Annotated in this window: 101 protein-coding genes, 3 tRNA genes and 3 pseudogenes (2 of these 107 only partly in view); 46 read left to right on the forward strand and 61 right to left on the reverse strand. The window is 68.3% G+C overall.

Features of this window, described 5'->3' with window-relative positions:
- A protein-coding gene (locus RPX00_RS46400) for a S8 family peptidase (protein WP_406635648.1) crosses the window boundary here: on the forward strand, positions 1-972 show its 3' portion. The gene continues 462 nt to the left of window position 1, outside the view; the window shows 972 of its 1,434 coding nt (coding positions 463-1,434); its start codon lies beyond the left edge, outside the window; it ends in the stop codon at positions 970-972.
- 261 nt (positions 973-1,233) lie between these two features.
- Here the strand turns inward: RPX00_RS46400 and RPX00_RS46405 are convergent, their stop codons facing one another.
- From RPX00_RS46405 to RPX00_RS46420, 4 genes are read right to left on the reverse strand one after another with little or no spacing between them, the layout of a single operon-like run.
- A complete protein-coding gene (locus tag RPX00_RS46405) occupies positions 1,234-2,073 on the reverse strand; it encodes an ABC transporter permease (RefSeq protein WP_406635650.1) in 840 nt (279 codons plus the stop codon).
- Positions 2,073-2,885: an ABC transporter permease gene (locus tag RPX00_RS46410; protein WP_406635652.1), complete on the reverse strand. Its 813-nt coding sequence runs from the start codon at positions 2,883-2,885 to the stop codon at positions 2,073-2,075. The genes RPX00_RS46405 and RPX00_RS46410 overlap by 1 nt, the downstream gene beginning before the upstream one ends.
- On the reverse strand, positions 2,885-3,826 hold the full coding sequence (locus RPX00_RS46415; protein ID WP_406635654.1) for an ABC transporter ATP-binding protein: 942 nt from the start codon (positions 3,824-3,826) through the stop codon (positions 2,885-2,887). The genes RPX00_RS46410 and RPX00_RS46415 overlap by 1 nt, the downstream gene beginning before the upstream one ends.
- Before the next feature lie 47 nt (positions 3,827-3,873).
- A complete protein-coding gene (locus tag RPX00_RS46420) occupies positions 3,874-4,338 on the reverse strand; it encodes a MarR family winged helix-turn-helix transcriptional regulator (protein WP_406635656.1) in 465 nt (154 codons plus the stop codon).
- A gap of 58 nt (positions 4,339-4,396) precedes the next feature.
- On the opposite strand from RPX00_RS46420, the gene RPX00_RS46425 reads away from it, so the two are divergent.
- Positions 4,397-4,744: a hypothetical protein gene (locus RPX00_RS46425; RefSeq protein ID WP_406635658.1), complete on the forward strand. Its 348-nt coding sequence runs from the start codon at positions 4,397-4,399 to the stop codon at positions 4,742-4,744.
- 35 nt (positions 4,745-4,779) lie between these two features.
- Here RPX00_RS46425 and RPX00_RS46430 read toward each other — a convergent pair whose 3' ends face one another.
- From RPX00_RS46430 to RPX00_RS46440, 3 genes are all read right to left on the reverse strand, one after another.
- A complete protein-coding gene (locus RPX00_RS46430; RefSeq protein ID WP_406643325.1) occupies positions 4,780-8,115 on the reverse strand; it encodes a phosphodiester glycosidase family protein in 3,336 nt (1,111 codons plus the stop codon).
- 227 nt (positions 8,116-8,342) lie between these two features.
- Positions 8,343-9,068: a maleylpyruvate isomerase family mycothiol-dependent enzyme gene (locus tag RPX00_RS46435; RefSeq protein ID WP_406635660.1), complete on the reverse strand. Its 726-nt coding sequence runs from the start codon at positions 9,066-9,068 to the stop codon at positions 8,343-8,345.
- 9 nt (positions 9,069-9,077) lie between these two features.
- Positions 9,078-9,911 (reverse strand): helix-turn-helix transcriptional regulator, encoded by an 834-nt coding sequence (locus RPX00_RS46440; RefSeq protein WP_406635662.1) that lies wholly within the window; start codon positions 9,909-9,911, stop codon positions 9,078-9,080.
- An 86-nt stretch (positions 9,912-9,997) separates the two neighbouring features.
- Between RPX00_RS46440 and RPX00_RS46445 the strand changes: the two genes are divergently transcribed.
- Positions 9,998-10,768 (forward strand): SDR family NAD(P)-dependent oxidoreductase, encoded by a 771-nt coding sequence (locus RPX00_RS46445; RefSeq protein WP_406635664.1) that lies wholly within the window; start codon positions 9,998-10,000, stop codon positions 10,766-10,768.
- A gap of 72 nt (positions 10,769-10,840) precedes the next feature.
- Here RPX00_RS46445 and ndk read toward each other — a convergent pair whose 3' ends face one another.
- The 5 genes from ndk to RPX00_RS46470 form a co-directional block, all read right to left on the reverse strand.
- Positions 10,841-11,251 carry a nucleoside-diphosphate kinase gene (ndk, locus tag RPX00_RS46450; protein ID WP_101434227.1) on the reverse strand — a complete coding sequence of 137 codons (411 nt, stop codon included), beginning with the start codon at positions 11,249-11,251 and terminating at the stop codon, positions 10,841-10,843.
- Between the two features lie 71 nt (positions 11,252-11,322).
- Positions 11,323-12,882: an alkaline phosphatase D family protein gene (locus tag RPX00_RS46455; RefSeq protein WP_406635666.1), complete on the reverse strand. Its 1,560-nt coding sequence runs from the start codon at positions 12,880-12,882 to the stop codon at positions 11,323-11,325.
- Positions 12,883-12,979: 97 nt separating this feature from the next.
- Entirely contained in the window at positions 12,980-13,300 is a 321-nt protein-coding gene (locus RPX00_RS46460; RefSeq protein WP_406635668.1) for a GNAT family N-acetyltransferase, read from the reverse strand.
- 382 nt (positions 13,301-13,682) lie between these two features.
- A complete protein-coding gene (locus tag RPX00_RS46465) occupies positions 13,683-14,093 on the reverse strand; it encodes a DUF4233 domain-containing protein (protein ID WP_406635670.1) in 411 nt (136 codons plus the stop codon).
- Positions 14,090-15,769, reverse strand: coding sequence for a bifunctional folylpolyglutamate synthase/dihydrofolate synthase (locus RPX00_RS46470; protein WP_406635672.1), 1,680 nt, complete (start codon positions 15,767-15,769; stop codon positions 14,090-14,092). The genes RPX00_RS46465 and RPX00_RS46470 overlap by 4 nt, the downstream gene beginning before the upstream one ends.
- A 168-nt stretch (positions 15,770-15,937) precedes the next feature.
- Here RPX00_RS46470 and RPX00_RS46475 point away from each other — a divergent pair, with 168 nt between their 5' ends.
- Positions 15,938-16,570 carry a class I SAM-dependent methyltransferase gene (locus RPX00_RS46475; protein WP_406635674.1) on the forward strand — a complete coding sequence of 211 codons (633 nt, stop codon included), beginning with the start codon at positions 15,938-15,940 and terminating at the stop codon, positions 16,568-16,570.
- Between the two features lie 93 nt (positions 16,571-16,663).
- A complete protein-coding gene (locus RPX00_RS46480) occupies positions 16,664-17,542 on the forward strand; it encodes an SGNH/GDSL hydrolase family protein (RefSeq protein ID WP_406635676.1) in 879 nt (292 codons plus the stop codon).
- A gap of 260 nt (positions 17,543-17,802) precedes the next feature.
- On the opposite strand, the gene RPX00_RS46485 is transcribed toward RPX00_RS46480, so the two are convergent.
- Positions 17,803-20,430, reverse strand: a complete 2,628-nt coding sequence (locus RPX00_RS46485) for a valine--tRNA ligase (protein ID WP_406635678.1) — start codon at positions 20,428-20,430, stop codon at positions 17,803-17,805.
- Between the two features lie 60 nt (positions 20,431-20,490).
- Here RPX00_RS46485 and RPX00_RS46490 point away from each other — a divergent pair, with 60 nt between their 5' ends.
- Positions 20,491-20,829 carry a hypothetical protein gene (locus RPX00_RS46490; protein ID WP_406635681.1) on the forward strand — a complete coding sequence of 113 codons (339 nt, stop codon included), beginning with the start codon at positions 20,491-20,493 and terminating at the stop codon, positions 20,827-20,829.
- Positions 20,830-20,833: 4 nt separating this feature from the next.
- On the opposite strand, the gene RPX00_RS46495 is transcribed toward RPX00_RS46490, so the two are convergent.
- Positions 20,834-21,331 carry a hypothetical protein gene (locus RPX00_RS46495; protein ID WP_406635683.1) on the reverse strand — a complete coding sequence of 166 codons (498 nt, stop codon included), beginning with the start codon at positions 21,329-21,331 and terminating at the stop codon, positions 20,834-20,836.
- Between the two features lie 81 nt (positions 21,332-21,412).
- On the opposite strand from RPX00_RS46495, the gene RPX00_RS46500 reads away from it, so the two are divergent.
- The 3 genes from RPX00_RS46500 to RPX00_RS46510 all read left to right on the forward strand — a co-directional run bounded on the left by RPX00_RS46500 (position 21,413) and on the right by RPX00_RS46510 (position 25,634).
- Positions 21,413-21,859 (forward strand): MarR family winged helix-turn-helix transcriptional regulator, encoded by a 447-nt coding sequence (locus RPX00_RS46500; protein WP_406635685.1) that lies wholly within the window; start codon positions 21,413-21,415, stop codon positions 21,857-21,859.
- Between the two features lie 72 nt (positions 21,860-21,931).
- Positions 21,932-23,275: an MFS transporter gene (locus tag RPX00_RS46505; protein ID WP_406635687.1), complete on the forward strand. Its 1,344-nt coding sequence runs from the start codon at positions 21,932-21,934 to the stop codon at positions 23,273-23,275.
- Positions 23,276-23,321: 46 nt separating this feature from the next.
- Positions 23,322-25,634: an FdhF/YdeP family oxidoreductase gene (locus RPX00_RS46510; protein ID WP_406635689.1), complete on the forward strand. Its 2,313-nt coding sequence runs from the start codon at positions 23,322-23,324 to the stop codon at positions 25,632-25,634.
- A 46-nt stretch (positions 25,635-25,680) separates the two neighbouring features.
- Here RPX00_RS46510 and RPX00_RS46515 read toward each other — a convergent pair whose 3' ends face one another.
- The 3 genes from RPX00_RS46515 to RPX00_RS46525 are packed head-to-tail and all read right to left on the reverse strand — an operon-like array spanning position 25,681 to position 28,324.
- Positions 25,681-27,105: an LCP family protein gene (locus RPX00_RS46515; protein WP_406635691.1), complete on the reverse strand. Its 1,425-nt coding sequence runs from the start codon at positions 27,103-27,105 to the stop codon at positions 25,681-25,683.
- 56 nt (positions 27,106-27,161) lie between these two features.
- Entirely contained in the window at positions 27,162-27,905 is a 744-nt protein-coding gene (locus RPX00_RS46520) for an SDR family NAD(P)-dependent oxidoreductase (RefSeq protein ID WP_406635693.1), read from the reverse strand.
- Positions 27,902-28,324 (reverse strand): VOC family protein, encoded by a 423-nt coding sequence (locus tag RPX00_RS46525; protein ID WP_406635696.1) that lies wholly within the window; start codon positions 28,322-28,324, stop codon positions 27,902-27,904. The genes RPX00_RS46520 and RPX00_RS46525 overlap by 4 nt, the downstream gene beginning before the upstream one ends.
- 72 nt (positions 28,325-28,396) lie before the next feature.
- Here RPX00_RS46525 and RPX00_RS46530 point away from each other — a divergent pair, with 72 nt between their 5' ends.
- From RPX00_RS46530 to RPX00_RS46540, 3 genes are read left to right on the forward strand one after another with little or no spacing between them, the layout of a single operon-like run.
- Positions 28,397-29,065, forward strand: a complete 669-nt coding sequence (locus RPX00_RS46530; RefSeq protein WP_406635698.1) for a GntR family transcriptional regulator — start codon at positions 28,397-28,399, stop codon at positions 29,063-29,065.
- A 46-nt stretch (positions 29,066-29,111) separates the two neighbouring features.
- Entirely contained in the window at positions 29,112-29,444 is a 333-nt protein-coding gene (locus tag RPX00_RS46535) for a hypothetical protein (RefSeq protein ID WP_406635701.1), read from the forward strand.
- A gap of 56 nt (positions 29,445-29,500) precedes the next feature.
- Positions 29,501-29,830: a hypothetical protein gene (locus tag RPX00_RS46540; RefSeq protein WP_406635703.1), complete on the forward strand. Its 330-nt coding sequence runs from the start codon at positions 29,501-29,503 to the stop codon at positions 29,828-29,830.
- 127 nt (positions 29,831-29,957) lie between these two features.
- Here RPX00_RS46540 and RPX00_RS46545 read toward each other — a convergent pair whose 3' ends face one another.
- The 4 genes from RPX00_RS46545 to RPX00_RS46560 all read right to left on the reverse strand — a co-directional run bounded on the left by RPX00_RS46545 (position 29,958) and on the right by RPX00_RS46560 (position 33,295).
- Positions 29,958-31,202 (reverse strand): MFS transporter, encoded by a 1,245-nt coding sequence (locus RPX00_RS46545; protein WP_406635706.1) that lies wholly within the window; start codon positions 31,200-31,202, stop codon positions 29,958-29,960.
- On the reverse strand, positions 31,199-31,741 hold the full coding sequence (locus tag RPX00_RS46550) for an ArsR/SmtB family transcription factor (RefSeq protein ID WP_406635708.1): 543 nt from the start codon (positions 31,739-31,741) through the stop codon (positions 31,199-31,201). The genes RPX00_RS46545 and RPX00_RS46550 overlap by 4 nt, the downstream gene beginning before the upstream one ends.
- A 70-nt stretch (positions 31,742-31,811) precedes the next feature.
- Positions 31,812-31,943, reverse strand: a complete 132-nt coding sequence (locus RPX00_RS46555; RefSeq protein WP_406635710.1) for a hypothetical protein — start codon at positions 31,941-31,943, stop codon at positions 31,812-31,814.
- On the reverse strand, positions 31,943-33,295 hold the full coding sequence (locus tag RPX00_RS46560) for an OFA family MFS transporter (protein ID WP_406635712.1): 1,353 nt from the start codon (positions 33,293-33,295) through the stop codon (positions 31,943-31,945). Before RPX00_RS46560 ends, RPX00_RS46555 begins: the two co-directional genes overlap by 1 nt.
- Positions 33,296-33,445: 150 nt before the next feature.
- On the opposite strand from RPX00_RS46560, the gene fdhD reads away from it, so the two are divergent.
- Positions 33,446-34,270 (forward strand): formate dehydrogenase accessory sulfurtransferase FdhD, encoded by an 825-nt coding sequence (gene fdhD / locus RPX00_RS46565; protein WP_406635714.1) that lies wholly within the window; start codon positions 33,446-33,448, stop codon positions 34,268-34,270.
- Here the strand turns inward: fdhD and RPX00_RS46570 are convergent, their stop codons facing one another.
- Positions 34,271-35,584: a carotenoid oxygenase family protein gene (locus RPX00_RS46570; RefSeq protein ID WP_406635716.1), complete on the reverse strand. Its 1,314-nt coding sequence runs from the start codon at positions 35,582-35,584 to the stop codon at positions 34,271-34,273. It lies immediately after the preceding gene.
- Positions 35,585-35,650: 66 nt separating this feature from the next.
- On the opposite strand from RPX00_RS46570, the gene RPX00_RS46575 reads away from it, so the two are divergent.
- Both RPX00_RS46575 and RPX00_RS46580 read left to right on the forward strand, forming a co-directional pair.
- The gene (locus RPX00_RS46575; RefSeq protein WP_406635718.1) at positions 35,651-36,301 is read left to right on the forward strand and encodes a TetR/AcrR family transcriptional regulator; all 651 of its coding nucleotides are present in this window, start codon (positions 35,651-35,653) and stop codon (positions 36,299-36,301) included.
- Positions 36,302-36,349: 48 nt separating this feature from the next.
- On the forward strand, positions 36,350-37,279 hold the full coding sequence (locus RPX00_RS46580; RefSeq protein WP_406635720.1) for an alpha/beta hydrolase: 930 nt from the start codon (positions 36,350-36,352) through the stop codon (positions 37,277-37,279).
- Between the two features lie 22 nt (positions 37,280-37,301).
- On the opposite strand, the gene RPX00_RS46585 is transcribed toward RPX00_RS46580, so the two are convergent.
- The 5 genes from RPX00_RS46585 to tig all read right to left on the reverse strand — a co-directional run bounded on the left by RPX00_RS46585 (position 37,302) and on the right by tig (position 42,086).
- Positions 37,302-37,691, reverse strand: coding sequence for a hypothetical protein (locus RPX00_RS46585; RefSeq protein ID WP_406635722.1), 390 nt, complete (start codon positions 37,689-37,691; stop codon positions 37,302-37,304).
- Positions 37,692-37,761: 70 nt separating this feature from the next.
- The gene (gene clpX / locus RPX00_RS46590; RefSeq protein WP_009081145.1) at positions 37,762-39,057 is read right to left on the reverse strand and encodes an ATP-dependent Clp protease ATP-binding subunit ClpX; all 1,296 of its coding nucleotides are present in this window, start codon (positions 39,055-39,057) and stop codon (positions 37,762-37,764) included.
- A gap of 219 nt (positions 39,058-39,276) precedes the next feature.
- A complete protein-coding gene (locus RPX00_RS46595) occupies positions 39,277-39,930 on the reverse strand; it encodes an ATP-dependent Clp protease proteolytic subunit (RefSeq protein WP_009081146.1) in 654 nt (217 codons plus the stop codon).
- Between the two features lie 25 nt (positions 39,931-39,955).
- On the reverse strand, positions 39,956-40,561 hold the full coding sequence (locus tag RPX00_RS46600; protein ID WP_304504577.1) for a ClpP family protease: 606 nt from the start codon (positions 40,559-40,561) through the stop codon (positions 39,956-39,958).
- A gap of 142 nt (positions 40,562-40,703) precedes the next feature.
- Complete coding sequence (gene tig, locus RPX00_RS46605; RefSeq protein WP_406635725.1) at positions 40,704-42,086, reverse strand: trigger factor; 1,383 nt, start codon at positions 42,084-42,086, stop codon at positions 40,704-40,706.
- A 174-nt stretch (positions 42,087-42,260) separates the two neighbouring features.
- On the opposite strand from tig, the gene RPX00_RS46610 reads away from it, so the two are divergent.
- The 6 genes and pseudogenes from RPX00_RS46610 to RPX00_RS46635 all read left to right on the forward strand — a co-directional run bounded on the left by RPX00_RS46610 (position 42,261) and on the right by RPX00_RS46635 (position 50,889).
- Positions 42,261-43,109 (forward strand): fructosamine kinase family protein, encoded by an 849-nt coding sequence (locus RPX00_RS46610; protein ID WP_406635727.1) that lies wholly within the window; start codon positions 42,261-42,263, stop codon positions 43,107-43,109.
- A gap of 587 nt (positions 43,110-43,696) precedes the next feature.
- A pseudogene (locus RPX00_RS46615) lies at positions 43,697-45,170 on the forward strand (sensor histidine kinase).
- A gap of 39 nt (positions 45,171-45,209) precedes the next feature.
- Positions 45,210-46,988 (forward strand): glycosyltransferase family 39 protein, encoded by a 1,779-nt coding sequence (locus RPX00_RS46620; protein WP_406635729.1) that lies wholly within the window; start codon positions 45,210-45,212, stop codon positions 46,986-46,988.
- A gap of 70 nt (positions 46,989-47,058) precedes the next feature.
- Positions 47,059-48,324, forward strand: a complete 1,266-nt coding sequence (locus RPX00_RS46625) for a glycosyltransferase (protein ID WP_406635731.1) — start codon at positions 47,059-47,061, stop codon at positions 48,322-48,324.
- Positions 48,321-50,099 (forward strand): ArnT family glycosyltransferase, encoded by a 1,779-nt coding sequence (locus tag RPX00_RS46630; RefSeq protein ID WP_406635733.1) that lies wholly within the window; start codon positions 48,321-48,323, stop codon positions 50,097-50,099. The genes RPX00_RS46625 and RPX00_RS46630 overlap by 4 nt, the downstream gene beginning before the upstream one ends.
- 88 nt (positions 50,100-50,187) lie before the next feature.
- Positions 50,188-50,889 carry a PP2C family protein-serine/threonine phosphatase gene (locus RPX00_RS46635; protein ID WP_406635735.1) on the forward strand — a complete coding sequence of 234 codons (702 nt, stop codon included), beginning with the start codon at positions 50,188-50,190 and terminating at the stop codon, positions 50,887-50,889.
- 6 nt (positions 50,890-50,895) lie between these two features.
- On the opposite strand, the gene RPX00_RS46640 is transcribed toward RPX00_RS46635, so the two are convergent.
- The 4 genes from RPX00_RS46640 to RPX00_RS46655 all read right to left on the reverse strand — a co-directional run bounded on the left by RPX00_RS46640 (position 50,896) and on the right by RPX00_RS46655 (position 53,802).
- Positions 50,896-51,381 (reverse strand): DUF2127 domain-containing protein, encoded by a 486-nt coding sequence (locus tag RPX00_RS46640; protein WP_406635737.1) that lies wholly within the window; start codon positions 51,379-51,381, stop codon positions 50,896-50,898.
- Positions 51,382-51,466: 85 nt separating this feature from the next.
- Positions 51,467-51,979, reverse strand: a complete 513-nt coding sequence (locus tag RPX00_RS46645) for a hypothetical protein (RefSeq protein WP_406635739.1) — start codon at positions 51,977-51,979, stop codon at positions 51,467-51,469.
- A 957-nt stretch (positions 51,980-52,936) separates the two neighbouring features.
- Complete coding sequence (locus RPX00_RS46650; RefSeq protein WP_406635741.1) at positions 52,937-53,563, reverse strand: maleylpyruvate isomerase family mycothiol-dependent enzyme; 627 nt, start codon at positions 53,561-53,563, stop codon at positions 52,937-52,939.
- A 101-nt stretch (positions 53,564-53,664) separates the two neighbouring features.
- Complete coding sequence (locus RPX00_RS46655) at positions 53,665-53,802, reverse strand: hypothetical protein (protein ID WP_406635743.1); 138 nt, start codon at positions 53,800-53,802, stop codon at positions 53,665-53,667.
- A 155-nt stretch (positions 53,803-53,957) separates the two neighbouring features.
- Between RPX00_RS46655 and RPX00_RS46660 the strand changes: the two genes are divergently transcribed.
- The 5 genes from RPX00_RS46660 (at position 53,958) to RPX00_RS46680 (ending at position 58,218) form a co-directional block, all read left to right on the forward strand.
- Complete coding sequence (locus tag RPX00_RS46660; RefSeq protein ID WP_406635745.1) at positions 53,958-54,386, forward strand: hypothetical protein; 429 nt, start codon at positions 53,958-53,960, stop codon at positions 54,384-54,386.
- Between the two features lie 989 nt (positions 54,387-55,375).
- Positions 55,376-55,687: a DUF397 domain-containing protein gene (locus RPX00_RS46665; RefSeq protein ID WP_406635746.1), complete on the forward strand. Its 312-nt coding sequence runs from the start codon at positions 55,376-55,378 to the stop codon at positions 55,685-55,687.
- A 154-nt stretch (positions 55,688-55,841) separates the two neighbouring features.
- Entirely contained in the window at positions 55,842-56,720 is an 879-nt protein-coding gene (locus RPX00_RS46670; protein ID WP_406635748.1) for a helix-turn-helix domain-containing protein, read from the forward strand.
- A 39-nt stretch (positions 56,721-56,759) separates the two neighbouring features.
- Positions 56,760-57,629 carry an SAM-dependent methyltransferase gene (locus tag RPX00_RS46675; RefSeq protein ID WP_406635750.1) on the forward strand — a complete coding sequence of 290 codons (870 nt, stop codon included), beginning with the start codon at positions 56,760-56,762 and terminating at the stop codon, positions 57,627-57,629.
- A gap of 40 nt (positions 57,630-57,669) precedes the next feature.
- Positions 57,670-58,218, forward strand: a complete 549-nt coding sequence (locus RPX00_RS46680) for a phosphoribosyltransferase family protein (RefSeq protein ID WP_406635752.1) — start codon at positions 57,670-57,672, stop codon at positions 58,216-58,218.
- Here the strand turns inward: RPX00_RS46680 and RPX00_RS46685 are convergent, their stop codons facing one another.
- Entirely contained in the window at positions 58,219-59,061 is an 843-nt protein-coding gene (locus RPX00_RS46685) for an NAD(P)H-binding protein (RefSeq protein ID WP_406635754.1), read from the reverse strand. It lies immediately after the preceding gene.
- A gap of 89 nt (positions 59,062-59,150) precedes the next feature.
- Here RPX00_RS46685 and RPX00_RS46690 point away from each other — a divergent pair, with 89 nt between their 5' ends.
- A complete protein-coding gene (locus RPX00_RS46690) occupies positions 59,151-59,528 on the forward strand; it encodes a winged helix-turn-helix transcriptional regulator (RefSeq protein WP_406635756.1) in 378 nt (125 codons plus the stop codon).
- Positions 59,529-59,570: 42 nt separating this feature from the next.
- Here RPX00_RS46690 and RPX00_RS46695 read toward each other — a convergent pair whose 3' ends face one another.
- Entirely contained in the window at positions 59,571-60,410 is an 840-nt protein-coding gene (locus RPX00_RS46695) for a helix-turn-helix domain-containing protein (protein WP_406635758.1), read from the reverse strand.
- 101 nt (positions 60,411-60,511) lie between these two features.
- On the opposite strand from RPX00_RS46695, the gene RPX00_RS46700 reads away from it, so the two are divergent.
- Positions 60,512-61,276, forward strand: a complete 765-nt coding sequence (locus RPX00_RS46700; protein WP_406635760.1) for an SDR family oxidoreductase — start codon at positions 60,512-60,514, stop codon at positions 61,274-61,276.
- Position 61,277: 1 nt separating this feature from the next.
- On the opposite strand, the gene RPX00_RS46705 is transcribed toward RPX00_RS46700, so the two are convergent.
- The 5 genes from RPX00_RS46705 to RPX00_RS46725 are packed head-to-tail and all read right to left on the reverse strand — an operon-like array spanning position 61,278 to position 67,850.
- Positions 61,278-62,549, reverse strand: coding sequence for a transporter (locus tag RPX00_RS46705; RefSeq protein WP_406635762.1), 1,272 nt, complete (start codon positions 62,547-62,549; stop codon positions 61,278-61,280).
- Positions 62,550-62,551: 2 nt separating this feature from the next.
- The gene (locus tag RPX00_RS46710) at positions 62,552-63,076 is read right to left on the reverse strand and encodes a hypothetical protein (RefSeq protein WP_406635763.1); all 525 of its coding nucleotides are present in this window, start codon (positions 63,074-63,076) and stop codon (positions 62,552-62,554) included.
- Positions 63,073-65,205: a hydantoinase/oxoprolinase family protein gene (locus tag RPX00_RS46715; RefSeq protein WP_406635765.1), complete on the reverse strand. Its 2,133-nt coding sequence runs from the start codon at positions 65,203-65,205 to the stop codon at positions 63,073-63,075. The genes RPX00_RS46710 and RPX00_RS46715 overlap by 4 nt, the downstream gene beginning before the upstream one ends.
- A gap of 28 nt (positions 65,206-65,233) precedes the next feature.
- Entirely contained in the window at positions 65,234-66,850 is a 1,617-nt protein-coding gene (locus tag RPX00_RS46720) for an FAD-dependent oxidoreductase (protein WP_406635767.1), read from the reverse strand.
- Entirely contained in the window at positions 66,843-67,850 is a 1,008-nt protein-coding gene (locus RPX00_RS46725; RefSeq protein ID WP_406635769.1) for a LacI family DNA-binding transcriptional regulator, read from the reverse strand. Before RPX00_RS46725 ends, RPX00_RS46720 begins: the two co-directional genes overlap by 8 nt.
- 188 nt (positions 67,851-68,038) lie before the next feature.
- Between RPX00_RS46725 and RPX00_RS46730 the strand changes: the two genes are divergently transcribed.
- A complete protein-coding gene (locus RPX00_RS46730) occupies positions 68,039-69,040 on the forward strand; it encodes a hypothetical protein (protein ID WP_406635771.1) in 1,002 nt (333 codons plus the stop codon).
- Here the strand turns inward: RPX00_RS46730 and RPX00_RS46735 are convergent.
- On the reverse strand, positions 69,037-70,491 hold the full coding sequence (locus tag RPX00_RS46735) for an amidohydrolase (RefSeq protein WP_406635773.1): 1,455 nt from the start codon (positions 70,489-70,491) through the stop codon (positions 69,037-69,039). The genes RPX00_RS46730 and RPX00_RS46735 overlap by 4 nt on opposite strands.
- A gap of 947 nt (positions 70,492-71,438) precedes the next feature.
- Between RPX00_RS46735 and RPX00_RS46740 the strand changes: the two genes are divergently transcribed.
- Genes RPX00_RS46740 through RPX00_RS46750 form a run of 3 tightly spaced genes read left to right on the forward strand, consistent with a single transcriptional unit; the run spans position 71,439 to position 72,870 of the window.
- Positions 71,439-71,774: an ArsR/SmtB family transcription factor gene (locus tag RPX00_RS46740; RefSeq protein WP_406635775.1), complete on the forward strand. Its 336-nt coding sequence runs from the start codon at positions 71,439-71,441 to the stop codon at positions 71,772-71,774.
- Positions 71,771-72,241, forward strand: coding sequence for an SRPBCC domain-containing protein (locus tag RPX00_RS46745; RefSeq protein WP_406635777.1), 471 nt, complete (start codon positions 71,771-71,773; stop codon positions 72,239-72,241). The genes RPX00_RS46740 and RPX00_RS46745 overlap by 4 nt, the downstream gene beginning before the upstream one ends.
- On the forward strand, positions 72,241-72,870 hold the full coding sequence (locus tag RPX00_RS46750) for a dihydrofolate reductase family protein (RefSeq protein ID WP_406635779.1): 630 nt from the start codon (positions 72,241-72,243) through the stop codon (positions 72,868-72,870). Before RPX00_RS46745 ends, RPX00_RS46750 begins: the two co-directional genes overlap by 1 nt.
- Here the strand turns inward: RPX00_RS46750 and RPX00_RS46755 are convergent.
- A complete protein-coding gene (locus RPX00_RS46755) occupies positions 72,865-74,085 on the reverse strand; it encodes an alkaline phosphatase (protein ID WP_406635781.1) in 1,221 nt (406 codons plus the stop codon). The two genes, RPX00_RS46750 and RPX00_RS46755, sit on opposite strands and share 6 nt — an antisense overlap.
- Before the next feature lie 136 nt (positions 74,086-74,221).
- Here RPX00_RS46755 and RPX00_RS46760 point away from each other — a divergent pair, with 136 nt between their 5' ends.
- Entirely contained in the window at positions 74,222-74,944 is a 723-nt protein-coding gene (locus RPX00_RS46760; protein ID WP_406635783.1) for a dienelactone hydrolase family protein, read from the forward strand.
- Here RPX00_RS46760 and RPX00_RS46765 read toward each other — a convergent pair.
- Positions 74,941-76,080 (reverse strand): ROK family protein, encoded by a 1,140-nt coding sequence (locus tag RPX00_RS46765; protein WP_406635785.1) that lies wholly within the window; start codon positions 76,078-76,080, stop codon positions 74,941-74,943. The two genes, RPX00_RS46760 and RPX00_RS46765, sit on opposite strands and share 4 nt — an antisense overlap.
- Before the next feature lie 73 nt (positions 76,081-76,153).
- Between RPX00_RS46765 and xylA the strand changes: the two genes are divergently transcribed.
- Both xylA and aspS read left to right on the forward strand, forming a co-directional pair.
- Positions 76,154-77,302, forward strand: coding sequence for a xylose isomerase (gene xylA, locus RPX00_RS46770; RefSeq protein WP_406635787.1), 1,149 nt, complete (start codon positions 76,154-76,156; stop codon positions 77,300-77,302).
- Between the two features lie 291 nt (positions 77,303-77,593).
- Positions 77,594-78,829 (forward strand): aspartate--tRNA(Asn) ligase, encoded by a 1,236-nt coding sequence (aspS, locus tag RPX00_RS46775; RefSeq protein ID WP_406643327.1) that lies wholly within the window; start codon positions 77,594-77,596, stop codon positions 78,827-78,829.
- 184 nt (positions 78,830-79,013) lie between these two features.
- On the opposite strand, the gene RPX00_RS46780 is transcribed toward aspS, so the two are convergent.
- Entirely contained in the window at positions 79,014-79,466 is a 453-nt protein-coding gene (locus RPX00_RS46780) for a MarR family winged helix-turn-helix transcriptional regulator (protein ID WP_406635789.1), read from the reverse strand.
- 231 nt (positions 79,467-79,697) lie between these two features.
- Here RPX00_RS46780 and RPX00_RS46785 point away from each other — a divergent pair, with 231 nt between their 5' ends.
- Positions 79,698-80,999 (forward strand): protein kinase domain-containing protein, encoded by a 1,302-nt coding sequence (locus tag RPX00_RS46785; protein WP_406635791.1) that lies wholly within the window; start codon positions 79,698-79,700, stop codon positions 80,997-80,999.
- 108 nt (positions 81,000-81,107) lie between these two features.
- Positions 81,108-81,275: a hypothetical protein gene (locus RPX00_RS46790; protein ID WP_406635793.1), complete on the forward strand. Its 168-nt coding sequence runs from the start codon at positions 81,108-81,110 to the stop codon at positions 81,273-81,275.
- A gap of 46 nt (positions 81,276-81,321) precedes the next feature.
- Here the strand turns inward: RPX00_RS46790 and RPX00_RS46795 are convergent, their stop codons facing one another.
- The gene (locus RPX00_RS46795) at positions 81,322-82,833 is read right to left on the reverse strand and encodes a PP2C family protein-serine/threonine phosphatase (RefSeq protein WP_406635795.1); all 1,512 of its coding nucleotides are present in this window, start codon (positions 82,831-82,833) and stop codon (positions 81,322-81,324) included.
- 155 nt (positions 82,834-82,988) lie between these two features.
- Here RPX00_RS46795 and RPX00_RS46800 point away from each other — a divergent pair, with 155 nt between their 5' ends.
- A complete protein-coding gene (locus RPX00_RS46800) occupies positions 82,989-87,710 on the forward strand; it encodes a HAMP domain-containing protein (protein WP_406635797.1) in 4,722 nt (1,573 codons plus the stop codon).
- On the opposite strand, the gene RPX00_RS46805 is transcribed toward RPX00_RS46800, so the two are convergent.
- Positions 87,679-87,752: transfer RNA gene (locus tag RPX00_RS46805), tRNA-Gly, on the reverse strand. The two genes, RPX00_RS46800 and RPX00_RS46805, sit on opposite strands and share 32 nt — an antisense overlap.
- Before the next feature lie 114 nt (positions 87,753-87,866).
- On the opposite strand from RPX00_RS46805, the gene RPX00_RS46810 reads away from it, so the two are divergent.
- Both RPX00_RS46810 and RPX00_RS46815 read left to right on the forward strand, forming a co-directional pair.
- Positions 87,867-87,943: transfer RNA gene (locus tag RPX00_RS46810), tRNA-Pro, on the forward strand.
- 101 nt (positions 87,944-88,044) lie between these two features.
- Entirely contained in the window at positions 88,045-89,043 is a 999-nt protein-coding gene (locus RPX00_RS46815) for a tyrosine-type recombinase/integrase (protein WP_406635799.1), read from the forward strand.
- Positions 89,044-89,425: 382 nt separating this feature from the next.
- Here the strand turns inward: RPX00_RS46815 and RPX00_RS46820 are convergent, their stop codons facing one another.
- Positions 89,426-89,614, reverse strand: a complete 189-nt coding sequence (locus tag RPX00_RS46820; RefSeq protein ID WP_406635801.1) for a hypothetical protein — start codon at positions 89,612-89,614, stop codon at positions 89,426-89,428.
- A gap of 250 nt (positions 89,615-89,864) precedes the next feature.
- The gene (locus tag RPX00_RS46825; protein ID WP_406635803.1) at positions 89,865-90,854 is read right to left on the reverse strand and encodes a hypothetical protein; all 990 of its coding nucleotides are present in this window, start codon (positions 90,852-90,854) and stop codon (positions 89,865-89,867) included.
- A 375-nt stretch (positions 90,855-91,229) separates the two neighbouring features.
- Here RPX00_RS46825 and RPX00_RS46830 point away from each other — a divergent pair, with 375 nt between their 5' ends.
- Positions 91,230-93,515, forward strand: a complete 2,286-nt coding sequence (locus RPX00_RS46830; protein ID WP_406635805.1) for a tetratricopeptide repeat protein — start codon at positions 91,230-91,232, stop codon at positions 93,513-93,515.
- 747 nt (positions 93,516-94,262) lie between these two features.
- Here the strand turns inward: RPX00_RS46830 and RPX00_RS46835 are convergent.
- Entirely contained in the window at positions 94,263-95,567 is a 1,305-nt protein-coding gene (locus RPX00_RS46835) for a helix-turn-helix domain-containing protein (RefSeq protein ID WP_406635807.1), read from the reverse strand.
- Positions 95,568-95,870: 303 nt separating this feature from the next.
- On the opposite strand from RPX00_RS46835, the pseudogene RPX00_RS46840 reads away from it, so the two are divergent.
- Positions 95,871-96,290: pseudogene (locus RPX00_RS46840) on the forward strand (SDR family NAD(P)-dependent oxidoreductase); the annotation flags it as partial.
- Between the two features lie 179 nt (positions 96,291-96,469).
- On the opposite strand, the gene RPX00_RS46845 reads toward RPX00_RS46840, so the two are convergent.
- From RPX00_RS46845 to RPX00_RS46865, 5 genes are all read right to left on the reverse strand, one after another.
- The gene (locus tag RPX00_RS46845; protein ID WP_406643329.1) at positions 96,470-96,652 is read right to left on the reverse strand and encodes a hypothetical protein; all 183 of its coding nucleotides are present in this window, start codon (positions 96,650-96,652) and stop codon (positions 96,470-96,472) included.
- Entirely contained in the window at positions 96,646-96,852 is a 207-nt protein-coding gene (locus RPX00_RS46850) for a winged helix-turn-helix transcriptional regulator (RefSeq protein ID WP_406635809.1), read from the reverse strand. The genes RPX00_RS46845 and RPX00_RS46850 overlap by 7 nt, the downstream gene beginning before the upstream one ends.
- Positions 96,853-97,040: 188 nt before the next feature.
- Positions 97,041-99,062, reverse strand: coding sequence for an AAA family ATPase (locus RPX00_RS46855; protein WP_406635811.1), 2,022 nt, complete (start codon positions 99,060-99,062; stop codon positions 97,041-97,043).
- A 419-nt stretch (positions 99,063-99,481) separates the two neighbouring features.
- Positions 99,482-100,618, reverse strand: coding sequence for a hypothetical protein (locus RPX00_RS46860; protein WP_406635813.1), 1,137 nt, complete (start codon positions 100,616-100,618; stop codon positions 99,482-99,484).
- Entirely contained in the window at positions 100,611-101,117 is a 507-nt protein-coding gene (locus tag RPX00_RS46865) for a hypothetical protein (RefSeq protein WP_406635815.1), read from the reverse strand. The genes RPX00_RS46860 and RPX00_RS46865 overlap by 8 nt, the downstream gene beginning before the upstream one ends.
- Before the next feature lie 293 nt (positions 101,118-101,410).
- On the opposite strand from RPX00_RS46865, the gene RPX00_RS46870 reads away from it, so the two are divergent.
- Positions 101,411-101,782: a winged helix-turn-helix transcriptional regulator gene (locus RPX00_RS46870; RefSeq protein WP_406635817.1), complete on the forward strand. Its 372-nt coding sequence runs from the start codon at positions 101,411-101,413 to the stop codon at positions 101,780-101,782.
- A 14-nt stretch (positions 101,783-101,796) separates the two neighbouring features.
- Here RPX00_RS46870 and RPX00_RS46875 read toward each other — a convergent pair whose 3' ends face one another.
- The 3 genes from RPX00_RS46875 to RPX00_RS46885 all read right to left on the reverse strand — a co-directional run bounded on the left by RPX00_RS46875 (position 101,797) and on the right by RPX00_RS46885 (position 105,942).
- The gene (locus RPX00_RS46875; protein WP_406635819.1) at positions 101,797-103,041 is read right to left on the reverse strand and encodes a GGDEF domain-containing protein; all 1,245 of its coding nucleotides are present in this window, start codon (positions 103,039-103,041) and stop codon (positions 101,797-101,799) included.
- Positions 103,042-103,102: 61 nt separating this feature from the next.
- On the reverse strand, positions 103,103-104,428 hold the full coding sequence (locus RPX00_RS46880; RefSeq protein WP_406635821.1) for an MFS transporter: 1,326 nt from the start codon (positions 104,426-104,428) through the stop codon (positions 103,103-103,105).
- A gap of 572 nt (positions 104,429-105,000) precedes the next feature.
- Positions 105,001-105,942, reverse strand: coding sequence for a PIN domain-containing protein (locus RPX00_RS46885; protein ID WP_406635823.1), 942 nt, complete (start codon positions 105,940-105,942; stop codon positions 105,001-105,003).
- 560 nt (positions 105,943-106,502) lie between these two features.
- On the opposite strand from RPX00_RS46885, the gene RPX00_RS46890 reads away from it, so the two are divergent.
- Positions 106,503-106,844: a PadR family transcriptional regulator gene (locus tag RPX00_RS46890; protein WP_406635825.1), complete on the forward strand. Its 342-nt coding sequence runs from the start codon at positions 106,503-106,505 to the stop codon at positions 106,842-106,844.
- A 56-nt stretch (positions 106,845-106,900) separates the two neighbouring features.
- Positions 106,901-107,491 (forward strand): annotated as a pseudogene (locus RPX00_RS46895) (helix-turn-helix domain-containing protein); the annotation flags it as partial.
- A gap of 751 nt (positions 107,492-108,242) precedes the next feature.
- On the opposite strand, the gene RPX00_RS46900 reads toward RPX00_RS46895, so the two are convergent.
- The 5 genes from RPX00_RS46900 to RPX00_RS46920 form a co-directional block, all read right to left on the reverse strand.
- Positions 108,243-108,833 carry a hypothetical protein gene (locus tag RPX00_RS46900; protein WP_406635827.1) on the reverse strand — a complete coding sequence of 197 codons (591 nt, stop codon included), beginning with the start codon at positions 108,831-108,833 and terminating at the stop codon, positions 108,243-108,245.
- Positions 108,834-108,898: 65 nt separating this feature from the next.
- Positions 108,899-110,839 (reverse strand): DUF3732 domain-containing protein, encoded by a 1,941-nt coding sequence (locus RPX00_RS46905; protein WP_406635829.1) that lies wholly within the window; start codon positions 110,837-110,839, stop codon positions 108,899-108,901.
- Positions 110,836-111,330: a three component ABC system middle component gene (locus RPX00_RS46910; RefSeq protein ID WP_406635831.1), complete on the reverse strand. Its 495-nt coding sequence runs from the start codon at positions 111,328-111,330 to the stop codon at positions 110,836-110,838. Before RPX00_RS46910 ends, RPX00_RS46905 begins: the two co-directional genes overlap by 4 nt.
- A complete protein-coding gene (locus tag RPX00_RS46915; protein ID WP_406635833.1) occupies positions 111,327-112,559 on the reverse strand; it encodes an ABC-three component system protein in 1,233 nt (410 codons plus the stop codon). The genes RPX00_RS46910 and RPX00_RS46915 overlap by 4 nt, the downstream gene beginning before the upstream one ends.
- Positions 112,560-113,101: 542 nt before the next feature.
- Positions 113,102-113,800 carry a TIGR02391 family protein gene (locus tag RPX00_RS46920; RefSeq protein WP_406635835.1) on the reverse strand — a complete coding sequence of 233 codons (699 nt, stop codon included), beginning with the start codon at positions 113,798-113,800 and terminating at the stop codon, positions 113,102-113,104.
- Positions 113,801-114,411: 611 nt separating this feature from the next.
- On the opposite strand from RPX00_RS46920, the gene RPX00_RS46925 reads away from it, so the two are divergent.
- Positions 114,412-114,488: transfer RNA gene (locus RPX00_RS46925), tRNA-OTHER, on the forward strand.
- A gap of 612 nt (positions 114,489-115,100) precedes the next feature.
- Here RPX00_RS46925 and RPX00_RS46930 read toward each other — a convergent pair.
- Positions 115,101-115,343 carry the 3' portion of an ankyrin repeat domain-containing protein gene (locus RPX00_RS46930; protein ID WP_406635837.1) on the reverse strand. Its footprint extends 102 nt past the window's final position, so only the last 243 of its 345 coding nucleotides appear in the window; the start codon falls outside the window, past its right edge; the stop codon is at positions 115,101-115,103.

A 115,343-nucleotide genomic window follows, 5' to 3' on the forward strand; every position in this document is an offset into this window, starting at 1 on the left:
AACCGCTCGGTCGTCGTCGGCGTCCTGGACTCCGGTGTCGACCCGAAGCACCCCGACCTCGCCGCCGCGATCGACCCGGGCGATTCCGCCGGCTGCCTCACCGGCGTCCCCGACCAGAGCCCGGCCGCGTGGCAGCCGACGACCTCGGTGCACGGCACGCACGTCGCGGGCATCGTCGCCGCGGCCGACGACGGCAAGGGCGTGACCGGGGTCGCACCGGGCGTGCGGATCGCGTCGGTGAAGGTGATCGACGACCGCGGCTACGCCGATCCGGAGGCGGCGGTCTGCGGGATCATGTGGTCGGCGGCGCGGCATCTGCCGATCACCAACAGCAGCTGGTTCGTGAACCCGTGGTCGCTGTCCTGCGTGCGCGGCAACGACCGCGGCGTGGTGCACGAGGTGCTGGCGCGGGCCGTGGAGTACGCGACCTCGCAGGGCACGCTGAACGTCGCGGCCGCGACCAACGAGGCGGTCGACCTCACGCCCTCGGCCCGCTCGGGTTCGCCGTCCGCCGCCGGGAAGTGCGAGGCGCTGCCCGCCGGGCTGCGGGACGTGGTGACGGCGTCGGCGGTCGGCCCGGACCGGGTGAAGTCGGGCTACAGCTCGTACGGTCTCGGTGTGGTGGATGTCACCGCTCCGGGCGGCGACGACGACCGGTGCGTGGTTTCGACCGTGCCGGGCGGATACGCGCCACTGTGCGGGACGTCGATGGCCGCTCCGCACGTCGCAGGCGTGCTGGCGTTGCTCAAGTCGGTGCATCCCACGTGGACGGCCGCCGAACTGCGCCGCGCGCTGGACTCCCGCGCGACGCCGATGCCGTGCCCGGACAGCTACGACCTGACCGGCGACGGCGCCCAAGACGCGTACTGCTCCGGCTACGACGGATACAACGGCTTCTACGGCCACGGCCTCGTCGACGCCCGGTCCGCGGTGGCGCCCGCGCAAACCGGACTGCCCAGCCCGGCCCGCTGACCAGGCTGGTCCGGCGGGCCCGGCCCCGGGGCCGCAACAAAGACCCGTTCGGACGGCTGGGTGTCGAGCAGCCTTACCGCCCACCGGTTACGAGTCACGTTCGACGGCCGCCGCCCCATGATCCCGCCCGCTGCCCGCCCTGGAAACCCCGTCGGCCAGCGGAATCGCTCGGGCTCGGCGTGCTGCTCTTCTTTCCGGAGATCGGCTTCACGCGGTCCGAAAGCGGCCGTTTCGCCCGCGCCGCACGCGAGCACGATCGGGTCAGGTCAGCAGCAGTTTCGCGATCCTCCTTGTCGCGCCCCAGATCCCGATCCCGGCGAGCACCAGCAGGTACGCCAGGTTGCCCAGCATGCTCCAGGAGAAGATGCCGGTGGCGAGCCCGCGCATCAGCTCGATCCCGTGGTACAGCGGGAAGCAGCGGACCAGCCACTGCAGCGCCTCCGGGTAGACCGTGATCGGGAAGAACGTGGTGGAGAACAGGAACATCGGCATCAGGACGAGCTGGATGTAGTCGAACTGGGACGTCGACTTCAGGAAGCTCACCAGCGTGATGCTGATGGCCGCGAACGCGAACGACACCAGCAGCGCGGCGGGCAGGAGCAGCAAGGCCCACCACGACGTGAGCAGCCCCATGACGCCGGTGACCGCCAGGAACGCGACCGAGTAGAGGCCGCCGCGCATCATCGCCCACGCGATTTCGCCGAGCGCGACGTCGAGCGGGCCGACCGGGGTGGCCAGCATCGCGTCGTACGTCTTCGCGTAGCGCAGTTTGAAGAACAGGTTGTACGTGCACTCGAAGACCGCGCCGTTCATCGCCGACGACGCCAGCAGCGCGGGCGCGACGAACGCGACGTAGCTCATCGGCTGCCCGTCCGGCCCCGGCACGGTGGTGACCAGCTTGCCGAAGCCGACCTGGAACGCGAGCAGGTAGAACAACGGCTCGAGCGCGCCGGACACGAGGATCGTCCACGACCGTCCGTAGACGGTGAGCGCGCGTTCGACCAGCGCGCTCGCGCGGCCGCTGTACATGCCCGCGGGCAGGACGCGGAGCAGAATTCCGCGCCGCTGCGGGAGAATCGGGGCGCTCTGCAGATCGGTCATCACGCCACCAGCCGTCGGTAGAAGCCGCGGTGCGCGATCGCCCAGCCGACCGCGACCAGCACTGCCAGATACACCAGGTGCCCGAGCACGGGCAGCAGGCTGTGCCCGCCGAGCGTGGCGGCGCGGGACAGCTCGGTGCCGTGCCACAGCGGGGAAATCCAGGCGAGCCACCGCAGGTACAGCGGCAGCTGGGCGATCGGGAAGAACGTGCCGGAGAACAGCGTCATCGGGATGACGATGAACCGGAAGATCAGCCCGAACCGCTGTCCCTCGTCGAAGGTCCACGCCGCCAGCGCGGTGATCAGCGATCCGCAGGCGAGCCCGGTGAGCACGCCGACGAGGATCACCAGCAGCGCCCCCGCGTTGGTCCACGCGCCGAACAGCAGCGCGACGAACGCGTAGACCGAGCCGGACAACGCGAGCCGCAGCGTGGTCCAGATCTGGTGCCCGCCGAGGACCTGGCCTGGCGACACCGGCGTCGCGGTGACTGCCAAATAGTCCTTCTGCCACTTGAATCCGCTGAGGACGGGATAGCTCGACTCGCTGACCCCCTGCTGTGCCGCGCCGGCCACGAGCAGCGCCGGGGCGACGTACACCAGGTACGACACGCCGCCGGTCGCCGGACCGGCTTGGACCTGCGAGCCGAAACCGAGCCCCATCGCGGCGAGGAACAGCACCGGTTGCAGACCGGTGGAGTAGAGCGTGCTGAGCCAGTGCCTGCGGTACCAGGTCCAGTAGCCCTCGACGCGCAGCCAGGCGCCGTGGAACCGGCCGACCACGCGGCCGGTGGCGGGGGTGGGTGCGGGGGTCATCAGTCCACCAGCGTCCGGCCGGTGAGGCGGAGGAAGACGTCCTCCAGCGAACTGCGCCGCACGAGACTCGACAGCGGGCGCAGACCGCGTTCGTGGACGCGCTCCAGGGTGGTCTCGCCGGTCATCGTGTAGAGCAGCACGCGGTCCGGGAGGACCTCGACGCGTTCGGCCAGCCCGTCGAGCCGGTCGGCCGCACCCTGCTGCTCCCCCGGCGCGAACCGCAGCTCGACGACCTCCCGGGTGGAGTGCCGGGCGATCAGGTCGGCGGGCGAGCCTTCGGCGGCGATCCGGCCGCCGTCCATGACGACCAATCGGTCGCACAGCTGCTCGGCTTCATCCATGTAATGAGTAGTGACGATGAGCGTGGTGCCGCGGGCTTTGAGCCGGAAAAGCCTGTCCCACAACAGATGCCGCGCCTGCGGGTCGAGGCCGGTGGTCGGTTCGTCGAGCAGCAGCAGCTCCGGGTCGTTGACCAGCGACCGCGCGATGGTGAGCCGCCGCTTCATGCCGCCGGACAGCGAATCGACCGGTTTCTCCGCACGGTCGGACAGCTGCGCGAACTCCATCAGCTCGACCGCCTTGCGCCGCACGTGCGCGCGGGAGAGGCCGAAATAGCGGCCGTACACGTGCAGGTTCTGCCGGACGGTCAGCTCGACGTCGAGATTGTCCTCCTGCGGCACCACGCCGAGCCGCGCGCGGATCTTCGGCCCGTCGACGTCCGGGTCCATGCCGAGGACGCGCAGATCGCCGTCGGTGCGCGGAGACACGCACGCGATCATCCGCATCGTCGACGACTTCCCGGCGCCGTTGGGCCCGAGGAAGCCGAACGCCTCCCCTGGCCGCACCTCGACGTCGATGCCGCGGACTGCCTCGAATTCTCCGAACCGTTTGACCAGCGCCTTCGCTTGCACGAGCGCTGGTTCCGTCGCCGACTCTCCCACGAGGAACGACAGTAGAGGGAGGGACCGACAATTCTCGACCGGTTTCCTCAGCGGAGCGTTTCGATCGCCCGCCACAACGTCTTCCGGCAGCGGTCCAGCTCGTCGTGCCCGACCGCGCCGGCCATCCGGGCTTCCAGCGCGCGGACGGCTTCCGCCGCCGTTTCCGCCAGATCCCGGCCCGCCGCGGTGAAATCGACGAGTTTCGCGCGGGCGTCGGCGGGATCGTCGCGGCGTTCGAGGTAGCCCCAGGCGACGAGTTCGTCGATCACCGGCCCGGTCGTCTGCTTGGTCGTCCCGAGCAGCCGGGCGATGACGACCGCTCGCGCCGGTCCGTCCTCCAGAGCGGCGAACACCCGCAGGTGGACCGCGCGGATCCGGTCGTCCCGCCGCTGCACCGCGGCGAGGACCCCGGCGGTCACCGCCTGGGCGAGCCGCCGGGCCAGCGCGCCGAGCCTCGACGAACCGGTCAGCGCGGCCAGGGCGAGCGGCTCCTGCGGGGTGCTCGTTGACATACCCGTCAGGCTACCTTACTTTTTTGGTCAGGTTACCTGACTGATTGGAGGCCCGGTCATGCTGCTCTCCCTCGCGGGTCCGCACGCCCGTTCCCGGCTGCTCGGCTCGCTCCTCGCGTTGTCGGCGGCGACCCACGTCAGCCAGCTGGCCGTCTACGGAACCGCTTCGGACACGGTCGGATCAGCGGCCTTCGGGGTCCTTTACGCGGCGATCGCGGCCGGGGTGTTCCGGCGGGCGCGGCCCGCGTTCCTCGCCGCCGCGATCTTCCCGGCGATCGGCGGGCTGCTGGGGATTTACCGGCTGATCGCCGTCCACCCCAACCCGTTCAGCGTGTTCCATCCGATCCTCGACGTCGTGATCGTCCCGCTCGCGATCCTGCTGTGGCGCGGCACCGCGCGGAAATAGCGGGGCGGCCCGAAGACCGCCCCGCCAGTACCAACTCAGCGCACTGTCACCGGCACCGACTGGGAAACCCCGTTCACCGTCACCGAGATCTGCGCCGTCCCCGGTCGCAGCCCTCGCACCGTGCCGGTGGCCGGGTCCAGCGACACCACGTCCCACGGCGCGGGCGGCCAGCTGCCGATGTGCACCCCGCGTCCGCCCCAGGCCGCGCTCACCGGGTAGGCCACCGGAATCGAGCGGCCCTCCTGCGTCACCGCGGCAGTCACCTTTCCGGTGCCGCCCCACGGCAGGGTGCCAGGGCCGGTCACGGTCAGCGCATCGACGTTCGGACGCGTCTCGAAGCGCACCGGCTGACTGCGGTCCGCCGGGTTGACCTGCAGCAGGGTCCAGCCGACGAAACCACCGTCGCCCGGACCGGCGGCGGGGGTCTTGCCCGAGTTGCCGTTCACCAGATACGGCACGCCGTCCGTCCGCGACAGACCGAATACGCCCGCGTGCGAAGCCACCGAGGCAGCCGGTTTGCCGGACTTCTCCTCGAAACCGGTCAGCCACGTCTGCAGCAACGCGGCCTCCTTCCGGTCTCCCAGCTGCGAATTCCCGGTCGGGCTCGGGTCCTTCACCGGGTGGTGCATCGCGACGACCACGCCGCGCACCGAACGGTCTTGCGCGGCGCTGTCCAGGGCCTCGCGCATCATGCGGACCTGGTCGAACCCGCCCGCGCGCAGCGAGCCGCGCGAGGAGTCCATCAGGATCAGCCGTACGCCGTGCACGTCGACCACGCGGTGCGTTTCCCCGAAAGCGGCCTGGAAATTCTTCAGGCCGTCGCCGCCCTCGGCTTCGTGGTTGCCGGGGACGTAGTACCAGGGGACGCGGCCGTCCAGCTCCTCGGTGATGATCTTGCGCGCGAGCACGAAGTCCGGTGCCGTGCCGCGGTCCACGAAGTCGCCGTTGATGAGGACGAGGTCCGGTTTCGCGGCGACGGCTTCGCGCAGCGCGCGGCGTGCCTGGGCGACCAGCGGGCCGTCCGGGGCGTCGGCGGTGAACTGGGCGTCGCTGACGACCGCGACCTTCAGGCCGCCCTTGCCGAGCGTTCCGTTGGTGACGAGCGACGGGTCCGGGACGGCCGGATCGTGCGGCACGGTCGTGGTCGGCGCGACCTCGAAGGTGAGGTCGTTGAAGACCAGCTTGCCCTCGTATTGCTTGCCTGCCACGGTTTCCACCGCATAGAAGCGGGTGAACCGCTGTCCGTCCGGCAGTCCGGCGGGCACCGCGGCGGTCACGTATCGCCAGCCGGTCCAGTCCACGTTGCGTGAAAGGTCCACAATGGACGCGGTGTTGGCGCCGTCGCGGAGTTCCGCGCGGATCCAGGCACCCTTGCCGTCGCCGTTGATCCACATGCCGATCTTCTGCGTGCCGGCCGGCACCGGGATCGGGTTGGCGGCATTGACGTACGCGGCGCGAGTCGCGGTCGTGCCGGTGAGCCGGTAGTCAAGCGCCAAGCCCTTGCCGCCGTTGCGGCCGTCCGCCGACGAAAGCGCCGCACCGACGACGGCCGGGTACACGGTGGCGGACCAGCCCTCCGGACCGGCCAGCGGAGCCGCGACGCGCGCTTCGGTGCCCACCGAAGCCGCCAGGTGCATGGTCTGCCCGCCTGCGTGCACGGTGACGGCAGTGGCCCCGGACGCGGCCTTCGCGGTGACAGCGAAACCCTTGCCCGACGGCTCGATCTTCACCACGGCGGGGTCGTATTCGAGCTTCACGTCCGACGGTTCGATCCAGGTGCCGTACCCGTCCGCGTCGTAGCCGTAGACCTGAAACTCGCCGCGCGCGTCGGACCCGGACAGCGCGACCTGCTTGGTGCTCGCGCCGAGGCGGACCGGCTTGCCCAGCACGGTCAGCTTCGTGCTGCCCTTCACGAAGTTCTGGTGCGCGGTAACAGTCACGTCGGCTCGCGCGTCGGGGTGCAGGAAGTCCGGCTGCGCGGTGAAGACGTTCTTCGTGACGGTGCCGCGGAACGGGTTCGACGTGGTCCAGAACGGCTTGGAGGCCACCGCTGCACCGGTCTCGTCGTGTCCGTTCGGCACGAGCGCGCGGCTCAGGCCGGACAGCACGCGGGTCGAGTTGTCGCCCTCCTGCGCGGGGGCGGGCGCGAAGCCGGTCAACCGTCCACTGCCGGGAACGGTCGCGACGCCGATGCCGTTGGGCACCAAGCGTTCCCCGCCGTCCGAAGGCGAGTTACGCACCGACGGCGCGGCCTCTCCCTCGCCACGCGCGAGCAGCGTCGAGGAACCGCCGCCGTCGAGGTTGATCGCGTCGTTGGCACCGAGCCGCTTCAGCTGCCGAGCCATCTCCAGCTCGGTCATCCCGCGACTGTCGGCCTGACGGCCGTCGACGGTGACGAGCCACATCCGCTTGCCGTCCGCGGAGAAGCCGACGCCCGTACGCGGCGCGAGGGTGACGTCGTCGAGTTGCTGGAGCTGTCCGTCCTTCAGCAGCGTCTTGTTGCCGCCGACCGCGACGGCGATCTTCCCTGCGTCAGACCGTGGCGCGTACGAAACGCCTACGCGGTCCCCAACGTGCAACGCGGACAACGCGTCCGCGCCAGCCTCACGGCCGAGCAGCAGCGTGCTACCGGCCGGAATCGGGCCGTCCGCGGGCTTCGGACGCACCTGCGTCACTACGCCGTCTCGGATCTCGACCTCGACGACGCGCTGCGCGCCAGCAACCGATGTCGCGCGCGCCGAAGCGCCCCAGAGCGGCGTGTAGACGCCGAGAGCGTCCTTCGCGAGCACCGGGCTGTTGAAGTTCGTAGCGGGGACAGCGCGACCGTCCGGCAGCGTGACCGACGCTTCGAGGAAGATGTCGGCGAGCTTCGCGCGTCCCTCGGCGGTGATCGCGGCGGTGGTGTTGTGGCCGGACGCGGGCGCGTTGTGCAGCTCGCCTTTGTCGATGCCGACGCCGAGCGGCGCGCCGGAGGCGTTGATGTCGAAGAAGTCGCCGTTGACGCCCGCGACCGCACCGGCGCGAGCGACCTGCTGAGACAGCGGGGTGCGCGCGGAAACGGTGCCCGGGCTGAGGTAAGTCGGCTTCAGGACCTTGCTGGTGAGGTCGACGCTCAGTGCGTCGCCGCGGATCCAGCCCTTCGGGTCGAAGCGGTCGAACTGGGTGAGGTTCAGACCAGGCGCCACCGTGTTGGTGGCGCTGCTGGTCTCGAGCCCGTCGTCGGCGACGGGCGCCGCGGCGATGGCCGGAGCCTCACGGGCGGAAGAGAAGGCGAGCGCGCTCTCGACCGGCGGCGGGCCGAGCGGAGCGGAGAGCGGGTCGGCTTGTGCCGGAGTGGCCAGCGGCAGCGTCAGCAGGACGCCGAGCAGCACGGATCTTGATCTTTTCACCAGGTACCCCACGATCGCGAAAATGGCTTAGGCCAGCCAAATCCATCGGCGCGACCGCCGGAAGTCCCGGCGGTGAACGGGACCTGAATGGCGCAAGATTACTAATCCGACCAAAAGTAGGCCGCCCCCTGCGCGGCACGTAACCGTAGCTACGAAAGCCATTCGGCCGTGGCTGTGGTCGGATTAGTAATGATCGGCACAGTATCCGCTCAAGGGGTCATGCGCGCGGCGAGAAACTCCTTCGCGACGCCCTCGTCCCCCGTGATGTCCGGCTGAAGGTCGGTGCGATTCCACAACAGCACCAGCAAATCCCGCGCGGGCGCCGCGACCGTAGCCACCGCTTCGCCCTCGCCCAGCTCGGGCGGTTCTCCGGGCACGACCGTCCACGCGTGCCCGGTGTCGGTGGCACGCAAGGTGATCGGCGCGGCAAGCGGAACCTCGTGCTTCCAGCGAGCGACGCGCGGCAGCATCGTGCCGAGGACTTCGTGGACCCCATCGGCGGCGATCAGCGGGTCAAGCTGCGCTGCTGCGCCGCGTGCGCCGAACAAATCGACCAGATGGACGGCCGTTTCGTGCACCTGACGGCGGAACCAGAACGCCTTCGTCTTCGCCGCGGCGCCGAAAACCCAGCACGGGTCGGCGGGATCGGCCGCTTCGAGCGCCTCCAGCAGCTTGGCGGCGCTCTCGGCGTACCAGGGCGCGAGGTCCCCGCTCGGCGAGACGTCGAACTCCTGCTGGCTCAGCTCGCCGGTGCGGACGATCCCGGCGGCCCACCGGTGCACGTTCCCGAGGTGCGTGACGAGGTCGCGTTTGGTCCAGTCGCCGCAGTACGGCACCGGATTGCCGAGGTCGCCAGCGGCTTCCGCGGCGAACGCCCCGGTGAGCGAGCGGAGGTGCGGGAGATAGTCGTGGGGCGGCAGCGGCAGAGCGGTCACCAGTGGAGGTTAACCGATGCGCTGGGTTCCGAGCACCGACAATAACCGCAGCGCTTCCTCGCCCGGCGAGCCCGGCGCGGCGGTGTACAGCACGACTTCCTGGTCCCGGTCGGAAATGCCGAGCACATCGCAATCCACCTGCACGGTTCCGACAACCGGATGCTCGAAAGTCTTGCGGAAAGTCGACTCGGCGACCACGTCGTGCGACGCCCACAGCGCGGCGAATCTCTCGCTCCCCGCGAGCAGGTCCGCGACCAGGGTGCGCACCTCGGGGTCGTCCGGGTACTTCGCCGCGGTCACCCGCAGCCGATGGGCCATGGCGCCGGCGAACGCCTCGGCTTCCACCAAGCCGTACAAGCGGGCTTGGCCGCGCGCGAGGAAGACGCGGCGCGGCAAGCTGCGTTCCTCGCGGGACAACGCGGAGAAGTCCTCCAGCAGCGCGGCGGCGAGCGGATTCCACGCGAGCACCTCGTAGGTCGCCGAGAACACGATCCCGGCCGTCTGCGGCAACCGGTCCAGCAGGTCGAGGATGGTCTGCCGGACTTCCCGGGACGGGCCGCGCGCGGGCCGCGGCGCACCGGCGAGTTCGTGGAGGTAGTCGCGTTCGACGTCCGAGAGCCGCAGCGCGCGGGTCAGCCCGGCCAGCACCTCGTTCGACGGGTTCGGGCCGCGGGCCTGTTCGAGCCGCGTGTAGTACTCGACCGAGATGAACGCCAGCCGCGCGACTTCCTCGCGCCGCAGCCCCGGCGTGCGGCGCCGCCTGCCCGCGGGAAGGCCCACCTCGGCCGGGGCGATGCGTTCGCGCCTGCTGCGCAGGAAACCCGCCAGTTCCGTTCGGTCCACCTGTCCAGTCTGCGCGGTCCGGACGGGCTCAGCCAGGTACACCCGATGCCTGGCTGCCGTCGCCGCGCCGAAGAACCATCGAAGCCATGACCGAAACACGAACGAACAGCCTGCTCGGCGGCAAGATCGCCTTCATCAGCGGTGCCGGGCGCGGGATCGGTGCGGCGGCAGCCCGGTTGTTCGCCGCGGAGGGCGCGAAGGTCGTCCTCGCCGCGCGGACCGAAACGCAGTTGAAGGCAGTGGCCGGACAGGTGCGAGCAGACGGCGGCGTCGCGGACTACGTGCGGTGCGATCTCGCCGACCCGGACAGCGTTCAGGCCGCGATCGACCGGGTGCTGGAGCTGCACGGCCGCCTTGACCTCGCCTTCAACAACGGTGCGATCGCCACGCCGCCAAGGCCGCTGGACCAGGTGCCGCTGGCCGATTTCGACCGCCTGTACGAGGTGAATCTGCGCGGACCGTGGCTGGCGATGGCCGCCGAGGTGAAAGCGATGCGGGCCGGCGGCGGCGCGATCGTGAACACGTCCAGCATCGGCAGTTTCGGCGCGAACCCCGCGCTGCCTGTTTACGGAGCCGTGAAACGTGCGCTGAACAGCCTGACCGAATCGGCGGCGGTCGCTTACGGGCCGGAGGGAATCCGGGTGAACGCGATCACGCCCGGCACGACGATGACCGAGATGATCCGGCGGTGGGAAGCGGAATCGCCGGGATTGCTCGACCAGCTCGCCGAGACCACTCCCCTCGGCCGCGCGGCCGAACCCGCCGAAATCGCCGAAGCCGCGGCGTGGCTGCTGAGCGACCGCGCTTCCTACGTGACCGGCGCCGTCCTGCGCGTCGACGGCGGCGCCCGGGTCTAGAAAACACGAACGCCGGGCCGGGACCGAAGTCCCTGCCCGGCGTTCGCGAGGTTCAGTGCCGGTTGCGCCGGATCACAGGTCCGGGAACCACAGCTTCAGCTCGCGCTCGGCCGACTCCGGCGAGTCCGAGCCGTGCACCAGGTTGTACTGGGTCTCCAGCGCGAAGTCGCCGCGCAGGGTGCCCGGGGTGGCCTTCTCGACCGGGTCGGTGCCGCCGGCCAGCTGCCGGAACGCGGCGATCGCGCGGGGGCCCTCGACGGCCATCGCGACGAGCGGGCCCGACGTGATGAACTCCAGCAGGTCGCCGAAGAACGGGCGCTCCTTGTGCTCCGCGTAGTGCTCCTCGGCGACGGAGCGCTCGACGGTGCGCAGTTCCAGCGCGGCCAGCTTCAGGCCCTTGCGCTCGATGCGCGAAACGACCTCGCCGACGAGGCCGCGCGCGACGCCATCGGGCTTGACGAGGACCAGCGTGCGTTCAGTCACGACGGTATTTCTCCTTGTGCGGATTCGTGTTATTCGGGTGCCGAGCCTATCCGACGCCCTTTCCGGGCCGGTCAGCGCCGCTGCGGCTGCAACGTCTTCGACCACAGCGACGCACCGGTCGCGTCGCGCAGGTCGACCGTCAGCTCCCCGCTCGCACCGTCCACATTCACCTCGCCGAAGTGCTGGAATCCTTGCACCGGCGAGGAATTCTGCGTCTGCGGGGCGTGCACGAACACCGCTTCCGGGCCGAACGTCGGGTCGAGTTTGTTCGGGCCGAACGCGCCGGCGTTGAGCGGGCCGGACACGAATTCCCAGAACGGGTCGAAGTCCTGGAACGCGGCGCGCTCGGGCGAATAGTGGTGCGCGGCGGTGTAGTGCACGTCGGCGGTCAGCCACACGACGTTGCGCACGCGGTGGCGCGAGATCTGGTTCAGCACCCAGGCCAGTTCGGTCTCGCGGCCGCCGGGCGCGCCGGGCAACCCGTTGGCGACCGCCTCGATGTCCTTGCCGTCCGGCACGACGAGGCCGATCGGCATGTCCGCCTGGACGATCTTCCACGTCGCGGTGCTGCGCCGGAGCGCGTCGGCCAGCCAGCGGGCCTGTGCCTCGCCGAGGATGTGGCCGGGCTTGGTCCGGTCCGAGGTGTTGGCGTCGCGGTAGGTGCGCATGTCGAGCACGAACACCTCGACCCGGCTGCCGTAGCGGAAGTTCCGGTACACCCGGCCGTCGACGGCCTGTCGCCGGTCGATCGGATGCCATTCGTGGAACGCCTGGAACGCGCGCTGGGCGAGGACGTCGGCCCGCTTCTCGGTGTATTCGGGGCGGTCGTTGAGGATTTCGCCCGGGTACCAGTTGTTGACCACCTCGTGGTCATCCCACTGGACGTAGGCGGGCACCTCCGCGGCGAACCGGCGGAAGTGGGCGTCGAGCCGGTTGTAGGCGTGCTGGCCGCGGTACTCGTCGAGGGTTTCGGCGACCTTCGCCTTCTCCGGCGTCACGATGTTGTGCCAGGTCCCGCCACCGCCCGGCAGCGTGACGGTTTCGGTGAGCGGTCCGTCGGCGTACACCGTGTCGCCGCTGTGCAGGAAGAGGTCCGGACGGCGGTCGGCCATGGCGGAGAAGATCGTCATGCCGCCGAGTGCCGGGTTGATGCCGTAGTTCTGGCCGACGACGTCGCCGCTCCACAGGATCCGCGTGTTCGCACGGCCGATCGGCGCGGTGGCGAAGCGACCGGCGACCGGTTCGCTCGCGCCGCGGCCGTCGAGGTCCACCGCGGTGACGCGGTAGTGGTACTCGGTGCCCGGAGCCAGCCCGGCGACGCGCACCTTGCCGGTGCCGCCGGTCGCGGGCGTGACGAACGGGCCGGGCACCCGGCGGGCGTGCCGGAACGACGGGTCGCGCGAGATCTCGACCATCAGCCGCGCCGGGCGGTCGGCCTTCGACCACACGATGCCGGAGCCGGTGGTCACGTCCCCGGACGCGACGCCGTGGGCGAGCACCGGACGGTCGCGGCGGACGAGCGGGGCGGCCGAGGCGGAGCCGGGCAGCAGCAGCCCGCCTGCCGCGGCGAGCGCGGGCACGGCGATCCCGGCTTTGAGCACGGAGCGCCGCGATGGGGTCGTTTCGGTCATGGCGGTGGTTCTATCCGGCGACCACGGCCAAGCGGCCAACTCGGGCTGACCGCCGGGTGAACGGCTCACTCGTAAGGAGGAAGCTCACAGCCGGTCGTTACGCTCGGTGGGCTTCCCGAACCATCTCGTGCTCGCACTCGCTCGGTCCGGACAGCGGACGCTCCACAAACCCGTGCCGCTGATACAAGGCCAGCGCATGCTGGTTGCCGCCCGCGACGCGCAACGCCAGCTCGCCCGCCCCGCGCCCTTCGCTCCAGCGCACGACGGCCCGCACGAGCGCGTCCCCGACTCCCCTGCCGCGCGCCGACGGCGCGACCCACATCGACAGCAGCTCGGCTCTGTCACCGCGTTCGGAAAGGTGCCCGCTGACCATCCCCGCCGGAACGCCGTCGAGGTCGGCGAGAACGTTGAGCGACACGTCGCGCAACCGGGGCCCGCCAGCGCGCTTCGTCGTCTCCCTCGCCTTGCCAGTCCGCGAGTTTCGAGCTGAACGCCTCCGGGTCCGCACGCAGCGCGGCCAGCCGGAGGTCGCGCCACTCCGCCCAGTTGTCCACGCTCAGCTCGCGCACCACGATCACACTTGCTCCGTCGTCGTGGCGGCCCGTCCGTTACATCGGAACAGGGTGACGACCGGTGCGGCTGCCGCTGAGCCGCACCTCGCGGGAGTACACCGGCGGGGCGCCGGGTTCCGGGAAGCATTCGAGCAGCAGGTCGCCGCGGAGGTCTTCGAGGTCGTCCGGAGCCTCCGCCAGCAGAGCGTCGGCCCACGCTTCGAGCGATCCGTTCTTCAGAAGGCCCGCTCAAGCCTGCGGCTGCTGCTGGCTCGGCAAAGTCCCCGCGGCCATCCGGCGCGCGACGTCCCGGCGCAGCCAGAGGAACCACACGAACGCGGCCAGGAACACGATGCCGATGATCGCGATCGCCGGCTGCGTGATCCCGATCCCGATGATCGCCAGCTGCAGCAGGAGCACGACCGGCACCGCCCACGTGTGCTTCAGCAGGCGGCACAGCACGATCAGCACCACGGCCAGCGCGATGATCGTCCAGCCGGTGAAGCTCGTGATGCCGCCGCCGAGTTTCGCGACGACCGGCAGCGCCAGGGCGACGGTGATCGCTTCCATGATCAGCGTTCCGGCCAGCACGCCGCGGAAGCCCTTCATCGGGTCCTTCGCGGGCGGCTTGGCAGGTTGCCCGGCGGGAGTCTCGCTCATGCCGGCTCCTTCCCGAACAGCGTGCGCGCGTCGCCCGCGGTGACCACCGAACCGGTCACCAGCACGCCGCCGCCCGCGAGCGGTTCCTCCGGGTCGTCGTTCTGCTCCACGAGGCCGATCGCGGTCTCGATCGCGGTCTCCAGGTCCGGTTCGGCGAGCACGCGCTCCTCGCCGAAGATCGACCCGGCCAGTTCGGCCAGATCCTGCACCGGCAGCGACCGCGGCGACGAGCTGCGCGTGACCACCACGTCGGTCACCACCGGCTCCAGCGCGTCCAGGATGCCGCGCGCGTCCTTGTCGGCCAGCACGCCGACGACCGCGACGAGCCGGCGGAAGTTGAACTCGTCGGTGATCGTCGTGGCGAGCGCCCGCGCGCCCATCGGGTTGTGCGCCGCGTCGACCAGCACCGCCGGGGCGGCCCGCACGCGTTCGAGCCGGCCGGGGTTCTCGACCTCGGCGAACGCCTCGCGCACCGCCTCCACCACGAGCTGTTTGTCTTTGCCCGCCCCGAAAAACGCCTCGACCGCGGCCAGCGCGAGCGCCGCGTTCGCCGCCTGGTGCGCGCCGTGCAGCGGCAGGAAGATCTCGTCGTACACGCCGCCGAGGCCCTGCAGCTTCAGCAGCTGCCCGCCGACCGCGACCTCGCGTTCGAGCACCCCGAACTCGCTGCCCGCGCGCGCCACCGCGGCGTCGACCTCGACCGCGCGCTTGAGCAGGACGTTCAGCACCTCGGGATCCTGCTCGCCGATCACCGCGACCGATCCCGGCTTGATGATCCCGGCCTTCTCCGCGGCCGCGTCGGCGGGCGTCGGGCCGAGGTATTCGGTGTGGTCCAGCCCGATCGGCGTGATGACCGCGACCTGGGCGTCGGCGACGTTCGTCGCGTCCCACGCGCCGCCCATGCCCGCCTCGACCACCGCGGCCTCGACCGGGGCGTCGGAGAACGCCGCGAACGCCATTCCGGTGAGCACCTCGAACTTGCTCATCGGCACGCCGTCCTCGCTCGCGCCGTCCACCATCGCCACGTACGGCGCGATGTCCTGGTACAGCTCGGCGTAGCGGGCGGCGGACACCGGACGGCCGTCGAGCACGATCCGCTCGGTGACCAGCTGCAGATGCGGGCTCGTGTAGCGGCCCGAGCGCAGGCCCATGCGGGTCAGCAGGGAGTCGACCATCCTGGCGACCGAGCCCTTGCCGTTGGTGCCCGCGATGTGCACCACCGGATAACCCTGGTTCGGCTCGCCGAGCAGCGTCATCAGCGCCTGGATCCGGGTCAGCGACGGTTCGAGCTTCGTCTCCGGCCAGCGCTGGTTCAGCTCGGCCTCGGCGGCCATCAGGTCGCGGCGGGCCTCCGGCCCGTTCTCGTCGCCGAACTCGGCGGGCGCGCCCTCGTCGTCGAGTTCGTGCAGCTCAGCGCCCTCTTCGGGACGCAGGTCCGGGACCGGGCCGAGCGCGAGGTTGTCCCCGAGCTGGCCGATCCCGCCGATCCCGCCGCGCGAACCGCCGCCGACGGTGTACGCCGCGTCCGGCGCGTCGAGGTCCGGCTCCAGCGCGTTCCCGGCGTCGTCCTCGTCTTCGCTGTGCGCCCGCGCGCCCAGTTCGTCGACCCCGGCGAAACTGTCCGGATCGGCGAGATCCGGCCGCCGGGTCTCCTCGGGCTCGTCACCGCGCGGCACTCGTGCACTCCTTGAAGTCGCTGTCCCGGCGCGGTCGCGCGACCGGGAAGACCAGGCGAAAGGTTCGGCCCAGCACGGTGTCGAGGGTACCCGCCGCCCGCCGCGCCCCCGGCGGCCCGGGGCCTCGGCGTGATCGCGCCCGCAGTGATCCGTGGCAAAGTCGGGCGCATGCCCTTCGACCACAACCATCACTACCACCCGGCCCTGCTGCGGCTCCTGCCGCCGGGCCCCGGCCGTGCCCTAGACGTCGGCTGCGGAGACGGCCGCTTCGCGCGCAGGTTGGCCGCCGCCGGAATGACAGTCGAAGGCATCGACACCTCGGACGAAATGGTCGCCAGGGCCACCGCCGCCGGTTCGCCCGGACCGGGCACCGTGGAGTACCGCCGCGCGGACGTGACGACCGAACCGCTGGACCCCGAGTCGTACGCGTACATCTCGTGCCTCGCGTCGCTGCACCACGTCCCGTTCGCAACCGTCACGAGGCTGCGCGACGCCCTAGCCCCCGGCGGCGTGCTCGCGATACTCGGCTGCGCCCGCCCAAGCCGCCCGAGCGACTACGCACGCGAACTCGTCGCCGCCCCCACGAACGCCCTGGCCAGGCTCATCGTCTTCGCCGGAGACCAGCTCAACGGCGGCGCGGACCCGGTCGCCAAGGCCCCCGTCCACATGAAGTTCCCGCCGCTGACCGACGTCCGCCGGGACGCGGCCCGCCTGCTCCCCGGCAGCACGGTCCGCCCCCTGGTGTTCTGGCGGTACCTGCTGACCTGGCGAAAACCCACAGATCACCCCGCAGCCGGGTGAAAACCCGCCCCGACCACCCGATCGGCGGAGAGCGCTCGCGCTCCGCTTGCCGAAAGGTAAAGCGGGTCGTACCGCTAGGGAGGACGGGTTCGCATGCGCATCATCCGAATCGCGCTCGCCGCAATCGCGGCGATCGCCCTGCTTCTGTCGACGGCGGCGGCTGCCAGCGCCGCGCCAAGGCACTACCGCCACTACGTCGCCCTAGGCGACTCGTACACGTCGGGCCCGCTCATCCCGCTGCCCCGGCTGGACCCGTTCGGCTGCTTCCGCTCGACGTCCAACTACCCCTCGCTGCTGGCCGACGCCATTGACGTGGACAACTTCACCGACGTCAGCTGCGGCGGCGCCAACACGTCGCACATGACCAACCCGCAAAACGTCACGCTAGGCCAGAACGCCCCGCAGTTCTCCGCCCTGCGCCCCGACACCGACCTGGTGACAGTCGGCATCGGCGGCAATGATTCAAGCCTGTTCGGCACCCTGATCGACACCTGCCCCGGCCTGCGCGCCTCAGACCCGACCGGCAACCCGTGCCAGCAGCACTTCACCGTGGACGGCGTGGACACGATCAAGGCCCTGCTGCCGAAAACGCAAGCGAGCATCCAGCAAGTACTGGCCGGAATCCACGAACGCTCGCCCCACGCCAAAGTGCTGGCCATCGGCTACCCGCGCATCGCCCCCGCAGAAGGCTATTGCCCCAACGTACTGCCCTTCGCCAACGGCGACTACGCCTGGCTCTCCAGCGTAGAAGAAGCACTAAACGCAGCAGTGAACAACGCGGTAGAAGCAGACGGCGAAGCGTCCTATGTAGACACCTACACCCCGTCCTACGGCCACGACGCCTGTCAACCACACGGCGTAGCCTGGATCAACGGCAAAGACCTGAACCTCCTGGCAGCAGCCCCCTACCACCCCTTCTACGAAGGCATGGCAGGCGAAGCAAAAGTAATCCGCCAACACCTACGCAACTAACCGAAGCCCTGAAGGACTCCTTGAAGGAATCTAATTCCCTCAAGGAGTCCTTCACGGCCCTAAACCGCCACCGATGCACCCACCCAGCGAGGCACCCACACCACCCCCGCACCCCGATACGAAGCCCCAATGCGGACGGCGGGTGCTTGTCAAGGCATCTTTCCCGCCTTGACAAGCACCCGCCGTCCGTCATCACAATCAGGCTTCGGGGTGCCCCCACGCCCTCAGGCGCAATGTCGCCGCCAGGCGACGAGCCAGCCTCAGGAAGCAGGCAACGCAGCCAACCGAGCCTCAATCCGGCTGATGTCGGAAACCGCAGTCTCCCGCCGCACCTTGATCTTCTCGATCACATGCTCCGGCGCCTTGGCGATAAACGCCTCATTCCCCAACTTCCCCTCAGTCTGCGCCAATTCCTTCCGCGCAGCCCCAAGGTCCTTCTCCAACCGCTTCCGCTCCGCAGCGACATCAATGGTCCCGGAAGTATCCAACTCCACCGTCACCACGCCGCCAGCCAAAGCCACTTCCAGCGAAGCACTGACCGAGAACCCGTCCTCCGGCTCAGTAAGCCGCACCAGCGACCGAATCGCGTCCGAATGCCCCTCCGGGAACGCCTCGCCAGACAACCGAGCCGCAACCTTCTGCCCCGGCTTAAGACCTTGATCAGCCCGGAACCGCCGAATCTCGGTAATCAGCTTCTGCACATCCGCCACCCGAGCATCCGCAACCGGGTCCGCATACCCTTCAACCGCCGCAGGCCACGCAGCGATCACCAACGACTCGCCACCAGTAAGCGCAGTCCACAACTTCTCAGTGACAAACGGAACGAACGGATGCAGCAACCGCAGCACCGTATCGAGCACATGCCCAAGCACCTTCCGCGTAGCCTCAACCCGCGCGGAATCCCCTTGGTACAGCTGAACCTTAGCCAGCTCCAAGTACCAGTCACACAACTCATTCCACGTGAACTGATACAAGGCATTGGCAACCTTGGCGAACTGGAAGTCCTCAAACAGACCATCCACTTCGGACACCAACGCCGCAAGCCGCCCCAGAATCCACCGATCCGACTCAGTCAACTCGGCAGCAGAAGGCAACGCCCCTTCGACCGTAGCCCCGTTCATCATCGCGAACTTGCTGGCATTCCACAGCTTCGTGCAGAAATTCCGCGACCCGGCAGCCCACTCGTCCGCCAGCGCCATGTCCGCGCCCGGATTGGCCCCGCGGGCGAGCGTGAACCGGGTGGCGTCCGCCCCGTAAGCGTCCATCCACTCCAGCGGGTCGATGACATTCCCCCGCGATTTGGACATCTTCTTGCCGTTGGCGTCGCGGATCAGCCCGTGCAGGTACACGTGGTCGAACGGCTGGCGCCCGTCCATCTCCTGCACGCCGAACATCATCATCCGGACAACCCAGAAGAAGAGAATGTCGTACCCGGTGGACAGCACGCTGGTCGGATAGAACTTGGCCAGATCGTCCGTCTCGCCCGGCCAGCCCATCGTCGACATCGGCCACAGCCCCGACGAGAACCACGTGTCGAGCACGTCCGGATCCTGCGTCCAGCCCTCGCCGGACGGCGGCTGCTCGTCCGGCCCCACGCACACGACCTCGCCGTCCGGGCCGTACCAGACCGGGATCCGGTGGCCCCACCACAGCTGGCGCGAAATCGTCCAGTCGTGCATGTTGTCGACCCAGTCGAAGTACCGCTTCTCCAGCTCCGCCGGGTGGATCTTCGTGCGCCCGTCGCGCACCGCGTCGCCCGCGGCCTGGGCCAGCTCGGCGACCTTGACCCACCACTGCAGCGACAGCCGGGGCTCCACGACCGTGTCGCAGCGGGAGCAGTGGCCGACCGCGTGCACGTACGGCCGCTTCTCCGCGACGATCCGGCCCTGTTCGCGCAGCGCGGCGACCACCGCGGGCCGCGCCTCGAACCGGTCGAGGCCCTCGAACGGACCGGGCACGGTGACCTCGGCGCGCTCGTTCATGACGGTCAGCATCGGCAGGTCGTGACGGCGGCCGATCTCGAAGTCGTTCGGGTCGTGCGCCGGGGTCACCTTGACCGCGCCGGTGCCGAACTCCGGGTCGACGTGCCGGTCCGCGACCACCGGGATCTTCCGGCCGGTGAGCGGCAGCTCGATCTCGGTGCCGACCAGGTGCGCGTAGCGCTCGTCGTCCGGGTGCACGGCCACGGCGGTGTCGCCGAGCATCGTCTCCGCGCGCGTGGTGGCCACGACGATCGAGGCGTCCCCGTCGCCGTAGCGGATCGACACGAGTTCGCCGTCGTCGTCGCTGTGGTCGACCTCGATGTCCGACAGCGCCGTCTGGCACCGCGGGCACCAGTTGATGATCCGCTCGGCGCGGTAGATCAGGCCGGCGTCGTAGAAGTTCTTGAACACCGTCTGGACGGCCTTGGACAGGTTCTCGTCCATCGTGAAGCGCTCGCGCGACCAGTCGACGCCGTCGCCGAGCCGCTTCATCTGGCCGAGGATCTTGCCGCCGTACTCGGCCTTCCACTCCCAGACGCGCTCGACGAACTTCTCGCGGCCGAGGTCGTGCCGCGAAAGGCCCTCGCCGGCCAGCTGGCGCTCGACGACGTTCTGCGTCGCGATGCCCGCGTGGTCCATGCCCGGCAGCCACAGCACCTCGTAGCCCTGCATCCGGCGGCGGCGGCTCATCGCGTCCATCAGGGTGTGGTTGAGCGCGTGCCCCATGTGCAGGCTGCCGGTGACGTTCGGCGGCGGCAGTACGATCGAGAACGGCGGCTTCTCCGACGAGGCGTCAGCCGTGAAATACCCGGCCGCTACCCAGCGGTCGTACATCGGGGCTTCCTCGGCGGCCGGGTCCCAGGCACCCGGAAGGTCGGTTTTCTGCTGCGGAGCGTTCTCGGTCACAATGGACAAGTCTACGAACCCGCCACGGCGGGGTTACGCAGGGGGAAAGGCGGTGCGCCGATGACTCGGCCGGAGGATCCGGACGACCGGATGGAAACCCATCCCGACCTCATGGACCCCGAATGGCGCAAGCACGCCCAGCGGGACGCCTGGCTCGGCGCGAAGAAGGACATGAAGAAGCGGCGCAAGCGCGAACGCCGCAGCGCCCCGGCCCCGGTGTACGGCCGCGGCGGCGCGGTGCCGAGCCGCTGGCCGGGCATCGCGGCGATCGTCGGGCTCGTCCTGCTGCTCGCGGCCGCGATCGTGGTGCACCAGGTGCAGCCGGTCGGCGTGAACGACAGCAAGATCGGGTACATCGTCGGCCTCGGCTCCGCCGCGGAGACCAGCCAGCCGCTCTAGGACGTCAGCCGGATTTCAGGCTCAGGATCGCGGTGCCGTCCGCGATGTCCTTCACCGTCACCAGCCGTTTGACCTCGGTGCCGGGCATGTCCGGCGGTTCAGCCGAGCACCAGGTGATGTAGGCCGCGGCGGGGCCGCCCGCGAAGAAGGTAGCCGTGCAGCCGTTCTTGACGGTGGTGCCGATACTGGGCCCGTGGGACAGAACCATGCCCACCTCGACGCTGCCGGCGTTGATCTTCAGCACTTTCAAAGAACTGAGCCGTGCATCGGCCAACGGGATGGTGACCGGACCGGTCACGGCGACCTCGCAGGCACCGCCGGAACAAGCCGCGTAGTTCGTCCCGTCGCGGGCGCTCGGCGGCGCGGGCTTGGTCGTCGAAGGGCTCTTCGAGGCAGTCGAGGGCGCGCTCGCGAAACCAGTCACCTGCGTGCTGCACCCCGCCGCGACAGCGGTCGCCATCGCCACGCCCACCGCCCGGAAACGGAACGTCGGCCTCGTCATGCCGTCATCGTGAACCGGACGCGCCGGGACCAGTCCCCACCGAGGATGCACAGGCTGGACTCAACAGGCTAGACTGTGCTTATGTCCGAAGAGCCGTCCGTCCCGCCGCGCGTCGCCGAGTCCGCCGGCTGGATCCGCGGCGTCGTCGGCCAGTTGCACCGCAGGCTGCGGCAGGTCGACAACGCCGAGATCCTCACGCCGACCCAGACCGCGGTGCTCAACCGGCTGCACCGCGAGGGCCCGGCGACCCAGGCCGAACTGGCCGCGGCGGAGCACGTCCGGCAGCAGTCCATGGCCGCCACGCTCGGCGTGCTCGACACGCTCGGCTATCTGAGCCGCACGCGCGACCCGGACGACGGCAGGCGCGTCGTGATTTCGCTGTCCGATCTCGGCGCCAAAACCGTCATCGGGATCCGGCAGCACCGCGACGAATGGCTCGCCGCCGCGCTGGCGGACGAACTGACCGAGGACGAACTCGAAACGGTCCGGCGCGCGCTGCCTCTGCTGCAGCGGATCGCCCAGCGCTGACCGTCCGAAACCTGAGGAGCACTGACGAACACCGCCACCGCCCCCGCGAAAACCCGCTTCGGCGCGCGATTGGTGACCCCGCTGGTCGCGAGCGCCGTGCTCAATCCGATCAACTCCACGCTCATCGCCGTCGCGCTCGTCCCGATCGGACAGGCCTTCGGCGCGGGACCGGGCCGCACGGCCTGGCTGATTTCCGCGTTGTACCTGGCCACCGCGGTCGGGCAGCCGGTCGTCGGGCTGCTGGTCGACCGCTACGGCGCGCGCCGCGTGCTGCTCGGCGGCGCGTCCGTGGTGATGGCGGCCGGGATCGCCGGGATGATCCCGGTCTCGGTCGAATGGCTCACCGGCGTACGCGCGGTGCTCGGCATCGGAACCTGCGCCGGCTTCCCGGCGGCGATGGCGGTGCTGCGGCGGCGCGCAGACCAGAACGGCGAGGGCGTGCCCGCGCGCGTGCTGTCCGTGCTGGCCATGTCCTCGCAGACGATCATGGTGATCGGACCGACGCTCGGCGGCGTGCTGATCGCGCTCTTCGGCTGGCCGGCGATCTTCGCGGTCAACCTGCCGCTGGCCGGGATTTCCCTGGTGCTGACGCTGATGTGGGTGCCGAAGGACGCTCCGGCGGAGAAGCCGGCCGAGCGGATCGACGTCGCCGGGATCGCGCTGTTTTCCGCGTCGCTGCTGGTGTTGCTGTGCTACCTGATGGCGCCCGGCATCGGCGATCTGTGGCTGCTGGTCGCGGCGATCGTGCTCGGCGCGCTGTTCGTGCGGGTGGAACTGCGCGCCCGGAAGCCGTTCATCGACCTGCGGATGCTCGCCGCGAACGGACCGGTCCTGCGCACGTATCTGCGGCAGGCACTGAGTTTCCTGGCGATCTACACCATCATGTTCGGCTACGTGCAGTGGCTCGAAGAGGCGCGCGGGTTCGCCGAATCCGCCGCTGGGCTGCTGCTCCTGCCGATGTCCGGGGTCGCGGTGGGCGCGGCCGCGCTGTCCGGCCGCCCGACCGGCGTCCGGCTGCGGCTGGTGCTGGTCGGCTGCGCGTTGCTGGCGGGCTCGGTCGCGCTGCTGTTCGTGGACAACGGCACCGCGCTGATCTGGCTGCTCGTGCTCGCCGCGCTGTTCGGGTTGGCGCAGGGGCTCACCAGCGTCGCCAACCAGACGACGCTCTACCGCGAAACTCCGGCCGAATCGATGGGCACCGCGAGCGGTCTCTTTCGGACCGCGCAATACCTGGGCGCGATTGTCGCGGCCACGGTCATCGCCCAGTGCTATGGCGGGCACGCCGACTCCGGCGGGCTGCACCGGCTGGCCGTCGTGCTGATCGTGACCAGCGGGTTGCTGCTGGTCGTGACCGTCGCGGACCGCGCACTGGGGCGAGCCGAACGCCGCGAACGGGACCGCCGTCAGACAGTGTGACGACCCCCCGCTTGGGTTCTCGCGCGCCAAGGCGGACGATGAGCGCATGACTCGCGAAGCTCCGACTGGTGACGTGGACGAAGCCCGCCTCGAAGTGGGCAAGCCGAAGGGCTGGGCGGCCGGAATTCCGGGCGTCGCCGTTTCGCTCGCACGCGGGGTCGAGCAGATGGGCCCGATCCGCACCGCGCGCACGCTGCGGCTGCTGAACCAGCGCGAAGGCTTCGACTGCCCGGGTTGCGCGTGGCCCGAGCCGCGGCAGGTCGACGGCGAGAAGCGCAAACTGGCGGAGTTCTGCGAAAACGGCGCGAAGGCGGTCGCCGAGGAGGCGACGAAACGCCGGGTCGGCCGTGAGTTCTTCGCCGCGCATCCGGTGTCCGAGCTGAACGAGCGCACCGACTACTGGCTGGGCCAGCAGGGCAGGCTCACCGAGCCGATGGTGCTGCGCGAGGGCGCGTCGCACTACGAGCCGATCTCCTGGGACGACGCGTTCGGCGTGATCGCCGACGAGCTGCGCGGGCTGGCGAGCCCGGACGAGGCGATCTTCTACACCTCCGGCCGCACCAGCAACGAGGCCGCGTTCGTGTACCAGCTGCTGGTGCGCGCGTACGGCACGAACAACCTGCCGGACTGCTCGAACATGTGCCACGAATCGTCCGGCGCGGCGCTGTCGGCGACCACCGGCATCGGCAAGGGTTCGGTGTCGCTGGCCGACATCCACCGCGCCGACCTGATCGTGGTCGTCGGGCAGAACCCCGGCACGAACCACCCGCGCATGCTGTCCGCGCTGGAGCAGGCGAAGGGCAACGGCGCGAAGGTCGTCGCGGTCAACCCGCTGCCCGAGGCCGGGCTGATGCGGTTCAAGAACCCGCAGAACGTGCGCGGCGTGGTCGGCAAGGGCACGCCGCTGGCCGACGAGTTCGCGCAGATCCGGCTCGGCGGCGACCTCGCGCTGTTCCAGGCGGTCGGGCATCTGCTGCTGGAGTGGGAGGACGCCGCTCCAGGGTCCATTGTGGACCGCGAGTTCGTGGAGAAGTCCACGCACGGCTTCGAGGACTGGGCCAAGCAGCTGCGCGAAATCGACTGGCCGGAGACCGAGAAGGCGACCGGCCTCGAGCGCGCGCAGATCGAGCACATCGCGCGGATGATCGCGACGTCCGAGCGCACGATCTACTGCTGGGCGATGGGACTGACCCAGCACAAGCACGCGGTGCCGACGATCGCCGAGGTCGTCAACCTGGCGCTGGTGCGCGGGATGATCGGCAAACCGGGCGCGGGCCTGTGCCCGGTGCGCGGCCACTCGAACGTGCAAGGCGACCGCACCATGGGCGTGTGGGAGAAGATGCCCGAGCCGTTCATGGACGCGCTCGACCGCGAGTTCGGCATTACCGTGCCGCGCAAGCACGGCTGGGACACCGTCGACTCGATCCGCGCGATGCTCGACGGCCGCGGCAAGGTGTTCTTCGCGATGGGCGGCAATTTCGCTTCCGCCACCCCGGATTCCGACCGGACCGCGGACGCGCTGCGCTCGTGCTCGCTCACCGTGCACGTGTCGACGAAGCTGAACCGCTCGCACGTCATCCCCGGCCGCACCGCACTGATCCTGCCGACACTCGGCCGCACCGAACGGGACGAGCAGGAGTCCGGGCGGCAGTTCGTGACCGTCGAGGACTCGATGTCGCAGGTGCACGCCTCCCGCGGACGGCTGGCCCCGGCGAGCGACGAGCTGCTGTCCGAGGTCGCCATCGTGTGCCGGCTGGCGGAGCGGCTGCTCGGCGCGGACCACCCGGTGCCGTGGCGGTCGTTCGAGAAGAACTACGACCTGATCCGCGACCGGATCGCCGCCGTGGTGCCGGGCTGCCACGACTACAACCAGCGCGTCCGCGAGCCGGACGGTTTCGTCCTGCCGCACGCGCCGCGCGACTCGCGGGAGTTCACCGGCACGGCCACCGGCAAGGGCACGTTCACGGTGTCCGAACTGGAGTACCCGGAGGTGCCCGAGGGCCGGCTGCTGCTGCAGACGCTGCGCAGCCACGACCAGTACAACACCACGATCTACGGCCTGTCCGACCGCTACCGCGGCATCGAGGACGGCCGCCGGGTGGTGTTCGTGCACCCGGACGACCTGGCCGCGCTCGGCGTCGCGGACGGCGAGATCGTCGATCTGGTCTCGGAGTGGCGGGACGGAGACCGGCGGGCCCCGAGCTTCCGCGCGGTGGCGTACCCGACGGCTCGCGGCTGCGCGGCGGCGTACTTCCCCGAGGCGAATGCGTTGGTGCCGCTGGATTCCGTCGCGGAGAAGTCCAACACACCGGTGTCGAAGGCGATCGTGATCCGGCTGGAGCCGCACCGCCACGCGTGACTCCCTCGTGAGCGGTGGCGCCGATGCCACCGCTCACGAGCGGGCGTCAGTCGATGCAGTTGTCCCCGTCCGACGTCACCGGAGGCGGCGCGTCGGACTTCGCCGGACTGCCTGCCGAGGACCCGCCGTCCGACACCCCCGGTCCCGCGTAGACCTTCCCGAGCACCACCTGGATGTGCCCGGCCGGAACATCCGCGGATTCCTTTGTGGACAGTCCGCCCAGCTCCTTCGCCACCTGCGCGCCCTCGGCGGCGAGCGCGGCCGGGTAGCGCACGATCGACGTCCGCTGCGACGGCGCGTTGCCCGCGGCGGTCGCGGCGAATCCCTTGCCCTTCAGCACATCCGCGACCCGCGCCGCGAGCCCGGCCGCTTCGCCGGCGTTGGACACCTCCACCGCCGCCTTCTGCGCGTCCGGCTGGCCGGCCGGCGGTGCGGCCCCGACCAGGCCGGCCGCAAACGCTTTCACCTGCGCCGGATCCACCTGCACCGCGGTCGCGGTGGGATGGGAACGGTCGTACCGGTAGTCCGGGTTCACCACCGGGACGGTCGTGAACTGGATGCCGCCGCCGGACACCCCGCGCATCTTGCTGACGAAGTCCAGGATGTCCCACGACTGGTCCAGCACCACCGACCGCTTCACCGCGTCGATGAGATCGCTCAGCTTGCCCGGATCGGCGAGCGTCCCGGCCGAGAGCACCTGGTGCGCCATCGCGGCGAGGAACACCTGCTGGCGCCGCATCCGGCCGAAGTCGGTGCCGGGCAGGTTGTCGCGCTGCCGCACGAAAGCGAGCGCGGCCCCGCCGGAGAGCCGCTGTTTGCCCGCCGGGAAGTCCGCGCCCGAGTTCTCGTCCTTGGTGGCCTTCTTCAGGCACACCTCGACCCCGCCGACCGCCTTGCTGATCTCGGAGAAGCTCAGCAGGTTGACCTCGGCGTAGTGGTCGATGGTGACGCCGGTGAGGTCCTCGACCGCCTGCCGCGTCGACTTGCGCGCGGCGGTCATCGACTCCTTCTCGATCTTGTCCTTGTCGGTTTCCCCGGACGCGCGCAGCCGCGACGCCTCGGCCGCCTTGCCCCGGCCGAACGCGGCGTTGATCTTGCCTTTCCCGCCGGGCATCGAGACGTACGAGTCGCGCGGGATGGAGAACGCCTTGACCTCCTGCTGCCCGTCCGGGATCCGCAGCACGATCAACGTGTCGGTGAGGTCGTCGCCGTTCGCGCCCGCGCGCAGTTCGTCCAGCACGCTCTGCGGCAGCGGGGTCCCGTCCGGGCCCTTGCGCGCGTCCCGGCCGACCAACAGGATGTCCATCGCCCCGTCGGCGTGTTTCTGGCCTTCGTCGACCGATCCGCCGCCGCCGATCACGTCGCTGCGAGTGATGTCGTCGAGCGCGCTCAACGTCGAGAACCCGTAAGCCGTGCCGGCGAACACCACGGTCGACAGCGCGCCGGCGATAACTTTCCCTGCGATCCGCACGCCCCCTGGACGCTTCGGGGTCACCCATCTGCTGCATTCGTGACGCAGCTCACAGCTCAGCGCAGGTGCGAGGCCCCGTTCATGTCCAGAATCGACCCGGACGCCCAGGTCGCCTCCGCCGAGGCCAGGAACACCACCGCTTCGGCGATCTCCTCCGGCTCGGCGACCCGGCCGAACGGGCTCTGCCGCCGGACCTCGTCGGTGACCCGGTCCGCGACGCGCTCGGTGGCGGTGAAGCCCGGCGCCACCGAGGTGACCGAAATCCCGTGCGGAGCGAGCTGGACGGCCAGCGACTGGCCGAACGAGTGCAGCGCGGCCTTGCTCGCCCCGTACGCGAGGTATTCGGGCTCGCCGCGGAACGCCCCGCGCGACCCGATGTTCACGATCCGGCCGGGCACGCCGCGGCTGATGAGGTGGCGGGCGACGTGGAAGGAGACGTTGGCCGCGCCGAGGAGGTTGACGTCCAGCGTGCGCCGCCACGCGTCCTGCCAGTCCGCATAGGACATTTCGGCGACCGGCGTGCGGGTGGCCGGCGTTGTCCCGACCGCGGCGTTGTTGACCAGCACGTCGACGCCGCCGAGTTGTTCCTCGGCCACGTCGGCGATCCACTGCGCGGCTTCGGGGTTGCCGAGGTCCCCGGACACGAGCACGTGCCCGGAGCCGGGCAGCGCCTCGAGCGTCTCGCGCGCGGCCTCCCGGTTGGATCCACAGTGGACAGCCACCCGGTAGCCCTTGGTGGCGAAGGCGACGGAAATGGCGCGGCCGATCCCGCGCGAAGCACCGGTGACGAGAACGTTCATTTCGCGAACAACTGCGTCTCGTCGCGGAACGCCTTGAACTCCAGCGCGTTCCCGGCCGGGTCGTGCAGGAACATCGTCCACTGCTCCCCCGGTTCGCCGGCGAACCGCTGGTACGGCTCGATCACGAACTCGGTGCCCGCCGCGCGCAGCCGCCCGGCCAGCTCGTGGAAGCTCTCGACGTCGAGCACCAGCCCGAAGTGCGGCACCGGCACGTCGTGCCCGTCGACCGGATTGCGGCCGGCTTCCGCGCGAGCGCCCGGGACCACGTGCGTGACGACCTGGTGGCCATGGAAGTTCCAGTCGACCCACGCGTCCGCCGAGCGGCCCTCCGCGAGCCCGAGCACGTCGCCGTAGAACGCGCGGGCCTTCGGCAGGTCGTCGACCGGAATGGCCAGGTGGAAGGCAGGACGGACGGCCATAGGGCGCTCCTTCGGCACGGGGATCGGTGTCTTCACCTTGACTCGCCAATGTCCGAATGTCAACATTAGCTCGTGGAAGTCACCCCCCTGAGGAAGGCGGCGCGGCGCGGCCTCGCCGACGAGGCCGCCGACCGGGTGCGCGAAGCGATCTTCGCCGGGCATTTCCGGCCCGGCGCGCCGTTACGCGAGGTAGAACTGGCCGCGTCGCTGGAGATCAGCCGCGGTTCGGTGCGCGAGGGCATCGCCCAGCTCGCCCGCGAAGGCCTGGTCCGCTCCGGTTGGCATCGGCCGACCACAGTGGTCGACGTGACCCCCGAGGACGTCGAAGAGGTCTACTCAGTCCGCGCCGCACTCGACCGGCTAGCCGCGGTCACCGCGCGCACGGCCGCGTCCGAAGAGGATCTGGACGCATTGGACGCGTTAGTCGCGGAGCTGGCGACAGCCGTCCGCACGCATGCGGACGGCCCGCGACTGCTGGCGCTGGATATCGCTTTCCACGACCGCGTTTACGCGGCGGCGGGCAACGGACGGCTCACCGAGGCGTGGGAAGCCGTGCGCTCGCAGGTGTTCCTGTTCCAGTTGCAGCGGGTTTCGCTGGGACACCAGCATTACCGGGCCCGGGTGGTCGCCGAACACCGGGAGCTGGCGGAGCTGATCCGCTCCGGAGACCGGGAGCGATTAGCCCGGGTGGCCGAGGCGCACGTCCATTCGGCCCAGCAGAGCCTGCTCGCTGAATTGTGACCCGGAGTCTCCCCTCGGGCGATGTCCGAGATGGGAGAATTACCGGGTGAGTACCGAAAGCGCACTGCGGGAAGAAGCCGCGCCGGACAGAACCCTGCTGGCATGGTTCGGGGCGAAGCAAGGCCTCGGCGCCTTCCTGGCGGCCGGGACAGTGGTCAGCTTCGTCGCCGGGTGCTTCGCGGGCGGGCCAGCGCTGTCAGCGGTATTCGGGGGCATGCTCTTCGTGATGTACGGAGCGCTCCTGTGGCCGATCGCGGCGGCGGTCGGCGCGGTCGCCGCGCTCTGGGGTCCGGAGGAAAACGCGGAAGGCCGCGTGTGGCTCTCCGTCTCGGCGCTCACCCTCGGGTATCCGGTTTTCTTGCTCTCGCTGGTCCTCTGACCGTTTCTCCCCCGGACCATCGCGGAATCTCCACAACTCCCGGGCAGTCTGTGCCGGTGGACTTCACCAGCAGCCCGAACCGGACCAGGGAAGCGGCTCTCGGCGCACTGCACGCGATCGCTGCTCTCCTGGCCGTGGTCGCCGCGATCAGCCTGTTCCTCGCGGCGGTCTTCACCGAATCCCCGCTCAACGTGCTGTACATCGTCGGCCAGTTTTGCCGGATGTACGGGATCTTCGTCTTCCCGATCGCCGCCGTGATCGGGACGGTCGCCAGGCTCTGCGTTCCCCGGCCGTACGGCAGCCTCGTCATCTGGACGACGATGCCGGTGGCCGCTGTGGTGTTCCCGGCGATCACGCTGATCACGTTGTGGCAGACACCGGAATAGCCCCGTGACCTGGCAGGATGGCTGATCGCCGCCTCGCTCGGCGTGCCGGAGCGAGCGAAGCGGCGAGTGCGGATCACGGTCTCAGTGCTCTCCGCGCTTTTCCCGATCGTCGTGTTCACTACCGCGACTATGCAACTGGCGTAACCTCTTTCGCCCGCGCGAGCGCCTCCTCGATCCGCTTGTTGCTCGTCATGCTCATCGTCACCACGGTCATCGACACCAGCACCACCGAGGCCGCCACGTACGGCACCCGCACCCCGGCCGTCGCGGCGAGCCAGCCGCCCAGCACGGCGCCCGCCGGTGCGGCCGAGGCCGAGACCAGCCGTGATGCCGCCGCCACCCGGCCCATCAGCCGTGCTGGCACCACGACCTGCCGCAGTGAAGAGCCGAGCACCATCGTCGTCGCCATGGCGCAGCCGCAAAGAGCGAACATCGCCCCGGCCAGCCACGGGTTCTGGGCGAGGCCGAACACCAGCACCGCACCGCCCTCGACCACCGCGGTGACGGTGAGCGCGGTACCCGTGCCCAGCCATTTCTCCAGCGGACCGGCGAGCACCATCGCGCCGATCAGTCCCCCGACGGCTTCCACCGCGAGCAGGAAACCGTAGCCGGCCGAGTGCAATCCCAGCGCGTCTTTCGCGAACACCACCAGCACAGCCCCGAAAGCGCCGAACGCCAGGTTCCCCACCGCGGGCCGCAACGCGAGGCCGAGGAGCAGCCGATCCTTGACTACGTAAGCGAAACCCTCCTTGGAATCCGCCCACACCGAGCGTCCCGGCGCGCGCTCCGGCACCGGTGCTGACGGCAGCGTCCGGATCAGCACCGCGCTGGTCACGTAGGTCAGCGCGTTCGCCGCGAACGGCAGCGTTCTTCCCACGGCGAAAAGGAAACTTCCGATCGGCGGCCCGGTGAACTGCCCGGCGGCGGTGGACGCCCCGCGCAGGTAACCGTTGGCCCGGCGCAGCAAAGTCTGGTCCCGCGCGAGCAGATCGGGCAGGTACGCCTGCGCGGCGGTGTCGAAGAACAGCGTGCCGGTGCCGAGCAGGAACGCCACTACGAGCAACACCGGAATGCTGAGCCAGCCCAGTGCGCCTGCGGCCACCGTCAGCAGCAGCAACGCCGCGCGCACCAGGTCCGCGAGCCACATCGTGCGCCGCCGGTCCCAGCGGTCGACCAGCGCGCCGGCGAACAGCCCCGCTACCGGGTACGGCGCGAGCACCGCCACCGTCACCAGGCTGACCACCAGCGGATCGCTGTCCAGCAGCACCGCGAGCAACGGCAACGCCGCGGAATACGCGCCGTCGCCAAGGGAACTGACCGTCGCCGCTGTCCACAAGCGACTGAACGCGGGCGGCATCTTCGGCTTGGTCATCTGGCCGCACCCGGCCCCGGCCGGAAGAACGCGACCGCGACAGTGGCGGCCTGTTCGTCGGCGTCGCGCGCGTCCCGCATCTCGTCGAGCAGAGCGGCCAACCGGCGCTCGAACTCCTCGAACTGCGCCTCGCCGATCCGCGTGTGCTGCATCCGGACGTACCGGCGCGAGCCCTCGGGCGCGGTCGAAAGGTCGTCGATCGCGTGCTGCAACAGCACGTCCCGCTGCCCGGCAGCCGGTTCGGGCAGCTCGATGCTGCGCCCGACGTGCGCGTAGTAGCGCTCCAGCACGCCGCGCACCTTCCGGGTGCGCACGACGTGCACGATCCCGGCCCGCTCCAGCACCCGCATGTGGTAGCTGGAGCTGCCTTTCGCGATCCCCAGCTGCTCGGCGACCTGCGTGATCGTCGCGGGCCCGTCGCGCAGCACCGCGAGCACGCGGTGCCGCACGACGTTGCTCACGGCGCGCAGCTGGTCGGTCGTCTCGACATGGACAGTGTCCTGCGGCGGGACATAGCCCGCTTGATCGTCCCCAGTCACGGGGACAATGGTCAACGACTCTTGACCATTTGTCCAGTGCTTATTTTCCCGGGCCTCCTCCCGGCCGCGCTCAGCCGCCGAACAGGCCGACCACCTTCCGGATCAGCTCGACCACGCCGTAGCCGAACGGGGCGAGCACCCACAGCCACGCGATCACCAGCAGGACGGTCCGGCCGCCGGAGCGGCCCTCGGCACTCGTCATCAGGCCTCCCTCCCCACCGCGGCCTCGCCAGCCGGTTCGTGGAACTTCTCCTTGACCGGGCGCACGCATTCGTTCGCGACGAACCCGACCACCAGCAGGCCGATCATGATCCAGAAGGACAGCTGGTAGAGGTCCGGCCCGTGCTTGCCCGCGGCCTTCTGGCCGTCCGCGATCCCGTCCACGATCAGCGGGCCGAGCACGCCCGCCGCGGACCACGCGGTCAGCAGCCTGCCGTGGATCGCGCCGACCTGGTAGGTGCCGAACAGGTCCTTGAGATACGCCGGAAGCGTGGCGAACCCGCCGCCGTAGAAGGACAGGATCAGCATCGCGCACAGCACGAACACGAGCTTCGAGGAGTTGGTGGTCAACGCGATCACCAGGTACAGCAGCGCGCCGACGCCGAGGTAGAACCGGTAGATGTTCTTGCGCCCCACCAGATCCGACGTGGACGACCAGACGAACCGGCCGAGCATGTTGGTGAGCGAGAGCAGCGCGACGAACCCGGCGGCGGACGCGGCACCGACCGGCGCCGAGGTGCCTTTGAAGAAGTCGGTGATCATCGGCGCGGCCTTCTCCAGGATGCCGATGCCCGCGGTCACGTTGAGGCACAAGACAATCCAGAGACACCAGAACTGCGGCGTCTTCAACGCGTTCGCCGCCGAGACGTTCGCCGTGGAGATCAGCGGTTTGGCCGCCGCCTGCTTCACCGCGCCCGCCGGACGCCAGTCGTCGGCGGGGACGCGGACGATCAGCACGCCCATCGTCATGAACACCGCGTACACGATCCCGTGGATCAGGAACGCCGTCGCGATGTCGCCGGTCGTGGGCGACGAGCCGAGCATCGCCGACGACCACGGCGACGCGATGAGCGCGCCGCCGCCGAAGCCCATGATCGCGATCCCGGTGGCCATGCCCGGCCGGTCCGGGAACCACTTGATCAGCGTCGACACCGGCGAGATGTAGCCGATGCCGAGCCCGATCCCGCCGACTCCGCCGTAGCCGGCCACGACGAGCCAGTACTGTCCGGTCGCGACGCCGAGCGCGGCGAGCAGGAACCCGGCGGAGAAACACACGGTGGCGACGGCCATGGCCCAGCGCGGGCCGTTGCGCTCCACGAGGGTGCCGCCGAACGCGGCCGACAGGCCCAGCATCACGATGCCGAGCTGGAAAGGCAGCCCGGACTGCGTGCCGGACAGTCCCAGGGTCTTCTCCAGCGGCGTCTTGAAGACGCTCCACGCGTAGGCTTGGCCGATCGACAGGTGGATGGACAGCGCGGCGGGCGGCACGAGCCAGCGGGTCCAGCCGGGCGGTGCGACGATGCGGGAACGGGCAAGAAAGCCGGGGACAGCCATCGGCGGTCTCCTCCCAACAGTGACGAGGTGCTGGGAATGGTTTACCAGATCCTCGGCGTTGCGCCGGATGACTGTCGAATGACGTGAAAATGTCTTGTCGACGACGACAGAAGACAGCACCAAAGACGACAAAACGAGTGGAGCGGGCAGATGGGCAGAGTGACCGTACGGCGGCCGGTACGGCGGATCTCCGCGTCCGGCGAGCGGCGCCGGCCGGACTCGCTGGCCGCCGAGGAGCCACTGGAGCTTCGGGTCGGCGGCAAGGCACTGGCGGTGACGATGCGCACGCCCGGCCACGACGTCGAACTGGCGCACGGCTTCCTGCTGTCCGAGGGCGTGCTCGGCTCCCGCGAGGACGTCGCCGTCGCGCGCTACTGCGACGGCGTCGACGACCAGGGCCGCAACACCTACAACGTGCTCGACATCGCCCTCGCCGAGGGAGTCGCCCCGCCGGACACCGGCGTCGAGCGGAACTTCTACACCACTTCGTCGTGCGGCGTCTGCGGCAAGGCAGCACTCGACGCGGTGAAGCTGCGCAGCCGGTTCTCCCCCGCCGCGGCCGAGTTCGCGGTGAAGACCGACGTCCTCACCCAGATGCCGGATCGGTTGCGGGAACAGCAAAAGGTGTTCTCGTCGACCGGTGGCCTGCACGCCGCCGGACTGTTCACTTCGGACGGTCAGCTGGTCGTGGTGCGCGAGGACGTCGGACGGCACAACGCGGTCGACAAGGTGCTCGGCTGGGCACTGCAGGCGGGCCGGATCCCAGCGCCCGACCTGGGGCTGCTGGTGTCCGGCCGCGCCTCGTTCGAGCTGGTGCAGAAGGCCGCGATGGCCGGCATCGGACTGCTCGCGGCGGTGTCCGCGCCGTCCTCGCTCGCGGTCGAACTGGCCGAGGAGAACGGCATGACGCTGATCGGTTTCCTGCGCGGCGACAGCATGAATCTCTACGCCGGGGACCAGCGCCTGCTTACGTGATCAGGCTTCGGCCGGCACCCAGTTGCCGTGGAAACCGTGCGGAACCCGGTCCGGGAGATGCACGGCGGCAACGGTTTCGAGGGTGCCGGCGTCGAGCAGCACGAGGTCGCTGCGCGCCGCGGCCGCGTCGTAGACGTAGCCCATCAGCACGCCTTCGTCCTCGCCCGCGTCCGCGCTGGACGGAACGAACACGAACTCGCCCGGCTCGCGGCCGGGACCGAACCGGTGCGCGTCCACCGAACCCTTGCGCAGGTCGTGTTTGTACACCGCGCCGACGCTGCGCGACCGGTCGTCGAGCGCCGTCGCGTAGCCGTACCGGTGCGGCAGCCCGACGAGACGTTCGTCCACCCGCGGGAATTCCTGGCCGTGCTCGTCCAGCCGTTCCTCGATGACCTTCCCCGCCGAGAGATCGACGGTCCACCGGTCGAGGGTCGGCTCGCCTTCGGCCGGGCCGTAGAGGGCGCGGTCGAACATCTTCGGATGCCGGACCACGTCGAGCACGATCCGGTCGTACTCGTCGTAGGCGTTGAGCGGGTGGAAGACGTAGCACTGGCCGACGTCGAACCAGCGGACGTCGCTGTTGTCGCCCTCGCGCGGCATCACGCCGATGCGCGCCGGATAGTCCGGATTCCAGCGGTACGGCAAGGAACTCACGCCGCGGCCGGTGCGCGCGGTCAGCGGGTCGGGCACGTCGACCGGCACCGGTGCCTGGTCCGGATCGAAGGTGACCGGCAGGTCGTAGAACACCACATACCGTTCGGTGAGCGAGAAATCGTGCATCATCGGCGCGCCGGTGACCTCGACGTCGACCGTGCGCCGCGCCCGGCCGTCGGTGCCGACCACTGAGTACTGCACCTGGTTCCCGAGCCCGAACTGGTAGGAGACGGCGTGCAGTTCGCCGGTCCGCGGATCGCGCTTCGGGTGCGCGGTGTACCCGGAAAGGGTGCCGCCGAAATCGCAGACGCCGAGAGTGTCCAGCTCCTCGCTGAGTTCCCATTGCGGCACGCCGCCCTCGACGAGCGCGATCGTGCGCCCGGCGTGCCCGATGACGTTGGTGTTGGCCCCGGATTCGTCCGTGCCGACCCGGCGGCTGCGGTACCACTCGGCCCGGCCGTCGCGCAGCCGTACGCCGTGCACCATGCCGCGGCCGAGGAACCAATGGTGCGTTTCCGGGTCCGGATCGGCCGGATTCGGCCCGTTGCGCAGGTACCGGCCGTCGAGATAGTCGGGCAGTCGCCCGGTCACGACCAGCCGGGTGCTCGTGTACTCGCGCTCGACCGGCGCGAAGTTGCCTTCGAGGAAGGGGTTTCCCATGACGCGCTCCCGTCCATAACGTGGTTATGAGAACCGGTATAACAGGGTTATGGGATACTGGCAACCATGAGCGAGAGGACGCGGGGCGAGCACGCGCGGGCACAGCTGGTCGAAGCGGCGATCCGGCTGCTGGCCGACGGCGGAGCCGAAGCACTGCAGGCCCGCAAGCTGGCGGCCGAGATCGGCGCGTCCACCATGGCCGTCTACACCCACTTCGGCGGGATGGCCGCGCTCACCGAAGCCGTTGCGAGAGAAGGGTTTCGGCGGCTGATCGCGAATATGGCGACGGTCGGGCAGACTGCCGATCCGGTGGCCGATCTGTACGGTCTCGCGCTGGCCTATCGCCGCACCGCGGTGGAGCATCCCGAACTGTTCACGCTCATGTTCCGCGAGGCGGGCGCGAGCGGGCAGGCGGTGAGCGACATGGTCAAAGACAAGCCGGACTCCGAAGCCGCGACGTCGTTCCGGGGCATGGTGTCCGCCGTCGAACGCGCCATCGAGGCCGGACGGCTCAAGGGCGACCCGCCGTCGGTCGCGTCACAGGTGTGGAGCGGCGTGCACGGCTACGTCACCCTCGAACTGCTGGGCCACTTCGGCCGGGGCGACCGCGGCGTGACCGAGGTGCTCGCGCCACTCTGCGTGACCTTGATCGTCGGCCTCGGCGACAGCCCTGCCGCCTCTCGGGCGTCCGTGGGACTGATCACAACGACGGAGTGAAGATCTTCGGAAGGCAACGTTTCTCCCCTTCCTCACGTCTTACGCTATATGGGTGAGGGGGAATGGGTGAACGAGGAGACTGAGGGCCGAAGGCGGGTGAGCCGCCGGTCCATGCTGATCGCCGGCGCCTCGGGCCTCGGCATCGCCGGGCTCGCGGTCGGAACCGCGACCGGCGTGGTGCCGTTCAACCAGGCGCTGCAGCGAGCGCTGGGCGTCACGTCGTCGACCCCGGTCACCCAGCTGGGCAGCATGCGGGTGGAGCGGGTTTACTCGCACGCCCGCGGCCGCGAGGTCGATCTCGTTTTCCTGCTGCCGAGCAAGAAGCCCCCGGCCGGCCTGCCGATGTCGCTGATGCTGCACGGCCTGCACGGCACCGCACGCTCCGCCTCGCCGAGCGGCCTGCTGAAGCAGCTGGGCAGCGACGTCGCCCGCAAAGCCGTGCCCGCGTACGGCTTCGTCGCGGTCGACGGCGGCGACAACTACTGGCACCAGGTCCGCCCCGGCGACGACCCGATGGCGATGCTGCTGGAAGAAGTCCCGCAGTGGCTGCGAGCCCGCGGCTTCGGCGGCACGGACGGCCTGCCGTTCGCGTGCGCCGGAGTGTCGATGGGCGGTTTCGGAGCGCTGTTGTACGGCCGCCGCCGAGCCGAACGCCGCCAGCCGCCCGCCGCGCTCGCCGCGGTCGCGCCGGCCTTGATCACGTCCTGGCCGGAAATGGCGAAACGCCGCATTTTCACCGGAATGAACGACTGGACTTCGCTGGACCCGCTGCGCCATCAGTCAGCCCTGCAGGGCATCCCGACGGCGGTGTACTGCGGCACCGAGGACCCGTTCATCAACGGCGTGCGGCGGTATATCGCGGAAACGCACCCGACCATCGGGTACACGGCGCACGGGAAGCACAGCGACACGTTCTTCCGCACCACCGTGCCGAGCATGGTGGGCTTCCTCGGGAAGCACCTGCGGCAGAAGGCCTAGCCGGTCGTGAGCGGCGCCCGCGCTACACCCAGCGGGCGACCACGGACATCACCCAGAACCCGACCATCGCGGCGAACGCGGTCAGCAGCGACCAGCGCAGCTGCTGGGCCCGGGTTTCCGACGCGCGCAGCCGGCGCAGGAACAGCCACGACACCGCGAACTCCGGGATCGGCAGCAGCGGCAGCGCCGACAGCCGGGTGCCGACCGCGACCAGGCACGCCAGGGTGAACAGCGCCAGCATGATCTCGGACGCGCGCAGCAGCCACGGGAACCGCGTCAGCACGGACGCGGCCACCCGTTCGCTCAGCTCCACGATGCCGACCGGAGCGGCGGGCTCGGTCTCGGCGGGGACCGCTTCCCCTGGATCGGCAGTCTCGTCCCCCCGGGGCGGGGTCAGCGGCACGGTTGTCATCCTGTCCATTATCGCGCCTGCCGCCGACACCCGGACAGCCGACTCCTGCTAACGCCCGGCGGACGCCGGGTCAGGCCGACTTCTCGCCGCGCTCGCTGCGGGTGCGGCGCGACGGCTGGCGAGCCACGATCGTGGGGTTGACGTTCTCCCGCACGGTCTGCTCGGTGATCACGACCTTCGCCACGTCCTCGCGGCTCGGGATGTCGTACATGACCGGCTGGAGCACTTCCTCCATGATCGCGCGCAGGCCGCGGGCGCCGGTGCCGCGGAGCACGGCCTGGTCGGCGATCGCCTCGAGCGCGGTCTTGGTGAACTCCAGCTCGACGTTGTCCATCTCGAAGAGCTTCTTGTACTGCTTCACCAGCGCGTTGCGCGGCTGCGTCAAGATCGAGACGAGCGATTCCTTGTCCAGGTGGTTCACCGTGGCGACCACCGGGAGGCGGCCGATGAACTCCGGGATCAGGCCGAACTTGATCAGGTCCTCGGGCATCGTCTCGGAGAACACGTCGCTGCCCTCGATCTCGGCCTTGGTGCGGATCTCCGCGCCGAAGCCGAGGCCGCGCTTGCCGACCCGCTCGTTGATGATCTTCTCCAGCCCGGCGAACGCGCCCGCGACGATGAACAGCACGTTCGTGGTGTCGATCTGGATGAATTCCTGGTGCGGGTGCTTGCGCCCGCCCTGCGGCGGCACCGACGCCGTGGTGCCCTCGAGGATCTTCAGCAGCGCCTGCTGCACGCCCTCGCCGGACACGTCGCGGGTGATCGACGGGTTCTCGCTCTTGCGGGCGATCTTGTCGACCTCGTCGATGTAGATGATGCCGGTCTCGGCGCGCTTGACGTCGTAGTCCGCCGCCTGGATCAGCTTCAGCAGGATGTTCTCGACGTCCTCGCCGACGTAGCCGGCTTCGGTGAGCGCGGTGGCGTCGGCGATCGCGAACGGGACGTTCAGCAGCTTCGCCAGCGTCTGCGCGAGGTAGGTCTTGCCGCAGCCGGTGGGGCCGAGCATCAGGATGTTCGACTTCGCCAGCTCGACCGGCTCGTCCTTGGAGTCCTTCGGCCCGGACTTGTCGTCGGCCTGGATCCGCTTGTAGTGGTTGTACACCGCGACCGCGAGCGTCTTCTTCGCGTCGTCCTGGCCGATGATGTACTGCTCGAGGAACTCGTGGATGTCGGCGGGCTTCGGCAGCTCGTCGAGCTTCACGTCGCCGGCTTCGGCCAGCTCCTCTTCGATGATCTCGTTGCAGAGGTCGATGCACTCATCGCAGATGTAGACCCCTGGCCCGGCAATGAGCTTCTTCACCTGCTTCTGGCTCTTGCCGCAGAAAGAACACTTCAGCAGGTCGCCGCCGTCACCGATCCGTGCCATGGCCGTTGACCTCGTCCCCTCCGGTGCGCGGGGCGCACCTGCACTACTCTCTGGCGGCCCCGGGACTGCCAGGCGTTCCCGGGACCAACACGCATTGCCACCGACGGTACCCGCCCGGAGGCGAGGTCGGGAACACCCGACCCCATCGGGCCCGTCGACCGACAGTAGACCAGCGGACCGGCGCGCGTCGCGGATTCGCCGCGCACCGGCCCGTCGCGGTCAGTTCGCCGAGGCCTTCCGGTACGGGAGCACCTCGTCGATCAGGCCGTAGGCCTTGGCCTCTTCGGCGGTGAGGATCTTGTCCCGCTCGATGTCGGCCTTGATCTCGTCCGGTTCCTTGTTCGTGTGCTTCGCCAGGATGACCTCCATCTGGCGGCGCACGCGCTGGATCTCGTTGGCCTGGATCTCCAGGTCCGAGACCTGCCCGTAGGTGCCCTCGGTGGCGGGCTGGTGGATCAGCACGCGCGCGTTCGGCAGCGCCATGCGCTTGCCCGGCGTGCCCGCCGCCAGCAGCACCGCGGCGGCCGAGGCGGCCTGGCCGAGGCACACGGTCGAGATGTCCGGGCGGATGTACTGCATGGTGTCGTAGATCGCCATCAGCGACGTGAACGACCCGCCCGGGGAGTTGATGTAGATGCTGATGTCGCGGTCCGGGTCCTCGTGCTCGAGGTGCAGCAGCTGGGCCATCACGTCGTTCGCCGACGCGTCGTCCACCTGCACGCCCAGGAAGATCGTCCGCTCCTCGTACAGCTTGTTGTACGGGTTGGACTCCTTCACGCCGTAGCTGGTGCGCTCGACGTAGGACGGGAGGATGTACCGCGACTGGGGAGTCTGCGGGGCCCGGAAGTCACCCGGGAGCCGGAAGTTGCTCATAACGCTCTCCTGTGTGCTTGCGGGCTCAGTTGCTCGAGTTCAGGCCGCTGTCGCGGGTCAGCACGTGGTCGACGAAGCCGTAGTCCTTCGCCTCCTGCGCGGTGAACCAGCGGTCGCGGTCGCCGTCCTTGATGATCTGCTCGGTGGTCTGCCCGGTCTGCTCGGCGGTGATCTTCGCCAGCTCCTGCTTCCACTTGTTGAACAGGTCGGCCTGGATCGCGATGTCGGAGGCGGTGCCCCCGACGCCCGCGGACGGCTGGTGCATCAGGATGCGCGCGTGCGGGAGCGCGTAGCGCTTGCCGGGGGTGCCCGAGGAGAGCAGGAACTGCCCCATCGAGGCCGCCATGCCCATCGCGTACGTCGCCACGTCCGGGCGGATCAGCTGCATGGTGTCGTAGATCGCGAACCCGGCGGTCACCGAGCCGCCCGGCGAGTTGATGTAGAACCGGATGTCCGATTCGGCGTCGTCCGCGTCGAGCAGCAGGAGCTGCGCGGTGAGCCGGTTGGCGACCTCGTCGTTGACCTCGGAGCCGAGAACGACGATGCGCTCCTGGAGCAACCGCTCGAACACCGAGTCGGTGAGGTTGAGCCCCGCGGTGCCGGTCCGCCCCTCGGGCATGTGCTGCTTCACGTCTGCCTGCCTTTTCACCGGCGGCGGGCCGCCTCTGAAAGCCGCGCCGCCGCTGTCGTGTTCATGCTTGAGATCTTGCAACCGACCCTAACGAACTTGGGCGGTGCAGAATGCCTGACACCGCCCAAGTTCGCTCACAGCTTTACTCGGCTGGGGTCGCCGCCGCTTCTTCGGTGACCTGCGTCTCCTCGGCCGGGGCTTCTTCGTCCGCGCCGAACAGCTCGGTCAGGTCGACCTCGGCCCCGGACGCGTCCTTCACCGTGGTGCCGCGCACGACCGAGGCCAGCGCCTTGCCGCGCCGGACGTCGGCGTAGATCGCGGTCAGCTGGCCGGACTGCTGGGCCCGCTGCACGTACTCGTCGGGGCTGACGCCGAAGCGCTGCGCCTGGTAGATGATCCGCTCGGTCAGCTCGCCGTCGTTGACCGACGTCTGCTCCTTGTCGGCGATGGTGTCCAGCAGCAGCTGCGTGCGGACGGCCTTCTCCGACTCTTCCTTGACCTCGGCGTTGAACTCGTCGAGGGTGCGGCCCTCGGCCTCCAGCGCCTTGGCGAACTGCTCCTCGTCGTGGTCGAACGGGTGGACCGCGTCGTGCTTGCGGTTCTCGATCTCGGCCTCGACGACCTTCTCCGGCAGCGGCACGTCGGTGCGCTCCAGGAGGATCTCGAGGACCTTGTCGCGCGCCTGGACGCCCTGCTGCATCTTCTTGACGCGGCCGAGCCGGGTGCGCAGGTCCTCGCGCAGCTCGTCGATCGTGTCGAACTCGCTCGCCAGCTGGGCGAACTCGTCGTCGGCCTCGGGCAGCTCGCGCTCCTTGACCGACTGCACGGTGACGGTGACCTCGGCGTCCTGGCCGGCGAACTCGCCCGCGACCAGCTTGGTGGTGAACACCTTGGTCTCGCCGGCGTTCGCGCCGACGATGGCCTCGTCGATGCCGTCCACGAGCTGGCCGGAGCCGATCTCGTAGGACAGCCCCGTGGTGGAGGCCTCCTCGACGGCCTTGCCGTCGACGGTGGCGGACAGGTCGATCGACACGAAGTCGCCGGTCTGGGCCGGGCGCTCGACGCCGGTCAGGGTGCCGAAGCGGGCGCGCAGCTCGTCGAGCTGCTCGGCGACCTCTTCGTCGGTGGTCTCGACGTCGTCGACGCTGATCTCGAGGCCGGCGAGGTCGGGCAGCTCGATCTCCGGCCGCACGTCGACCTCGGCGCTGAACTCCAGCACCTCGCGGTCCTCGAGCTTGGTCACCTCGAACTCGGGCTGGCCGAGCGTCCGGACCTCGCCCGCGCGGACGGCCTCGATGTACTTGGCCGGAATGGCCTCGTTGACGACCTCGTCGAGCACCGGCGCGCGGCCGATCCGGCTTTCCAGGACGCGAGCGGGGACCTTGCCGGGGCGGAAACCGGGGACGCGCACCTGCTGGGCGATCTTCCGGTACGCGGCGTCGAAGTTCGGCTTGAGCTCGTCGAACGGCACCTCGACATTGATCTTCACTCGCGTCGGGCTGAGCTGCTCGACGGTGCTCTTCAAGGTCTTCTCCTCGAGCGGTAAACGATGGGGGCGGACAGTCCCTCAGGACCGCCCCGGTCACCTGCTGACCGGGATATCCGAGTCTAGGCCAGAGGGTTGACAAGACTGGCTGCGGGGCACCTGCCATCCCCACCCGATCAGCAGCGGCCAGCGCGCACCCGTAGCGTCGGGAACGTGGTTTCCGGGCAACAGCAGGAAGGTCCAGCCGCGGCGGCGGCAAGGCTCACCGGGTTCGAGGCAGTCTCGCAGGCCCGCTCAGGCACCCTCAGTGAGGCCTTATTGACCGACGGCCACCACCAGTTCAACGCGCTAGTGAAGCGCGGCCACGCCCCCGGCGCAACCCGAGCCGAAGCCGCCGGACTGCGCTGGCTGGCCTCAGCAGACGCGGTGCGGATCCCCAAGGTGCACGGCGCGGACGACGAGTGGCTGGTACTGGACCGGGTAGCGCAAGCCGCCCCATCGCACGCGGAGGAGTTCGGGCGAAACCTAGCCGAACTGCATTCAGCCGGTGCTCCCGCGTTCGGCGCTCCTCCCCCAGACGGCCTGACAGAGGCATGGATCGGAACGGCCCCCATGCACAACTCACCGGCCGAGTCATGGCCGGAGTGGTACGCGGAGCACCGAGTCCTCCCCTACGTCCGGATGGCCGCAGGACTCCTAGATACGGCGGTCTTCGAACGGGCCTGCGCACGGATCCCGTCAGTAGCGGGCCCACCAGAACCACCCGCCCGCCTGCACGGAGACCTGTGGAACGGCAACGTGCTGTGGGACGCAACCGGCGCAGTACTGATCGACCCAGCCGCACACGGCGGACACCGAGAAACAGACCTAGCGATGCTGCACCTCTTCGGCTGCCCGCACCTGGACAGAATCCTCGCCGCCTACAACGAGGTAGCACCCCTAGCAGACGGCTACCAAGAACGAATCCCCCTACACCAACTCTTCCCACTACTGGTGCACACAGTCCTGTTCGGCCCCTCCTACGCGAAACAAGCAACCTCCGCCGCCCGCTCCCTGGGCTAACCCCTGTCCATGAGGGGCCCCTTCACGGAATCAGATTCCCTCAAGGAGTCCTTCACAGCCCCAGAGAAACGGACTCTAGGGGATAAATAGGGCATTTCGGCAGCGTCGGCGTCCTTTATGGACGGTCAGTCGGACGGGCCGCACACCTTAAGCACCGGCATCGCCCTCCACCGTCCGTGAGGGGTCCCTTCACGGACCAACCCTCCCGCCGTCGCGCCGTCGCGCCCCAACGCCACATTGGGTGCGTCCCAAGCACCCAATGTGGCGTTCGGTGCATCTGACGCACCCAATGCCACTTTGGGGCGCTAGCCCCAGCCCGCCGCGAACCGCCGCCGACGCACCCAACTAGCGAGGCACCCAGCCCCTCCCCCGCACCCCGATACGAAGCCTCCCTGCGGTCTGGGGGTGCTTGTCAAGGCATCTTTCCCGCCTTGACAAGCACCCCCAGACCGTCAGCACACTCGGGCTTCGGGGTGCCCCACGCCAGACAGGGCGCAATGTCGCCCGCCAGGGCGACGAGCCCGCCCACAGCCCCCACACAGCAAGCACACATCACCCCCACACCCACACCCCGCACCCTCGACCGCATGCCCCCTCGCGCCAGGTTCGCCCCAGGCCGATCCCTGCGCGCCAAACTCACCCTGTCGATCGTCACCCTCCTCTCCCTGGTCTCCCTAACCATCGGCGTGATCAGCGAATTCGCCCTCCACGCCTTCCTCCTGACCCAAACCGACACCCAGCTCTCCGCCGCCACCGCCCGAGCCCTGGACTTCTCCGGCCCCGAACGCACCCCCTCGACGCCCCGGGCCAAGGCGCAGGCACCGTCACCGCCCACTTCTCCCCCGACGGCACGACCGGCACCGGCGGCTGGCTCTCCCCATACGGCCAGCGCATCACCCTCACCCAGGACGAACTGACCGCCCTCCAAGACCTCCCCGCCAACGGCCGCCCCTACACCCGCACCATCGGCTCCCTAGGCGACTACCGCCTATCCGCCGTCCCAACCCCAGACGGCGTAGTCATCACCGGCGTCCCCCTGGCCCCCATGCAGCAAACCCTCCTCACCGTCGGCCTGATCCTCTTCGGCGTCGCGGCCGCAGGCGTGACCGGCGCGGCCTTCCTGGGCAAATTCGCCGTCCGCCGAACCCTCCGCCCGCTGGAACGCGTCGCCGAAACCGCCGCGCAGGTCTCCGAACTCCCCTGGACCGCGGCGATGTCGACCTCTCCGTCCGGGTCCCCGACCAGGACACCGACCCCCGCACCGAAGTCGGCAAGGTCGGCGCCGCGCTGAACCACATGCTCGGCCACGTCTCCTCCGCTCTCGAAGCCCGGCACGCCAGCGAACTCCGGGTCCGCCAGTTCGTCGCCGACGCCAGCCACGAACTGCGCACCCCGCTCGCCGCCATTCGCGGTTACGCCGAACTCGCCGGCCGATCCAGCACCTACGCACCCCCGGACGTCGCGCACTCGATGACCCGGATCGAATCCGAAGCCGACCGCATGACCGCCCTTGTCGAAGACCTCCTCTTGCTCGCCCGCCTGGACGCGGGCCGTCCGCTGGACGTCGCCGAAGTCGACCTGGCCCGGCTCGTCGCGGACACCGTCAGCGACGCACACGTCGCCGGTCCGCACCACGTCTGGCAGCTCGCCCTGCCCGACGAGCCAGTCCTCGTACTCGGCGATGTCCAACGGCTGCACCAGGTTTTGGCGAACCTGCTCGCGAACGCCCGCGTCCACACCCCGCCCGGCTCGACGGTCCGCACCGCCCTCACCCGATCCGCGGACGGCTGCGCCGTGGTGACCGTGACCGACAACGGGCCAGGCATCCCGGCCGAGTTGCAGCCAGCGGTGTTCGAACGCTTCGCGCGCGGAGATTCGTCACGCTCGCGGGCGGCCGGTTCGACCGGGCTCGGCCTGGCGATCGCGGCCGCGGTTTTGACCGCACACCACGGCGCGATCGCGATGCACAGCCGCCCCGGCCGGACCGAATTCGCGGTGCGGCTGCCGATCGCGATCCCGGCTCAGCGCCACCCCAGGTCGCACAGCGGGCACACAGGGTAGGCACATCCCCGCCCCAGGTCAGGCCGCGAGGCTGACCGCATGACCGCTGTCGCTCCCGCCGAACCGAGGTGGGTCCGTCCCGCGCTCGTACTGCTCCTCCTTGCCACTGCCGCGCTGTATCTGTGGGGCTTGGGCGCGTCCGAGTGGGCAAACGCGTTCTACTCCGCCGCTGCACAAGCCGGAGCGCAAAGCTGGAAGGCGTTGTTCTTCGGCTCCACCGACGCGGCCAACGGCATCACGGTGGACAAGACGCCAGCCGCGCTCTGGGTGATGGGCCTGTCCGCGCGACTGTTCGGGGTAAACGCGTGGAGCATCCTTGTGCCGCAAGCGTTAATGGGCGTCGGGTCCACGTGGCTGCTCTACGCGACCGTCCGGCGCGCTTCCGGCGCGGCTGCGGGTTTGCTGGCGGGCGCGATCCTTACCCTCACTCCGGCTGCGGCGTTGATCTTCCGCTTCAACAACCCGGACGCGTTGCTCGTGCTGCTGCTCGTCGCCGGTGCCTACTGCACGGTGCGAGCGATCGAGAAGGCCAGTCCAAAGTGGTTGATACTAGCGGGAATCGCGGTCGGCTTCGGCTTCCTCGCCAAGATGCTACAAGCATTCCTCGTGCTGCCTGTGTTCGCGCTCGCCTACCTCGTGGCCGCGTCGACAACACTCGGCAAACGGCTCCTGCACCTACTCGCCGGACTGGCCGCCGTCGTGGTCTCCGCGGGCTGGTATCTCGCCGTCGTAGCACTGTGGCCAGCCGCGGACCGGCCGTACATCGGCGGGTCGCAGAACAACAGTCTGCTGGAACTCACGTTGGGCTACAACGGTTTCGGCCGCATCACCGGCGACGAGACCGGCAGCGTCGGCGGGAGTCCGGGCGGCGGCTGGGGCAGCACCGGCCTGTTCCGGTTGTTCGGCAACGAGATGGCCGGTGGCATCGCGTGGCTGCTGCCCGCGGCGGTCCTCGGGCTCGCCGCCGGGCTGTGGTTCACCCGTTACGCGCCTCGCACTGACCGCAGCCGCGCGTCGTTGCTGCTGTGGGGCGGCTGGCTGATCGTGACCGCCGCCGTGTTCAGCTTCATGGGCGGGATCATTCACCCCTACTACACCGTCGCGCTCGCGCCAGCGATCGCCGCACTCGTCGGTACCGCCGCCGTCCAGTTGTGGCGGCTCCGAAGCAATCCGGCGGCGGTCGGGCTGCTCAGCGGCGGCGTCGCATTGACCACGGTGACGGCTTACTTGCTCCTGGACGGTTCTTGGCAACCGTGGCTCGCCCCCACAGTGCTCATTCTCGGGATTTTGGCCGCTATCGCACTGTTTTTCAGCCAGCACTTCGGCCGGGTCGCCGCAGTGCTGGGGCTGACCGTGCTGCTCACCGGCACCGGCGCGTACAGCCTCGCCACCGCGGCGGCTCCGCACACCGGCGCGATTCCGTCCGCCGGACCGAATACCAGGCAGATGTTCGGCGGCGGCGGTTTGCTCGGCACCACCATGCCCGGCGAGAACCTGACCGCGTTGCTGCGAAAATCCGGCGGCTACCGGTGGGCGGCGGCGACCGTCGGATCCAACAACGCCGCCGGATATCAGCTCGGCAGCGGCGAACCGGTGCTCGCGGTGGGCGGATTCAACGGCACTGACCCGTATCCGACGCTCGCGCAGTTCCAGCAGTACGTCCGCCAAGGACAGATCCGGTACTTCCTCGGCGACGGCATGACCATGCGCGGATCCGGCAGCGGAAGCGACGCCGCCGCCCGGATCGCCGAATGGGTGGCCGAGAACTACCGAATGACCACAGTGGACGGTGTCACCGTGTATGACCTGACTGCCTGATCCGCAGGCACACAGCACGGCCACAGGAACACCACAAGGTGGCCAAAGCCCGGCGGGCGACGGTGGTCTCATGAACGCCACCGCCCCCTCCCGCAGCGGCTCCCCGCGGCCCGGGACGACTCCGGTCGGCCTCGGCGGCCCGCATCCCGTGCTGGACGTCGTCATCCCGGTCTACAACGAGGAAAGCGACCTCGAACCGTGCGTCCGCAGGCTGCGCGCGCACCTCGCCGAACGCGCCGGCTACCCGTATCGGATCACCGTCGCGGACAACGCGAGCACCGACGAAACCCTTGCCGTCGCGGAACGACTGGCCCGAGAGTTCCCCGAGGTCGAGGTGCGCCATCTCGACGAGAAAGGCCGCGGCCGCGCGTTGCGAGCCGTCTGGTCCGCCTCGGACGCCGCCGTGCTGGCCTATATGGACGTGGACCTGTCGACCGATCTCGCCGCGCTGGGCCCGCTCGTCGCGCCGCTGCTGTCCGGGCATTCGGACGTCGCGATCGGCAGCAGGCTCGCCCGCGGCGCCCGCGTGGTCCGCGGCCCGAAACGCGAGTTCATTTCCCGCTGCTACAACCTGCTCCTGCGCGGCACGCTGGCCGCGAGATTCTCCGACGCGCAATGCGGGTTCAAGGCGATCCGCGCCGACGTCGCCCGCGCGCTGCTCCCCCACGTGCGGGACACCGGCTGGTTTTTCGACACCGAACTGCTCGTGCTCGCCCAGCGCGCCGGGCTGCGGATCCACGAGGTGCCGGTCGACTGGGTGGACGACCCGGACTCGTCGGTCGATCTCGTCGCGACCGCCGCCGCCGACCTCAAAGGCATCGTGCGAGTCACCCGCGCGACCTTCACCGGCGAGATCCCCGTCCACCGGCTGCGCGAACAGCTCGGCCGCGAACCGATCGGCGTGGCGGCCCCCGGAGTGTCCCCGAGCCTGGTCAGGCAACTCGTGCGCTTCGCCGCGGTCGGCGTCGCCAGCACCGTCGCGTACCTGCTGCTTTTCCTGCTGCTGCGGACGATCGTCGGCGCGCAGGCGGCCAACTTCACCGCGCTGCTCGTCACCGCCGTCGCGAACACCGCGGTGAACCGGCGGGTGACGTTCGGCGTGCGCGGCCGGGCCGGAGCCGGGCGGCACCAGTTCGAGGGGCTCCTCGTGTTCGGCCTCGGACTGGCGCTGACCAGCGGTTCGCTCGCCTTGCTCAACCACACCACCCATCCCGGGCTCGTGCTGGAGACGACCGTGCTCGTGCTGGCGAACCTCGCCGCCACCGTGCTCCGGTTCCTGCTGCTGCGGGGCTGGGTCTTCAATCCGCGCCGTACCGCTACCGAGGAGTCGTCTTGAGCACTGTCCTGTCCGCCCGGCCCGCCGCCCCGGAACGCGCACGGCCGCGCTGGGGCCGCCCGTCGGTGTTCGGGCTCCTGGCGCTCACCGCGGTGCTGTATTTCTGGAACCTGACCGCTTCCGGGTTCGGCAACTCGTTCTACGCCGCAGCGGTGCAATCGGGCACGCAGAGCGTGAAGGCGTGGCTGTTCGGTTCGCTGGACGCCGGGAACGTGATCACTGTCGACAAACCGCCTGCCGCGTTGTGGGTGGGGACGGCGTTCGCGCGGGTGTTCGGGTTCTCCAGCTTCACCGTGCTCGCCCCGCAAGCGCTGATGGGGGTCGCCTCGGTCGGGTTGCTGTATCTGACGGTGCGCCGGGTTTCCGGGCCGCTGCCGGGGTTGCTGGCCGGTGCGATGCTCGCGCTGACCCCGGTGGCCGCGCTGATGTTCCGCTTCAACAACCCGGACGCGTTGCTCACCCTGCTGCTGATCGCCGGTGCCTACGGCACGGTGCGGGCGATTGAGAAGGCCAGCCCGAAGTGGCTCGTTTTCGCTGGTGTGGCAATCGGTTTCGGGTTCTTGACGAAGATGATGCAGGCGTTCCTCGTACTGCCCGCGTTCGCGCTGACGTACCTGATCGCCGCGCCGACGGGGCTGGGGAAACGGTTGCTGCACTTGGTTTACGCCGGGGTCGCGGTCGTTGTTTCGGCTGGGTGGTTCGTGGCGCTGGTGGAGATCTGGCCGTCGGCCTCGCGGCCGTACATCGGCGGGTCGACCGGGGACAGCCTGCTGGAGCTGGCGCTCGGCTACAACGGGCTCGGCCGCATCCTCGGCGGAGAGGGCAACGGCGGCGGAATGGGCGGCGGGAACACCGCGTTCGGCGGCAGTTCCGGCCTCGGGCGGATGTTCGGCGCGAGTTTCGGCACCGAGGTCTCGTGGCTGCTGCCCGCCGCGCTGATCGGGCTGGTGGCCGGACTGTGGTTCACTCGGCGGGCCGCGCGCACCGACCGGACGCGCGCGTCGCTGGTGGTCTGGGGCGGATGGCTGCTCGTGACCGGGCTCGTGTTCAGCTTCATGGGCGGGACGGTGCATCCGTACTACGCGGTGCAGCTCGCGCCCGCGATCGCCGCGCTGGTCGCGATTTCCGGGCACGCGCTGTGGCGCGGCCGGGCCCATACCGCGCCGCGCATGGTGCTGGGCGGGATGATCGCGGCGACCGCGGTGTGGGACTTCGTCCTGCTCGACCGCACGCCGGACTGGTTTCCCGCGCTGCGCTGGGCGATTGTGCTGCTGGGGCTGCTGGTGAGCACCCTGGTGGTGGTCGGGGTGCCGCGCGTGCGGACCGTGCTGATCGGGTTGGCGGCGGCGATCGTTGTGACGCTCGGGGTCGGCACCACCGGGTATGCCGTGGAGACGGTTTCCTTGCCGCACAGCGGTTCCATTCCGACTTCGGGTCCGCGCACTGGCGGCATGGGCTTCGGGATGATGGACGAGACCAGCGGCGCGGTCGGGCAGTTGCTGGGCGGCACGACGACGAAGTGGGCCGCGGCGACGACCGGATCGCAGTCGGCGGCGAGCCTGGAACTGGCGAGCGGCAAGTCCGTGATCGGCATCGGCGGCTGGAGCGGTAACGATCCGGCTCCGACGCTGGAGGAGTTCAAACAGTACGTCGCGGCGGGCGAAGTGGCGTACTACGTGGACGGCGGCCGGCCGAGCGACGTCTCCGAATGGGTGGCGGCGAACTTCACCGCGACCACGGTCGGTGGCGAGACTGTCTACCAGCTCACCCGATAAGTCCGGAAATCCTCAGCCTCCTCCCAGGAACGAGGCGCATTCTGGAAAGCACGGGGAGTCATCCGCCGCGAACGTCCGGGAGGTCACGATGGCCGGATATCCACGCTGGCACACCGCGAGCGAGCAGGGTCCGCGCGAGCGCAATGCCGACGCGGTGAGCGCCTACGCGGCCGCCGGGGCGCGCGGCATCACCTTCGCGCTCGCCGACGGCGTCGGGGACGATCCCGGTGCCGGGCGGGCCGCACAGGTCGCCGCCGCGGCCGCCGCGCGCACCCCGGTCGAATCCGGCCCGGTGAAGGCGATTCTGGCCGCTCAGCAGGCCGTGCACCGGCTGGGCGGCACCGGGGACGCGGTGCTGGTGGTGGCGATGCCGTTCGCGGGCGGATACCGGATCGCGTGGGTCGGCGACGCGCGGGCGTACGCCTGGGACGGGTCGATGATCCACAAGCTCACGCGGGATCACACGATGGCGGAGTACTTCCGGTCGCGGCACCAGCCGTATTCGCCGCGGATGGAGCATCTGGTGACCACGAGCGTCCGCACCGCGAAACCGGAGGAGATCGGCACCGCGGAAACCGCGAGCGGCGGCCTCCTGCTCACCAGCGACGGCGTGCACAAGGTCCTCACGCCCGCCACCATCGACGAAATCCTCGCCGACCCGGCGCGCGGAGCCTCGGCGTTGGTCGCGACCGCTATCGCCTTGGGCGGCCAGGACAACGCGACGGCGCTGTTCGTGGAAGCCCCGGACGTGGCCAGCCTGGTCACGGAGAGGTTTCCCACGGCCGCCTGAGCACGGTCAGGCGTGAGCGCGTTTGAGGTTCCGGTACTCGCGATAGACGAGCACGATGATCACCGCGTCGAGCGCGGCGAAGAACGGCAGCGCGATCGAGTGCGTTTCGACGGCGCGGTAGATCTCGTACACGACGAACGCGGCGAGCACGACCATCGCGACCGGGTAGGCGCGCACCCACTTGCGCGCGAGCGCCCACACGAGCGCGAGTTTGAGCAGCCCGTGCGCCAGGAGGTACACCACGGCGAACGTCTTGGTGCCCCCTCCGGCGAAGTGCTCGGCGGCGGTGCTCAGATGCCGCGCGAGCGTGCCGGAGGGGTCACCAAGGAGGTCGCGGGTGATGACCGCGTGCGCGAACCCGGTGACGATCGTCGCGGGGACGAACGCCAGTACCAGCGCGCCGATCAGCTGGAGGGCCCCGTCGAGGCCCTTCAGCGTGATGGCGATCCGGAACAGCCGCTCGGTGGAACGGGTGGAATTCTCCTCGCTCATCGGTACAGGAAACCGGAAAACCCCGCAGGTCGCTGGGTTCGCGGCCGGATTTCGGCCCGGCGATCCGGTTTGCCCGCGCCGCGGTTCAGTTCTCCGATTCCCCCTCTCCGTCCGGCTTTCCCGGCCGCTCCCGGCCCATCAGGGTGCCGGCTTTGCTCTGGCAGCGCGCACAGCGTTCGTACCGCTTCGTGTGATCGTGCGGATCCCGCCCGTACATCGGAAAACACGCCGCCCCGCACAACCCGAGATACACCGGCCCGCACCGCAGCGGCCGCCGCCCAACCTGATGCGCCAGCCGCGGCGCGTTCTCCGGCGCGCCCGCCTGCGGCAGCCAGCCGTGCGCGGGCAGACTGGCCAGGACGGCCTCGTTCAGGTGATCCGCCCGCCGGACGAGCGCCCGCCCGAGGTCGAGCAGCCGCTCCCCGAGATCCCGCACCGCGTCGGGCCGGGCCGAGCGTTCGTCGAGCGCACGGCTCAGGAACGCGAAATCCAGCGCCAGCGTCGCCTGCAGGTCCCGGAGCCAACTCACCAGCTCGGGCCCGGTGAGTCCCACCGCCGAGCCGCGCTGGTCCGGGAGCCTGCTCCACCTGCCGGTCATGCGCCGGTCCCCGTCGGGGCGGGGCGTCGTGCGCAGCCGGGATGAACCGCGCCGCACGCCGAACTCCGGTGGGCCGGAAGCCTGTTCCACCCGCCGGTCATGCCCCGATCCCCGTCCAGACGGGGCGAACCGCACCGCACACCGAACCGCGGTAGTCCAGAAACCTGCTCCACCCGCCAGTCATGCCCCGACCTCCGTGCAGGCGGGCGGAATGAACCGCGCCGAACTCCGGATTGTCGTCGAGGTGGCTTCCGCCGCCGAACCTGGTGCGACCACTGTGGCGAGCTTCCCGCACGCTGCCGGGCGCGGAATCGGCACCAACCGTGGCTCGCGCGCGCAAGACCGTCACCCCCACGTCTCGCGCCCGTGCCGAACACCGAACATTTCACCTGGCATCGGCGCGAGCGGCCCGCGCCGTTTCCCTTCCGCCTGCTGTCCTCTGGACACCGGACTCCTCCCCTTGTGGTGCTTGGAGTCCTATTCGGGATGTCGCCGACACGTAACGCAAGCCCCCGGTCCGGGTGATCATCGGAGCCGGGATTTTCCTGCCGCCGCAAGCACTTACGGAGCACAGCGGAAGCCGGGCGCGGGCTACCGGCGGGTTAGGCGTCACCAGGTGGTGACACCCCCGCGGCACCCAGGGGACGGACGCCGCCGCGGCTGTCACGGGACCCGCGCTGCCCCAGCGATGCGAGGCACGGCGGCAGGACGGGCACCGCGAGGGGGAAGGCGGCGGGCGTCCGTCCGGGGCATCACCTCGCTTCCGGGAGTGCGGTCGCCGCCATGACCGCTGTCTCCAGGCGCATACGCAAGCCCTGAGCGAGGGTTGTCACACGACAGTGGTGCAGCGTGGCGGCAGGTCCACTGACGGCACCCAGGTCACGCCGCGGTGGTGCGGCTCGCCAGCACCCGCGCGGCCAGGCCGAGCAACGGCGTCCCGCCGCAATCGAGACTTGCTCACGCCACGGTGGTCCGGCTGATCAGAACGTCGAGGCCCGGGCCGGTCAAGTCGTCGGCCGCCGCGCGGCGGCCTGCCAGTGCCAGCAGCAGTGCCTCCGCCGGGCCGCGGACCTCGATTCCCTTCCCGGACGTCCAGTCCACGTCGGTCGCGACCGCGCGCAGGCCGGTCAGCCGGCGCGACACCCCGATGGGCGGCGCGCGTAGCGACAGTTCCAGCGCTCGGCGCAAGCGCACCGCCGGGATCGTTCGCGGCAGGCCCAGCGGGCGGCGGATGTCCTGCTGGTGGATCAGGCCGTCGAGGAATCCGACCATCCCGCCGAACGCGCCGAGCATCCGGCCCGGCTGCGGATTCCGCCGCATGACGCCGATCAAGGCCTCCGGCGGACGCACCCGGTACTCGGCGAGCCCGATTTCGTTGGACCGTTTCAGCGACAGCCCCGCGCGGACGAACCGCCGCGCCAGCTGGCGTCCGCTGAGTTCGTCGTAGCTCACCACGTGTGCGACGACCTCGCGCACGTTCCAGCCGGCACACAGCGTCGGCGCGTCCCATTGCTCCGGCGAGAGCGTCTCCAGGAAGTCCGCGAAGTCGGCGCGCTCCTCGCGAGCCAGCGACCGTACGTCCATGCCTTCCCCTGTCTCCGACGGACACTCACCGTAGCAGTCACTCCGCGGCGTTCGCCGGGTTGAACAGGACAGCGACCCCCAAAGAGGGCTTCCGGGCATCTTCACTCGATCGGGTTGAAGATGCCCGCATTGATAACGCGCGGAATAGTCCGGAAGATAGTGAATACCCGTTCCGGAAACACCAGGCGAGAGAGCTTCCCAGAGAAATTTCCGCCCCGGGTTAGCGCGATCGGCAGCACGCGTGCAAAGATGGCATTGCCGCAGGCAGGAGGGGAAAAATGGTGGAATATTCCGTGCCCCGGACGCCCGCCGCGGCCGCCGGAACCAGTTCCCCTCGGGGGCGGGCTGGGAACTGTGTTCCGGCACTTTTCCGGCGGACGAGAAAGGATCCACAATGACCAGTCCTGGCGCGAAAAATGCAGGCCAGGTGCGCCGCCGGACAGAGGAATCGGACAACGTCGGCGACGGACCGTATGCCGTCGCCGTGCGTCAACGCCCCGGCCGGGTGACCGTGACGTTTCACGAACCGGGCATGCCGCACCCAGCGCCGCCGGCCCCCGCGCCGCGGCCGAGCACCCGCCCGGCCTACCCGTCGTGGAAGACCGCGCGCACGTCGGCCGAACTGGCCGCGCAGCCGCCGGACGGCGGGACGCAGGCGTGGCAGCTGATCGTGCTGCTGCTGGTCCTGCTCGTCGGCGCGACCGCGATCGTCTTCGCGACCGCCGGAGTCCTGGCCGGCCTCGCGACCGCGGGCGGAGTCGCGCTCGTCCACGTCACCGGCGCCGTGCTGCGCAAGCGGCACACCGCGAACCGGGACGCCTGACCACCCTCGAAGCGGACGCCGGCGGCGGCTCACGGCCGCCCGCGTTCTGCGCTCCCGGTGCCCGGTCGGGCAGGGCCGGGCACCGGGAGACGAGGGCCGCACCCGCGGCATCGCCCGCAATCGCCGCCGTCCGGCATGACACGAGCTGGCGGGGTGGCCACGCGCGTGCCGAGCGGGACGGTGCCGTCAAACCCCGTGGCGCAGCATGGCTTCGGACCGACACGAGCCAGGCCGGACACACCCAGCCACGACACCACCATCCACGGCACAACGCGGTTCAGCCTGCCCAACGCACGCGCAAGACACAGGCGCGACCCACCGCAAGACCGGGCCGAGCAACACACCTGCGCCACCGCCGCAAGACCGCACCCGCCAGCACCACAACGCGAGCCAGGCTGATCGCCGCGCATGCTCGACGCCGCCGCACAGCCGCGCGCCGGACCGATCAACGTACGCGCGAGACACTCCCGAAACCCGCAGCCACAACGCAAGCCAGACCGATCGAGGAGCACGCAAGCCGTAGCCGCAGCCCGAAGGCCACCGCGCCGAAACGCGAGTCAGACCAATCGACGAGCACCCAAGCCGTCACCGCAGCCCGAAGACCACCGCGCCACAACGCGAGTCAGACCGATCGACAGGCACCCAGGCCGTCGCCGCAGCCCGCAGACCACCCGGCCACCACGTCAGAGACTCGCCGCCGCACCCAAACAGCACACCCCAAAGCCCGCCCCAACAGCTTACCTAATAAAACCCCAGCCAAAACTGATCAGACCCCACCACCCCACCCCCGCCAAACCACGAAAAAAGCATCCATCCATCCACAAGACAACGAATTCCACACAACCTCCTCGCATTGCACGTGCGAAAGCACCCCCCAATGCACGAGAAGTGTCCATTCAGGTGAAATCCCCCGGCACGGCGCCATTGATCCAGCACGCCACTACCCTCAGGAATATTCCGAACACCTTCCGTACTCTGCGGAATATTCCATGAGCCAACCGAAACGAGGGGTTGCAGTGGACGCCTACGACCCGCACGAGCACCAGCACGCGCACCAGCACCGGACTCCGGCGCACCGTTCGCCCGCGGCCGGTCCCGCGGCGCACTTCCCTGACCACGCCTGGCAAAAGCCCGCCGCCTGCGGGCCGAACTCCGGCAACTGCGTCGAGGTCAACCTGGCCGCGCGCGGGCTCGTCGGGGTGCGGGACAGCAAGATCGACAGCTCCCCGGTGCTCGTCTTCGACCGGGGCGAGTGGGCCGAGTTCGTCGCCGCCGTCCGGCGCGGGGAATTCGACGGCTGACCAGCCACGACAGTGGAATCAGCCGGGCGAAACCGCCGTCTGGCCCCCGGAACCTTACGAAAAAGGCGCCGACCCGGCGTATTGCCGGCCGGGTCGGCGCATTATCATCGGAGGTTCTCACAATCGGCCCCTTGACGAAATTACGGAGCCCCTGGTGACCTCGCCGATCCGGCAACCGCCGCCCTCCCTGCGGACTCAGCGTTCCCGGCTGGGCTCGCGGATCCTCAAGTGGCGCACCGAACGCGGGCTGACCCAGGTCGACCTCGCCGACGGGATCGGCTGCAAACAGCCCAAGATCCAGAAGATCGAGAGCGGCAAGGCCGGCACCCGGCCCGACGACCTCGAGCGGATCATCGAAACGCTGGGCATCCCGCCCGCCGAAGCCGACCAGCTGCGGGAACTCAACCGGGCCAACGATCCTTCCGCGCGCCGGGCCGAGCGCCGGATGATCACGCCGCAGTGGTTCCGCGAGGTCCTCGAACGGGAACAGGCCGCGGCGGAAATCCTGAGCTGGACCGGCAATCGCATTCCGGGGCTGCTCCAATCGGAGTACTACATGCTCGCGCAGTTCCAGGCGAGCCGCCAGGAACGGGTCACCGACCGGGTCGCCGAACGCAAGGCGCGGCAACGGCTCTTCGAGCGCGGACCCGGTCCGCGGGCGATTTTCATGCTGGAGTACAGCTGTATCGAGAAACTCGTCTACGGCAGCAAGGACAGCATCGTCACCGATCAGCTCGAGCACATGATCCGGATCGTCGAGACGCATCCCTTCGCCGAGGTCCGGATCCTCCCGCGCGACGCGGCCGCCTATCCGGACGAGGACTTCACCATCCTCCGCTTCGCCCAGCCCGACCTCCCCGATTTCGCTTACCAGGAAAGCAAGGTCAAGCTCATCACCGTGGCGCAGGGCCAGGACGAGTTCGCCTCCTACGAGGAGTCGTGGGAGGCCCAGCTGGCCGCGACGCTGTCGCGCGACCAGTCGCTGCAGTACCTGAAGGAATGGGCGAGCCGCTGCGCGCCGCCCGCCCGCTGACCGAAGACCCGACTGTCCCGACGAAAGGAACCGTGGCCGGTGGCCGACGAACCCTACCCGCCTCCCGGGGTCGATCTCGACCACCCGAGCGTCGCGCGAGTGTATGACTACTACCTCGGCGGCACCACGAACTGGACGATCGACCGGGAGTTCGCCGACGAGGTGATCCGCGAGTTCCCGCTGATCCGCCCGATCGCGAAGGCCAACCGGCTGTTCCTGCACCGCCTCGTGCGGCATCTGGTGAAACAGGGCGTGCGGCAGTTCGTCGACATCGGCTCCGGCGTGCCGACCATGGGCCACGCGCACCAGGTCGCCGACGAACTCGCGCCGGGCGAAAGCCACGTCTGCTACGTCGACTACGAACCGGTCGCCGTCGCGCATTCGGAAACCCTGCTCCGCGAGTCCGGCGACCTCGACCGGCACGCGGTGATCCACGCCGACATGCGCGATCCGCTGCGGCTGTGGGACCAGATCGCCGCCACCGGCGTGATCGACGTCGAGAAGCCGCTCGCGCTGCTGCTGATCGCGGTGCTGCACGTCCAGCAGCCGCCCGCCGAGGACAGCGGCAGCACCGACGACCTCGGCCCGGCGATCGTCGCCCAGTTCCGGGATCTCCTCGCGCCGGGCTCGGTGCTCGCCATCTCGCACATCACCGACCAGGGCGTTCCGTCCGATGTGGACGCCGGGCTGGTCGAGCTGAAGCAGATGTACGACCGGTCGAGCAGCCCGGTGATCTGGCGTTCGCGCGAGGAGATCCAGGCGCTGTTCGGCCCGTTCGAGATGCTGGAGCCGGGGCTCACCTGGACGCCGTCGTGGCATCCGGAGGAGTCCGGGGCCGGTGCGCCGCAGGTGGAATTCCTGACCCCGGCGCATTCGGTGATCCTTGCCGGGGCCGCGCGGAAACTGTAATTCGCTCGCCTCGCGCCGGCGCCGCTGCGACCATCGACGCATGCGCACGAGCACTGTGGCGGACCGGATCCGCGAGGCCACCGTCGTGCTCGGGGACCGGACGGACGACGGCCGCTACCCCGACCCGGCGGGATGGTGGCGTGCGCCCGAACTGCTGCGCGAGCTGGGACCGGCGCTCGCCGCGTTGTTCGCCGACGAGCGGCCGAATGTCGTGCTGGGGCCCGAATCGCGCGGGTCGCTGCTGGGCCCGCTGGTCGCGGTGGCACTGGGCGCGGGCTTCGTCGAGGTGCGCAAAAACCGTTACCCGGCGTGCGATTCGGACCGATGGCTGCAGCGCACCTCGCCGCCGGACTACCAGGATCGGCACCTCCGGCTTGGTTTCAGCCGCCGGCTGCTGCACGCGGGCGACCGCGCGCTGCTGGTGGACGACTGGATCGACACCGGCGGACAAGCCTTCGCCGCGCAAGGGCTGGTCGCCGACGCCGGAGCGACCTGGGTCGGCGTCGCGGTGATCGTGGACGGCCTGCGCCGCCACGAACCCCGCCGCCAGCTCCGTGTGCGGTCCCTCCTGCACGCCCGCGATTTCTGATCACCGGAACGCGTCGACGCTGCGGCTGGCCCACGACTCGAACGAGGTGGCGCTACGGCCAAGCACCTTCTCGACGTCGGGGCTGATCCTAAGCTCCTCCGGCGTAGGCTCGCCGAGGATGGCGAGCGTGCCGTCGGCGACCGGCTCCGGCATGAGCTGCAGCATCTGTTCCCGCGCCTGGTCACGGTCAAGCTCGACAAATTCCAGACGCTCGCCGAGAACGTTGCCGAGGATCTCGGCGCGCTGCCGCGGACTCGTTGCCTCCGGTCCGGTGAGGACGTACGTCTGGCCGCCGTGACCGTCTTCGGTCAGTGCGGCCTCGGCGACCGCAGCGATGTCGAGCGGGTCCACGGCAGGGAGCGCGACGTCGCCGAACGGCGAGAACACCTTGCGCTGCGCGCGAATCGACAGGATCCAGGCGAAGGCGTTGGTCGTGAACCCGCCCGGGCGGATGACTGTCCATTCCAGACCGGACGACCGCACCGTCTCTTCCAGCGCGGCGAGCGGCGCGTGTGAATCTTTATCAGGCCGAGTACCGACGGCCTGTGAAGATTGCACAACCACCCGCTCGACCCCGGCCTCGGCCGCGGCTTGGAGCACAGCTTCCCCGTTTACGTGCGCTCCCGCGCCGGAGACCAGCAGAAACAGTGCCTCCGCGCCTTTCAGCGCCGGGGCCAGGCTGTCCGCGTCGGCCAGATCCGCGACCATCGGGGTGATCCCGGGCCGCGACGGCATCGGCGAGGTCACGCCTCGGGAAACGGCGGTCACGGCATGGCCGGATTTCGCCAGGGACTCGGTGAGCAGGCGGCCGACGTTGCCCGTGGCACCAGTGACGACGATCAAGACTTGCTCCTCAGCTAGGGGTCGAAGGCGACACAGCGAGGCTAAAAGCCGTCGTACAGTAGGTTCCCCAGGGAAAGTATTGGAGCCGCATGACCGCCGCCCCGGAAACCGCGGCCGATCCGCTCGCCGCGTGCCGGATCAGCCCCGCCGTCGACCTGCTCTTCAGCCGATGGACGACGCCGATCCTGTGGACGCTGAACCAGTCCGGCCCGGTGCGCTTCGTCGAACTGGAACGGCGGCTCGGCGCGACCGCGAAGGTCCTGACGCAACGGCTCCGCCAGCTCGAGCGCGACGGGCTGGTGCGGCGGCGCTACTACGCGGAGGTGCCGCCGCGGGTCGAGTACGAGATCACCGAACTTGGGCGGAGCCTGTCGCCGGTTTTCGCGGCGCTGGCCACCTGGACTGATGAGCATCTGCCAGCTGTTGAGCAGGCGCGCGACTCTTACACGGGGCCGCTGCCGCGGTAGGGGGTCGTGAGTGGTCGTCCCGGTTCTAACCGGGATCGCCGCTCACGACGAGAACTGCTCCGTCCCCAGCACCCCCAGCAACTGGATCTTCTCGAACGCCTCACTCCTCGGCGGCGCGGTCAGCACCAGCAGCGCCTGCGATTGGTCCTCGGTGAACAGCACCTGGCAGTCCACCTCGATCTCCCCCAGCTGCGGATGCACGAGCACCTTGTGGTCCTCGAACCGTTTGGCCACCTGGTGTTCCTCCCACAACCGCGCGAACTCCGGGCTCTCCCGGGTCAACGCGCGCACCAGCTCCCCCGCTCGCGACCGCGGGCCCATCGACCCGTGCACCACGCGCAGGTTCGCCACCAACGCTCGGCTCTGCCGGTCGCGGTCGTGCTCGGGATAGACCAGCCGCTCGTCCGGGTCGGTGAACCACCGGTAGATCTCGCTGCGCGCCAGCCCGGTGTACTGCGAGCGGTCGCCGTACAAGGCCTCCGCGAACCGGTTCTGGACCAGCACCTCGCCGAGGTTCGACAGGATGAGCGCGGGCGTGTCGGACAGCCGGTCCAGCACTCGCAGCAGCGCGGGCGCCACGTGCGTCGCCGCGACGATCGGGGACGGTGCGGTGCGTCCGGCGAGATGAAACAGGTAGTCCCGCTCGTCGTCGGTCAGGCGCAGCGCGCGGGCGAGCGCGGCCAGCATCTGTTCGCTCGGCTGCGGTCCGCGTTGCTGCTCCAGCCGCGTGTAGTAGTCGGTGGACATCGCCGCCAGCGCCGCGACCTCCTCGCGTCGCAGCCCGGCCGCCCGTCGGCGCGCGCCCGCTGGCAGCCCGACGTCCTCCGGCCGCAGGCCCTCGCGGCGGGTACGCAGGAAGACGGCCAGTTCAGCTCGATCCATGGGTCCAGTATCCGGCGGGTCCGCCGCGCCAGCCAGGGATCGCCGATCCCCCGATATGCGGTCTCTGCCGCCGCCGCTTCGGACCGCCGAAACTCGGTGGCATGGACATCACCGGAAACACCGTCTTCATCCCCGGCTCGACCAGCGGGATCGGCCTCGCTCTCGCCCGTGAGCTGCAGGCGAAGGGCAACACCGTCATCGTCGGCGGGCGGCGCGCCGAACTGCTCGCCGAGATCGCCGCGGACAACCCCGGTCTCGACACCGTTCAGATCGACACCACCGACCCGGCCAGCATCGAGGCCGCCGCGAAAGAGGTGCTCGCGAAGCACCCTGACCTCAACGTCCTTGTCCCGATGGCGGGCATCATGCGCGTCGAGGATTGGCACCACCCGGAATCCTTTTTGGACAGTGCGGAGGCGACGGTGACGACCAACGTCCTCGGCCCGATCCGGCTCATCGCCGCGTTCGTCGAGCATCTGCGGAGCCGTCCGGACGCCACGATTCTCACCGTTTCCTCGGGCCTCGCCTTCGCGCCGCTGAAGGCCACGCCGAGCTACAACGCGTCCAAGGCCGCCATCCACATGCTCAGCGAATCGCTCCGGCTGCAGCTGGCCGACACCTCGGTGAAGGTCGTGGAGCTGGAGCCGCCGTCCGTGCGCACCGCGCTGCTGCCCGGCCAGGAGGAAAGCGAGTTCGCGATGCCGCTGGACGCCTTCGTCAGCGAGGTCATGGAGTTGCTCGAAACCCAGCCGGACGCCACCGAGATCCAGGTCGAGAACGTCAAGTTCCTCCGGCACGGCGAGGCCCGCGGCGACTACCACCAGGTGGTGGCGATGCTCAACGCCGCGGACCCGCACGGAAAATGAATCACAGATAGAGCACGGCGGTGAGCACCATGCCGCCGAGCGCGACGACCCAGGTGTAGGGCAGCGTCGAGGCCATCGCCCGTTCCGGGCGCACGCCGGAGTACTGCGCGGCCCACACCGTCTGGGTGCTGGTCGGGTCGGACACGCCGAACACCTGGTTGTACGACGCCATCAGCCCGACCACGGCGGGCAGCGGGTAGATGCCGCCGGTCACCAGCACGCCCGCGACGCCCGCGCCGAGGCCGAACACGTTGAGCGGCCCGCGGAACAGGCACAGCGGCACGAGAAGCACGAACACCACCACGAACCAGACCGCGCCGGACGGGCTGATCGCCGCCACGATCGGGGTCAGCGCGTTCTTGGCGCCAGGAAGTTTCACCGCGGCGAGCAGCATGCCGATCGCGGCGAACAGCGCGATCGGCGGGGCGGCCACGTCGAACGCCTTGTACAGCGAACGCAGCGCGCGGCCGTTCAACTCGCCCCATTTCGTGGTGGTGACCAGCCCGTACAGCACGCCGGCCAGCAACGACGGGACGATCGGCACCGCGAAGCCGAGCGCCAGCACGATCGGCAGCAACGGCGTGAGCAGCGCGTACCAGGGCGCGTCGCCGCGTCGGACGCGCGCCTTGGGCCGGTCGAGCTTCACCGCCCACGCGTGCCGCGCGCCGCGGCGGGTCTGGACGAGGACGTAGGCGATGCCGACTACCAGCGCCATCGGGAAGAGCTTGATCATGATGGACTTGACGTCGGCGACCGGCGCGCCGAGCGCGTCGGAGAGGAATTGCCACACCGGAAGTTCCAGTGGCGAGCCCGCGGAAATGCCCATCAGGACCGTGCCGCCCGCGGCCACCGGACGCACGCCGACCGCGATCATCGCCGGAATGCCGACGACTCCGGCGAGCATCGCGGCGGGGGCCGAACCGGTGATGCTGCCGCACAGGATCGACACCGCGAACACGCCGAGCGCCACCACCGACGGCCGTTCCCCGCCGAACTCGACGATCTTGCGCACCAGCGTTCCGGCGATGCCGGTTTCGTCCATCAGCGTGCCGAGCCACGAGCCCAGCAGCACGGCGATCATCGTGGACGCCAGCGCCGCAGCCCCGGTTTGCAGGACGCCGGTGAGGATGCTGTTCTTGCCCTCGGCCAGCGGCGCGCCGGCGAGCAGCGAGATGCCGATCGCGAGGAACACCAGCGCGAACGCCGTCGGCAGCACGCGGGTGAGCATCAGCACCACACCGACCGCCATCAGGACCAGAATCGCGATACCCATGGTCAGTTCCCTCCCGCGAGTGCGGCGGTGAGCAGCAGCGGGCTGACGCCCAGTCCGCTGCGGTGGTGGGCGAAACGGTGCGCGGCGATCTCTTCCGCTCCCGCGACGTGCCCGCGCATGCGGAACGGGCCGAGCCGGAGCGCGGTGTGGCCGAGCCGGCGGTTCAGCTCGCGGACGTCGAGGCGGCGGTGCGCCAGTTCGTGGGCGATGGCAGCCGTTCTCAACGCTTCGCGGGAGACTTGAAATCCGTTCTCAGCGGCGAGTTTCTCGAGGCGGGTCAGGGAGTCCGTGTAGACCGTGACGGTGTCGCCGTGGTGTTCGGCGACCAGGATTTCGTCGCGGCGGATTCCGCCCTCGCGCTCCACGACCTGCACGTCTTCGTTGGCTGCGGAGTCGGTTCCGGCGGCCAGTTCGTCGCCGTAGGCAAGGGCGATCGCGGCCCATGCGCGGAGTTGTCCGTCGCTGCGGTTCTCGTGGGTGGGCGTCGCGCGCAGCAGGTCGACGGCCAGGTCCAGGTCGGTGCTCACCTGCGGTCCTCCAGGATCAGCACGACCGGTTCGTCCGCCGCGCGGGTCTTGACCTCGGCTCCGGCCAGTGCGACTAGCTGGTCTCGGTCGAGCACGCCGGACAGGTCCGCGATCTTCGGCCCGACCAGCAGCCACACCGCCGGGGCCTGGGAACCGCCGTCGCCGTAGCGGGTGTGCTGGTCGGCCAGAGTCGCCAGTCGCGCTTGCGCCGAGCCAGCGTCAGTGTGTTCCACGACCGAGCCGGTACTGTGTAAACGGATCACACCCTCGCCGTCGACCACGCGTACCTGGTTAACAGGCTTGGTGAACCGGCCGAGAAAACCCGTGCGCCGCGCTTTCGCGCCGAACACTCGGTGCTGCGCCGTGCCGTCCAGCTCCCGCACTTCGCCGGGCTGGACCCCGATGCTGCGCGCGACCTCGGTCCGGACCGCTGCATCGTCCACAGTGGAGGATCGGTCCTTAGTGCGCAGTTCGGTGGCCCCAGTGGCGATCGCGCTGATGAGATTGCGCTGTGGGTCCACGGTCACGTCCACTTCGACGCCCGCCGGATCCGCGCCTTGAGCCACGACAGCGGATTCCGCCTCAGTGCGCACGGCGAGAATGTCCGCATTGGACGGACTCGGCACAATCCGCTCGACCGACTCCCGCACCAGCGCGAGCGCCGCACCGAGTGGGCTGATCACTTCGGCGTGCGCGGCGAGCCGCCAGTCGTGTGAAGATTTCACACCGAGGAACGGCGTGACTGCGGCCGCTCCACCACCGCCGCCGACCAGCGTCGGCCGCGCCAGCCGGTACTCGGCGACCAGGCCGTCCACGACCGCGCGGACCGGCTTGACCGCCTGCTCCAGCACGGCTTGCGCGGCCTCGTCGACCGTGACTCCCATCGCCGTGGCCAGCGGTTCCACGGCCAACCGTGCCGCTTCACGCTCGGCGTGCGCGTACGCGTCCTCTGGGACCACGCCGAGCGCGTTGGCCGCGCAGGTGAGCGTCAGCGCGCAGCGCCGACCGCCGGTTAGCTCCAGCGCGACGTAATCAGCCGGGTCGTCCGGCCTCGGCGACACCGTGACCAGCTTCGCGCCCGCCAACGCAGCAGTGGGCTCGAAACACGCGTACGGCAGCCCCGCGATGTGCGCGCTGCGCGGACCGACCTCGGTGACCGCGCGCCCGGAGAACCGGATCAGCGAACCGCCGCCAATGCCGACCGTACGCACGTCGAGCGCCGGCATGTACGTCTCGTGCCCACCGAGATGTGCGTGCCGCACCTGGACACGACCGCGCCGGATGACGCTGACGTCCGTCGAAGTTCCGCCGGTCTCCAGGAAAATGCCCTCGCTGAGCTTCTCCCCCATCAACGCGCCCGCGACGCCCGCCGCCGGCCCGGACAACGCCGTCAGCAAGGGCCGCCGCCGCATTTCCGGCAACGACATCACCCCGCCGTCGCCGCGCACGACCATCAGCGGTGCGGTGATCCCCGCGCGCTGCACGCTGGCCTCGACCAAGTCCGCCGTGGACACCATCCTCGGCATGATCCCGGCGTTCAGCACCGCTGTCCGGGCCCGTTTGGTCAGCCCGTACAGGCCGGTGATCTCGTGCGTCGCCGTCGCGAGGACTTCGCGTTCCCTCGCCGCGGCCGTCACCGCCCGCTCGCCGCCGGGATCGTCCACACTGAACGGTTCGACGGCGACGATCACCTCCGCACCCTGTTTGACCAGGTCGTCGACGGCGTCCCCGGCCGCCGCGAGGTCGGCGACCGGCGCGAACCGCACCGGCATCCGTCGTCCGGGAGCCAGTTCCATCTTGCCGAGCGAGGTGAGCCGCCGAGTGGCGAATGCGTCGAAGCCGGTGCCGACGCCCGCGATGCCCACCGTCGCGACGTCGCCTTCCAGCAACGCATTCGTGGCCTGAGTGGTGCCGTGCGCGAGAAACGACACGTCCTCCGCGCCGACCTCCGCCTGCAGTTTCTCCAGGGCTTCGAGAATGCCGTGCGCGACGCCGTCTTCGTGGTCGTGGCTGGTCGGCACCTTCACTTGGCCGAGCAGTTCGAACGTCCGCGCGTCGACTGCCACGGCGTCGGTGAACGTGCCGCCGACGTCGATTCCAACGCGTACCGGGCCGGGATGGAACGCCATTGTCCGCACCTCCTGAGGGAAATCGTGATCAGTAGCCGCGGACTTCGGGCCAGCGCCGTTCCACTCCGGCGCGGTCCAGCACGCGGGCGAAATCGTCGAACCGGTCCTCGCGGATTTGGTGCGGCTGCAGTCCTTCGCGCAGCGCGAACCCGGCAAGGTGGCCAGCGACCTCGCCGACGTTCCATTCCACCGGATGCAACCGATGGCAGCCATTGGTGATATGCGTGGTGCCGATGTTTTTGCCCGCTGGCAACAGGTTCCGCATTCGCCGCGGCAGCAGCGCGCCCAGCGGCAGTTCGAATGGAACGCTCGGCACGTCGATGTAGCTGTCCCCGGCGGTCGACGGGTGCAGGTCGATCCGGTAACTGCCGATGCCGACCGAATCCTCGCGCCGTTTACGTCCCGTCGGGCCGAGGATGTCGAGCGATACGTCCTGCTCGATGATTGTGGTGACCGCCTGAATCCGCCTCGCTTCGCGCACGTACGCGGATTTCGCCAATCCGTCGTCGGTGCCGACGACATCCGGGCGCAGCTTCAGTCCGGGGAAACCCGTGCCGCCGTCGAGCCGGGGTGCCTCGGTCTGCAGCCAGTACAACACAGATAGCGAAAGCTGTTTGGCCTCATAGTGTGCGCGGGCGACGTCCTCGGCGGTGGTGACGCCGTCGATCTCCAGTGCGGGCCGCAGCCAGTAATCGTTGAGCGGCCAGTTGACCAAGGTGATGTCGGAATCGAACGCGCCCGGCTGGTGCAGTTTACGGGCCAGAATTCGGCGGAAGCCCCACAGTTCTTTATCCCCGGCGTCGGCGCTTTGATCGGCGCTCACCGCCAGCGGGTCCGCGTCCGGGTTCGGGTCGAAGGTACGCGGCACCGGCTCCAGCGACCGCGGGTCCGGGGCAAGAAAGCCGAGCAGCGGGCCGGGCCAAAATTCCGGCTGGTATTCGCGCCAGACGCCGTATAGCTCCGGCCGGTCGATCGTGTGGTCTTCGCCGGCGTGATGAGACAGTGCGAAACAGTACGTGATGCCTTGGAGATTGGCCGGGTTGGCTTGCTCCGGTGCGTGCGGTTCGCCGTACTCGGACTGCGCTTCGGCACCGACCGCGAATTCGGTTCCGGTCAAGGGCAACAGATCGCCGTTTTCAGTGGCGTCCAATGTGTACTCGGCGCGAACCGTCGTTCGGCCCCCGTCAGGACCCTCGAAGGTGACAGCCTCAACCCGATCGCCGGTAACGTCCGCCGCGACTGGCCGGTGTCGCAAAAGGACAGTCAACCGGCCGGACGAACGATGCGGGGCCAGCATTGCTTCGAGCACCGCGAGCGCGACGCGCGGCTCGTGGCACAGCTTGCTGACCCGGCCCGCCCCTGGATTCAGGTTGGCGAGCGCGGCCGCTTCGGCGCGCAACGGGTAGTGGCGCCGGTAATAGTCGCGCACACCCTCGCGGAACTGGCGATACGTCGCGGTGCCGCCGAACTGTTCGATCCACGGGTTTTCGTCCGGAGGCACCGCTTGTGCGGTGAACTGGCCGCCGAGCCAGTCGGTCTCCTCGGTCAGCACGACGCGGTGTCCTGCCGACGCGGCGGCCAGCGCGGCGGCGACGCCGCCCACCCCGCCGCCCGCGACGAGGATCTCCGTGCCGAGTTCAGCCATGCTCTGTCCTCATCGATCGTGGTGCGCCGACGTCCTCGCCGGCCACCGGTGGGCACCACAGCAGCTGCTGCCGCGTGGTCGTCTTTTCGGTGACGAGGTCCACGAGCAGGCGCACCGCACGACGGCCCATCTCCCGCATCGGGACCTCGAATCCGCTCGTCCCCGCCGGTCCGCCCAGCACGGCGAGCGAAAGATCGTCCGGAGTGGACAGACCGGCCTCGTCGATCGCCGCCCGCACCGCACGATGCGCGGCCCCGGTGTCGGTTCCTTCCACGACCACCGCGGTGACGCCGTCGTCAAGCCATTCCCGGATCGGGACCGGCTTTCCGTTTAGCCGGACGATCTTCGTTTCCGGAGCCGCACGCAGCACGCCGAGCTGACGGTCCTCAGAGGACGGTGCTTCGTCCGCCTCCCGGACGTAACGGATTTCGCGGTGTCCGAGGCCGATCAATCGCTCCATCACCTGCGTGGAGGCGGTGACGTAATCCGCGCCGATGTACGGGATCCGCCCGTCCAGTTCCGGCCGGCGTCCGATGTAGACCAATGGGAAGCCGGACGCCATCAGCCGCGAAACTGGTCCCTCCGGCACGTGCCTGCCGAAAAACAGGCAGCCATCGGCCATCCGCGTGCGGCGGATCGCCTCCTCCTGCCGCGCGTGCGGCCCGCTCGTGCCGGTGAACAGGATCAGATCCTGGCCCAGCGCCGCGGCTTCCTCCTCGACGCCGGAAAGAATCGGGTGGTACGAATCGGCCTCGTCGGTCGGGAACGCCGTGCGGAAGGTGTACAGGCCAAGCAGATTCGTCCGCGACGACGCGAGCCGGGTCGCCGCCGGATTCGGCACGTACCCCAGCTCCTCGGCCACCCGCAGCACCCGGTTGCGCGTCGCCTCGGCCATCCGCACCGTCCGGTTGCCCGCCAGCACGACCGAAACCGTCGCCTGCGACACCCCGGCGATGCGGGCGATGTCGGCTTGGCGCGGCAGGCGGTTGTGGCCGGGCACGGGGACCTCCAGTGGGCTAATGCGGATTAGCCGAGGATCTGCGCCACCCCGCGACCCGTCAAGGCTTCCGGGTCATTTCTGTCCGGTTTGACCTTCGCAAGGGACTAATACGTATTAGCACCTTGACAGCGGCTCGGGGGTGCCCGAAGAGTCGCTCCGGGTAACCGCCGACGACAGGGAGCGTCCGCATGACCGAACTTTCCCGCCGCACTGCCCTGCGCGGCGCCGCCGGAGCGAGCTTCGCACTGGCCGCGCTGCCCCTGCTCGGGGCCGGAACCGCGAGCGCCGCGCCCGCCGGATTCCCGGAGTACCGGTTCCTGCGCACCGCGTTCGACAAGAGCAAACTGCAGTACCCGCCCGCCCGGCGCGAGGTGATCTTCCCGTGCATCCGGGGCGTCTACGACAAACTCGCCAATCCGCTCGGCCGCTACTACCTCTACTACGCCCCGCACGACGCGCCGGGCGGGATCTGTCTGTCCTATGCGGACAGTCTCGAAGGGCCGTTCATCGAATACCCGCACAACCCGATCGTCAAGAACGTCTGGAAGCCGCACTACGACGTGTCGCACGTTTCGTCGCCGCATGTGCTGTGGCACGAGCAAAACCGCGAACTGTGGCTGTATTTCCACGGCGAGAACACCACGACTCGCCTCGCGCGTTCAAAGGACGGAATTCACTTCACCTACGACAAGACCGTGCTGTCGACGTCGATGCTGCCCAAGGGCACCACCGAAACCTCCTACGCCAAGGTGTTCGAGCACGACCTGCCCTCGCGCGGCGCGAAGTACGTGATGGTGTTCATGATCAACACCACCGCGAACCATCGCGGCATCGGCTGGGGCTGGTCGGCCGACGGTCGCAATTGGACGTTCTCGCAGACTCCGCTGATCCGTCCCGAAGACGTCGGCGCGAGCAACATCGCCGCGCCGACCGTGGTGCGGCGCAACAATTCCACCTACGTCGTGTACCACGAAAACATCGAAGCCGGCGGGAACATGCTGATCACCGAGGTCGGCAACGATTTCAGCAAACGCAAGCACCTCGGCGTCTTCCACGCCCCGCTCAAGGGCGCGCCGGACAACGGCCGGTGCGCCGCCGCGTCGTTCGGCACCATGAACGGCAAGGAATACATGTTCTACGAGGCGGGCGAACGGCTCAAGGGAGCGATCGCCATCGCCCGCGCGGTCTAGGCCAGATACGTCGGCCGCCCGGCCACGATCGTCGCGGACACCGGCATTTCCCGCAGTTCCTTTGTCGACAGTCCACTCGGGTCGGCTGCCGTGAGCACCAGGTCGGCCACATCGCCGACCTGGACCCCGCGGCGGCCGCCCGAGGACGCCGCCAACGCGTCCGCGAGCGGAATCGCCTGCTCGGGATGCCACGGCGGCCGCTCGTCGTCCGTCCGCCCGACCGCGGCGGCGATCCCGTCCCACGGATCGAGCGGCGCGACCGGCGCGTCCGAGCCGAACTCCAGCAGAGCCCCGGACTCCAGCAAGGCCCGGTACGCATACGCCCGATCGGTGCGGCCAGGCCAATGCCGATCGGCGACGTCGCGGTCGTCCGGCTGATGCGCGGGCTGCACACTCGCGACCAGCCCGAGCGCGGCAAACCTCGGCACGTCTTCAGGCCGCAGCAACTGCGCGTGCTCGATCCGCCCCGGACAACCGACCTCAGCGAACGCATCCAGCGCGATCGTGTTGGCATGGTCACCGATCGCGTGCACCGCCGGGGTCAGTCCGTGCTCGTGCGCGCGGCGCATCAACGGCACCAGCTCCTCCGGCGGCAGCTCCAGCAACCCGTTCTCACCGGACCCCGGATACGCCTCGTGACAGTAGGCGGTGCGGGTATTCAACGATCCGTCCACAAACAACTTGAACGGACCAACCGTGAGCAACCCGTCCCCGGCTTCGAGCACCTCGCCGGTTCGGTGTCCTCTTTGGATAGTCTCATCCAGCAAATACCGCGCTATGACACAGGAAACCCTCGTCGCTGGCTTCGTCGTGGTTGCCCGCCGAGTCCAATCCGCGACCGTGTCCGCGTACTCATAGTCCACAATCGACGTCACGCCCCGCTTCGCCGCAGCAGCCAACGCGTCCGCGACCCAGCCGTCCTGAACCTCAACGGGCGCGGACGGCAATGCCGCGGTGGCGCTCATGCAATCGTTCTCCAGCAAGACGCCGGTCGGGTGATCACGGCCGATCAGCTTCAGCGCGGCCGGACTGAGCCACAGGGTGTGCAGATCCGCACTGAACAACGCCACCGCACGCCCCGGCAGCGCACGTTGGAGCAGGTCCTTATGCGGCCGATCAGGCCACAACCCGTCCCGAAACCCGACCCCCACGACCAATTCCTGCGGCGGCGCCTCCAGCAACTTCTCCATCAACAACTCGACCGCACCCGCGGCGGACTGCGCGCTGCCCAACGGAATGCGCCGACGAAAGCCCGCCCACTGGACGAGGTGCGCGTGCGCGTCGACAAGCCCAGGCAGCAACGTGCCACCGTGCCCGTCCAGCACGCGCGCGGCGAACCCGGTGCCCGCCCCCGGTTCCTCGACAGCCGACACGACACCGTCGCGCACCCGGACATCAGCGAGCGGCCCCCGCAACCCGACCCGGACGCGGCGGAGGAGAAGATCGTCCATACGCCCAGCCTGCCAGCCCACCCCGTTCGGGTGAAGCGGGAATTCCTGGGCGGGGTGAACGTTAGAAGGGGTGTCAATGAGGCAGCCGTCGCCCGCCGAAGGGTTAGGGCCGGTCAGGAGCGCCGCCTTCACAAGCCGCGCAGGGTTCAACTCCCTCGGTTGCCACTTCAGTTCGCTGGGTCGCTGGGTTGGGCGGCCGGGTGGGTTAGGGCTGCTCTCGGCTTGAGGCTGGGTGGGGATGGTCCGGCGGCCCGGTTTGAGGCGGGGCTGGGCTCATCGCGGGCCGGTTGGGCACCGCTTTCGGCGACTCGGGTCCGGAGTGGGCCGCTGCCATCGCGAGGTCGGTTGAACACCGCTTTCGGCGACTCGGGTCCAGAGCGGGCCGCTGTCATCACGAGGCCGGTTCAGCAGCTCGGGTTCAGAGTGGGCTCTCATCGCGAGGGCTGACTGAGCACGCTTCGGCGACCCGATTCGATTCCGGAGGCCATCCTCGCGAGAGTGGTCCGGCACCGCTTCAGCGGCCCAGGTCCGGCGCGGACCACACTCGTCGCGAGGACTAGTGAGCACAACGATCTGAGTTCGGCGCAGGCGGTCCTCGTCTCAGGGGCTGGCTGAGCACGCGCCAGGGGCCCGCGGGCACTGGCCGAGCGCCACTTTCTGCGACCTGCAACTGCCTCATCCCCAGCGATGGCCAGGCATGCTTCGAACTCCGGGCCGCAGGCAACCGCTGGCCAGCACCAGCCGAGCGGCCGACCAGGCTCCGGACCGCACCTCGTTCTCCCCGCCGCGAGCCGAGCCCGATCGCCTGGCCTGTCCCGCACAGCCGGACCAGGCCCCGGCTCGCAGGTGAACCCACCTCGGCCACCCGCCGAAGCACTCGTCCAGGCGATCGCCCCCGAAACACTTAGCCCTTGCGCTAACCATCCCGCTCCGCAATACTTAGCCACATGGCTCAGTATTCGACCGTCCTCGACGGGGTCTTCGCTGCGCTGGCCGATCCGACCCGGCGGGCCGTCGTGCGGCGGCTTGGGCGGGGGCCGGCGAGTGTGGGGGATCTCGCGGGGGAGGCGCCGATGACGTTGCCGTCCTTTATGAAGCACGTGCGGATGCTCGAGGCGCACGGGTTGATCCGCACCGAGAAGTCCGGGCGGGTGCGGACGTGCGTCCTCAATCGCGAGCGGTTCGTGCTGGTCGAGGACTGGCTTGCCGAGCAGCGGCGCATCTGGACGGGACGTACGGACCGGCTTGAGCAATTTGTTACCAGCCAGGAGGACCAGCAGTGAATCCCGACCTCGATCTTTCCCTCGAACGCGTCATCCGCGCGCCCCGCAAGCGGGTCTGGGACGCCTGGACCGACCCGGCCAGCCTCGCCCAGTGGTGGATTCCCGCACCGTTGCGGTGCCGCGTCGAGGCGTTGGACGTGCGCGCTGGGGGTGCGTTCGTCACGAGGATGAGCGAGGACGGCGAGAAGTTCGTCCCGCATCTCGACGCGTGTTTTCTCGTTGTGGAGGACGGCGAGCGGATCGTGTTCACCAACGCGCTCGACAGTGCGTGGCGTCCGGCGAGTCCGCAGCCGGTGGCGATGACGGCCGAGATCGTTCTCAGCGATCATCCGGAGGGCACGGATTACCGCGTCGTCGTGCGGCATGGGGATCCGGCGGCCCGGGAAAGGCACGCGGACCTGGGGTTCGCGGACGGGTGGGGCACTGTGACAGCTCAGCTCGCGAAGATCGCCGAGAGCGGGTCCTGATGAAGGTCGTGATCACCGCGTTCGTCACGCTCGACGGGGTCAGCCAAGGGCCGGGTTCGTCCACAGAGGACACCAGCGACGGGTTCGGCCGCGGCGGGTGGTTTGTGCCGCATCTCGACCAGGCTTTCGTCCAGCGCGCCGTCGACTGGCTGGGGCTGGCCGACGGGCTGTTGTTCGGTCGCCGGACCTACACCTCGTTCGCCCGCGACTGGCCCGCGGTCACCGATCCGGACGATCCGTTCGCTGAGCGGATGAACTCGCTGCCGAAGTACGTCGTGTCGAACACGCTCGAAGCCGGCAGCTGGGCGCCGACGACGGTGTTGCGCGGCGATCCGGCGACGGCCGTCCGAGAGGTGAAGGCGCGGCCTGGCCGGGAGCTGCAGATTCACGGCAGCGCCCGGCTCGGCAACGCTTTGCTGTCCGCGGGAGTTGTCGACGCGGTCCGGTTGGTTGTCACGCCGACGGTGCTCGGTGCGGGGCGGCTGCAATTCCCGCATCCGGTTTCGGCGACGGGGTTGCGGCTAATCGAGCACGAAGCCACGCCTAGCGGATTGGTGTTGCTGGAGTACGACGTTATCGGCGAGGCTGCGGTCGACGATTATGACGGGGTTACGAATTTGGCCTCATAGCCGAGCGGCGGACACCATCGCGCGGTAAACGTCGGTGTTGTCGAGAGTTCCGTCGAGCCGATCCGAGCCGGGGCCGGTCGCGGTGACCGGGGTTGGCACGCCGCTGTGGTCGCCGGTGGTCCAGTCGACGGTCAGCGAGAGTTTCGTTCCAGGAACGGGGAACGGACCGTCCTCGTCGCCTTCGGGGGCACCGTCTGTGTCCTCAATGGCCAGTCCGCCGGTCTCGTGGTCGCCGCCGATGATCACCAGGGTGTCCGGGTGCGAGCGAGTGAAACGCAATACCTCGGAAACGGCCGCGTCGAGGGCCCGGCCCGCATCGAGGACGCCGTGCGCATTGTTTTCATGCGACATTCCGTCGATGCCTTCTTCCTCCAGGAACAGGAAGAAACCGCGCGGGTTGGCGGAAAGCGTGTCGAGCGCCTTCTTCGCCATTACCGGGAGCGCGACTTTCGGCTGGTACGCGCCCTTGCCGTCCGGGCCGTAGTCGACCATGTCCTCGTTCGCGAACAGTCCGAGCAGCCGCGGCGCACGGGTCGCGGCGAGTTCGGTGGCGTTGCGGACGTAGGTGTAGCCGGACCGTTTCGCCTGTTCGATGAGATTGCCGTGCGTGCTGCGGCTTTCCTCGCCCGGCTTGTCCGGCCACGCACCGGGGTCGCCCTTCGGAAGCCACCAGTCCTCGCCGCCGCCGAGGAGGACTTCCGGGCGGCTTTCGGTGATGTACTGCTTGGCGATGTCGCTTTGCAGGTCACGCGACGGCACGTGCGACGCGAACGCGGCCGGCGACGCGCCGGTGACCTGCGCGGTGGTGACCAGACCAGTCGACTTGCCCGCGCGTTTGGCCTGTTCGAGCACGGTCAGCAGCCGGCGCCCGCGCGCGTCCTGGCCGACCGCGCCGTTGCGGGTCTTGTGCCCGGTGGCCAGCGCGGTCGCGGCGGCGGCCGAGTCGGTGACGAGTTCCTCCGGGTCGTCCGGATCGGTGTGCACCAGGCCGGTGACCGGGAGCCGGTTCATGACGAGGTCCCCGGCCCGGCCGGTCGTCGCGAGCCGGATGAACTCCCGCTGCGCCGCGCCCATGCCGTCGCCCTGGATGTAGACGATGTTGCGTGCTTTCGGATGCCAGTCCGCCGCGGGACCGTCCCCCGCCGCGAAGCTCGCGGCGGGCACCGCTCCGGCCACCGCGAGCATCGCGGCGGTGAGCACCATCGTCTTGCGCATCCCGGAACCTCCTTTAGTTAGGAAGCTTTCCTAACATGTTTCGGGGAGCCGCCGCGAGCAGGTCACCTGAATGGACGTGTCCGCCGACGGTGAACAGCACCCCGCCGGGTCCCGGCGCTCATTACGGTTGGTTCTCATGGAGACCGTCACGACGCGCACCGTCGAATACCCGGCCGACGGCCTCACCATGGTCGGGCACCTCGCGCTCCCCGCCGGCACCGGCCGTCGGCCCGCGGTCCTGATCGGACCCGAGGGCACCGGCCTCAACGACTTTCAACGCGCACGGGCCGACGCTTTGGCCGAGTTGGGCTACGTGGCGCTGGCCTTCGACATCCACGGCGGCCGCTGGTTCACCGATCCCGACGAGATGCTCGCCCGCTGCCTGCCGCTGCTCGACGACCCCGACCGGATGCGCGACATCGGCCAGGCGGCGCTCGACGTGCTGCTCGCCGAGCCCCGGACCGACTCCAGCCAGATCGCCGGGATCGGCTACGGCACCGGCGGCGCGATCGTGCTGGAACTCGGCCGCGCGGGCGTCGATCTGCGCGCGATCGGCACGATCAACGCGCTGGTCACCGGCCGTCCGGGCGAGGCGGCGAACATCCGCTGCCCGGTGTGGGCGGGCGTCGGCTCGGAGGACCCGATCATGGCGGCCGCGCAACGGGACGCGTTCGCCGCCGAGATGCAGGACGCGGGCGTCGATTGGCGGCTCACGGTCTACGGCGGCGCCCTGCACGCCTTCCACCATCCGCCGATCGAGCCGAAACAGCGGCTCGTCCCCGGCGTCGGCTATCACCCGGTGCACGCCGAGCGGGCCTGGCGCGACGTGGTGACTCTGCTGGCGGACAACCTGGGCTAGCGGGCGAGAAACGGCCCCGGATCAGCCAGAACGCCATGGATCGTGCGACCCGCCGCGCCTAGCGTCGCGGCCGAATCGCCAAGAGCGGAGGGGCTCAGCACCGGCACCGAACCGCGCAGGCCGGTCAACCGTGCTCGCAAGACGTCCTCCGCTGCAGGTGCCAGCCACGGGAACAGTGGCCCGAACACCCCGCCGAGCACCACGCGGTCCACGTCGAGCACATTGACCGCCGAGGCCAGCGCCAACCCCAACGCCTCCCCCGCCGCCGCGACGGCTGACAACGCCGCGTCGTCTCGCGCAGTCAACGCGGCGGCCAAATCGTCCACTGTGGATACTCCAGCAGCGGCCAGCATCGCTCCCTGCCCGGCATAGGTCTCCAGACAGCCGACCGCACCGCAGCGACAGGACGGCCCGGACGGGGAAACCAGCACGTGCCCCAGTTCTCCGCCGGTGCCACGGAACAACTGGGAGTCCACCACCATCCCCGCACCGATGCCGATTTCCCCGGACACATAGAGGAAATCCGCCGCCCCCGCGCCGAACCACAGCTCGCCCAGCGCACCGAGATTCGCCTCGTTGTCCACCGAAACCGGCACCGGCAACTCCAGCGCCACCGGCACGTTCCGCCACCCCAGGTTCGGCGCGCTCAGCACCACCCCATCCCGCACCGGCCCCGACACCGCGAGCACCGCACCCACGACCGTCAAACCCAGTTCACGCGCCTCGGCCAGCTCCGCGGAAGCCAGCTCCCGCACCGCGTCCAGCACAGTTTCCGCTGGCAGCCCACGGTTGTCGCGCTCGATCCGGGTGGTTCGGCGGACGGTGCCGGTCAGGTCCAGTACGCACGCGGCGAGATAGTCCACATTGGCCTCAAGCCCCAGCGACGCCATCCGCGCACCGCTCAGCGACACCTCGACGCCAGGACGCCCGCGTTCCCCCGCCCGCACGGCGGCGGTCTCGGCCAGGAAGCCCGCGTCGAGCAGCGAACCGACCAAAGTGGACACCGTCGATTTGGTCAGCCCGGTCAGCTCCGCCAGCGCGGCGCGGGTCAGCGGGCCGCCTCGGCTGATCTCGCCGAGCACCAGTTCGAGGTTCCGCGCGCGCATCGCGTCGTGCCGGACCGGCTCCATGCTCATCTCCACTCTTGACGGCCGGGGCGGCCGCGGCGCAGTATTTAGTCTACATCGTGAACTAAATGAAGGGACGGGCATGGCCGACTACGCCCCCGCGCCGGAGGACAAATTTTCGTTCGGGTTGTGGACCGTCGGCTGGGCCGCGGCCGACCCGTTCGGCGTCGCGACCCGCCCGCCGCTCGACCCGGTCGAGAGCGTGCACCGGCTGGCCGACCTCGGCGCATACGGCGTCACCTTCCACGACGACGACCTCCTCGCCACCGAACCGGACCGCGACGTCGCGATCGCCCGGTTCAAGAAAGCGCTGGAGGAAACCGGCCTGCGCGTGCCGATGGCGACGACGAACCTGTTCAGCCACCCGGTCTTCAAGGACGGCGGCCTGACCAGCAACGACCGCGACATCCGGCGGTACGCGCTCACCAAGGTCCGGCGCAATCTCGACCTCGCCGCGGAACTCGGCGCGCAAACCTACGTCCTGTGGGGCGGCCGAGAGGGGTCCGAATCCGACGCCGCGAAAGACGTCCGCGCCGCGCTCGCCCGGTACAAGGAGGGCCTCGACGTCCTCGCCGACTACGCCGTCGCACAGGGCTACGACATCCGCTTCGCACTGGAACCGAAGCCGAACGAACCACGCGGCGACATCCTGCTGCCGACGATCGGCCACGCACTCGGCTTCATCTCGCAACTGGACCGGCCGGAGCTGTTCGGCCTGAACCCGGAGGTCGGCCACGAGCAGATGGCCGGGCTGAACTTCGTGCACGGCATCGCGCAGGCGCTGTGGCAGGGCAAACTGTTCCACCTCGACCTCAACGGCCAGCACGGCCCGAAGTACGACCAGGACCTGATCTTCGGCCACGGCGACCTGACCAGCGCGTTCTTCCTGGTAGACCTCCTGGAACACGGCGGCTACGACGGCCCGCGGCACTTCGACTACAAACCGCTGCGCACCGAGGACCCCGAGGACGTCTGGGTCTCCGCCGCGGCGAACATGCGCACCTACCTGATCCTGCGCGAGAAAGCCCGCGCCTTCCGCGCCGATCCGGAGGTCGCCGAAGCACTCGCCGCGTCCCGGGTACCGGAGCTGGCCACCCCGACGCTCGCCGAAGGCGAAACCCTGGATGACCTGACCGCCGACGAGTTCGACGTCGAAGCCGCTGGCCGACGCGGCTACCACTTCACCCGGCTCAACCAGTTGGCGCTGGAGCACCTGCTGGGCGTCCGATAAATCAGGCGACGCGGGCCGCAATGGTGTTTTACCGTTGCGGCAACGCGTTGACGGAGACAAGTAGCGCAGGGCCCCGCGAGGGACAGAGAGTTGCCCGCCGGTGAGAAGGCAGCGTCGCGGCCCAGCGCGAAGACACTCCCGAGTGCGGGGAGGAAATGCCCCGCCGGCCCGGCCGCCGTCATCCGGCCAGACGAGGCTGTCGCTTTGGCAGCGAAGGTGCGGTGGCACCGCGAGTTTCCCTTCTCGCCCGCACCCCCAAGGGGTCGCCGAGTGCCCGCTCAGGAGAAGGAATTGAGTACCCGCACCCCGGTGGCCTGCCTGCGTGACCACGTAGGCTCCACCGTAACGATCGCCGGCTGGGTACACCGCCGGCGCGTGCTGAAATCGGTAACCTTTCTAGTCATCCGCGACCGATCCGGAACCGCGCAAGCAGTATTCGCCGAACCGCCGGACGTCACCGAGGAAACCGTCGTCCGCCTCACCGGAACAGTCGTCGCCACCCCGCAAGGCGCCGAACTGCGGGAACCGACCGTAGAAGTTGTGTCCACAGCCGAAAAACGACCCCCCTTCGCCCTCTACCGACCCGAGGTAGCCGCCGGTCTGCCGGTGGTTTTGGACAACGCCGCAGTCGCCCTACGACATCCCTTGCTGCGCAAACGTTTCGAGGTAGCCGCAGCGAGCGTCGCAGCATTCCGACGAGCGCTGGACAGCCAGGGTTTCACCGAGATCCACACCCCGAAGATCGTCGCCACCGCGACAGAATCCGGAGCGAACGTATTCCAGCTCGACTACTTCGGACGCCCGGCTTACCTGGCCCAGTCACCGCAGTTTTTCAAGCAGGCCATGGTCGGCGTCTTCGAGCGGGTATACGAGGTGGGACCGGTCTTTCGGGCCGAACCCCACGACACCGCACGACATCTAGCTCAATACACGAGCCTAGACGCGGAACTGGGCTTCATCACCGACCATCGCGACGTGATGACAGTGCTGCGCGACGTCATCGCCGAGATGGCCGCCGCGACCGGACCGGACGCACCGACCGTACCGGAAGAGATTCCGTCGATCGATTTCTACGCAGCACAAGAACTTCTCGCGCAACACACCGACGAGGACCCAAGAGGTGAACCGGACCTGGCCCCCGCCCACGAACGCTGGCTCTGCGAATGGTCCGAGCGCGAACACGGTTCGGAATTCCTGTTCGTAACCGGATACCCCATGGCGAAACGCCCGTTCTACGCCCACCCAGCCCCAACGAACCCGGAGAAATCAAACAGCTTCGACCTACTGTTCCGAGGCCTGGAGCTGGTAACCGGCGGCCAACGACTGCACCGATACCAGGACTACCTCACCGCACTAGGCAACAAAGCCGGACAGTATTCGGACTACCTGGATGCGTTCGCGCACGGAATGCCGCCACACGGCGGATTCGCGATCGGCCTAGAACGCTGGGTAGCCCGAGTACTGGGCATAGCGAACATCCGCGGGGCAACGCTCTTCCCCAGAGACCTCCACCGCCTGCACCCATAACCAGCCAGGCACCCAGCCCCTCCCCCGCACCCCGATACGAAGCCGCCCTGCGGTTCGGGGGTGCTTGTCAAGGCATCTTTCCCGCCTTGACAAGCACCCCCGAACCGTCAGCACACTTGGGCTTCGGGGTGCCCCACGCAATCACCGGCCCGCAATGTCGCCCGCCAGGGCGACGAGCCCCCACTCACTGACCAGCGAACGTCAACGACCCCAACGCAGTAACCAACGGAGCCAACTCAGGCAACTCCTCCGCCTCCCCCAACGCAGCCGACAACGCCGCGTCATGCGTAGGCCGAGCCGCCGCCAGCAGCTTCTGCCCAGCAGGAGTCACCTCGGTATAAATCCCGCGCCGATCGTCCTGGCACAGATACCGCGACAACAACCCCCGCTCCTCCAGCCGGGTAACCAACCGCGTCGTAGCCGACTGACTCAACACCACCGCATTGGCCAACTGGCTCATCCGCAAATGAAACCCGTCCTGCCGCCCCAGCACATCCAGCACCGTGTACTCACTCACCGAAAGCTCATGCTCGGCTTCCAGCGCACGGTTCAGCCGGTCCTCGATCCGCGCGTGCAGCGCAGCCAGCGTCCGCCAGCCTTGCGCGCGCGCCTCGACGGCGTCGTCCGACACTGACATGGTGCACCTCCTCCTGGCGGCCCGGGTTGCGGGCGGCCGCGGCCCGGGACGCGCTCAACTAAATGTACCTGCAAGTATTGCGCGCGCCTGTAATACCCACTAGTCACTGTACCCGCGAACCGCGGCCCGGGTCTCCCCGCCGCCGGGCATCCCCCGGACCGCGGCTCCGCTTTTGCCGTGGCCCGGCGGCGAGTAAGTTGTCCCCGCTACTCGGGGGAAGGTGATCGGCGAATGACCGACGCTGGCGATGCGGACGCGGGCACTACCGCCCGGCGGTTCGCGCTGGGCAGGTACGGGCCCGCCCCTCGGGCGCTGGCCGGCCGGTACGAGCTGGGCGAGCGGATCGGCGAAGGCGCGACAGCCTGCGTACACCGCGCCGAGGACCGCGAGACCGGGGCCGCGGTCGCGGTGAAGCTGTTCCACGCCGGAGCCGTCGAGCTGGGCCGCAACCGCCGTGACCAGGAGATAGCGGCGCTGCGCGCGGTGCGGCATCCGGGGCTGGTGGGGTTCGTCGACGCCGGGGTCGACGAGGGGCACGCGTACCTGGTCATGGACTGCGTGCACGGACCGAACCTGTCCGAATGGCTGCGGTCCGGGCCGCTGCCGGCGGACCAGGTCGTGGAAATGGGCACCCAGCTGGCCGAGGCGCTCGCCCACGTGCACGCCCACGACGTGACCCATCGCGACCTCAAACCCGCCAACATCCTCATGTCCGACGACGGACCGCGGATCGCTGATTTCGGCGTCGCGCGCTTCGTGGACGCGACCCGCGTGACCGACACCGGCGCGGTCGTCGGGACCGCGGCGTATCTCTCGCCGGAGCAGGTGCTAGGCGAGCATCCCGGCCCGGCTTCGGACGTGTACGCGCTGGGGCTCGTGCTCCTGGAATGCCTCACCGGCGTCCGCGAGTACCCCGGCACGGCGGCGGAGACCGCGGTCGTGCGGCTGCACCGGTCGCCGCGGATCCCCTCGGACGCGCCGCAACCGCTGGCGCGGACTCTGCGCGCGATGACCATGCGCGACCCGGAGGAACGACCGACCGCGACCGCGGTGGCGCGGGCATTGCGCGGCACGGAAACGTTGCGGCTTCCGATGAAGACGCGGCTGGCGGTCTTCTGCCGCCGCCATCGCGTCACGGCGTCCCGGCGGCGCGTGCTGCTCGCTGCGGGCCTGCCGGTGGCCATGGTCGCGGCGGGGACGCTCCTGCTGGCCACCCCGCTCCGTCCGGGTACCGGGTCCGCGCCGGTCCGCGAGCAGGCTCCGGTCCCGGCTTCCCCGCCCGCTTCCGCCCCGTCCGACTCGCCGGACCTGGCGCCGCGGCATTCGTCATCCGCGCCGCCGGTCCGTTCGCCGAAAGCGGACCAGCCCGCGGAAACGACCGCGCCCCCGCCCGGCACGACCGCCCGCACGTTCCCGACGCTGCCGAGCCAAGCGAGCCAGACCGGCCGGACCCCGCCGAAAACCCCGCCAGGACAGACAAGACAGCCTCGCGATCCCAGCACCGGCCCGCCGAGCGACAAGACTCCACATTAGACAGACAGGCCCGCGCCGCCGGACCACCCGGTCGGCTGACGGCGCGCAATTCGGTGGCGAACTCGTCCCCGGCGCGCAATCCTGGTGGCGAGGCGGGAGGTGGGACCGATGACCGCACACGCACGTCGCTTCGGACGGCAGTGCCGGGAACACTTCGAGCGCCCGGAAGCCGCTCGCGCGGCCAAGCCGGAACGAGACGCCAAGGCAGTCCCGGCACCGGATCAGGCGGCGAAGACCGACCGGGTGCCCGAAGGGCAGGCCCAGCGCGGCAGCTGAACCGCGCGGGCCGGGTTTTCCTTGCCACGCAAGGGATCCGGCTAGCTCACTCCGCCCGCGGCGCGGCCTCGATCGCCAGCACCGCGATGTCGTCGTGGCCGGAATTGCCGAGCCATGCGCGCACCGCCTCGCGCAGCCGGCGCACCACCTCGTGCGCCGGCTGCCCGACGCAGTCCTCGAGCACCGTGTACAGCCGCTCGTCGCCGAACAGCTCGGTGGATTCGGTGCGGTTGCGAGCTTCGGTGACGCCGTCGGTGTAGAGCAGGCAGACGTCGCCCTCGTCGAGATGCGTCGTCGCCTCCGCGAAACGGGCCTGCGGCGACACGCCGACCAGCGTGCCGGGCACGCTGACCTCTTCGACCCTTCCCCCGCGCCGCAGCACGAGCGGGGCGGGGTGGCCGCCGGAGGCGAGCGTGACGTCGAGGCCGGATTCCGCGGCCGCGACCGAACCGAGCACGAGCGTCGCGAACCGGTTGCTGCCGCCGGAGATCAGGAGTTCGTTGAGCAGCCGCAACATGGTCCGGCCGTCGCGTTCGACCAGGTGCAGCGCGGCCAGCGAATGCCGCACCCGGCCGGTCAGCGCGGCCGCCTCGGCTCCCTTGCCGCAGATGTCGCCGACGACCACGAACGCGCTGCCGTCGTCGCGGGCGAGGACGTCGTAGAAATCGCCACCGACGCCGAGCACTCCGCCCGCGGGTTCGTACCACAGCTCGAAATTCGCCCCGTCGATCTGCGCGGGCGGGGTGGGCAGCAACGTCGATTCGAGCCCGCGCGTCGCTTCCTCCTGCCGGGCGTAGCGCTGCGCGTTGGCCAGCGCCGTGCCCGCCGCGTCCGCGAACGCCTCGACCGCCTGGCCCTGCGCGAGCCCGAACGCGGCCTCCCCGCGCCTGCCGAGCAGCACCGCGCCGGCCATGCCGGAGCCGAAGGAGACCACCGAGACCTCAAGATGCCCCTCGAAGGGCTCAGCGACCGCCGCGGGCAGCGCGGCGACCTCGGTCGCCGGAACCGCGCGCACCTCGGGCCGGGCGATGTCGGTGACCGCGTCGGAGACCACCGGCGCGAGCTGCGCGGGCACCCGGCGGATCCGGCCGTGGCCGGCCGCGCCGTGCTCGGTGCAGCTCCACCACTCCCAGCGGCCGCGGGTCGTCGGCAGCAGCACGAAGGCGCAATCGCCCAAAGCGGACGCCGCCAGCTCCGCGATCACCCGTGCCGTGCCGTGCCGTCCGCGCGCGAGCGCCAGTTTCGGACCGGCCTCGGCGAGGAAGTCTTCCGGACGGCGGCGGCCGTCGTCGACCACGGTCCAGGCCCGCCAGCCGCCGGGCAGCGCGCGGATCTTGGCCGGCCGGTGGCCGACCTTGCCGGTGGTCTCGGTCACGCCGGTGAGTTCGGCGGGGCCGAGCCGCTCTCCCGCCGCGTTCGCCCAGCGCAGCGTGCCTTCCGGGTCCTGGAGGAACACCGGTTCCCGGACGTCGTCGAGCACCGAGCGCCAGAATCCGGCGTGCCCGGGCAGCTCGGCGCCGGGTGGCAGGGCCGACGCCGGAGCGGGCCGTGACACCATGCACGAACCTCCTGCCTCCGGGTCGACCTGACGGTCCTGGTCCTTCCAGGTTGGCACAGTGTGCGCGGGCGGACTGGGTCGAAGTGTAGGGCGAACCGTGGCAGGCTGGGTCGACGACCATGGCTGGCACACGCGTGGTGGGAAGGTCGGCAGAGATGACAGAGACTCCCCAGACTTCCGGGAGCCCCCGGAACTCCGGGGCCCATGAACCGGATTTCGTCCCGGCGAGCGAGGTCGCGGCGCTGGAGCGGCTGCTCGCGGCGGTGCACGACCTCGGCGACGGCAACTTCCGGCGGCGCTTCGTCGCGCACGGCGACGGGATCACCGCGCGGCTCGCGTCGGCGTTCAACGACATCGCCGAACGCAACCAGCGGCTGGTGACCGAACTCATGCGGGTTCGCGGCGAAGTGGGTCAAGAAGGCAAGCTCACCGAGCGCGTGCGCGCCGAAATCGGCCCCGGCGGCTGGGCCACCGCCGTCGACACGGTCAACGGGCTGATCGAGGACGTCAGCCGTCCGGTCGTGGAGCTGGACCGGGTGCTCGGCGCGGTCGCCGAGGGCGATCTGTCGCAGCCGATGGCGCTGCAGCTGGACGGCCGTCCGCTGCGCGGGCAGTACGCCGAGCTGGCGAAGACCGTGAACGGCCTCAACGCGCAGCTGTCGCGGTTCGCCGCCGAGGTGATCCGGCTGTCCCGCGAGATCGCCGGCGAAGGCCGCCTCGGCGGCCAGGCCGAGGTCCCCGGCGTGGCCGGCACGTGGCGCGACCTCACCGACTCGGTCAACTTCCTCGCCGACAACCTCACCGAGCAGGTCCGCAACATCGCCTCGGTCACCACCGCGGTGGCCCGCGGCGACCTCACGCAGAAGATCAACGTCGACGCCCGGGGCGAGATCCTCGAACTCAAGAACACCATCAACACGATGGTCGACCAGCTCTCGTCGTTCGCCGACGAGGTCACCCGGGTCTCGCGCGAGGTCGGGTCCGAGGGACGGCTGGGCGGCCAGGCGCGCGTGCCCGGCGTCGCGGGCACCTGGCGCGATCTCACCGACTCGGTGAACCTGATGGCGGACAACCTGACCGACCAGGTCCGCAACATCTCGCAGGTCGCCACGGCGGTCGCGGCGGGCGATCTGACGAAGAAGATCGACGTCGACGCGCGCGGCGAGATCCTGCAGCTCAAGACGACGCTGAACACGATGGTCGACCAGCTCTCGTCCTTCGCCGACGAGGTAACCCGAGTCGCCCGCGAGGTCGGCAGCGACGGCCGCCTCGGCGGTCAGGCGGAGGTCCCCGGCGCGGCGGGTACCTGGCGCGGGCTGACCGACTCGGTCAACCAGATGGCCGACAATCTGACGGACCAGGTCCGGAACATCTCGCACGTGACCACCGCGGTCGCGAAGGGCGACCTGACGCAGAAGATCACCGTGGACGCGCGGGGCGAGATCCTCGAACTCAAGACCACGATGAACACGATGGTCGACCAGCTCTCGTCCTTCGCCGACGAAGTCACCCGAGTCGCCCGCGAAGTGGGTACCGAAGGGCAGCTGGGCGGCCAGGCCACCGTGCCCGGGGTCGCCGGCATCTGGCGCGACCTGACCGGCTCGGTGAACTTCATGGCCAACAACCTCACCGCGCAGGTCCGCAACATCGCGCAGGTCGCGACGGCGGTGGCGCGCGGCGACCTGACGAAGAAGATCGCGGTCGACGCCAAGGGCGAGATCCTCGAACTCAAGACCACGCTGAACACGATGGTCGACCAGCTGTCCGCCTTCGCCGACGAAGTCACCCGCGTGTCCCGCGAAGTCGGCACGGACGGGAAGCTCGGCGGCCAGGCGACCGTGCCGGGCGTCGCGGGCACCTGGAAGGACCTCACCGACAACGTCAACTTCATGGCCAACAACCTGACCGAGCAGGTGCGGAACATTTCGCACGTCACCTCGGCAGTGGCCCGCGGCGACCTGACGCAGAAGATCACCGTCGACGCGCGCGGCGAGATCCTGGAACTCAAGAACATCCTGAACACGATGGTCGACCAGCTGTCCGCGTTCGCGGACGAAGTCACCCGTGTTGCCCGCGAAGTCGGCACCGAAGGCAGACTGGGCGGCCAGGCGCGCGTGCCCGGCGTCGCGGGGATCTGGAAGGACCTCACCGACAACGTCAACGTCATGGCGGACAACCTCACCGTGCAGGTGCGGAGCATCGCCACGATGGCGAGCGCGGTCGCGAACGGCGACCTGTCGAAGAAGATCTCCATCGACGCGGCGGGCGAGGTCGCGGCGCTGGCCGGGACGCTGAACGACATGGTCGAGACGCTGCGCGCGTTCGCCGACGAGGTCACCCGGGTCGCCCGCGAGGTCGGCACGGAAGGCATCCTCGGCGGTCAGGCGCGGGTGCCCGGCGTGGCCGGGACCTGGAAGGACCTGACCGAGAACGTCAACTTCATGGCGCACAACCTGACCAGCCAGGTGCGGAACATCTCCCAGGTCACCACGGCGGTCGCGCGCGGCGATCTGTCCCGCAAGATCGACGTCGACGCCCGGGGCGAGATCCTCGAACTCAAGACGACGATGAACACGATGGTCGACCAGCTGTCCGCGTTCGCCGCGGAGGTCACCCGCGTGGCGCGAGAGGTCGGCACCGAGGGCAAGCTGGGCGGCCAGGCCGAGGTCGAGGGCGTGTCCGGCACCTGGAAGCGGCTGACCGAGAGCGTGAACCAGCTGGCGGGCAACCTGACCACGCAGGTCCGCGCGATCGGCCAGGTCGCGACGGCGGTGACCGCGGGCGATCTGACCCGGCACATCACCGTGGACGCGTCCGGCGAGCTGGCGGACCTCAAGGACAACATCAACCAGATGATCGCGAACCTCAAGGAGACCACCTCCGCGAACCGCGAACAGGACTGGCTGAAGACGAACCTCGCGCGGCTGTCCGGGCGGATGCAGGGCCACCGCGACCTCGCGTCGGTGGCGACGCTGATCCTGTCCGAGCTGGCCCCGCTGGTGAGCGCGCAGCAGGGCGCGTTCTTCATCGCCCACGACGACGAGGACGGCGGCGACCCGGACAAGCTGCTCGACTGCATCGCCGCCTACGGGCTCGCCCAGGCCCGCACCGGGCTGCGCTTCCGGCTCGGCGAATCGCTCATCGGCCAGGCCGCCGTGGACCGGCGGACAATACTGGTCAACGGCGCTCCCCCGGAGTACGCGCTGGTGTCGTCCGGGCTCGGCTCGGCTCCGCCGGTGAACGTGATCGTGCTGCCGGTGCTGTTCCAGGGCGAGGTGCTCGGCGTGCTGGAACTGGCGTCGGTCAACGAGTTCTCCGCGGTGCACCTGGATCTGCTGGAGCAGCTGCGGCACACGATCGGCGTCAACGTCAACACGATCCTGTCGAACTCGCGTACTGAGGCACTGCTGACCGAATCGCAGCGGCTGGCCCAGGAACTGCGCGCGCGGTCCGAGCAGTTGCAGGCCCAGCAAGGCGAACTGCGGAGGTCGAACACCGAGCTGGCCGAGAAGGCGGCGCTGCTGGCCCAGCAGAACCGCGACATCGAGGTCAAGAACATCGAGATCGAGCAGGCCCGCCAGGAGCTGGAGGAACGCGCCGGGCAGCTGACGGTCGCGTCGCAGTACAAGAACGAGTTCATGGCGAACATGTCGCACGAGCTGCGAACTCCGCTCAACAGCGCGCTGATCCTGGCGAAACTGCTGTCGGAGAACCCGGAGGGCAACCTCACCGAGAAGCAGATCCAGTTCGCGAAGACGATCTGGGCGGCCGGGTCCGACCTGCAGCAGCTGATCAACGACATCCTCGATCTCGCGAAGGTCGAGGCCGGGAAGCTGGACCTGCAGATGTCCGACGTGACGCTGCCGGAGCTGGTCAACTACGTCGAATCCCTGTGCCGCCCGCTGACCGCGGACAAGGGCCTGGAGTTCGCGGTCCTGATCGACCCGCCGGTGCCGGGCAGCGTGCACACCGACGAGCACCGCCTGCAGCAGGTGCTGCGGAACCTGCTGTCGAACGCCGCGAAGTTCACCGACGAGGGCGGCGTGCGCCTGCACATCCGGATGGCAGACCCCGAGGAAGTCGAGCAGGAGTCTCTGCGCTCGGCGGCCGGCATCATCGCGTTCGGCGTCGAGGACACCGGCATCGGCATCCCCGAGGAGAAGCTGGAAGTCATCTTCGACGCCTTCCGCCAGGCGGACGGAACCACCAGCCGCAAGTACGGCGGCACCGGTCTGGGCCTGTCGATCAGCCAGCAGCTGACGGAGCTGCTGAGCGGCGAACTGCGCGTCAGCAGCGTCCCCGGCCGAGGCAGCACCTTCACGCTGTACCTGCCGGTCGGCGCGGCGAACCTGATCGCCCCGACGACCCCCGTGCGCCCCACGCCGAAGCTGCCGGTCCTGCCGAGCACCATCACGGTGGCCGAACCGAACAGCGCCCCGAAACGCTTCAACGGCGAAAAGGTCCTGATCGTCGACGACGACCTGCGCAACGTCTTCGCCCTAGCCGCGGTCCTGGAACAGGCGGGCCTGGAAGTCATCTACGCCGACACCGGCGTGGCCGGAATCCGGGCCCTGGAACGCCACGAGGACACCGCGTTGGTCCTGATGGACGTGATGATGCCGGAACTGGACGGCAACGCCACCATCGCGGCAATCCGAGCCGAAGCGGCCCACGAAGACCTGCCCGTGATTGCCGTCACAGCGAAGGCGACGGAGGAAGACCGCGAACGCACCCTCGCCTCAGGTGCCGACGACTACATCACGAAGCCGGTGGACACGGATCTGCTGCTGGACGTGATCGCCGCCCGCCTGGAGGCGGACGCGGCATCGTCCGAGGTAGAAAGCTTGGAGCGGGTGACGGGAATCGAACCCGCGTAGCTAGTTTGGAAGACTAGGGCTCTACCATTGAGCTACACCCGCAGCGCCCTCGGTGACCCGGGAGCGAAGCCAGCTTAGCGTGCCCGCTAGGGTGGGTCGTACACCCCCGGGTACATGAGCTTCCGGAGGTTTCGGAAGGCTTCTTGGGGCGGGTGCCGGGATGTGGCGCAGCTTGGTAGCGCATCCGCTTTGGGAGCGGAGGGTCGCAGGTTCAAATCCTGTCATCCCGACCAGATGGGGCTGGACCTGCGGGTTCAGCCCCTTTTTCGTGCCGCCGGACGCGGTGCGGGAGCTAGCACAGCGCTCAGTGACACTCCTATTCGAGGATTTTCACATGCGCATCCGAGCCCTGAAGCCCGCTCCGCCGGCCTGGCAGGCGCTGATCGACGAGTGGGCTATGTCACTCGAGGCCGAGAACAAGAGCCCCCGGACGATCCGCGGCTACTGCGACTCCGTGCGCTTCTTCCACCTCTGGCTCGGCGACCCGGTCGCGCCGCCGGAAGCCGAGGACCCCGATGCGTGGCTCGCCTCCGTTCCGCCGGAACCGGCCGAGCCCGAAGACTACGAACCGAACCACGTCAAACGGTGGATCGCCTATCGCATTGCCACCACCAGTCCGGGCAATGCGAACAACAATTACCGGGCGCTGAGTGCGTGGTTCAACTGGCTCCTGGCCGAGGAAGAGATCGAGCACCATCCGATGGCCCGCATGAAACCGCCGCACATTCCGGACCAGCCGATCCCCATCACTCCGGTGGAATTCATCAGGCAGGTCCTCCGGGACTGCCAAGGCCGCGATTTCCACAGCCGCCGGGACGAAGCGATCATCCGGCTGATCTGGGACACCGGCGGCCGCCTCTCCGAAATTGCCAACATCGACCTGGAACGCGACCTCGACCTGACCCGTCGCGTCGTCAATGTCCTCGGCAAAGGCGGGAAATGGCGCACACTCCCCTTCAGCGCCGCCACCGGTAAAGCCCTCGGCCGTTACCTCCGCGTCCGTGCTCGCCACCCCTACGCCGACACCACCACCAGACTGTGGCTCAGCGACCACCGACGCAGCACGCCACTCTCGCCGAACGGCATCAAGATCATGCTCCGCCGCCGCGGCAACGACGCCGATGCACACGGCGTCCTCGGCCGCAATCTCCACGCACACCTCGGCCGGCACTTCCAGTCGCACACCTTCCTCAAATCCGGCGGCAGCGAAGGCGACCTAATGCTCCTCAACGGCTGGGCGACGCCGCAGATGGCCCGGAAGTACGGGGCCAGCGCCGCCACCGAACGAGCCCACGAAGCCGCCAGGAAAATCCGAGTCGGTGACGCACTTTGATCACGCTGCTTGTCACAAGCCGAGGGGCCGCGCTGTCAAGCTCGGCGATACGGACTGCGGTCGCCTGACGGAGATTCAGCGTTCCAGGAGGACGGTGTCGTGCCCAAGCACAGGCGCGTTCGGTGATGCGTTTATGGACCCCCGCGGCAATGGCTGGCTGAGCGGTGCGAGGCTGGCACCCTCTTCGCTGGAGATCGAGGTTTGCGCGACGCAGCATCCGCGGTCTTCCTCGGCGTGTACGCCGATGTTCCGGTGACCCGGGAGTCGGCAGAAACGGAGGTCGCAACGGCCCAACTGAGCGCAGCCTCCAGCGCGTGGTTGCTGTGTCGGTAGAGCTTGCGGGTTCTCGCGCGGACGGCCTGACCCGGCGACTGCCGCCGGGTCAGGCTGGTTCGCGGCCGAGGAGGGTTGCGCGGCTGTGGAATTCGCAGAGGCCGTCGAAGACCGGTCCGGTGACGGCGAGGGTTTGTTCGTCGATGCAGATCATGGACAGGCCGCGGAGGGTGACGTCGAGGCCGGGGGCTTCGCCCCAGGACCGGAACCCACGAGCGGGATCAGCATGTCGATCCATGGGCCGTGCGGGGCTACTCCCCTCCGGACGGTGCCACTCCATCATGGCCGCGACAGTTGCCGCAACCCTCGGACAAGATCATGCGGCAACGAAACCTCAGTGCGGCAACGGAAAAGCAGAATTTCGCTGCGCGAAACAACGGTCGGAGCCACTTCGAGCGCGCAGACCGGGACATGCCTTGACGGCCCGCAAGCCGCCGAACCGGCCGCGATCCGGCCGGAGTCGCTGCCCGCGGTATCCGTCGGCTCCCTTAGCCAGCCTGGTCGGTGAGGGTATTGCGCCACGCATCCCATTGTGGCCGGGCACCTTTCTGGAACGCAGCGAGGCCCGAGTCCTCTGGCGAGCGCCCCGAGGGGAGTTCGGTGTGGCGAAACCGCAAACGGCGGATCTCGTCAGGGTCGCCGCCGCTGTCGGCTCGACAGTACGCCGGAATGTGCAGGATGCCCGGAGCCCCGATTTCGGCACCGGGAAGACCGAGCACCGGGTGCGCTAGTTGGAGCGCGACGTGGGCTTGCCGCGGCTCGTCCCCGGGCCATTCGACGTTGAGGTCGAACCCACCGGTGGGCCAGGCCCGAACCCACAACGTGTGCCGCAACACCGCGATCCTCCGCACGAACCCGCTCGCGATGTCGACCGGACCGAACGCTCGACCGTAGGAAGCCAGGCTGCGAGATTCGTCCGGGGTAAGCCGTTCGGGCGACGCGTCTGCCAAACTCACCCCCTCAGGAGCTTTGAGATTGAACGCGTACCGCCATGCCGTGGCGGCCTGCCAGGCTTTCTTGCCGACCCCGACAAGCTCGACAACCGCGTCCGGGGCGTCGAGCAGGAACAGTTCGGTCGACCGGCGATGCACGCGAGCGCGCACTCCCGGAATCCCGGACACCTCTCCGTCCAGCTCGAACGGCAGCAGTTCGTGCAGCAGCGGCGGAACGGCGACCGGCACGATCCGAACCTGCAGCCGGTCTCGTCGAGGCAGGCTCGCCCCGATCACCGGGACGGGCCGGGTCAGGCTGCCTTCGGGATGGGTGTGCAGATGGTTGAACGCCTCGCTCGCGGCGGACAGCAGACCGGCCTCCAGCTCCATCTGGTCCCGGCTGTGTGCGTCCGGCAGCAGCGCTGCTCGTGCCTCAGCGGTCAAGTCGAGTTCCGGACCGAACGGTGCGGGCAAAACCGGTTCTCGAGCGAGCGAACGCAGCAACTGCAGATCCTCCGCGCGCAGCGCCGAGGTCCCTTCATGCACGGCGGCGACGGACTCTGCATGCGACTCTCCGGTCAGTTGGCCACGGAGATCGGCAAAAACACGTTCCCAGGTCACAACACAACACCTCGTCTGGCACCGGCCCGGCACAGCGCAACAAGGTTGTTTGACCTTCACGAACAACAAATGGATAGATCGTCGTGATGAGCAGCGGTGGCTGTCCAGCCGTTTCGTGGGTCACCGTCATGCTGCCGGGCATCGACGGTTCCGACGTGGCGTGTGCTCAACGCGCAGCAAGCATAACACCGTCCTCGCCCGCGCGAGCTCTCACAGCACGGGAGGTCCCTCACAAACCCAGAATCGCGCTGAGCCGGTCGGGTTCTCCCTCGGTCCGTACGTGTCAGGGATACTTGGCCGATGGGGCAGGAGCGGGCGGCGGACAGGGCGGTCGACAACGCTGCGGGCGATGTATCCGGGTCGTTGGTGCAGGCCGGTTCCTTTCAGGATCTGCATATTCACGGATCCGGGCGGAGAGCGGTGTCGCTGCCGTACCGCTTCGGGGTCGTGCCACCGCTTGCCGCCGCGTTCCGACAGCGGACGCACTCCCAGGTCATAAACCAGGTGCTGAGCCGAGCCACAGCACCGCCATCAGACGCGTCGCTGGTGATGCTCTCCGGGCTCGGCGGGGTCGGCAAGACCCAACTGGCCGTAGAGTTCGCCGAGCGGGCCTGGTCAGCCGACGAGGTGGACTTGCTGGCGTGGGTGACCGCCAGTTCCCGCGACACCATCTTGACGAGCTACGCGCGACTTGCCTACGACCTGACCGGCATCGAAGACACCGACGCAGCGGAAGGCGCGGCACGACTGCTGCAGTGGCTGTCCGCCACCGGCTGCCATTGGCTGATGGTCCTCGATGACGTTCGAAACCCCGCCGATCTGCAAGGCTTGTGGCCGCCCGCGGCCACGACCGGTAGGGCGATCGTCACGACCCGCCGAAAAGATGCGTCCCTGCGCGGCGGAAAGTGCCACTGGGTGGATGTCGAAGTCTTCGCCGAACGCGACGCCTGCGCGTACCTGGAAACCGCAGTCGGAGGCCCGCCGCGATCCGGAGAGGAATGCGCACAGCTGGCCCGGGATCTGGGATGTCTCCCGCTGGCACTAGCCCAGGCGGCGGCCTACATGATCGACCGGGACCTGTCCTTCGCTGACTACCGGAACCGGCTGGCCGACCGACGCCGCAACCTCGCCTCATTGCTGCCCGAACCCGACGCACTGCCTGACGGACACCGCGACACGGTAGCCGCGACCTGGTCCCTGTCAGTCGATCACGCCGACCAGTTGCAGCCCGCTGGCGTAGCCAGACCGCTCCTCGAACTCGCCAGCTATCTCGACCCCGGCGGCATCCCGTCCGCCGTGTTCGCCACCGACGCTGTCGCTGACCTCCTGGCGAATCGGACGGGGCGCAGAATCGACGCAGAACAGGTCCACGATGGACTGCGATGCCTGGCGAGGCTGAGCCTCCTCGCCTTGGGCTCCGACTCACCGGCCCGGGCCGTACGCGTGCACGCGCTGGTGCAACGCGCCGTGCGCGACCAGCTCAACCCAGAGAAGGCCGCGGCGATCACGCGCGCGGGCGCCAACGCATTGCTGCAAGCCTGGCCCGACGTGGAACGAGACACCGCTCTCGCTCAGGCCCTGCGCGCCAACGCAGAATCGCTCAACGCGGCCGGCGGCGAACATCTATGGACCCCTGACATCAATGGCGTGCTGTTCCGCCTCGGCCGAAGCCTCGGCGAAAGCGGATTGGCAGCCGACGCCGCCAACCACTTCCTGCGATTGCAGCACACAGCCCAGGACCGTCTCGGCACCGACCACCCCGAGACCCTGGCCGCTCGCAACAACCTCAACCTATGGCGCGGAAGGTCCGGTGACTCCGCCGCAGCAGCAACTGCGCTCGAGAAACTGGTCACCGACTATCAGCGGGTTCTAGGTCTCGACCACCACGACACACTGATCGCCCGCAACAATCTCGCCCACGCGCGCGGAGAGTCCGGTGACGCTGCGGGAGCGGCAGCTGCATTCGAGGCACTGCTCACCGACTGCCTGCGGGTATTCGGGCCCGACCACCCCGACACCCTCGTCGCCCGCAGCAACCTCGCCCGCTGGCAGGTCGAATCCGGCAATGCGACCGACGCGGTAACCGCAGGCGAGGAGCTTGTCCTCGACTATCGACGGTCCCTCGGACCCGACCACCCCCACACCCTCATCGCTCGCAACAATCTCGCCCACTCACGCGGAGAATCCGGCGACGCGGCGGGAGCCGCAGCTGCATTCGAGGAACTGCTCACCGACCGCCAGCGGGTTCTCGGACCTGACCACCCGGATACTCTTGCCGCCCGCAGCAACCTCGCATCCTGGCGAGGGGAATGCGGTGACACTGCCGGCGCAGCAGCTCTGAGCGAAGCGCTGGTCGCCGACTACTTGCGGATCCTCGGCCCCGACCACCCCGCCACCCTGGCTATTCGCAACAACTCCGCCCACTGGCGCGGGAAGTCCGGTGACGCTGCGGGAGCTGCAGCTGCATTCGAGGAGCTGGTCGCCGACTATCGGAGAATCCTCGGACCGGACCACCCTCGTACCATCGCCATCAACGCCAACCTCATCCAGTGGAAGCGTCAGCTATCCAACGGCGAATCGGACTGAACACAGTCGCTCAGACAGGGCGACTTGACTACCTGTTCCGCGCTCGAATCGCTGCTGACGACCAGTCCGGCAAACCTGTTCCGACATGCGTCCACGACTGGGCCAGCGGCAGGGTCACGGTGGGCAGTGCGATTGGCAGGGCAGGCCCGGGAAGCGCTGGTTCCATTCGGTCATGCTCAACCTCGGATACGCCACCTGACAGATCTTTCCGGCGACCGCGTCAAGGCCGGTTTACCAGAGCCCTGCGGTGTGGTCGTTGGTGCCGGTAGCGAAAGTGTGCTCGTCCGGGCTGAGCTTCACGGTGGCGACGTCGCTGCTGTCCGGCGAATATAGCCAGCGGCCGGAGGATCGCCGGATCGCTGATGTCGCACAGGCGGTCTTGTACTGGCGAACAATGAGCAGTCGGCGGCCTTGCAGGGTCGAAGGCCGCGAGCGCACCCGGTTGTCGTGGCCCGGCACACAGTGATCTGCCGTGGTTGCCACGGTCGGCCAGGTCGATAAGCCGCCACGTGCCTCGGGGGCTTTCGTTGCCACGCGGCAAGCCGTGGACCCAGCCCGGAAAGCCGGGGGCGTCCTGCCTCCGATTTTCCGGGATCAAAAGTATCGCCGCCAAGCAAAGACGCGACGAGGGCAGCCGGGTTACAAAAACAAACACTTGGAGCATCCCGCCGATGAGCGCAGCAGGAAGAGACCAATTAGGGTTCGGCCGTTTCTTTCCCATATATCGCGCTCGACGACCGCCACCGTCTACTCAGGCACCGACGACGCGCGGATGCCAAACTGATGGTTCAGGTCGTCAGCGAGTTGACGTGCTGCGCCACGCAGTGCCGTGACATCGTCCTCTGCGGAGAATTGCGCTTCTACAGGAAAACCGTTGCGGACCGCTCTCGATCCCGGAACCTGACCAAACAAGGAAGAGACATAGCCGCCGCCCAACATGTTGTCGACGGCTACCATCGGCAAAGCCCCACCGCCGTTGCCATGGAACTTGGCTCGAACCGACACCGTCCCAACCCCGCCGGTGCTGCGAACATGCAATGCCGCCAACGCGACCACTTCAACTATGAGCGCGTCAACGATTTTCACCGGCACCCGGATGACATCGCCCTTGGCTTCGTTCGCTTCCCCGCCCACGTCTCGGGGCAAGAAGACGTCTGGCCGGATCGCGAGCGCGACAGACCCATCGTGGTGCAGTTCCACTACAGCCCAGTCGATGCGCTCGTGCGGATCCGTCGAGTGATAGTTCGACCGGATGACCCAGCGCCTCAAGCCACTGCGCGGATTGAGGATCGCGCTCTCGAGAAGCTGGGTCAGCACTGCAGCTTCCCTGAGTGAGTCTCCGGCAATCTCAGCGGCCAACGCCGGCATCGCTCGCATCGTCGAGACCGCCTGTTCGGGCTCGGGTCGACCGAACAGCGGCGGGACAGGTGCGGCCGGGCGCGCGGACACGACGAGCCACGTGGCAAACCCCAAATCGCCCAGGAGTCCGTCGATCAGCCAGTCCAATGCCACCCGATCGTCGGCCCGGCGGCTGAAGCGGTCTCGGTAAGCGCGCGCCAGGAGGCTCTCGGTCATCCAGCGGGTGTCGGTCCCGTCTCGATACGGGACGCCCATCTCGTTCTTCTCCCCGACCACGTGCGGGGCGTCCGGGCTCGGCGGAACGAACACCACGATCAGCCCCTGCTCGCCGTTCTCGTCGTCAAATGCCTCGATGAGCAACCCGTCGACCATCGGCCGTATCCGCCCGTGGGCCAGTGCGCGCAGACGCTGGCGGTCACGTTCGCCGTTGGGAACGGCCGTGAGTTCCTGGGCGCGCTCGTTCTCCTCCCGGACTCCGAAGACGATCAGTCCGCCTCGGGTGTTCGCCAGCATCGCCACGTCCTTGGCAAACTCCCAGCGCTTCTTCTCAACATCAGCCGGCAACCCCTGCTTCCAATCCAGATCGACGTTCTCGGCTACCCCAGCCTCGACCGCTCGCACCACCATGGGATGAGTCAACGGTGTCGGATTCAGCCCCAGCTCAACATGAATCCGCGACCACATGATCGGCATCACACGATGTTAACCGACGAAATTCGTCACAGCTCCGTGCTGTTTCCGAAGTCCTGGAACGACCCTCTCCGAGTATGAGAGCGTCCGAAGGACATCAGCAGGTCCGTCAAGGTCCGGTGCCGCGCACCCACCCGCGCAGCTCCGCCGCCAGCCGGAGCGACCGGAGTCGATGCATGTTCATGCCAGGGCATTCGTCGGCAGCACCGGGGTCATTCGGGCAAGATCCATTGCCCGGCTCATCCCCTTTGACCCGCATCACAGCCTCTCGGAGATTCATCCCGTCCTCCTTGCCGTCGGCAAGCCTTGCATCGTCGACCTTCTCGCAGGGAAGGTGCGCACCACACTGGACACCGGGCCGAACCACCCGGCCTTCGTCACCACGTCGGCGTGCCGGACGTCGTGGTCACCAACGCCGGATACTCCGACATCGTCAGCATCGAGGACGTCGACCTGGCGTCGCTGCGCGCGGTGGTGGAGACGAACCTCTGGGGCGGCGTCCACGTGGTCAAGGCGGCGCTGCCGGTGCTGCGCGAGGCCGGCCGTGGGCACTTCGTGCAGATTTCGTCGGTGACCGGCCGTGTGGCCCCGGCGCCCGGCCTCGGCCCGTACGTGACGGCGAAGTTCGCCGCCGAGGGCTTCCTCGAAGCGCTCGCGAAAGAGATCGCGGGCTTCGGGATCCGCGTGACCATCGTCGAACCCGGCCGGATGGCCACCTCGATCGTGTCGTCGATGGCGATCCCGGAGCCGAGCGCGCCCTACGCGGGTTTGATCGCGCCGCTCGCCGACACCTACGCCAGCGGCGCTTCCGCGGAGACCGACCCAGCAGCGGCCGCCAGGTTCGTGCTCGAGGTCATCGGGCTCGACGAGCCGCCGTTGCACCCGCCTCTCGGCGGATCGGCGTTTCAGCACATCCTCGCAGCCGAGCAGAACCGGCTGGCGGAACTGGCCGAATGGGAGTCCTTCAGCCGCGCCGCGGAGCGACCTCCTGGCCATCCGTGCGCCGCGTCCTCCAGATGCTTGCTGGCCGCCCAGTCGAGAAGTGAGTTCAGCGCGGGCTCGAGCGCCGCGCCCGTCGGGGTCAGCAAGTACTCGACGCGGGGCGAGACCTGCGCGTAGTCCTTCCGGCGGACGATGCCGTCGGCCCCTCCAGGGCGTGCAGTTGCTGGATGAGCATCTTCTCCGTGGCCGCCGGGATCGCCCGCCGGAGGTCGGAGAAGCGGCGCGGCACCTGCACGAGGAGGTGGTGCGGGATCAGCAGCTTCCACCGCCCCTCGATGATCGACACGGCGTGCTCGACCCGGTCGATCGTGCACGGAAGAGCGCCACTTACTTTTTGTAGATACCGCCCATATGGTCAGCTTAGATTTAGCGTCGAACCATGACAACGTCGACCACGCAGTCCGTCGAAGAGCGCCTGCGGAGGCACTTACCTCCGCTCGCCGCGCCCCGGCATCCTGATCGAGAGTGATCCCGTCAGAGAGCCTTGTTGATTGCCGCACACAGCGAAGTCCAAGCAGTCTTCTCAGCGGCTTGCAACGCATCGAAGCCGTTGGCCTGCAGCCACCCGGAGAATGCTTTAGCTAGTCGCCACTTCGAGACCGTCTTCTTCCCGTGCTCGGCAGCGAGGATATCCACGATCGGCCGTGCAGGCTGCGCCTCAATTGCGGTGGTGCTATCCCAGCCAAGCTGCTTGGCGACCTCGCCGAGCGTTTGCCGCAACAGGTCTTCGGTCTCAGCTCCCTTGTACGTAGGGTCAATGAAGTCGCCCGTGCGCAATATCGCCCTGGTCGGCAGAAGCGCCACAAGAGAGTCCTGCTGCGCTGCCCGCGTACCCTCGTTGTCCGAGTCGAGCAATGCTGCAACAGCCAGTTTTTGACCCCAGTAGATGGTGCAGAAGTAGACGACTTTGCTGGCCGTTCCGGCTGGAATGATTGCGATGTCTTTCTTCAAAACCGGGCCGCCCACGGCACCCGCAGCTTCGTTGAGCGCGTTCAGGTAGAACATGTCTGTCACGCCCTCGCAGACAAGATTCCGCTTCTGCGAGAACATGCCCTGCGCGAGTTCGTAACCCAGCGCAGCCTGCAACGGGTAGATCGACTTCGGGTCGTCGACCTGGAGCCGCGTGTGCACCTTCGTTCCGGCTTCGCGTGATTCCATGTCCACGATCCGCACCAGGTCGAGTTCGTTCGACCCGACCATGAACGGGGAGTGCGTGGTGTAGATGATCTGATTGTGCTCGCCGAGCAGGGATATCGTGTTGCGGAACTCTTGCTGCTTGAGTGCGTGGAGACTGAGTCCGGGCTCGTCGAGAAGCAGGATCGCGTTCTTGAGGTCTTCTTGGGCCTGGGAACGGAAGACGACGAAGAAGGACACCAGCCATCGGAAGCCTTCGCTGCGCTGGTCGAGTTCGACTTCGACGCCGAGCGCGTCCTCGACCATAACCTTCAGATACTGCCCGTCAGCGACAATCCGCAACGTCATGGAGTCGTCGCCCCATACGGCCCGGATGTCCCGGGTGAGTGCGACGCTAGCGGAGTTGAGCCGGTACCCCCGGTCGTCGAGATTCCTTTGGTGTGCCGAGACCGCCGCGTCATGACTCTCGCGCGCACCGGGATCGACCTCGTAGTTGACTGGCTTCACCGGAGCCCCTGCCGCCAGTTCGGACAGTTCCTTCGCCGTGAATCCCAGCAGCTTGAGCAAGCACAGGTTCCCGAAGTCGTACTCGCCGTCGATGTCGCCGCGGGCTTGACGCGCTGCCAGCGACTCCAGGTCAATTCGCGGACGGACGGTAAAATACGTGGAATAATAGACCAGCAGCGGCAGCCGATCGATCAGAATCTTCGCCGCCGCCCGCAGAGTTTCGTCGACTTTGGACGCTGCATCCAACCGATTCCACCGGTTCATCTCGCGGTTGTCGTCCTCATCGACGAACGGAAGGACTTCCGACAGACATTTGGCCAGCGTCTGTGCCACAGCCCCCTCGATGGACTCGCTGTCCGCTTTGGCCAACATCGCGTCAAGGAGGCTCAGCGCACCCTCCGACTCCTCTCGCCTTGCTACGTAGGCGCGCATTCGAGTCAGGTCCTGGCGGACCGACTCGAAAGTCGGCGCGGACTCGAAGCCCCGGAGGCGATACCTAAGCGTATTGTCGAGGTAGCGAAAAAACGTGATAGCGGCGTTGCCGGATACAGAGCACTTGACCGGCAGCGCTGCCCTGTCCTCGGCATCGAGGCCGAACGTCACCTCCGCGACAACAACTCGCGACTTGTTCACCTTCCCGGTTTGAATGTCGTTGAGCATTGACCGGGGGTAGTCCGCCAGATAGTCGATCTCGGGGGTATCAGTTGGAGCGTTGATGGTCTGCATCGCGCGAAGAAGAGCCGTCTTCCCAGCCTCGTTGATCCCGACAAGGATCGTCTTGCCGGGCTCAACAGTAAAGGACGTGGAGTCGACGACACTCCGATAGTTTCGGATTCGGGCAGACACGATGCGCATGGCTTCCTCTCTTACGCAGCCCAGCCGCACCCGATGCTGACCATGAGGACGCGACGCTGCCCGCAGTACTTTTCAACTTGAGATGCACGGACAGCGATGCCGCCGCGAGCGCCCCTGAGTTACTACTCAGTCGTCTAACTCTCGCAAGATGTTACGTCGCGCAATCAAAATGATATCGCCGGACACGATGGGACAACGGCGGCAATGACCGCTCGCTGAGCGTCATTCTCCCCGAGGAATGCGCGGCTTGCAGGCCGTGGTCATATCGATGATCTTGTGTGTCGACGACGATCCAGCCACGCAAACGCTTACGGCGACACGCCGAGGCGGCGCTAGAGTCCCGCAGCCTTGCGCAAGGTTACCGACACTGCGACATGCCCACCGACGGCTGCCCAGCGCGTCGCGCCGTCCTGCAGCTCTTAAGGAGCCCGGCTGGCAGAACTCGCAGTACGGCGGACCATCCCGTCCCGCAGCACAAGTCTGGCCAATCTGGCCACCTTGGCCCGCTGCGCCACCCTATTCACGTCCAGCGGATCACTCTCCACACCGAGATCCAGCGTCCCGGGCTGAGTGGATACTCCTTCGCCGCGATGGCGGCATGCGCCACCCACCGCGGCACGCAACTCGACGGCATCCAAAAACTCAGCTCGATCCCGTTTGAGAAGACCGGCGGCATCGGCGACCAACAACGCCCTTTCCCGCACTCGGCCGCAGGTCTGGTGACGTGCGATGAGAAGCGAATCGTAGATATCGATGATCTCTCGATCCGGCACCCCGCCGGCAGCAAGCCGATCGTTCATCGTCCGCCTGATCGGCTCGACGTAACGCCACAATCGTCGAACACTCAAGTTCTCCAAGCTTCGGCGGACGTCCGCAGCAAGACCCGCGGCTTCGCCGAAGCACGAACCCGCCGCGATCAACACACCGCCGAGGCTCTGCACAACGAGGCCCCGCCAGGCAGTGCCCCCGGTCAAATCCGGTCCTCCGGTCACCGTGATCAGGCTCGCCACCACCCCGGTCGAACAGACCAGACAGCCAGCCATCGTCAGCTCACTCGCGGCTCGCACTCGCCACGATGCCTGCCGCACCACTCTCCAGATTCGCATCGTGAACACCGCGAAGGCGAGACCAGGGACGGCACCACTGATCCAGACGACCGCGTCCAGCAGGTCAGCACCTTCCTGCACCTGCGCTCCGCCGAAAACGATCCAGGCCAGCACGCCGGTTCCAGCAGCGACGGCGGTCAGGACGTACCGCATCCGCAACCAAGTCCATCCGCTGAGTCCAAGGAGACCGGCCGGTCCGATCACCGTCGCCAGCGAGCACGCTCCGCGTAGGAAGACCGTCAGGTGCGGCATGCCGGTCGCTTCGGTCGCGATCACGGTGGCCTGCGGTGCCCTGAGCACCAGCGACGCACCGAACAAGCCCAGCATCGTACCGAGATACGCCTTGCCCCGTGCGTCGCGGTGCCGGGCGAAGACGATCAGCGTCCGGAGGCCTTCCGCCGCGACCAGCGCTCCCGCCGCCAGGGCAACCCACCCCTGCGGCTCACGCATGCGCGTCGCGCAGATCCGTCGCTGCCGCGAACGTCTTGCTCAATGCCGCTACCGCGTTGTTCTGGCGACCGCGGTTCCTGTTCAACGCATGCGCATCGATCCGCTCGGCCAGTTGATAGGCGAACTCCTCCGCCATCAGCTCATCGACCTCGCGGCAGCGAGGGTCCGCGCGCGGCAGGCACGGCCCGGCGGCGTCCGCGTCCTCCAGGAGAATGTGCCCGAGTTCGTGGAGGTGGATGTGCCGGGCATGTCCGCGTTCGACGTCGCGGATCACGACGACGTAGTCCGCGGTCTCGGTTCTGATGAGCATGCCGGTAGGCATTGTCCCGCTCAGATCGCCGCGCATCAACCTGATCGGCTTGTCCCGGAGCCGGTTCAACCGGTCGACCAAAGCGTTCATGCTGAACGGCCGCGGAACCGGGATCTCCCTGACGAGTCTCGCGACGTCGGCGATCATGCTCGGTTCCAGCCTGGACTCTTCCGCTCGCTTCGCGCGCATTCCCCACCCTCGTGAATTCGGCCCGTCCGGCTGAGCCGAGCCTCGTTTCCTGCCCGGCGAGGCTTGGGTGTGCGACCTGCTCCTGGCCGCCCGCCCAAGCCTCGCGCTTCTGTGCGGTGCCAGGCGGTCAATCCCGGCTGAGCCCTGCCTACCAGGCAATCTGCCGACTCACGCCAGTGATCGGCGTCGACTCACGCAGGGGTGTTCCGGATGTTCTTCACTCATTCGGCCTAGCCCGAACAGAATCCCCCGTTCAGCGAAACACCGTCACATGGATCGTGTTAGCTGAGAACGTGTCGAGGCAGAACATGTCGTACCAGAAGACTTTCGAGTCGGCGGTCGAGATGCTCCGAGGACGCTGGATGATCGTGGTGCTCGCCGCGCTCTCCACCGAGGACCAACTCCAGTACCGCGACATCCGGGACCGCGTGAACGAAGGCGAAGTCCGGCCGGGAAACGGCGACGACGTCAGCCCGCTCTCCGATCAAAGCCTCACCAAGACGCTCAAACGAGCACAAGATCACGGACTCGTACGCCTGCACGCCGACGAAGGCCACTTCAAGCCGACTTGGTACGAACTCACCCGGAAAGGCGCGGAAGCGTTGCGCGCCGTCCGTCCGCTGATCGAGTGGATGCACCGGTACGAGACAGCATCGGACTGTTGACCGGCAGTGTCAGGTCAGCGAGCTTGCCTGGTGTAGCCCGCATTGATCCGGTCGCGGCCCTGGCCTTTGGCGAAGAACAGCCGGTTGTCCGCGGAGAGCAGCAACTGACTCAGGTCGACGTCGTCGGCGTACCCGTTGTCGCACGCCACGCCGACCGTGACGCGAACGGGGACCGCCGACGAGCTGTCCCCGTCGCTGGGGACTATCTCCAGTGCTGCGACAGCGCACCGGATGCGCTCGGCGACCTCAGTCGCGCCGCCGAGATTGACGTCGGACAGAAAGATGACGAATTCCTCGCCGCCGAAGCGGCCCACAAGATCAGTCCGGCGCGTCTCGCTGCGGATTACCTGCGCTACCGCACGGAGAACGTCGTCGCCGAACAGATGGCCGTGGGTGTCATTGATACGTTTGAAGAAATCCAGGTCCAGCATCAGCACCGCGGTCGGCACATGGTGCCGTCGTGCCTTCCGCAGACCGGCTTCGGCCAGGCACCGCCAGGTCTCCATGTTGAGCAGGCCGGTCTTTCGGTCGGTGCTGGCCGCGATCTCGAGGTGCTTCACTGAATCGCTGCGGTGCAGCACGTAAACCAACGGCAGCAGGAACAGCGCAAGCCAAGGCCGCACCTGGACGAACACCGCGGTGATCGCGCCGAGGAACAGGGTCACGACCTCCAGTGCGTTAGCGCTCCAGCCGCCGACAATCCCGGCTATCGAACGCTGCTTCTCCGCAGTCACGATCGCGGCACCGACTGCCAACGTGTTTACCAGCCAGAACGTTGCGATCGCGGCGAGGAGCACCAAGGCGCTGACCTCGCTCGGCGTGCTCAGCACATCCCCTGGCCACAAAACCCGGACCACGCCGTGCGACACGCACGCCGGGATGATCATCGCGCTGGTGTTGAACACCGCGCGGTACGGGGCGATCCCGCTGGTCCACCTGGACGCGCGCCACCAGAGATGCAGGTAGAGCACCGCAGCGGTCATAGATCCGGCGACCGGGCCGGAGACCAGCGTGACCGCCAGGATCGCGACCGAACTCATGTTGACGTGCGGAGTGTCGGTGAGCTGCCGACGTTGGCGTTCGAGACGCCAGGTCAGCTCTGCGCTCAGAAGCCCTCCCAGGGTGATGAGCGCCGACCGGCCAATGGTCGCGAACACCGGCGGTTCGATCCACAGCCACCAGAGCACCAGCAGGGCAGCCAAAAGATCGACAAGCACGACTGTCGCGAAAACCGAGCGCTGAGCGTCTCTCAGCCTCAATTTCCGATCAGATCTCCGCCGCCGTACAGCTGTTTCCGTCGCGCCTGGCTCCACTTGCCCCTTACCCGCCATACTGACCCCTGTGTGTCGCCGACCGGGTCGGTGCTGCCTCTTCGTGCACGGCCCGGCCGGCCAGGCGGTCCTGGTCCCGGGGGGAGGTGCCGAACATGCGCGGCAAGGAATGGTGATCACGCTCCCGACCTGCTGAGATCGGCTCGCTCCTGGTTGCTCCCCGGGAGCGGGCCACCCACCATCCCGCGCCCACGATCAGCGCCAACACTGCTGCGCTCGCACCCGCCGCGGCTATCGTCCGAAACGGCCCGATGCGGTCCGCGACAGCTCCGCCCGCCACGATCATCAGGCCTTGCGAGCAGTACATCGCCGTTCCCATCCGGCCCATCACGCCACCAAGTCTTCGATTCGGCACGACCTCGACCACGAGCGCCTGCGCCTTGATCACATACACCTCGGCAACTGCGCCGGTCATCGCCCACAGCACCAGCGTCACAGCAAGGTTCGGCCTCGCCACGCAGGCGATCAGCGGCACTCCGGCCACCACAGCCAATGCGACGATCGTCGGGACCTTCGTCGGCAAGGCCACCAGCGTGGAAACCCAGGCACCGATCGCGCTGCCGATCGGGTCCGCTGCCATCAGCAATCCGACCCCGAGCGCGCCGACGCCGACCTCTCGTCCGTACGGCGCGGCAAGCCCTTCGGGAATGATGTACAGGCCGAGCAGCAGCACGAGGCCGAACAAAGCGACAACGACGCCGCGGCTGTCGCGAGGAATGCTGCCGCTCGGCTCCACCGTTTCCGACCGCTCCGAGGTGCGCGCGGCCGGTCGCCGCCGCACGCCGCACAGCACGAAGACTGTGCTGACCACGAACGTGCCGGCGTTGAGTCCCATCGCGACGTGCGGGTCGAGCCACGCCAGCAGCAGTCCTCCTCCGGCGAATCCGCCGAGCTGCGCGATCTGCGTGGTGAACTGCCGCACCGCGAGCCCTGCCTCGTAGCGTTCGCCGCGGCCGAGCACTTCCGGCAGCAACGACATCTGCGCGGCTTTGAACGGTCCCGCAGCGAAACTGAGGAGCCCGACGCAGCTCCACAAGACCGGCAACGGCAATCCGGGCACGGCCATCGCGCCAGCAAGCAGGGCACGTGCCACATCGGTGGCAGCCATGACAGTGCGCCGGGGAAACCTGTCTGCAAGACCAGACAACAGCATGCCGAGTGCGACCCTTGGGGACTCCGAGGAGGACTCACTCCTGACGAGCGCGAACTCACCGCTGGCCCGGAACGTGTTCGCATCCTCCCCGCCCACGGGACCAACCCTCGCTACGCAAAGCACGGTTGCCGCTGCACCGCTTGCCGACAAGCGCATGCGCATTACGTGCGCGACTGCCGCAACCGACGCAGGCTCCGCGCTTCACAACGCGCACCTCAGATGGAGACGCGCCGCGCCTCAAGTGACTACGAGTCTTCTGTTCGAATCAAATGAGCTACCGGCTGTCCGACGGCAGCAAACTGTGCCGCAGGCGAAAGGCAACCGGGCACAAGACCGTTGCTTCGACGGACAGCTACTGCCAATGCAGTAGGTCGCGGCATCTGGTCCAGGTCAGGAAACCGCCTGACGCTGCGAGCCAACCGAAGAGCGGGAACGAACCCATACGCCTCATCCCCTTCCATGCCTTCTTCGCCAGCTTGGTAAGCCTTCTGACGGCATTCTCAAGAGCGACCAACGAGAACACAATGAACGAGATACCGAGCATTCCGGTGAGACTGCAACCGCGTGCCGAGTCGAACGGCGCGCCGGACCCAGACCACATGCCACGACCGCTATTCAGTTCTCCGGTCAGTCTACAGAAGACCGGTCCGGTGGCGAGCCCGGCTTCGAGTGGAACGGCCGTACGGCGCTTGACAGAGAAGCCTGTGGTCAGCGAGTTTGCGCCTTAGCAGACGTCACATCTGTGGGCTTTGTGAAACCTGCCCCGCGGGATCGCGCCCCTTCTTCGGCACAGGTCGGGAGACGTCCGGTTCGGGTTCATCAGGAGGTTGCGGGATCTTGGCGACTTCGAGCCCCGCGATACGGCCTCGGGTCGCCATCCCCGTGTCGTAGGTCAGCAACGTTACGGCTCGGCCGGCCAGTGCCTGCACCGCGACGGCTCGATCGACGATCTCGTCGTCGGTAATCGGAAGGCGAACATGTCGAGGCGGATCCAGCAGCAGTTCAATCGTGACCGCACCGCGCGGGACACCTCCCTGTTCAGACTCCACAGGAGAGTAGTCCGCCCGCCGGGCGGGAGCCGGCTTGCTGGGCTCGGACAGGAGCTCATCTAACTCCGCGAGCGTATGACGAGAACGCCACCGGATGAACCGGTCCTTGGATTGCTTCAGGTTGTCCAGCTCATCGACGACCGCAAGCGGAATAACAATATGCAGCGGAGCTTGTCGTTCGTCGATCAGCTTCGCGAAGTCGATATCCTCGAACTTCGCCCCGTGCAGGTAGACACCAGTGTCGGCTATCACGAGGCGCCCGGTCGCCGACCACCGTTTGATTTCGGTGGCCAAAGCGTCCGCAGCGACTTGAAGATCGTCAATACGTGCCGTCAGCTCGACAAAGAACAGGCCGGTAGCGATCCCCGTCATACCGACGTCGGTCATCGCGAGCAACCGGTCGTACGGTCGCGTGAGAATGAGGCGGTCGATATCGGCCTGCGAAACCTGACCTCGCAGGCGCTGTGCAGCCTCGTGAGCCCACTGCGCGTAGCGGACTACCCGCTCCGTCGGGTCGGCTACATACCCGGCCGCATCCCCTCGCAAGTTGTACGCCTCAATGCCGAGTTCGCGCAGAGTGCGTTCGACATTGTCCCGGTCGACACCAGGCAGCAGAGACACGAGCATCAGTCAGCCTTCGTTCGCGTTTGGATCAAGCCATCACCTTGGCGCGCCACTTCCGATCATCGGATGGCTCTCGCGGCGCTCAGGTCGTAGTAGTCATGTCGTGGGTCGGGCAAATTCCGCTACATGCGCACAGCCGGAGACCTGATGCCTGCAATGCCGTCAACGTACTTGGCCCTCTTCGGAGGCCGCACTGCCGATCGTCCCGGCCGATGACGTTCGGAGACGGTGCTCTCGGCCCCGAGCGGGCGTGGACGATTGTTCGGCCCTAATAACGAAACCGGTGGAAGTCATTCGATTCTGAAGCGCTGAGACTGACCGTGACTGCCACACTGACGTGTCGGCTCCGCTGGCTGATCGACACGCGCAGGCCTGCAACGCATTCGAAGGGCATGAAGTACATGCTGACGGCAGTACTGGCGGCAACCAGAGCGCCCCAGCTTGCGATGCCGGAGGTTGACCCGCAGTCGCTCGTCGATCTTCCACCCGCGAGGGCAGTCCTGACGAGGTACTCGAGGCTGACCAGGGTTGAGTTCAACCTAGGGGCTAGCTAGACTTCTATCATGGTTGGTGCCAAGACGCCTCGCATGACGATGCCCACGCGGCTCGTCCTCTACGTTCTGATCGACGACCCAGATCGTGAAATGTACGGTCTCGAGATTTGCGGGGCGGCAGGACTGCCCAGTGGCACGATCCACCCCATCTTGGCGCGGCTCGAAAAGACAGGATGGCTCACCAGCCGCTGGGAGGAGATCGACACGCACAAGGAAGGCCGTCCGAGACGGAGGTACTACCGGCTAAACCCCAATAGCCTCGCCATGGTTCGAGCCGCCCTCCATCGTGCCGATCCGGCAGTCAAGGCGCTTGGCCAGCTTCGTCCCGGGCACATGGAGGGAACCTCGTGAACCAGCTGACTACTGCTCCCGGAGAGCTTTCTGCTGGTGTCTGGGAACAGCCCGAGATGCGGGAGGCGCTCGCCGCCCGCGAGGTCAGCGCCGTGTACCGGCTGTTGCGCAAACACGGAGTATCGCAGCGCCAGATCGCCGCGATGACCGGCCAATCGCAGTCCGAGGTGTCGGAGATCCTCAAGGGTCGCCAGGTCATGGCCTACGACGTGCTCACGAACATCTCCGACGGCCTGGGTGTCCCCCGTGGATACATGGGTCTCGCTTACGACGAGACCACGGCGATACGGGTCGTCGGCGCGTCCGACGGCCGGCAGGCTGAGGAGGACGAGTCCGTGAAGCGACGGAGGTTCCTCGCGCACGCCGCCCAGATATCGATGGGTGCGGCGGTGTTCGGTCCGGAATCCGGCACGTGGTCGACGGAACCGGCCAGGCCCCTGGCTCCTGCGCGCATCGGCATGACCGACGTACGCCAGGTCAAGGCGGCAACCAGAGCGTTGCGCGCGCTCGATTACCAGTACGGCGATGGTTTCTCCCGCGACGCCTTCGTCGCACAGCTGTCCTGGGCAGAAGGCCTCCAAAAAGCTGAGGTCACGCCAGAGGTAGAAGAGGAGCTCACCGCAGCGATCGCCGAACTACAGAGTCTCCTGGACGCTCGAACAGCCGACGCCTGCGAAGAGCTCGAATCGCCCGTGCGCTCCCCCGAGCGCGAACTCGCTTCAGAGAGCGAACTACCAGAGCCGAGTGAACCGGCGGTGCCCCCGGGACCGGGGCCCCGGCGGCCGGTAGCCCAAGCATCGCAACGGGCCATCAAGTGGGCATCGAAAGTGCTTCCCGCACTCGATCGGGAGAGGTACCAAGAAGAGTGCATGTGCGAGCTCGATGATCTGGCGCAGTCTCCTCACCCTCGCCGAGCACAGCTGACCTATCTGCTCGGGCTCATCATCAGGGTTCCGGCTCTTCGGTTCGCGCTCAGGGACTCCAGGGCGGAATCGGGGGAGCTTGCTCAATGAGGCTGGTCGACACGTTGACCGAGGCAGGTGCCTCACCTGACCCGGAACGGTCGGGCCGTCTCTCCGACTATGTCATCGGGGAAGGCACGCCATGAAATCGAGTGACCGGGACGGCGTGCCCTCAGCAGACGCACCACCCACCAGCCGCAAACCGCAGCTACAGTCGATCACGTATTCCACCCCTACGCGACGTTCAGCACGCCGGCTTGGGCTGAGCGCAATCTTTCTCAGTCTGCTGGCCTCCTTCGCCGTGTTGATCGTCTTGCTCGTACGCGAGGGTGCTCCGCTCGCGCTCGCACTCGTCGTACCGCCAGCGATCATCGGCGCGGCTGCATCGGCAGTGGCCATCCTGAAGAATCTGTCCGAAAGCGGACCTGCAAACAACTCAGAGACTCACCAGCCGCCGGACGATCCGCACACGTAGGAAGCGTCCCGGACGGCGGGACCTGGCAGCATCCCGGTACGGCACGGGCTCGGTCGGTCGGCGCGGAGCGGCAACGGGGCGTCGGCAACATCTGGCCCTGGGAGATGGGCTGACGAGCAGAGCCACATCGAACAGCTCCAACAGCGAGTCACGGCGCTGGGCGAGCAGAACCAGCAACAACGCATCCAGCTCGAACGCGCCTACGCCGAGATCCGCCGCCTCCAGGCGCGTGCGCAGGGAATCGCCCGCGGTCCTGAACCTGATACCGGAGGGCAAGAACATGTCGGTGGTCAGGTCTAGATTCCGGCCATGACTAACTACTTGGGAATCATCGGTTCGCTGGTTGCGTCCACTGTCGCACTCTGGATCGCCATCTCTGGCTGGAGGCGAGCGGATCGGCGAGCCAAACAAGACAGAAACGATGCCGCTGCAAGACACCGGGCGGCCCTGCTGGGCGAACTTCTCGCCCTGCACTTCGACGCTGCTCACGACGGAGACCCGACCAAGAACGACGCCAGGATGAAGGCGATCCTGCTGCAGCTTCCCGGCCACCTGGCGACCACATTGCGATCGAAACTGAAGCTGGGATGTGACTGCATGCCGACCGGTTCGCTGCCTCAGTCCGCCAACCAGGTCTGCGGGATAAGTGCGTTGCCGTCACGCCAGGTTTCGATGACGGACTCCTCGAACCAGGAGTCGCGGAAGTCGGCATGGTCAAAGGCGATGATCTGCAGTTGTCCATTCAGACTCGCGCAGACGCCGAACATCATCTCGTAGAGTTTGCGGGTGTTGGTGCGGTCCACGTCCGAAAGTTCGGTGAGGTCGCCACCGGCTTGGCGGTCCCGGGGGAAGAACGCTTGACTCGGCTGGTCCAGCACGATGAATCGCGGGACGGGGCGGCTCGCTTCGATAAAGTAGCCCTGCAGGGCCAGGTAGGCTGTGAGGTGGTAGCCGACCCAGCTCATCCCGCTGCCGATCGCGCCGGCGTCCATGTATGCAGGCCCCTGGAGGGTGTCGGCGACGACCGTGAGCCGGTAGGGATCGATTCGGACGCCATGTTCGGAATGTTCAAGCGGTAGCGATTGAGCGAGTGCCGTCATCCGACGCCCGACGATGCTCAACAATGAATTGACCGCCGAGCGCAGAGACTCGGGATCCAGCTCGTCGTTGAGTTGGGCGATACGGGAGTCGAGTTCCTCGACCACCTGTTGGAAGGACGCGACGGCATCGTCGTCGGCGAGCGTAGTGGTGTCCAGGTACTGCGCGATCCGGCCTCGCACGTAGCTCTGCTGCTCCCAGGAGCGCTGTGTCGCCGCTTGCAGCTCGTCGGTCCTAGCCAGTTCGTCCAGCGCCAGATCGACATCCGCCAGTTCAGAGCGCGTCTGGTCGCGCGCTTCGAGCAGTTCGGCGCGGGCCTGAGCGACGCGGGGTTCGTCGCGGTGAGCAAGATCTATGCGTTCAGAAACGCGTGTCAGGCTGCTGGTAATAGCGGCATGGGCGGTCGGCACTTCGAGGCTACTCTGACAGAGCGGGCAGGTGGCGGTGTTCTGCTCAGTCGGGATGAGTCCGATCGAGGCGAGCCGGACGCGGTGCTCATCGAGTTCGGTGGTGTACTCATTCCCGACTCTGGCGAAGTCGTCGAGTCCGCGGATCTTGTCTTTGATGTCGCGCAACTGGTTACGAAGGTCCGCACGGCGTGCGTTTAGGCGTTCCATCTCACCGGCGCTGTCGACGTCGTCGATCCCGGTCATTGGGTCATCGTTGGTGAGCACTCCTGCAAGGATCTCGACGGCATCGGCGGCATCCATCGGAACGGTGTCCGTTGGCAGCAGGCCGCTGGAGCGGGCATCGGCGATCAGACCAGACGCGCGTCCTATCCCGAGCTCCCGAGCAGCGAGGGCTTCATCCAACTGGAGACGGGCGCGGCGAAGCCGACGCCGAAGCTCCGAGAGTTCCTGGCGCTTGCGCAGGGCATCGGAGTCCTGTGCTCCGAGGAAGTAGGGCAGGGTGTCTCTGATGGCTTGTTTCTGGAAGTCTCGGTTCTGGTGGTGGAAAAGCAGGTCGGGATTGGCGATCTCGCCCTGTCCTTGGAAGCAGTAGTAGAGGGCGTGCCGGAGATTCGCGGCCAGCGGCCGACGGGTTTGTCCTTCGATCGGCACGTGGAGGTTTTCCTCGATCCCGATGAGACCGCTAAGATAGTCGACCACGTCGCTGGTGTTCGCGTTGATGTGGAGTTCGCTCAGCGCGGGAATCTCGGTTTGCCCGATGGAGAGAAACGCCTGAGTGGTGGTCGCACCATGAGCCGGTGCCGGGCGACCGATGAAGAACGCGGTGTCCCGGGCGTGGCCCAGCAGGCCGTACCAATGCACGGTGTTCTGGATGGGTCCCAGCGGTACGTGAGGGCTGTCGCTCCCGAGGAGGAAACGCAGGATTCCGATGATGCTGCTCTTGCCCGTTCCGGACTCGCCGGTGATGATGTTGAGCTGGCCGGGTCGGAACCGGACCTGCCGTACCTCGCCCTGGGCGTTATACAGCACGAGGGCATCGAGTTGCATCATGGTCGAACTCCCCACTGGGCAAGGACGGTAGGTTCGTCGGCTCCGGTTCCGCCGAACCACCGGCCGAGAAACTCGGCTGCCTGTACGCAATCCAACCAGTCGCTCGTCGGCCGCAGGCTCTTCGGTCGACGACGGAGTGTGCCAGCACCGAGCGTCCCCAACTCGCTCAGCAGCACACCATGCTGGAGACCGTGGACGATGGCATTGGCTGTGAACGGCTGAAGGCCGCGTACGCGGTCGCCGAGATCCATGAGGATAGTGGGGTGAGCACGCAGCCAAGACCACATCGAAGTCGCGGTACTCGCCGGCAAGACGTCACGTGTCGGCTTGTGCAACGCGCTCGGAAGAACCAGGAAGGCGAAGGTCACCGGCATCAGCTGGCCTGCCTTAGATGTGTACTCCTTTGTTGCCCTGTGGAGCAACACCGCGCAGAACGCCGGGTTGAACAAAGTGGAGGTCTCAGTGTCCAGGATCGGCAGGGGTGTGCTCATGCGGCGCCCTGCGCACCGGCGGGGGTCTGCAGGTCGTTTAGTCGGTGTTTGAGAAGCTCGACCCAGTCAGGGTGCCAGCCGATTTGTAGCCGGTCAGCGAGGACATGGAGCGAGCCCAGCGGGATATAACCCGAACGGACTTCGGAACGGATCTCCGGAAGCGCTCGTTCTTGAATCCGCGCATATAGTTTCCGCGCGCTGCGACACTTCTCATCATCGACGGGCTCATCACCCGCGGTGGGCTCCTCCAGGGGAAGGAACACCCGCTTCCACTCCTCGATCAGGCGCCGGTCATAGGCATCCAGCTCACCGATACCGACAAGCTGCTCACGTTGCCAACGCGACCGTTGCAGGAACGCCCGGTTATGGTCGTACACGGCCTGCCTGATGCGCTCATGATGAAGCATGATGAGGTTGAGCTGCTCGACGAAGACCCGGTCGTCTGCTTTTACTTGTTCAAGGGTTGGTTCCTCGGTTGCGCTGTAATCAAGGGGCAGGGCATCATCGCGCAGTGACTGCGCTATGTCCAGAAGCTGCGCCTCGATTTCCTCCATTGCGATGCAGTCGTGCTCGCCCTCGGCGATTCGGGTCAAGTGAGTCATCGTTCTGGCGTGCCACCACCCGCGCAAGCGCTCGACCAGAGGAAGACGCCGCTTGTAGATGACTGCCTTTCGCACCGTCGCGACGAGGCGCCCAGTGATGTCTTCACCTGTGGCCTGACTGTCGAGGACCGTTACACGCGCCAATAACTCTGTCCGCTGTCGCTCGGTGAGCCCAAGATACCGAGCGTAGTAATCCTTTAACGATGCGTTACCCGCAGCCAAGGCGACCGCCTCAAGCTTCTCGCGCGCAGCTGCAACGTCAGCCTCTGCGCGACCAGGACGCAACAAGGCGGCCGCGGTCCCATCCGCAGCCGTCACCGTGGTGAACAGGAAGCACGCGGAGCCGTCGTCCGCCGATTCAATCCAATTGTGCAGCGTCTTCCACAAGTCCGGGCTGGCGTCGCCGAGCGTCCCATGGCGGTTCACATGGTGTTTTGTCTGCCACAACTCGCGGGCGCTACCGAGTGGATCCTCGAAGGTGATGTCGTCGATCGTCTCCAGCGACAGCTGAAGACTCTCCTCTCGATCCATCCGCTCCAGCGCGATTACCAGCGCATACTCGACCTGGGCGAGATAGCCGACGGCAGATCCCGCAGCGCTGAACCGGTTGGCGACCACACTGCTCACGACATAGCAACTTATCAGCGTTCCCGCCAAATGAAACCCCTCCATCTAGGTAGCTGGAGGCTTGGCGACTCCGGCTCGTCGACAGCGTCGGGATAGCGGCGAGCAACGAACGTTGTGCGCTGTCCTTGCAACGCGAGGTAGCCGACAACGCCGCCCCGCGACTTTTTGTCGATGGCTGCCAGAAACTGTCAGTAATGAACTAGACGCGCCCAGCTTCGTCGAATTCGACACCTCAAGTCGGTTAAGCGATTGCCAACGTCGAGACGATCAGGTTCAGCCCTGGTGGCGTTCGGATCGCGGTGACGGCTGTCGCCCTCATGGACCCGCGCCTGGAGGCGATCCGTCCATACCAGTGCCTGATTAGCCCCCGACTGCTCATGCCGAATGGCGCCATCGCCGCGGCTCAGCCACGGTTACGCCGTTTGCAGCGTGTTGACCCGAGCGTGTATGTCCAGGACCCAAAGGCCGGACGCGGGCACGATCACGTCATCGCGCATCCTTACCATCGGCATGAGCTGACCGCCTCGACGCGACCCGCTTGATCACAGCACCAATCGCGCTTCGACGCCGTCGAGAATCCGCAGAAGCAGATCGGCGAGCAAGACCGCGTCACTGGCCACTGCCGGGTCCTCGTATTCGACGGCACGATGGGACGTCGGGTTCTTGAATACTCCGATCGCGCCTTTGAACAGATTCAGCATCGCTTGCTGCTCACCCGCCTCCGCCTTATGGTAGACCAAGGTTCCAGGAATTCCCGGAGCGAACGCCTTATCCATCAGCTTGGTCCCGAGATCGGAGTCCGTCGCACCGCCGAGAGATCGAACGCGGATCTCTACTTCCCGCATCGCCACGAACACCGCGACGTCGTACTCGCCGAGCAGGAACTGTTGCTCGACGAGCTGGGAAATGCGCGGATGCAAAGCCATCCCCAACCGCTCAGCTGCTGCGAGCTTGCCAATGCCGTATCGTAACGTCTCGTCGCCAAGCCGACTCACAACGTACGCATCCGAAGAGTGCTGCGACGGATCACGCACCACGAGGCCGTGTGTCATCAACCAACTCCAGCCCTCCGCCAACGCACGTCCGATCTCACGATCCGCGGCAGTGCCCTGCTGTTCAGCAACCCGCATCCAGTTCTGCCAGTTCCAGCCGTCCCCTTCCTTGTAGTCACGCAAGATCAACAAAGCAAGCGCATCGATCGGCAGGGCCAGCGTCTGAACCTTCGGCAGGGTCCATGTCATCGCGGATCCGGCGTCCTCTCGTCGTCACAGATGGAAGTCCCCTCGATCGACCACCGAAGATGACCTACAACTCGTGGTCGCTCGGCTGGCTCACCTTGTTACGGGAGGACGTTGCTCCCTCGCTCAGCCATGGCTCCCCAGAGGCACGTACGCAAGGACTGCCCCGCCCGTCGACCCCTGTCGTCATCGGGCTCGCTAACGCCAGCAAGTCGAACTTGCCTCGTTGGCCGTACTCGCCAAAACCTCAGACAACGAGCGGCCGAAGCTACGTCGACCTGGACGCACTACCAGGAGACATGCCCTAAGGGTCTGGAGGCCCGAATTCCAGCACTTCGGCAAGCGACGCTGCGCCACATCGCTACAGGCACGCTCCTCCTCCAGTCGAAGGCAGCGCTTTTCGACATGGACGACGTAACGCCGCCGTTCACGGTTAAGGCATGTTCGATGTCCATCGACCGACGAATCGAGAGAATTCAGCCGCGGCTTCCTTTGGCCAATAGACTCGCATGGTGCTGATCGAATCGCTGCTTCCGTCCAGCTGATAACTCCCTGACTTGCAAGATCGTTCTGCGACCCTCCTATAGGAGGATTTTCGCTCACCACCGACCAGCGGCTATACTGGTGTAGCACTGCGCTTAGCCGTTCCCGCTTTCGGAGCGGAGGGTCGCAGGTTCAAATCCTGTCATCCCGACATCGTTGCGGAAGGGGCTGGACCTGCGGGTTCAGCCCCTTTTCGTGCCGTCGGACGCGGCGCGGGAGCTAGCACAGCGCTCAGTGACACTCCTATTTGAGGATTTTCACATGCGCACCCGAGCCCTGATCCCCGCTCCGCCGGCCTGGCAGGCGTTGCTCGGTGAGTGACCGACGTCACTTAAGGTCAAGGTCAAGGGCGCAGCACCATCCTCCGGCACCTCGAGGCCGTGCAGTTCTTGCAAAGATCACCGCTCGCACCGCCGGAAGCCCACAACCCGGAAGTTGGTCAGCGTTCCGAACCAGCCGAGCCCGAGAAATGCGAACAAACCACGTCAAACAGTGGATCACCTACCACGGTGCCCCGACCAACCCCGACGACGCGACCTAAGTCGTGCCACGGACACGACTGGCCTCATTCTCGCCGGTCTGGAGTGCTCGCCGCATGCCCGCGAAGCGAAAAGAGGACTCGGCATTCACCCACTGCTGGGCAATAACCTCGCGCGTCGTGTCGAAGCTCAGAGGGGTGGACGACGCCGTTGCGCATGGCGGTGGGGCCGGACGATCCCGAGAAGCAGGCCGCATAGTCCGGCCCACCGCCGGCTGAACCTCAACTGTCAGTCCGCAAACTCGCTCGCTGTTTCCAAGCTTCGAACAGGGCGAGCGCAAGCCAATGACCGTAGCGACGAGCCATGTCCTCCGCCGTCTCCCGATCTACGTCATTGGTTCGACGAAGCGGATCAGCACCTCGAACGAGAAGGTAAGTCGTAATGTCGACATGCAATGGATTTCCCGTTTGCGTATGACCATCGCCTTCAACCTCGATGGCATGATGCAAAAGCGTCATCCCATT

The organism is Amycolatopsis sp. WGS_07 (genome assembly GCF_045278895.1).
Taxonomy (GTDB): Bacteria; Actinomycetota; Actinomycetes; order Mycobacteriales; family Pseudonocardiaceae; genus Amycolatopsis.

Coding starts and splice junctions, on each gene's coding strand:
- RPX00_RS46405 (WP_406635650.1), bottom strand. CDS start 2,073: ATGACCGATCTGCAGAGCGCCCCGATTCTCCCGCAGCGGCGCGGAATT.
- RPX00_RS46410 (WP_406635652.1), bottom strand. CDS start 2,885: ATGACCCCCGCACCCACCCCCGCCACCGGCCGCGTGGTCGGCCGGTTC.
- RPX00_RS46420 (WP_406635656.1), bottom strand. CDS start 4,338: ATGTCAACGAGCACCCCGCAGGAGCCGCTCGCCCTGGCCGCGCTGACC.
- RPX00_RS46425 (WP_406635658.1), top strand. CDS start 4,397: ATGCTGCTCTCCCTCGCGGGTCCGCACGCCCGTTCCCGGCTGCTCGGC.
- RPX00_RS46445 (WP_406635664.1), top strand. CDS start 9,998: ATGACCGAAACACGAACGAACAGCCTGCTCGGCGGCAAGATCGCCTTC.
- RPX00_RS46455 (WP_406635666.1), bottom strand. CDS start 12,882: ATGACCGAAACGACCCCATCGCGGCGCTCCGTGCTCAAAGCCGGGATC.
- RPX00_RS46465 (WP_406635670.1), bottom strand. CDS start 14,093: ATGAGCGAGACTCCCGCCGGGCAACCTGCCAAGCCGCCCGCGAAGGAC.
- RPX00_RS46475 (WP_406635674.1), top strand. CDS start 15,938: ATGCCCTTCGACCACAACCATCACTACCACCCGGCCCTGCTGCGGCTC.
- RPX00_RS46480 (WP_406635676.1), top strand. CDS start 16,664: ATGCGCATCATCCGAATCGCGCTCGCCGCAATCGCGGCGATCGCCCTG.
- RPX00_RS46490 (WP_406635681.1), top strand. CDS start 20,491: ATGACTCGGCCGGAGGATCCGGACGACCGGATGGAAACCCATCCCGAC.
- RPX00_RS46495 (WP_406635683.1), bottom strand. CDS start 21,331: ATGACGAGGCCGACGTTCCGTTTCCGGGCGGTGGGCGTGGCGATGGCG.
- RPX00_RS46500 (WP_406635685.1), top strand. CDS start 21,413: ATGTCCGAAGAGCCGTCCGTCCCGCCGCGCGTCGCCGAGTCCGCCGGC.
- RPX00_RS46510 (WP_406635689.1), top strand. CDS start 23,322: ATGACTCGCGAAGCTCCGACTGGTGACGTGGACGAAGCCCGCCTCGAA.
- RPX00_RS46520 (WP_406635693.1), bottom strand. CDS start 27,905: ATGAACGTTCTCGTCACCGGTGCTTCGCGCGGGATCGGCCGCGCCATT.
- RPX00_RS46525 (WP_406635696.1), bottom strand. CDS start 28,324: ATGGCCGTCCGTCCTGCCTTCCACCTGGCCATTCCGGTCGACGACCTG.
- RPX00_RS46545 (WP_406635706.1), bottom strand. CDS start 31,202: ATGACCAAGCCGAAGATGCCGCCCGCGTTCAGTCGCTTGTGGACAGCG.
- RPX00_RS46555 (WP_406635710.1), bottom strand. CDS start 31,943: ATGACGAGTGCCGAGGGCCGCTCCGGCGGCCGGACCGTCCTGCTGGTG.
- RPX00_RS46560 (WP_406635712.1), bottom strand. CDS start 33,295: ATGGCTGTCCCCGGCTTTCTTGCCCGTTCCCGCATCGTCGCACCGCCC.
- fdhD (WP_406635714.1), top strand. CDS start 33,446: ATGGGCAGAGTGACCGTACGGCGGCCGGTACGGCGGATCTCCGCGTCC.
- RPX00_RS46570 (WP_406635716.1), bottom strand. CDS start 35,584: ATGGGAAACCCCTTCCTCGAAGGCAACTTCGCGCCGGTCGAGCGCGAG.
- RPX00_RS46575 (WP_406635718.1), top strand. CDS start 35,651: ATGAGCGAGAGGACGCGGGGCGAGCACGCGCGGGCACAGCTGGTCGAA.
- RPX00_RS46580 (WP_406635720.1), top strand. CDS start 36,350: ATGGGTGAGGGGGAATGGGTGAACGAGGAGACTGAGGGCCGAAGGCGG.
- RPX00_RS46585 (WP_406635722.1), bottom strand. CDS start 37,691: ATGACAACCGTGCCGCTGACCCCGCCCCGGGGGGACGAGACTGCCGAT.
- clpX (WP_009081145.1), bottom strand. CDS start 39,057: ATGGCACGGATCGGTGACGGCGGCGACCTGCTGAAGTGTTCTTTCTGC.
- RPX00_RS46595 (WP_009081146.1), bottom strand. CDS start 39,930: ATGAGCAACTTCCGGCTCCCGGGTGACTTCCGGGCCCCGCAGACTCCC.
- RPX00_RS46620 (WP_406635729.1), top strand. CDS start 45,210: ATGACCGCTGTCGCTCCCGCCGAACCGAGGTGGGTCCGTCCCGCGCTC.
- RPX00_RS46625 (WP_406635731.1), top strand. CDS start 47,059: ATGAACGCCACCGCCCCCTCCCGCAGCGGCTCCCCGCGGCCCGGGACG.
- RPX00_RS46635 (WP_406635735.1), top strand. CDS start 50,188: ATGGCCGGATATCCACGCTGGCACACCGCGAGCGAGCAGGGTCCGCGC.
- RPX00_RS46640 (WP_406635737.1), bottom strand. CDS start 51,381: ATGAGCGAGGAGAATTCCACCCGTTCCACCGAGCGGCTGTTCCGGATC.
- RPX00_RS46645 (WP_406635739.1), bottom strand. CDS start 51,979: ATGACCGGCAGGTGGAGCAGGCTCCCGGACCAGCGCGGCTCGGCGGTG.
- RPX00_RS46650 (WP_406635741.1), bottom strand. CDS start 53,563: ATGGACGTACGGTCGCTGGCTCGCGAGGAGCGCGCCGACTTCGCGGAC.
- RPX00_RS46660 (WP_406635745.1), top strand. CDS start 53,958: ATGACCAGTCCTGGCGCGAAAAATGCAGGCCAGGTGCGCCGCCGGACA.
- RPX00_RS46665 (WP_406635746.1), top strand. CDS start 55,376: ATGAGCCAACCGAAACGAGGGGTTGCAGTGGACGCCTACGACCCGCAC.
- RPX00_RS46680 (WP_406635752.1), top strand. CDS start 57,670: ATGCGCACGAGCACTGTGGCGGACCGGATCCGCGAGGCCACCGTCGTG.
- RPX00_RS46690 (WP_406635756.1), top strand. CDS start 59,151: ATGACCGCCGCCCCGGAAACCGCGGCCGATCCGCTCGCCGCGTGCCGG.
- RPX00_RS46695 (WP_406635758.1), bottom strand. CDS start 60,410: ATGGATCGAGCTGAACTGGCCGTCTTCCTGCGTACCCGCCGCGAGGGC.
- RPX00_RS46700 (WP_406635760.1), top strand. CDS start 60,512: ATGGACATCACCGGAAACACCGTCTTCATCCCCGGCTCGACCAGCGGG.
- RPX00_RS46705 (WP_406635762.1), bottom strand. CDS start 62,549: ATGGGTATCGCGATTCTGGTCCTGATGGCGGTCGGTGTGGTGCTGATG.
- RPX00_RS46715 (WP_406635765.1), bottom strand. CDS start 65,205: ATGGCGTTCCATCCCGGCCCGGTACGCGTTGGAATCGACGTCGGCGGC.
- RPX00_RS46720 (WP_406635767.1), bottom strand. CDS start 66,850: ATGGCTGAACTCGGCACGGAGATCCTCGTCGCGGGCGGCGGGGTGGGC.
- RPX00_RS46730 (WP_406635771.1), top strand. CDS start 68,039: ATGACCGAACTTTCCCGCCGCACTGCCCTGCGCGGCGCCGCCGGAGCG.
- RPX00_RS46735 (WP_406635773.1), bottom strand. CDS start 70,491: ATGGACGATCTTCTCCTCCGCCGCGTCCGGGTCGGGTTGCGGGGGCCG.
- RPX00_RS46740 (WP_406635775.1), top strand. CDS start 71,439: ATGGCTCAGTATTCGACCGTCCTCGACGGGGTCTTCGCTGCGCTGGCC.
- RPX00_RS46750 (WP_406635779.1), top strand. CDS start 72,241: ATGAAGGTCGTGATCACCGCGTTCGTCACGCTCGACGGGGTCAGCCAA.
- RPX00_RS46755 (WP_406635781.1), bottom strand. CDS start 74,085: ATGCGCAAGACGATGGTGCTCACCGCCGCGATGCTCGCGGTGGCCGGA.
- RPX00_RS46760 (WP_406635783.1), top strand. CDS start 74,222: ATGGAGACCGTCACGACGCGCACCGTCGAATACCCGGCCGACGGCCTC.
- RPX00_RS46765 (WP_406635785.1), bottom strand. CDS start 76,080: ATGAGCATGGAGCCGGTCCGGCACGACGCGATGCGCGCGCGGAACCTC.
- xylA (WP_406635787.1), top strand. CDS start 76,154: ATGGCCGACTACGCCCCCGCGCCGGAGGACAAATTTTCGTTCGGGTTG.
- RPX00_RS46780 (WP_406635789.1), bottom strand. CDS start 79,466: ATGTCAGTGTCGGACGACGCCGTCGAGGCGCGCGCGCAAGGCTGGCGG.
- RPX00_RS46785 (WP_406635791.1), top strand. CDS start 79,698: ATGACCGACGCTGGCGATGCGGACGCGGGCACTACCGCCCGGCGGTTC.
- RPX00_RS46790 (WP_406635793.1), top strand. CDS start 81,108: ATGACCGCACACGCACGTCGCTTCGGACGGCAGTGCCGGGAACACTTC.
- RPX00_RS46795 (WP_406635795.1), bottom strand. CDS start 82,833: ATGGTGTCACGGCCCGCTCCGGCGTCGGCCCTGCCACCCGGCGCCGAG.
- RPX00_RS46800 (WP_406635797.1), top strand. CDS start 82,989: ATGACAGAGACTCCCCAGACTTCCGGGAGCCCCCGGAACTCCGGGGCC.
- RPX00_RS46815 (WP_406635799.1), top strand. CDS start 88,045: ATGCGCATCCGAGCCCTGAAGCCCGCTCCGCCGGCCTGGCAGGCGCTG.
- RPX00_RS46820 (WP_406635801.1), bottom strand. CDS start 89,614: ATGGATCGACATGCTGATCCCGCTCGTGGGTTCCGGTCCTGGGGCGAA.
- RPX00_RS46830 (WP_406635805.1), top strand. CDS start 91,230: ATGGGGCAGGAGCGGGCGGCGGACAGGGCGGTCGACAACGCTGCGGGC.
- RPX00_RS46835 (WP_406635807.1), bottom strand. CDS start 95,567: ATGCCGATCATGTGGTCGCGGATTCATGTTGAGCTGGGGCTGAATCCG.
- RPX00_RS46855 (WP_406635811.1), bottom strand. CDS start 99,062: ATGCGCATCGTGTCTGCCCGAATCCGAAACTATCGGAGTGTCGTCGAC.
- RPX00_RS46860 (WP_406635813.1), bottom strand. CDS start 100,618: ATGCGTGAGCCGCAGGGGTGGGTTGCCCTGGCGGCGGGAGCGCTGGTC.
- RPX00_RS46865 (WP_406635815.1), bottom strand. CDS start 101,117: ATGCGCGCGAAGCGAGCGGAAGAGTCCAGGCTGGAACCGAGCATGATC.
- RPX00_RS46880 (WP_406635821.1), bottom strand. CDS start 104,428: ATGCGCATGCGCTTGTCGGCAAGCGGTGCAGCGGCAACCGTGCTTTGC.
- RPX00_RS46885 (WP_406635823.1), bottom strand. CDS start 105,942: ATGCTCGTGTCTCTGCTGCCTGGTGTCGACCGGGACAATGTCGAACGC.
- RPX00_RS46890 (WP_406635825.1), top strand. CDS start 106,503: ATGGTTGGTGCCAAGACGCCTCGCATGACGATGCCCACGCGGCTCGTC.
- RPX00_RS46905 (WP_406635829.1), bottom strand. CDS start 110,839: ATGATGCAACTCGATGCCCTCGTGCTGTATAACGCCCAGGGCGAGGTA.
- RPX00_RS46910 (WP_406635831.1), bottom strand. CDS start 111,330: ATGAGCACACCCCTGCCGATCCTGGACACTGAGACCTCCACTTTGTTC.
- RPX00_RS46920 (WP_406635835.1), bottom strand. CDS start 113,800: ATGACATGGACCCTGCCGAAGGTTCAGACGCTGGCCCTGCCGATCGAT.